The 114,359-nt window shown below is 60.6% G+C and carries 101 protein-coding genes and 7 pseudogenes (2 of these 108 running past the window's edge); 58 read left to right on the forward strand and 50 right to left on the reverse strand.

All coding sequences use genetic code 11. The features are described 5' to 3' along the window. The 3 genes from RB216_RS13920 to RB216_RS13930 form a co-directional block, all read left to right on the forward strand. Positions 1 to 1,153 carry the 3' portion of a VRR-NUC domain-containing protein gene (locus tag RB216_RS13920; protein WP_308908841.1) on the forward strand. 494 nt of this gene lie to the left of the window's left edge, so the window shows 1,153 of its 1,647 coding nt (coding positions 495-1,647); the start codon falls outside the window, past its left edge; its stop codon occupies positions 1,151 to 1,153. Further along, positions 1,150 to 3,405: an ATP-dependent DNA helicase gene (locus RB216_RS13925; protein ID WP_122726976.1), complete on the forward strand. Its 2,256-nt coding sequence runs from the start codon at positions 1,150 to 1,152 to the stop codon at positions 3,403 to 3,405. The genes RB216_RS13920 and RB216_RS13925 overlap by 4 nt, the downstream gene beginning before the upstream one ends. 79 nt (positions 3,406 to 3,484) lie before the next feature. Next, positions 3,485 to 4,417: an alpha/beta fold hydrolase gene (locus RB216_RS13930; RefSeq protein WP_308908842.1), complete on the forward strand. Its 933-nt coding sequence runs from the start codon at positions 3,485 to 3,487 to the stop codon at positions 4,415 to 4,417. On the opposite strand, the gene RB216_RS13935 is transcribed toward RB216_RS13930, so the two are convergent. Beyond that, positions 4,380 to 5,846, reverse strand: a complete 1,467-nt coding sequence (locus RB216_RS13935) for a sensor histidine kinase (protein WP_308908843.1) — start codon at positions 5,844 to 5,846, stop codon at positions 4,380 to 4,382. The genes RB216_RS13930 and RB216_RS13935 overlap by 38 nt on opposite strands. Beyond that, complete coding sequence (locus tag RB216_RS13940) at positions 5,843 to 6,553, reverse strand: response regulator transcription factor (protein ID WP_308908844.1); 711 nt, start codon at positions 6,551 to 6,553, stop codon at positions 5,843 to 5,845. Before RB216_RS13940 ends, RB216_RS13935 begins: the two co-directional genes overlap by 4 nt. Positions 6,554 to 6,858: 305 nt before the next feature. Here RB216_RS13940 and RB216_RS13945 point away from each other — a divergent pair. From RB216_RS13945 to msrA, 3 genes and pseudogenes are all read left to right on the forward strand, one after another. After that, a pseudogene (locus tag RB216_RS13945) lies at positions 6,859 to 6,972 on the forward strand (peptide-methionine (R)-S-oxide reductase); the annotation flags it as partial. Positions 6,973 to 7,004: 32 nt separating this feature from the next. Further along, a pseudogene (locus RB216_RS13950) lies at positions 7,005 to 7,586 on the forward strand (cytochrome c biogenesis CcdA family protein); the annotation flags it as partial. 63 nt (positions 7,587 to 7,649) lie between these two features. Continuing rightward, positions 7,650 to 8,345 (forward strand): peptide-methionine (S)-S-oxide reductase MsrA, encoded by a 696-nt coding sequence (gene msrA / locus RB216_RS13955; protein WP_068933198.1) that lies wholly within the window; start codon positions 7,650 to 7,652, stop codon positions 8,343 to 8,345. Here the strand turns inward: msrA and RB216_RS13960 are convergent, their stop codons facing one another. The 3 genes from RB216_RS13960 to RB216_RS13970 form a co-directional block, all read right to left on the reverse strand. Beyond that, a complete protein-coding gene (locus tag RB216_RS13960) occupies positions 8,346 to 8,774 on the reverse strand; it encodes a nuclear transport factor 2 family protein (RefSeq protein ID WP_028616116.1) in 429 nt (142 codons plus the stop codon). 108 nt (positions 8,775 to 8,882) lie between these two features. Then, the gene (locus RB216_RS13965; RefSeq protein ID WP_016975680.1) at positions 8,883 to 9,833 is read right to left on the reverse strand and encodes an alpha-E domain-containing protein; all 951 of its coding nucleotides are present in this window, start codon (positions 9,831 to 9,833) and stop codon (positions 8,883 to 8,885) included. 2 nt (positions 9,834 to 9,835) lie between these two features. Then, complete coding sequence (locus tag RB216_RS13970) at positions 9,836 to 11,245, reverse strand: circularly permuted type 2 ATP-grasp protein (protein ID WP_308908845.1); 1,410 nt, start codon at positions 11,243 to 11,245, stop codon at positions 9,836 to 9,838. Between the two features lie 487 nt (positions 11,246 to 11,732). Here RB216_RS13970 and RB216_RS13975 point away from each other — a divergent pair, with 487 nt between their 5' ends. From RB216_RS13975 to RB216_RS13985, 3 genes are all read left to right on the forward strand, one after another. Next, positions 11,733 to 12,278 carry a hypothetical protein gene (locus tag RB216_RS13975; RefSeq protein ID WP_028616118.1) on the forward strand — a complete coding sequence of 182 codons (546 nt, stop codon included), beginning with the start codon at positions 11,733 to 11,735 and terminating at the stop codon, positions 12,276 to 12,278. Between the two features lie 70 nt (positions 12,279 to 12,348). After that, on the forward strand, positions 12,349 to 12,510 hold the full coding sequence (locus RB216_RS13980; RefSeq protein WP_010210501.1) for a hypothetical protein: 162 nt from the start codon (positions 12,349 to 12,351) through the stop codon (positions 12,508 to 12,510). A gap of 11 nt (positions 12,511 to 12,521) precedes the next feature. Beyond that, on the forward strand, positions 12,522 to 12,656 hold the full coding sequence (locus RB216_RS13985) for a hypothetical protein (RefSeq protein ID WP_256581760.1): 135 nt from the start codon (positions 12,522 to 12,524) through the stop codon (positions 12,654 to 12,656). Here RB216_RS13985 and RB216_RS13990 read toward each other — a convergent pair. Continuing rightward, entirely contained in the window at positions 12,647 to 13,999 is a 1,353-nt protein-coding gene (locus tag RB216_RS13990) for a cation:proton antiporter (RefSeq protein ID WP_028616119.1), read from the reverse strand. The genes RB216_RS13985 and RB216_RS13990 overlap by 10 nt on opposite strands. Positions 14,000 to 14,056: 57 nt before the next feature. Beyond that, a complete protein-coding gene (locus RB216_RS13995) occupies positions 14,057 to 14,983 on the reverse strand; it encodes a LysR family transcriptional regulator (RefSeq protein WP_028616120.1) in 927 nt (308 codons plus the stop codon). A 114-nt stretch (positions 14,984 to 15,097) separates the two neighbouring features. Between RB216_RS13995 and RB216_RS14000 the strand changes: the two genes are divergently transcribed. From RB216_RS14000 to RB216_RS14025, 6 genes are all read left to right on the forward strand, one after another. Continuing rightward, a complete protein-coding gene (locus RB216_RS14000) occupies positions 15,098 to 16,081 on the forward strand; it encodes an aldo/keto reductase (protein ID WP_308908846.1) in 984 nt (327 codons plus the stop codon). A 137-nt stretch (positions 16,082 to 16,218) separates the two neighbouring features. Then, a complete protein-coding gene (locus tag RB216_RS14005) occupies positions 16,219 to 18,213 on the forward strand; it encodes an aminotransferase class I/II-fold pyridoxal phosphate-dependent enzyme (RefSeq protein WP_308908847.1) in 1,995 nt (664 codons plus the stop codon). A 25-nt stretch (positions 18,214 to 18,238) separates the two neighbouring features. Continuing rightward, positions 18,239 to 19,093 (forward strand): transporter substrate-binding domain-containing protein, encoded by an 855-nt coding sequence (locus RB216_RS14010; RefSeq protein ID WP_308908848.1) that lies wholly within the window; start codon positions 18,239 to 18,241, stop codon positions 19,091 to 19,093. After that, the gene (locus tag RB216_RS14015; RefSeq protein WP_028616124.1) at positions 19,093 to 19,797 is read left to right on the forward strand and encodes an ABC transporter permease; all 705 of its coding nucleotides are present in this window, start codon (positions 19,093 to 19,095) and stop codon (positions 19,795 to 19,797) included. The genes RB216_RS14010 and RB216_RS14015 overlap by 1 nt, the downstream gene beginning before the upstream one ends. A 6-nt stretch (positions 19,798 to 19,803) precedes the next feature. Then, entirely contained in the window at positions 19,804 to 20,502 is a 699-nt protein-coding gene (locus RB216_RS14020) for an ABC transporter permease (RefSeq protein ID WP_028616125.1), read from the forward strand. Next, a complete protein-coding gene (locus RB216_RS14025; RefSeq protein ID WP_028616126.1) occupies positions 20,499 to 21,497 on the forward strand; it encodes a DMT family transporter in 999 nt (332 codons plus the stop codon). The genes RB216_RS14020 and RB216_RS14025 overlap by 4 nt, the downstream gene beginning before the upstream one ends. Here RB216_RS14025 and RB216_RS14030 read toward each other — a convergent pair. Beyond that, positions 21,453 to 21,992: pseudogene (locus tag RB216_RS14030) on the reverse strand (TetR/AcrR family transcriptional regulator); the annotation flags it as partial. The gene RB216_RS14025 and the pseudogene RB216_RS14030 sit on opposite strands and share 45 nt — an antisense overlap. 90 nt (positions 21,993 to 22,082) lie before the next feature. Between RB216_RS14030 and RB216_RS14035 the strand changes: the two are divergent. Continuing rightward, entirely contained in the window at positions 22,083 to 23,081 is a 999-nt protein-coding gene (locus tag RB216_RS14035; RefSeq protein WP_028616127.1) for a M14 family metallopeptidase, read from the forward strand. On the opposite strand, the gene RB216_RS14040 is transcribed toward RB216_RS14035, so the two are convergent. After that, positions 23,043 to 23,900, reverse strand: a complete 858-nt coding sequence (locus RB216_RS14040; protein WP_068933187.1) for an AraC family transcriptional regulator — start codon at positions 23,898 to 23,900, stop codon at positions 23,043 to 23,045. The two genes, RB216_RS14035 and RB216_RS14040, sit on opposite strands and share 39 nt — an antisense overlap. A gap of 141 nt (positions 23,901 to 24,041) precedes the next feature. On the opposite strand from RB216_RS14040, the gene RB216_RS14045 reads away from it, so the two are divergent. Then, complete coding sequence (locus RB216_RS14045) at positions 24,042 to 24,842, forward strand: alpha/beta fold hydrolase (RefSeq protein ID WP_308908849.1); 801 nt, start codon at positions 24,042 to 24,044, stop codon at positions 24,840 to 24,842. Between the two features lie 328 nt (positions 24,843 to 25,170). Here the strand turns inward: RB216_RS14045 and RB216_RS14050 are convergent, their stop codons facing one another. From RB216_RS14050 to RB216_RS14060, 3 genes are read right to left on the reverse strand one after another with little or no spacing between them, the layout of a single operon-like run. Then, positions 25,171 to 26,379: an EAL domain-containing response regulator gene (locus RB216_RS14050; RefSeq protein ID WP_308908850.1), complete on the reverse strand. Its 1,209-nt coding sequence runs from the start codon at positions 26,377 to 26,379 to the stop codon at positions 25,171 to 25,173. 9 nt (positions 26,380 to 26,388) lie between these two features. Continuing rightward, on the reverse strand, positions 26,389 to 26,772 hold the full coding sequence (locus RB216_RS14055; protein ID WP_028616131.1) for a response regulator: 384 nt from the start codon (positions 26,770 to 26,772) through the stop codon (positions 26,389 to 26,391). Further along, positions 26,757 to 28,097, reverse strand: coding sequence for a sensor histidine kinase (locus tag RB216_RS14060; protein ID WP_068933181.1), 1,341 nt, complete (start codon positions 28,095 to 28,097; stop codon positions 26,757 to 26,759). The genes RB216_RS14055 and RB216_RS14060 overlap by 16 nt, the downstream gene beginning before the upstream one ends. Positions 28,098 to 28,378: 281 nt before the next feature. On the opposite strand from RB216_RS14060, the gene RB216_RS14065 reads away from it, so the two are divergent. From RB216_RS14065 to xylB, 5 genes are read left to right on the forward strand one after another with little or no spacing between them, the layout of a single operon-like run. Further along, the gene (locus RB216_RS14065) at positions 28,379 to 29,911 is read left to right on the forward strand and encodes a sugar ABC transporter ATP-binding protein (RefSeq protein ID WP_028616133.1); all 1,533 of its coding nucleotides are present in this window, start codon (positions 28,379 to 28,381) and stop codon (positions 29,909 to 29,911) included. Continuing rightward, complete coding sequence (locus RB216_RS14070; protein ID WP_068933179.1) at positions 29,904 to 30,881, forward strand: ABC transporter permease subunit; 978 nt, start codon at positions 29,904 to 29,906, stop codon at positions 30,879 to 30,881. Before RB216_RS14065 ends, RB216_RS14070 begins: the two co-directional genes overlap by 8 nt. A 34-nt stretch (positions 30,882 to 30,915) precedes the next feature. Next, positions 30,916 to 31,848 carry an ABC transporter substrate-binding protein gene (locus RB216_RS14075; RefSeq protein ID WP_308908851.1) on the forward strand — a complete coding sequence of 311 codons (933 nt, stop codon included), beginning with the start codon at positions 30,916 to 30,918 and terminating at the stop codon, positions 31,846 to 31,848. Positions 31,849 to 31,870: 22 nt separating this feature from the next. Further along, positions 31,871 to 32,872 carry a LacI family DNA-binding transcriptional regulator gene (locus tag RB216_RS14080; RefSeq protein ID WP_308908852.1) on the forward strand — a complete coding sequence of 334 codons (1,002 nt, stop codon included), beginning with the start codon at positions 31,871 to 31,873 and terminating at the stop codon, positions 32,870 to 32,872. Positions 32,873 to 32,879: 7 nt separating this feature from the next. Next, on the forward strand, positions 32,880 to 34,340 hold the full coding sequence (gene xylB / locus RB216_RS14085) for a xylulokinase (protein WP_122685085.1): 1,461 nt from the start codon (positions 32,880 to 32,882) through the stop codon (positions 34,338 to 34,340). A gap of 222 nt (positions 34,341 to 34,562) precedes the next feature. On the opposite strand, the gene RB216_RS14090 is transcribed toward xylB, so the two are convergent. Continuing rightward, on the reverse strand, positions 34,563 to 35,021 hold the full coding sequence (locus RB216_RS14090) for an REP-associated tyrosine transposase (RefSeq protein ID WP_236319899.1): 459 nt from the start codon (positions 35,019 to 35,021) through the stop codon (positions 34,563 to 34,565). 287 nt (positions 35,022 to 35,308) lie between these two features. After that, entirely contained in the window at positions 35,309 to 35,749 is a 441-nt protein-coding gene (locus RB216_RS14095; protein WP_122685081.1) for an Lrp/AsnC family transcriptional regulator, read from the reverse strand. A 109-nt stretch (positions 35,750 to 35,858) separates the two neighbouring features. Here RB216_RS14095 and RB216_RS14100 point away from each other — a divergent pair, with 109 nt between their 5' ends. Further along, on the forward strand, positions 35,859 to 36,761 hold the full coding sequence (locus RB216_RS14100) for a DMT family transporter (RefSeq protein WP_308908853.1): 903 nt from the start codon (positions 35,859 to 35,861) through the stop codon (positions 36,759 to 36,761). Here RB216_RS14100 and RB216_RS14105 read toward each other — a convergent pair. The 3 genes from RB216_RS14105 to fabF all read right to left on the reverse strand — a co-directional run bounded on the left by RB216_RS14105 (position 36,739) and on the right by fabF (position 40,503). After that, positions 36,739 to 38,718: a peptidase U32 family protein gene (locus RB216_RS14105; protein WP_028616141.1), complete on the reverse strand. Its 1,980-nt coding sequence runs from the start codon at positions 38,716 to 38,718 to the stop codon at positions 36,739 to 36,741. The two genes, RB216_RS14100 and RB216_RS14105, sit on opposite strands and share 23 nt — an antisense overlap. Before the next feature lie 70 nt (positions 38,719 to 38,788). After that, on the reverse strand, positions 38,789 to 39,169 hold the full coding sequence (locus RB216_RS14110) for a RidA family protein (protein WP_028616142.1): 381 nt from the start codon (positions 39,167 to 39,169) through the stop codon (positions 38,789 to 38,791). Between the two features lie 65 nt (positions 39,170 to 39,234). Then, positions 39,235 to 40,503, reverse strand: a complete 1,269-nt coding sequence (gene fabF / locus RB216_RS14115) for a beta-ketoacyl-ACP synthase II (RefSeq protein ID WP_308908854.1) — start codon at positions 40,501 to 40,503, stop codon at positions 39,235 to 39,237. A gap of 107 nt (positions 40,504 to 40,610) precedes the next feature. Here fabF and RB216_RS14120 point away from each other — a divergent pair, with 107 nt between their 5' ends. From RB216_RS14120 to RB216_RS29970, 3 genes and pseudogenes are all read left to right on the forward strand, one after another. Next, positions 40,611 to 41,099, forward strand: a complete 489-nt coding sequence (locus RB216_RS14120) for a winged helix-turn-helix transcriptional regulator (protein ID WP_122727023.1) — start codon at positions 40,611 to 40,613, stop codon at positions 41,097 to 41,099. A 213-nt stretch (positions 41,100 to 41,312) separates the two neighbouring features. After that, a pseudogene (locus tag RB216_RS29965) lies at positions 41,313 to 41,990 on the forward strand (PAS domain-containing protein); the annotation flags it as partial. 111 nt (positions 41,991 to 42,101) lie between these two features. Beyond that, positions 42,102 to 42,578, forward strand: a pseudogene (locus RB216_RS29970) (methyl-accepting chemotaxis protein); the annotation flags it as partial. A 46-nt stretch (positions 42,579 to 42,624) separates the two neighbouring features. On the opposite strand, the gene RB216_RS14130 reads toward RB216_RS29970, so the two are convergent. Continuing rightward, a complete protein-coding gene (locus RB216_RS14130; protein ID WP_028616146.1) occupies positions 42,625 to 43,947 on the reverse strand; it encodes an OprD family porin in 1,323 nt (440 codons plus the stop codon). A 386-nt stretch (positions 43,948 to 44,333) separates the two neighbouring features. Here RB216_RS14130 and RB216_RS14135 point away from each other — a divergent pair, with 386 nt between their 5' ends. Next, positions 44,334 to 45,248, forward strand: a complete 915-nt coding sequence (locus RB216_RS14135) for a LysR family transcriptional regulator (protein ID WP_028616147.1) — start codon at positions 44,334 to 44,336, stop codon at positions 45,246 to 45,248. Here RB216_RS14135 and RB216_RS14140 read toward each other — a convergent pair. Then, complete coding sequence (locus RB216_RS14140) at positions 45,233 to 46,006, reverse strand: SDR family NAD(P)-dependent oxidoreductase (protein WP_308908855.1); 774 nt, start codon at positions 46,004 to 46,006, stop codon at positions 45,233 to 45,235. The genes RB216_RS14135 and RB216_RS14140 overlap by 16 nt on opposite strands. 185 nt (positions 46,007 to 46,191) lie before the next feature. Continuing rightward, positions 46,192 to 47,061, reverse strand: a complete 870-nt coding sequence (locus RB216_RS14145) for an oxaloacetate decarboxylase (RefSeq protein ID WP_028616149.1) — start codon at positions 47,059 to 47,061, stop codon at positions 46,192 to 46,194. A 202-nt stretch (positions 47,062 to 47,263) separates the two neighbouring features. Between RB216_RS14145 and RB216_RS14150 the strand changes: the two genes are divergently transcribed. Together RB216_RS14150 and RB216_RS14155 are read left to right on the forward strand one after the other, a co-directional pair. Further along, positions 47,264 to 48,703, forward strand: a complete 1,440-nt coding sequence (locus RB216_RS14150) for an ATPase domain-containing protein (protein WP_068933164.1) — start codon at positions 47,264 to 47,266, stop codon at positions 48,701 to 48,703. Between the two features lie 23 nt (positions 48,704 to 48,726). Further along, positions 48,727 to 49,089, forward strand: coding sequence for a response regulator (locus RB216_RS14155; protein ID WP_028616151.1), 363 nt, complete (start codon positions 48,727 to 48,729; stop codon positions 49,087 to 49,089). A gap of 18 nt (positions 49,090 to 49,107) precedes the next feature. On the opposite strand, the gene RB216_RS14160 is transcribed toward RB216_RS14155, so the two are convergent. Continuing rightward, positions 49,108 to 49,239, reverse strand: a complete 132-nt coding sequence (locus RB216_RS14160; protein WP_078048468.1) for a DUF2256 domain-containing protein — start codon at positions 49,237 to 49,239, stop codon at positions 49,108 to 49,110. Between the two features lie 85 nt (positions 49,240 to 49,324). Here RB216_RS14160 and RB216_RS14165 point away from each other — a divergent pair, with 85 nt between their 5' ends. Continuing rightward, on the forward strand, positions 49,325 to 49,936 hold the full coding sequence (locus RB216_RS14165; protein ID WP_308908856.1) for a dTMP kinase: 612 nt from the start codon (positions 49,325 to 49,327) through the stop codon (positions 49,934 to 49,936). 110 nt (positions 49,937 to 50,046) lie between these two features. Here the strand turns inward: RB216_RS14165 and RB216_RS14170 are convergent, their stop codons facing one another. After that, on the reverse strand, positions 50,047 to 50,796 hold the full coding sequence (locus RB216_RS14170; RefSeq protein WP_122685069.1) for an SDR family NAD(P)-dependent oxidoreductase: 750 nt from the start codon (positions 50,794 to 50,796) through the stop codon (positions 50,047 to 50,049). Positions 50,797 to 50,900: 104 nt separating this feature from the next. On the opposite strand from RB216_RS14170, the gene RB216_RS14175 reads away from it, so the two are divergent. After that, complete coding sequence (locus RB216_RS14175; protein ID WP_122685067.1) at positions 50,901 to 51,260, forward strand: winged helix-turn-helix transcriptional regulator; 360 nt, start codon at positions 50,901 to 50,903, stop codon at positions 51,258 to 51,260. Positions 51,261 to 51,320: 60 nt separating this feature from the next. On the opposite strand, the gene RB216_RS29860 is transcribed toward RB216_RS14175, so the two are convergent. Further along, on the reverse strand, positions 51,321 to 52,184 hold the full coding sequence (locus RB216_RS29860; RefSeq protein WP_372514807.1) for a methyl-accepting chemotaxis protein: 864 nt from the start codon (positions 52,182 to 52,184) through the stop codon (positions 51,321 to 51,323). Next, positions 52,179 to 52,934, reverse strand: a pseudogene (locus RB216_RS29865) (MCP four helix bundle domain-containing protein); the annotation flags it as partial. The gene RB216_RS29860 and the pseudogene RB216_RS29865, both read right to left, overlap by 6 nt. 161 nt (positions 52,935 to 53,095) lie before the next feature. Here RB216_RS29865 and RB216_RS14185 point away from each other — a divergent pair. After that, positions 53,096 to 54,304 (forward strand): multidrug effflux MFS transporter, encoded by a 1,209-nt coding sequence (locus tag RB216_RS14185; RefSeq protein ID WP_308908858.1) that lies wholly within the window; start codon positions 53,096 to 53,098, stop codon positions 54,302 to 54,304. Here the strand turns inward: RB216_RS14185 and RB216_RS14190 are convergent. The 8 genes from RB216_RS14190 to RB216_RS14225 all read right to left on the reverse strand — a co-directional run bounded on the left by RB216_RS14190 (position 54,274) and on the right by RB216_RS14225 (position 61,495). Next, on the reverse strand, positions 54,274 to 54,582 hold the full coding sequence (locus tag RB216_RS14190) for a DUF971 domain-containing protein (RefSeq protein WP_308908859.1): 309 nt from the start codon (positions 54,580 to 54,582) through the stop codon (positions 54,274 to 54,276). The two genes, RB216_RS14185 and RB216_RS14190, sit on opposite strands and share 31 nt — an antisense overlap. Continuing rightward, positions 54,579 to 55,523: a HEAT repeat domain-containing protein gene (locus RB216_RS14195; RefSeq protein WP_308908860.1), complete on the reverse strand. Its 945-nt coding sequence runs from the start codon at positions 55,521 to 55,523 to the stop codon at positions 54,579 to 54,581. Before RB216_RS14195 ends, RB216_RS14190 begins: the two co-directional genes overlap by 4 nt. Beyond that, positions 55,520 to 56,350, reverse strand: a complete 831-nt coding sequence (locus tag RB216_RS14200; protein ID WP_308908861.1) for an ABC transporter ATP-binding protein — start codon at positions 56,348 to 56,350, stop codon at positions 55,520 to 55,522. Before RB216_RS14200 ends, RB216_RS14195 begins: the two co-directional genes overlap by 4 nt. After that, positions 56,350 to 57,126 carry an ABC transporter permease gene (locus RB216_RS14205; protein ID WP_308908862.1) on the reverse strand — a complete coding sequence of 259 codons (777 nt, stop codon included), beginning with the start codon at positions 57,124 to 57,126 and terminating at the stop codon, positions 56,350 to 56,352. Before RB216_RS14205 ends, RB216_RS14200 begins: the two co-directional genes overlap by 1 nt. Position 57,127: 1 nt before the next feature. After that, positions 57,128 to 58,534: an ABC transporter substrate-binding protein gene (locus tag RB216_RS14210; RefSeq protein WP_308908863.1), complete on the reverse strand. Its 1,407-nt coding sequence runs from the start codon at positions 58,532 to 58,534 to the stop codon at positions 57,128 to 57,130. A 118-nt stretch (positions 58,535 to 58,652) separates the two neighbouring features. Continuing rightward, entirely contained in the window at positions 58,653 to 58,898 is a 246-nt protein-coding gene (locus tag RB216_RS14215; protein WP_028616162.1) for a 4Fe-4S dicluster domain-containing protein, read from the reverse strand. A gap of 114 nt (positions 58,899 to 59,012) precedes the next feature. Continuing rightward, positions 59,013 to 60,743, reverse strand: coding sequence for a fumarate reductase/succinate dehydrogenase flavoprotein subunit (locus tag RB216_RS14220; RefSeq protein WP_028616163.1), 1,731 nt, complete (start codon positions 60,741 to 60,743; stop codon positions 59,013 to 59,015). After that, on the reverse strand, positions 60,740 to 61,495 hold the full coding sequence (locus RB216_RS14225; RefSeq protein ID WP_028616164.1) for a GntR family transcriptional regulator: 756 nt from the start codon (positions 61,493 to 61,495) through the stop codon (positions 60,740 to 60,742). The genes RB216_RS14220 and RB216_RS14225 overlap by 4 nt, the downstream gene beginning before the upstream one ends. 184 nt (positions 61,496 to 61,679) lie before the next feature. Between RB216_RS14225 and RB216_RS14230 the strand changes: the two genes are divergently transcribed. Further along, positions 61,680 to 62,537, forward strand: a complete 858-nt coding sequence (locus tag RB216_RS14230; protein WP_068933146.1) for an SDR family oxidoreductase — start codon at positions 61,680 to 61,682, stop codon at positions 62,535 to 62,537. A gap of 179 nt (positions 62,538 to 62,716) precedes the next feature. On the opposite strand, the gene RB216_RS14235 is transcribed toward RB216_RS14230, so the two are convergent. Beyond that, positions 62,717 to 63,631, reverse strand: a complete 915-nt coding sequence (locus RB216_RS14235) for a site-specific integrase (RefSeq protein ID WP_016975660.1) — start codon at positions 63,629 to 63,631, stop codon at positions 62,717 to 62,719. A 108-nt stretch (positions 63,632 to 63,739) separates the two neighbouring features. After that, a complete protein-coding gene (locus RB216_RS14240; RefSeq protein ID WP_068933144.1) occupies positions 63,740 to 64,552 on the reverse strand; it encodes a M949_RS01915 family surface polysaccharide biosynthesis protein in 813 nt (270 codons plus the stop codon). A gap of 412 nt (positions 64,553 to 64,964) precedes the next feature. Here RB216_RS14240 and arnC point away from each other — a divergent pair, with 412 nt between their 5' ends. The 11 genes from arnC to RB216_RS14295 all read left to right on the forward strand — a co-directional run bounded on the left by arnC (position 64,965) and on the right by RB216_RS14295 (position 77,570). After that, the gene (arnC, locus tag RB216_RS14245; RefSeq protein ID WP_068933143.1) at positions 64,965 to 65,999 is read left to right on the forward strand and encodes an undecaprenyl-phosphate 4-deoxy-4-formamido-L-arabinose transferase; all 1,035 of its coding nucleotides are present in this window, start codon (positions 64,965 to 64,967) and stop codon (positions 65,997 to 65,999) included. Then, positions 65,996 to 67,987, forward strand: a complete 1,992-nt coding sequence (gene arnA, locus RB216_RS14250) for a bifunctional UDP-4-amino-4-deoxy-L-arabinose formyltransferase/UDP-glucuronic acid oxidase ArnA (RefSeq protein ID WP_236321567.1) — start codon at positions 65,996 to 65,998, stop codon at positions 67,985 to 67,987. Before arnC ends, arnA begins: the two co-directional genes overlap by 4 nt. Continuing rightward, positions 67,987 to 68,871, forward strand: a complete 885-nt coding sequence (arnD, locus tag RB216_RS14255; RefSeq protein ID WP_068933140.1) for a 4-deoxy-4-formamido-L-arabinose-phosphoundecaprenol deformylase — start codon at positions 67,987 to 67,989, stop codon at positions 68,869 to 68,871. Before arnA ends, arnD begins: the two co-directional genes overlap by 1 nt. Further along, entirely contained in the window at positions 68,868 to 70,523 is a 1,656-nt protein-coding gene (gene arnT, locus RB216_RS14260) for a lipid IV(A) 4-amino-4-deoxy-L-arabinosyltransferase (RefSeq protein ID WP_068933138.1), read from the forward strand. Before arnD ends, arnT begins: the two co-directional genes overlap by 4 nt. After that, a complete protein-coding gene (gene arnE, locus RB216_RS14265) occupies positions 70,520 to 70,867 on the forward strand; it encodes a 4-amino-4-deoxy-L-arabinose-phosphoundecaprenol flippase subunit ArnE (RefSeq protein ID WP_308908864.1) in 348 nt (115 codons plus the stop codon). Before arnT ends, arnE begins: the two co-directional genes overlap by 4 nt. Beyond that, positions 70,864 to 71,265 (forward strand): 4-amino-4-deoxy-L-arabinose-phosphoundecaprenol flippase subunit ArnF, encoded by a 402-nt coding sequence (arnF, locus tag RB216_RS14270; protein WP_308908865.1) that lies wholly within the window; start codon positions 70,864 to 70,866, stop codon positions 71,263 to 71,265. Before arnE ends, arnF begins: the two co-directional genes overlap by 4 nt. Then, positions 71,262 to 72,641, forward strand: a complete 1,380-nt coding sequence (locus RB216_RS14275; RefSeq protein WP_028616173.1) for a UDP-glucose dehydrogenase family protein — start codon at positions 71,262 to 71,264, stop codon at positions 72,639 to 72,641. The genes arnF and RB216_RS14275 overlap by 4 nt, the downstream gene beginning before the upstream one ends. A gap of 3 nt (positions 72,642 to 72,644) precedes the next feature. Beyond that, on the forward strand, positions 72,645 to 74,267 hold the full coding sequence (locus tag RB216_RS14280) for an ArnT family glycosyltransferase (RefSeq protein ID WP_122685046.1): 1,623 nt from the start codon (positions 72,645 to 72,647) through the stop codon (positions 74,265 to 74,267). Between the two features lie 192 nt (positions 74,268 to 74,459). Continuing rightward, positions 74,460 to 75,170 carry an HPP family protein gene (locus RB216_RS14285; RefSeq protein ID WP_068933133.1) on the forward strand — a complete coding sequence of 237 codons (711 nt, stop codon included), beginning with the start codon at positions 74,460 to 74,462 and terminating at the stop codon, positions 75,168 to 75,170. 141 nt (positions 75,171 to 75,311) lie between these two features. After that, positions 75,312 to 76,415 carry an enoyl-CoA hydratase/isomerase family protein gene (locus tag RB216_RS14290; protein ID WP_308907439.1) on the forward strand — a complete coding sequence of 368 codons (1,104 nt, stop codon included), beginning with the start codon at positions 75,312 to 75,314 and terminating at the stop codon, positions 76,413 to 76,415. Between the two features lie 3 nt (positions 76,416 to 76,418). Continuing rightward, complete coding sequence (locus RB216_RS14295; RefSeq protein ID WP_028616177.1) at positions 76,419 to 77,570, forward strand: acyl-CoA dehydrogenase family protein; 1,152 nt, start codon at positions 76,419 to 76,421, stop codon at positions 77,568 to 77,570. 137 nt (positions 77,571 to 77,707) lie between these two features. On the opposite strand, the gene RB216_RS14300 is transcribed toward RB216_RS14295, so the two are convergent. Genes RB216_RS14300 through RB216_RS14315 form a run of 4 tightly spaced genes read right to left on the reverse strand, consistent with a single transcriptional unit; the run spans position 77,708 to position 81,594 of the window. Further along, complete coding sequence (locus RB216_RS14300; RefSeq protein ID WP_033902889.1) at positions 77,708 to 78,481, reverse strand: enoyl-CoA hydratase; 774 nt, start codon at positions 78,479 to 78,481, stop codon at positions 77,708 to 77,710. Between the two features lie 11 nt (positions 78,482 to 78,492). Continuing rightward, positions 78,493 to 79,620 carry an acyl-CoA dehydrogenase gene (locus RB216_RS14305; protein WP_308907440.1) on the reverse strand — a complete coding sequence of 376 codons (1,128 nt, stop codon included), beginning with the start codon at positions 79,618 to 79,620 and terminating at the stop codon, positions 78,493 to 78,495. 9 nt (positions 79,621 to 79,629) lie between these two features. After that, a complete protein-coding gene (locus RB216_RS14310; protein WP_308907441.1) occupies positions 79,630 to 80,814 on the reverse strand; it encodes an acetyl-CoA C-acyltransferase in 1,185 nt (394 codons plus the stop codon). Between the two features lie 12 nt (positions 80,815 to 80,826). Then, the gene (locus RB216_RS14315) at positions 80,827 to 81,594 is read right to left on the reverse strand and encodes an SDR family NAD(P)-dependent oxidoreductase (protein WP_028616181.1); all 768 of its coding nucleotides are present in this window, start codon (positions 81,592 to 81,594) and stop codon (positions 80,827 to 80,829) included. 201 nt (positions 81,595 to 81,795) lie between these two features. On the opposite strand from RB216_RS14315, the gene RB216_RS14320 reads away from it, so the two are divergent. The 5 genes from RB216_RS14320 (at position 81,796) to RB216_RS14340 (ending at position 92,069) form a co-directional block, all read left to right on the forward strand. Beyond that, positions 81,796 to 82,689 (forward strand): bestrophin family protein, encoded by an 894-nt coding sequence (locus RB216_RS14320; RefSeq protein WP_028616182.1) that lies wholly within the window; start codon positions 81,796 to 81,798, stop codon positions 82,687 to 82,689. Positions 82,690 to 82,759: 70 nt separating this feature from the next. After that, on the forward strand, positions 82,760 to 83,818 hold the full coding sequence (locus RB216_RS14325) for a tetratricopeptide repeat protein (protein ID WP_028616183.1): 1,059 nt from the start codon (positions 82,760 to 82,762) through the stop codon (positions 83,816 to 83,818). Positions 83,819 to 83,962: 144 nt separating this feature from the next. Continuing rightward, the gene (locus RB216_RS14330) at positions 83,963 to 85,462 is read left to right on the forward strand and encodes an ATPase domain-containing protein (RefSeq protein WP_308907442.1); all 1,500 of its coding nucleotides are present in this window, start codon (positions 83,963 to 83,965) and stop codon (positions 85,460 to 85,462) included. Next, entirely contained in the window at positions 85,462 to 87,177 is a 1,716-nt protein-coding gene (locus RB216_RS14335) for an ATP-binding protein (protein WP_308907443.1), read from the forward strand. The genes RB216_RS14330 and RB216_RS14335 overlap by 1 nt, the downstream gene beginning before the upstream one ends. 116 nt (positions 87,178 to 87,293) lie before the next feature. After that, the gene (locus RB216_RS14340; protein WP_308907444.1) at positions 87,294 to 92,069 is read left to right on the forward strand and encodes an Mcf1 protease effector domain-containing protein; all 4,776 of its coding nucleotides are present in this window, start codon (positions 87,294 to 87,296) and stop codon (positions 92,067 to 92,069) included. A 25-nt stretch (positions 92,070 to 92,094) separates the two neighbouring features. Here the strand turns inward: RB216_RS14340 and RB216_RS14345 are convergent, their stop codons facing one another. The 5 genes from RB216_RS14345 to RB216_RS14365 all read right to left on the reverse strand — a co-directional run bounded on the left by RB216_RS14345 (position 92,095) and on the right by RB216_RS14365 (position 98,668). After that, complete coding sequence (locus tag RB216_RS14345; protein WP_027605876.1) at positions 92,095 to 92,472, reverse strand: response regulator; 378 nt, start codon at positions 92,470 to 92,472, stop codon at positions 92,095 to 92,097. 78 nt (positions 92,473 to 92,550) lie between these two features. Beyond that, a complete protein-coding gene (locus RB216_RS14350) occupies positions 92,551 to 93,744 on the reverse strand; it encodes a hybrid sensor histidine kinase/response regulator (protein WP_122685031.1) in 1,194 nt (397 codons plus the stop codon). Beyond that, positions 93,738 to 94,343, reverse strand: coding sequence for a chemotaxis protein CheB (locus RB216_RS14355; protein WP_028616188.1), 606 nt, complete (start codon positions 94,341 to 94,343; stop codon positions 93,738 to 93,740). The genes RB216_RS14350 and RB216_RS14355 overlap by 7 nt, the downstream gene beginning before the upstream one ends. After that, positions 94,340 to 95,170, reverse strand: a complete 831-nt coding sequence (locus RB216_RS14360) for a CheR family methyltransferase (protein ID WP_012724198.1) — start codon at positions 95,168 to 95,170, stop codon at positions 94,340 to 94,342. Before RB216_RS14360 ends, RB216_RS14355 begins: the two co-directional genes overlap by 4 nt. Next, entirely contained in the window at positions 95,171 to 98,668 is a 3,498-nt protein-coding gene (locus RB216_RS14365) for a response regulator (protein ID WP_028616190.1), read from the reverse strand. A gap of 240 nt (positions 98,669 to 98,908) precedes the next feature. Here RB216_RS14365 and RB216_RS14370 point away from each other — a divergent pair, with 240 nt between their 5' ends. Together RB216_RS14370 and RB216_RS14375 are read left to right on the forward strand one after the other, a co-directional pair. Next, positions 98,909 to 99,274 (forward strand): response regulator, encoded by a 366-nt coding sequence (locus RB216_RS14370; protein ID WP_308907445.1) that lies wholly within the window; start codon positions 98,909 to 98,911, stop codon positions 99,272 to 99,274. 157 nt (positions 99,275 to 99,431) lie between these two features. Further along, a complete protein-coding gene (locus tag RB216_RS14375) occupies positions 99,432 to 100,832 on the forward strand; it encodes a DUF1254 domain-containing protein (protein ID WP_068933120.1) in 1,401 nt (466 codons plus the stop codon). A gap of 49 nt (positions 100,833 to 100,881) precedes the next feature. Here RB216_RS14375 and RB216_RS14380 read toward each other — a convergent pair whose 3' ends face one another. Together RB216_RS14380 and RB216_RS14385 are read right to left on the reverse strand one after the other, a co-directional pair. Continuing rightward, positions 100,882 to 101,553, reverse strand: a complete 672-nt coding sequence (locus RB216_RS14380; RefSeq protein WP_028616193.1) for a DUF3313 domain-containing protein — start codon at positions 101,551 to 101,553, stop codon at positions 100,882 to 100,884. A gap of 89 nt (positions 101,554 to 101,642) precedes the next feature. Continuing rightward, complete coding sequence (locus RB216_RS14385; RefSeq protein ID WP_028616194.1) at positions 101,643 to 102,137, reverse strand: hypothetical protein; 495 nt, start codon at positions 102,135 to 102,137, stop codon at positions 101,643 to 101,645. Between the two features lie 166 nt (positions 102,138 to 102,303). On the opposite strand from RB216_RS14385, the gene ccoN reads away from it, so the two are divergent. From ccoN to RB216_RS14400, 3 genes are all read left to right on the forward strand, one after another. Next, positions 102,304 to 103,731: a cytochrome-c oxidase, cbb3-type subunit I gene (ccoN, locus tag RB216_RS14390; RefSeq protein WP_122685029.1), complete on the forward strand. Its 1,428-nt coding sequence runs from the start codon at positions 102,304 to 102,306 to the stop codon at positions 103,729 to 103,731. Then, positions 103,715 to 103,942 (forward strand): cbb3-type cytochrome oxidase subunit 3, encoded by a 228-nt coding sequence (locus tag RB216_RS14395; RefSeq protein WP_050587841.1) that lies wholly within the window; start codon positions 103,715 to 103,717, stop codon positions 103,940 to 103,942. The genes ccoN and RB216_RS14395 overlap by 17 nt, the downstream gene beginning before the upstream one ends. A 90-nt stretch (positions 103,943 to 104,032) precedes the next feature. Further along, positions 104,033 to 104,749, forward strand: coding sequence for an aspartate/glutamate racemase family protein (locus tag RB216_RS14400; RefSeq protein WP_122685027.1), 717 nt, complete (start codon positions 104,033 to 104,035; stop codon positions 104,747 to 104,749). On the opposite strand, the gene RB216_RS14405 is transcribed toward RB216_RS14400, so the two are convergent. The 4 genes from RB216_RS14405 to RB216_RS14420 all read right to left on the reverse strand — a co-directional run bounded on the left by RB216_RS14405 (position 104,718) and on the right by RB216_RS14420 (position 108,747). Then, positions 104,718 to 105,230, reverse strand: coding sequence for a GNAT family N-acetyltransferase (locus RB216_RS14405; RefSeq protein ID WP_028616198.1), 513 nt, complete (start codon positions 105,228 to 105,230; stop codon positions 104,718 to 104,720). The two genes, RB216_RS14400 and RB216_RS14405, sit on opposite strands and share 32 nt — an antisense overlap. 61 nt (positions 105,231 to 105,291) lie before the next feature. Next, the gene (locus tag RB216_RS14410) at positions 105,292 to 106,356 is read right to left on the reverse strand and encodes a DUF1176 domain-containing protein (protein WP_308907446.1); all 1,065 of its coding nucleotides are present in this window, start codon (positions 106,354 to 106,356) and stop codon (positions 105,292 to 105,294) included. 53 nt (positions 106,357 to 106,409) lie between these two features. Then, a complete protein-coding gene (locus tag RB216_RS14415) occupies positions 106,410 to 107,549 on the reverse strand; it encodes a glycerate kinase (RefSeq protein WP_308907447.1) in 1,140 nt (379 codons plus the stop codon). 91 nt (positions 107,550 to 107,640) lie between these two features. Continuing rightward, complete coding sequence (locus tag RB216_RS14420) at positions 107,641 to 108,747, reverse strand: sugar diacid recognition domain-containing protein (RefSeq protein WP_126570303.1); 1,107 nt, start codon at positions 108,745 to 108,747, stop codon at positions 107,641 to 107,643. Between the two features lie 161 nt (positions 108,748 to 108,908). Here RB216_RS14420 and RB216_RS14425 point away from each other — a divergent pair, with 161 nt between their 5' ends. After that, complete coding sequence (locus RB216_RS14425) at positions 108,909 to 110,219, forward strand: MFS transporter (RefSeq protein ID WP_308907448.1); 1,311 nt, start codon at positions 108,909 to 108,911, stop codon at positions 110,217 to 110,219. Positions 110,220 to 110,851: 632 nt separating this feature from the next. Here RB216_RS14425 and RB216_RS14430 read toward each other — a convergent pair. After that, positions 110,852 to 111,556, reverse strand: a complete 705-nt coding sequence (locus RB216_RS14430; RefSeq protein ID WP_122684990.1) for an SDR family oxidoreductase — start codon at positions 111,554 to 111,556, stop codon at positions 110,852 to 110,854. A gap of 100 nt (positions 111,557 to 111,656) precedes the next feature. On the opposite strand from RB216_RS14430, the gene RB216_RS14435 reads away from it, so the two are divergent. The 3 genes and pseudogenes from RB216_RS14435 to rarD form a co-directional block, all read left to right on the forward strand. Further along, positions 111,657 to 112,559 carry a LysR family transcriptional regulator gene (locus RB216_RS14435; protein ID WP_308907449.1) on the forward strand — a complete coding sequence of 301 codons (903 nt, stop codon included), beginning with the start codon at positions 111,657 to 111,659 and terminating at the stop codon, positions 112,557 to 112,559. A gap of 79 nt (positions 112,560 to 112,638) precedes the next feature. Next, complete coding sequence (locus RB216_RS14440; protein ID WP_122727112.1) at positions 112,639 to 113,649, forward strand: aldo/keto reductase; 1,011 nt, start codon at positions 112,639 to 112,641, stop codon at positions 113,647 to 113,649. A 211-nt stretch (positions 113,650 to 113,860) separates the two neighbouring features. After that, positions 113,861 to 114,359: pseudogene (gene rarD / locus RB216_RS14445) on the forward strand (EamA family transporter RarD); its annotated part runs 377 nt beyond the window's last position; the annotation flags it as partial.

A 114,359-nucleotide genomic window follows, 5' to 3' on the forward strand; every position in this document is an offset into this window, starting at 1 on the left:
CCTGATGTTCTTCGGCAACCTGCATCAGGATTGGTCGGAATTCGTGCTGGCTGACCTGGGCATCTACACCTACGAAAAAGTCGAGTTCTGCGCAGAGTCCCGTGGCCTGCGCAGCCGGGATGATGTGCATGGCTTTCTGTTCCTGCACCAGTGCCAGCAGGCCTTTGAAACCGGTGAAGCGCTGGAGGCGGTGCTGGCCCGGGTCGCAACCCTGAGTACCGACAACCCCTGGCTGGAAAAACGCCGGGCCAAGTTGTTGTTCCAGGTCGGTCAATATTGCGAGCGCATTGCCGAATTGGCGTTGGCGGAACAGATTTACCGCAGCTGTGCCTATCCCGGTGCCCGCTCACGATTGATCCGGGTATTGGAACGTCAAGAGGACTACGGCCAAGCCATGGCCCTGGCGAGCGCCGCCCAACAGGCGCCGGAAAGCGCCGCCGAGCAGCAGCACTTATTGCGTGTCGTGCCACGCCTGCGCCGCAAACTGGGTGAACCGGCCTTGCCGAAAGTGAAGCCACGCCCGGTCGTGCGCCTGGACCTTGCCCTTGCGCTACCCGAACCGCTGATGTCGGTGGAGTATTGCGTGCAGGCTCACCTCAGCGAGCCCGATGGGCCGGTGCACTACGTTGAAAACGGGCTGATCAATTCACTGTTCGGGCTGCTGTGCTGGGACGTGATCTTTACACCGCTGCCGGGTTCATTTTTCCACCCGTTCCAACGCGGTCCCGCAGACCTGCACAGCGAAGACTTCCATCAGCGCCGTGCACCGCTGTTCGCTGCGTGTTTCGAGCAATTGCAGGACGAACGCTACAAAACCACCATTCGCCAGCGTTACAGCGACAAGTGGGGGATCCAGTCACCTTTCGTGTTCTGGAACCTGCTCAGCGAAGACCTCTTGGAGCAGGCCCTGGCCTGCCTGCCCGCCGAACACCTGCGCTATTGGTTTGAACGGCTGCTACTGGACATCCGTGCCAACCGCGCCGGTATGCCCGACCTGATCCAGTTCTGGCCGGCGCAAAAAACCTACCGCATGATCGAGGTCAAGGGCCCCGGAGATCGCCTGCAGGACAACCAACTGCGTTGGCTGGAATTCTGTGGCGAATACCAGATGCCGGTGACCGTCTGCTATGTGCGCTGGGCAGAATCCGCTTGAGCTACAGCGTTGCCGTGCGGGCGCTGTGCGAGTTCACGGCCAAGGTCGGTGACCTCGACCTGCGCTTCACACCGTCGCCCAGCGCCCAGGAAGGCATTGCCGGCCACCGCACCGTCGCCTCACGGCGCAGCGCGCACTACCAGAATGAAGTCGCGCTTGAAGGCGAGTACCAGCAGCTCAAGGTGCGGGGCAGGGCGGACGGCTATGACCCGGACGCCAACCGCCTGGAAGAGGTGAAGACCTATCGCGGCGACCTCGACGCCCAGCCCGCCAACCACCGGCAACTGCACTGGGCCCAGGTCAAAGTGTATGGCTGGCTGATGTGCCAGAAGCTCAACCTGTCAGAGATCAACCTGGCGCTGGTGTACTTCGATATCGTCGGTGAAGGCGAGACGGTGCTCGACCAACGCTTTCAAGCCACCGAACTGGAAACCTTCTTCAACCAGCAATGCGCGCTGTTTTTGGGCTGGGCCGAGCAGGAAATGGCGCACCGCGAAGCGCGCAACAGCGCCGCGCAAACCCTGGCGTTTCCCCATGCCGGTTTCCGTCCTGGCCAGCGCTCGCTTGCCGAGTCGGTGTACAAGGCGGTCAGCACCGGCCGTTGTCTGATGGCCCAGGCGCCGACCGGCATCGGCAAAACCATCGGTACGATCTTCCCTTTGCTCAAGGCCTTGGCGCCCCAGCAACTGGACAAACTGTTCTTTCTCACCGCCAAGACCCCCGGCCGTAAGCTCGCCCTGGATGCTGCCCAAGTGCTGCATGCCAGCAGCCCTGGCCTGCCTTTGCGTGTGCTGGAGTTGGTGGCGCGGGACAAAGCCTGCGAGCACCTGGAAAAAGCCTGTCACGGCGATTCCTGCCCGTTGGCCAGGGGCTTCTACGACCGTCTGCCCGCCGCACGCATCGCGGCTTCCAAGGTGCGCCTGCTGGACCAGCGCACTCTGCGCAATGTGGCCCTGGCCCATGACGTTTGCCCGTATTACCTGAGCCAGGAAATGGCGCGTTGGGCCGACCTGGTGGTCGCCGACTACAATTACTTCTTCGATTTCGGCGCCATGCTGTTCGGCCTGGCCCAGCTCAACCAGTGGCGCGCGGCGGTGCTGGTGGACGAGGCGCACAACCTGGTCGATCGGGCCCGCTCGATGTACAGCGCCAGCCTTGACCAGTACCACCTCAAGACCCTGCGCGATACAGCCCCCGAACCCTTGAAGAAACCCTTGCAGCGCCTCAACCGTGAGTGGAACGCGCTGCACAAGGACCAACTTGCGCCGTACCAGGCCTACACCGCTCGCCCAGAGAAACTGTTGCAGGCCTTGAGCCTGTGCGCCAGCACCATGGGCGAGTACTTCAACGATCACCCCGAGTCTCTCAGCGGCGACCTGCAAAGCTTCTATTTCGAGGTGCTGCAATTCGGCAAGGTCGCCGAATTGTTCAACGAACACTTCATTTTCGATATCAGCAAGCGGCAATTCAGCGGCAAACGCAGCAGCTCGACCCTATGCCTGCGTAATGTGGTGCCTGCCGAGTTCATCCGTCCACGGCTGACGGCCGCCCGCAGCAGCGTGCTGTTTTCCGCGACCCTGAGCCCACGGCATTACTACGCCGACTTACTGGGGCTGCCCGCTGATACGGCGTGGATCGATGTGGAGTCGCCGTTCAAGGCTGAGCAATTGCAGGTACGCATCGTCGATGCAATCTCCACGCGCTTCGTGCATCGCGAGGCCTCGCTGGAGCCTATCGTCGAGCTGATCGCCCGCCAGTACACCCAGCAGCCTGGCAATTACCTGGCGTTCTTCAGCAGTTTCGATTATCTGCAACAAGTGGCGCAGTTGCTGGCCGAGAAACATCCGGCCATTACGCTGTGGCAACAGTCACGCGGCATGGCTGAGGCCGAGCGCCAGGCCTTTCTCGACCAGTTCACCGAACACAGCCAGGGCATCGGGTTTGCCGTGCTCGGCGGTGCATTCGGTGAGGGCATCGACTTGCCCGGCACCCGCTTGATCGGTGCATTCATTGCCACCCTTGGCTTGCCCCAGTTGAACCCGATCAATGAACAGATGAAAGTGCGCATGGGCGCGATCTTCGGTGCGGGCTACGACTACACCTACCTGTACCCTGGTATCCAGAAAGTCGTGCAGGCGGCGGGTCGGGTGATCCGCAGCCAGCAGGACCAGGGTGTGGTGATGTTGATCGATGACCGATTTGGCGAGGCTCGGGTACGTCAATTGTTGCCGCGCTGGTGGGCGGTGGCTTGAGTCATTCCTGTCGTCAATGATGCTGGCGGCTTGAGCAGCCATGGTCCACGCTGGGAAAAACCTGCAAAAGGCCATGTCCATGCGCCAGCTCCTCATCAGCGTCAACGGTATTGAGTTAAGTGTTTATAGTGCGGGGCCCGAACAGGGTGCGCCGATCTGGCTACTTCACGGTTTCCCGGAATGCTGGCACTCGTGGCGCGAGCAAATTCCCGTGCTTGTGGCGGCGGGTTATCAGGTGTTTGCCCCGCAAATGCGTGGTTACGGGCGCAGCAGTTCACCGGCTGAAATTGCCGACTATGACCTGTTGACGCTGTGTGGCGATATCCAGCAGGCCATGAACCACTTCGGCCATACGCAGGTGGTGATGGTCGGCCATGACTGGGGCGCCGTGGTGGCTTGGCATCTGGCCTTGCTTGAGCCTGAGCGTGTCACACGCCTGATCACGATGTCCGTGCCGTTCGCTGGGCGCGCCCGTCGACCGGTGATCGAAATCATGCGCGAGCTGTACGCTGACCGCTTCAACTACATCCTGTATTTCCAGGTGCCGGGCGTTGCCGAGCAGGAGTTGGATGCGGATATCGAGCGCACATTGCGCCTGTTCATGCAGGATCAGGACGTGTTTCTGCAACAGAAGCCGGCGACCGCGACCTTGCTCGAAGGTGTTTCAGCGCCCGGAGCATTGCCGCTGTGGTGCTCCCAGGAGGACCTGGACGTTTATGTGGAAACCTTCGCCGAGCACGGTTTTCGTGGCCCACTGAACTGGTATCGCAACTTCGAACGCAACTGGCAACGCACCGAGTCCCTCGCTGGGCAGAAAGTGCTGCAGCCCACACTGTTCCTGATCGGCGACCGCGACCCGGTCGGGGTCTTCGAAGCCCACACAATCAAACGCATGCCGGATTCAGTGCCGCAGCTTGAGCAGCATGTGTTGGCGAACTGTGGTCACTGGATCCAGAACGAACAAGCCCAACAGGTCAACGCCCTGATGCTCGGCTTTCTAAGGAAAAGGTAAAGGTTGCTCCTCGACCCGGTTGATCCACCAGGCGAATGCTGCGCCCATGCAATTGCAGGATGCGGTGCACGATGCGCAGGCCCAGGCCGCCGTCACGACGGGCGCCGCCGATGGTAAAGGCGCGCAGGAACAAGCCTTCGCGCAGCTCGGCGTCGATGCCTGGGCCGCTGTCGCTGACCGTGACGGCTACGGCCTGGGTTTCAGGCGCGAGCGTCACCTCGATTTCGCCGTTCAGCGGTGTATGGCGCAGGGCGTTATCCAGCAGGTTGGTCAGTACGCGTTCAATCAGGCCCAAGTCCGCCAGCACCGTTGGCACCTGCGGCGGCAACGTCGCGGTGAGGGTGATGCCGCGTGCTTCGGCGGTCAGTTCGAATTTTTGAAAGATGTCCTGCACCAAGTCCGGTAATGAAAACCCTTCGATCACCGGCTGGACAAAGCCATGCTCCAAGCGCGCCAGCTCCAGCAATGACTGGGCCAGACCGCCAACCTTGCGGCTCTGGTCCAGGGCAATGCCGAGGTAACGGCGGCGTTCTTCGGGGCTGAGGCTGGCATCCTTGAGCGACAGGGTTTCCAGATAGCCATGCAGCGAGGCCAATGGCGTGCGCAGGTCGTGGGAGATATTGGCGACCATTTCGCGGCGTTCCTGGTCCTGATGGGTGATGGCGCGCCACTGTTCGCCCAGACGGTTTTCCATTTGCACGAAGGCGTGATCGAGCACGGCAATTTCATCGCCGCTGGTGAGTTCCGGCACAACGGGTTCAGCCGCTTTGGGTGCACCATTGATGTCGAATCGGCCGACTTTATTGGTCAACTGGCGCAGCGGTCGGGTGATCCAGGCGAACGCAATCAGCCCGGCCAGCAAGCAGAGCAGGGCGACCAGGCCTATGGACCACAGCGCGATCTTCAATGCCATGCCGGTGGCATCCTTGGCGTCATACACGTCATGAGCCTCACCGAGCAGCACGACATAGAGGAAGCCGGTCTGCTGGCCGCCAGCCATGAGTGGTGCGGCGCTGAACACCTTGCGGCCATCGAGGCTGCGCGGGTCATCACCGAGGATCGGCAGCATGAATCCGGCCAGGAAGCGCCGCACGGGCGCGAGGTCGACTCGATCGCGCAGCAGATGACCACTGGGCGCGGCGTTACCGACCACACGGCCATCGATGTCGAGCAGGTAAACCTCGACACTCGGGTTGACCAGCATCAACTGGCTGAACAGGTTGCGCACCGCGTCGGGCTTGAGGCCATCGGCGTCCATCAACTGCGTGTCGCGGGCAATGTGCGCCGCCAGGTCGCGGGACAGGCCTTGCACCACCTCCAGTTCATGCATGCGGTTGGAGCGCACCTGCAACCAGGCCGAGGTGCCGCTGCAAATCAGCAGCAATACGGCGAACACCACCGACAGGCGTTGGGTCAGGGTCAGCTTCATGGTGGGCTCTCGGCAAACTTGTAGCCACGGCCCCACACGGTAAGGATGCGCGCCGGGTTGGCCGGGTCGGTTTCGACCTTGGCGCGCAGGCGGTTGATGTGGGTGTTTACCGTGTGTTCATAACCTTCGTGGCTGTAGCCCCACACCGCATTGAGCAGGTCCATGCGTGAGAACACCTTGCCCGGTTGACGGGCGAAGAAGTACAGCAGGTCGAATTCCCGTGGCGTGAGGTCCAGGCGCTGGCCTTGCAGGGTAGCGTCACGGGTCAGCGGGTTGATGAACAATTGGCCGAGATCAAGGCAGCCGGCGTCCATCTTCAGGTTGCGTGCCATGGCGTCGACCCGGCGTAACAGCGCCTTTACGCGAGCAACCAGTTCCGGCATGGAAAAGGGTTTGGCGAGGTAGTCATCTGCGCCCAACTCCAGGCCGAGGATGCGGTGCAATTCGCTGGAGCGCGCGCTGGTGATGATGATGGGGGTGTAGCGCGTCATGGCGCGGGCGCGGCGGCAGATCTCCAAGCCATCGACGCCGGGCAGCATCAAGTCGAGGATCAGCGCATCCCAACCGCCTTGCTCCAACAGGCGCAGACCTTCGGTGCCGTCGGCGCTGTGGACGACGTGGAACTGTTCGTCACGCAGGTGCAGGCAGATCAGGTCGGCGATATGGGCATCGTCCTCGACCACCAGCACACGTTTTGGCTGATCCATGTAAGAGAAACCTTCGCTTGTAGTCCGCGCATTGTGCGGGTTTCGCAACAGTGTAGTTATCACGAATTGTTTAACTCTGCGTGAGGATTCCGCGACCGGCCAGGGCTCAGGATGAAGTCATTGATTTGGCGAAGCGCATGTTGTGGTGAGCGAGCTTGCTCGCGCTGGGCTGCGCAGCGGCCCCTAAAAAAAGCGCGAGCGCTGCGCACTCCAGCGCGGGGCAAGCCCGCTCACCACAGGTTCATCGCTAGTCATCAGGCCAATGTGTTTAGGAGAACTCTATGTACTCACGCCGACAATTACTCCTGCACACCAGTCGCGGTGGCGGTCACCTAGGGCACGTGTTCGATGACGGCCCGCCACCCACCGGCCTGCGCTACTGCATGAACGGCGCCGCCATGACGTTCACGGCGACTTAAGCCGATGTCTTTCTCCTATAAGGTTCCCTGCCATGTGGCTGCTGGTTCTCGCGTACCTGGGCGGCGTGCTGACAATCGTCAGCCCGTGCATCCTGCCTGTTCTGCCTTTTGTCTTCGCTCGCACCGGGCAGCCGTTTTTGCGCAGTGGCTTGCCGCTGTTAGCGGGGATGGCGGTGACATTCGCCCTGGTGGCAACGCTCGCAGCGGTGGGCGGCGGCTGGGTGGTGCAAGTCAATCAATACGGTCGCTGGCTCGCGTTGCTGTGCGTTGCGCTGTTCGGCTTAACGCTATTGTTGCCGCAGCTGTCGGAACGTCTGACGCGTCCGTTGGTGGCCGCCGGCAGTCGTTTGTCGCAAGCCGCCGGGGCCGATGCCAGGCCGGGTCCGGGCGCATCATTGCTGATCGGCGTCGCCACCGGGTTGCTGTGGGCACCGTGCGCCGGGCGGATCCTGGGGCTAGTGCTTACCGGCGCCGCGTTGCAGGGCGCCAGCGTCGGCACTACCTTGCTCTTGCTGGCTTACGCCGCCGGGGCTGCCACCTCCCTCGGCGCAGGTGAATGGCTGCGCCGGGGCCTGGGCGCGTTGATGCTGGCCGGGGGCGCAATCCTCACCATCGAATTCCTCGACCCCAACGTGTCGGCGTATGCCTTCACCTTTGGTTAACCCGGAGTGCCTGCCATGAATGTATTCAAATACCTGCCCGCACTGGCCTTCGCCGCCTTCGTCGGCCAAAGCTCAGCCTTCTCCTTCGGCGCCTCCGACGATGCCGTTGTCATCGCGCCACCGGCCCTTGACCTGCCTGCAACCTCAGGCAACCTGCAAACCGCCGTGTTCGCCGGCGGCTGCTTCTGGGGCGTGCAGGGAGTATTCCAGCACGTGCAAGGGGTGAAAAATGCGGTCTCCGGCTACGACGGTGGGGCGGCGAGTACCGCGCAATATGAAGCCGTCAGTGAAGGCGATACCGGCCACGCCGAGTCCGTGTCCGTCACCTACGACCCGAGTAAAGTCAGCTACGGCAAACTGCTGCAGATCTACTTCTCGGTCGCCCACAACCCCACCGAACTCAACCGCCAGGGGCCGGACACCGGCACCCAATACCGATCTGCAATCTTCGCGCAGAACGCCGAGCAGCAAAACGTCGCCCAGGCCTACATCGCACAACTGGATGAGGCCAACGCTTTCGGCAAACCCATCGTCACTAAAATCGAGATGGGCAAGGTGTTCTACCCGGCGGAGTCCTACCATCAGGACTTTCTCACCGAAAACCCGTCTTACCCCTACATCGTGATCAACGACCTGCCGAAAGTGGCGCAACTGAAAAAGCTGTTTCCGGCGCAATACAGCGCCGAGCCGGTGCTGGTGAAAAACCAGTAATCAGCGTTTGGCCTTGGCCAGGTAAGGCGCCAGGCGTCGGCCCATTTCCTCACCCAGGGCTTGCAGCCCGCTCAACGGCCGGATCATCACTTCAAACTCGATGATCTGCCCGTGTTCGTTGAAGCGGATCAGGTCGATGCCCTTGAGCTGCTTGTCGCCCACGCGCGCGCTGAATTCGAGCACCACACTCAGGCCATCGCCGGTGGCGAGTTCACGGTGATAGGTGAAGTCTTCGAAGACGTTGATCACCGTATTGAGGATCATCGACACCACCGGCGCGCCAGGGTAGGGCGTATGAGCCATAGGCGAGCGGAAGACGGCGTCGGGCGCCAACAGTTCGGGCAGGGCCTTGAGGTCACGATTGGCTAACATCGCGTGCCAGCGTTGCAGGGTGTGTGCAGCCGCAGGGTTGAGCGTGAGTTCGGACATGTTCTGTACCTGTTCTTATGGTGGGAAGGCATTTCACCTGCCCAACATAAGAGCGGTATCCAAATAGGGTCAATCACCCTAACTTACAGATAAGTGACCTAAACGTACTTAGACCATCTCCAGGTACGAGCTGTGAATCGCCCGCGCCAACTCGCGCACGGTGTCGATAAAGTCCGTTAGACGGGCGTGCAATCCCTCCTCAAGAATCTCATCGATCCCGGTGTACCTCAGCCGCGCCTCGAACTCCGCCGCCAGGCGCTGCGCCGTACGCCCATAACTGCCGGGCAGGTCCGCCAGGATATGGCTCAGTTCTTCGATGCAGGCATGCAACGAACGCGGCACATCACTGCGCAACAGCAGCAACTCGGACACGGAGCGGGCATTCAGCGCGTTCGGGTACAACTCGGTATACGCCTCGAATGAGGACAACGCGCGGAGCAGGGCGCTCCACTGGTAATAACCGCGTGCCGACAAGTCGCTGACTTCTTCCGACTCCTCGCCAAACATTTCGTAGCGCGCATCCAGCAAGCGCAAGGTGTTGTCGGCGCGCTCGACAAAGGTACCCAGGCGGATAAACCGATAGGCGTCATTGCGCATGATCGTCCCCGACGTCGCTCCCCGGAACAGGTGCGAGCGCTGCTTGACCCAATCACAGAAGTGGCTGATGCCATGCCGCGCCAGGCCGCCGGCGGCGATGCTGCGCATTTCGAGCCACGTGGCGTTGAGGTTTTCCCACATATCGGCGGTGATGCGCCCGCGTACCGCATGGGCATTGCCGCGAGCGGCACGCAGGCAGTTGTAGATGCTCGCGGGGTTTTCTTCGTCGAGGGCGAAAAAGTGCAGCATGCGCTCGGCGTCCAGCTGTTTATGACGTTCCAGGTAGCTGTCCAGGGTGCCGCTGCTGAGCAACGACATCGCCAGTTCATCCAACCCGTCACTGCGCCCGGCCTGGGGCATCAATGACAGGGAATAACTGACTTCGAGCATGCGCGCCAGGTTCTCGGCGCGTTCCAGGTAACGGGACATCCAGTACAGATCTGCGGCGGTTCTACTCAACATACTCAGCCCTCCACCACCCAGGTGTCCTTGGTTCCGCCGCCTTGCGACGAGTTGACGATCAACGAGCCTTCCTTCAGCGCCACGCGGGTGAGGCCGCCGGGGACCAGGCGGGTTTCCTTGCCCGAGAGCACAAAGGGCCGTAGGTCGATATGCCGTGGGGCGATGCCGTTTTCGACAAAGGTGGGGCAGGTGGACAGGCTCAGGGTCGGCTGGGCGATGTAGGCGTGGGGCCTGGCCTTGATGCGTTGGCGGAAATCCTCGATCTCGGCCGCGCTGGAGGCCGGGCCGACCAGCATGCCGTAGCCGCCGGAGCCCTGGGTTTCCTTGACCACCAGTTCCGGCAGGTTGGCCAGCACGTGGGACAGTTCATCCGGCTTGCGGCACTGGAAAGTCGGTACGTTCTGTAACACCGGTGCTTCATCCAGGTAGAAACGGATCATTTCCGGCACATAGGGGTAGATCGATTTGTCGTCGGCCACGCCGGTGCCAATGGCGTTGGCCAGCACCACATTGCCGGCGCAATAGGCGGCGACCAGGCCGGGAACGCCGAGCATCGACTCAGGGTTGAAGGCCTTGGGGTCGAGGAAGGCGTCGTCGATACGCCGGTAGATCACATCTACCGGCTTGGGGCCGTCGGTGGTGCGCATGAACACCTTGAGGTCCTGCACGAACAGGTCCGCGCCCTCTACCAACTCAACGCCCATTTCACGGGCCAGGAATGCATGTTCAAAGAACGCGCTGTTGAAGCGGCCTGGCGTCAGCACCACCACGTTAGGGTTGTCCAGGCGGCTTGAGCTTTTCAGGGTCTTGAGCAGCAGGTTGGGGTAGTGGTCCACCGGCGCGATACGTTGCTTGGCGAACACCTCGGGGAAGAGGCGCATCATCATCTTGCGGTCTTCGAGCATGTAGCTCACGCCGCTGGGGGTGCGCAGGTTGTCTTCAAGCACGTAGTAGGTGCCGTCACCGTCGCGCACCAGGTCCACGCCGGAAATGTGCGAATAGATGTCGCGGTGCAGGTCCAGGCCGACCATGGCTTTCTGGTAACCCTCGTTGCCCAGCACCTGGTCCGCTGGAATGATCCCGGCCTTGATGATGCGCTGGTCGTGGTAGATGTCGGCGAGGAACATGTTCAGCGCGTTGACGCGCTGGATACAGCCGCGTTCGATCACGCTCCACTCGCTGGCGGGGATGCTGCGCGGGATGATGTCGAAGGGGATCAGGCGCTCGGTGTCTTGCTCGTCGCCATACAAGGTGAAGGTGATCCCGGCGCGATGGAACAGTAAATCGGCTTCACGGCGACGTTGGGCCAGCAGTTCCGGCGGCGTGTTGGCCAGCCAGCGGGAAAAATCCTGGTAATGCGCACGGCATACGCCGTTTGCGTCATTCATTTCATCAAAGAAAGATCGAGCCATTCCAGTACCTTGTCAGTGCCGAGGGGAACAGGGGTGGCACTGCCGTTTCAAAAAACGCATTTTTTATGAGCCCGTGGCGGTGGGTGCCAATGGGCCTGGTCCTTACTTTCTTATGGGGTCGGCTCTGGGTCGGGGGGTAACCAATGCTCCTGTATCCGGGCAGATGAATGGATAAAGCAATGCTTGTGCCGGAAACCCTATTCAAGCTGTCGAGCTGAGAGGCTTTTGTAGTGAGCGGGCTTGCCCCGCGCTGGAGTGCGCAGCGCTCCCGCTTATTTTGGGGCCGCTGCGCACCCCAGCGCGGGGCAAGCCCGCTCACCACAAAAGCCAGGCCACCACAAAAGCCAGATCACCCCCAAAAGCCAGTCCAGCACTGAACCCCGCTCAACACAGTGCACTCCATGCTCCGACTTGGTGCATGAACCAACTTGAACTTCACCCGCCCCCGATTCTTCTAACGGGACACGAACCCGCATGGAGCACCGCCGTGCCCAGAATCATCTCACCGCAAACCCCGGAATCGAGCCTGCCCGATCACAGCGAGCACAACGCCAAGATCTTCGGCTCGCCCAAAGACCGCCTCGACTTTTACCGGCGCGAAATCCAGTACGAAACCACCATCCTTGCCAACCGTACCGACGCCTACCTCACCGCGCAGTCGTTCCTGGTAATCGCCTTTGTGTCGGGGATGGGCAACCTCAACCCCGAGTGGGGCAAGTTGTTCACCGTGGTGGTGCCGATTTTCCTCGCTGTGTTGGGCATCCTCAGCTCCCTCAACGCATGGCCTGGGATCCGTGCGGCGTATGACATCATCGATCACTGGCACTTCAAGCAAAGCGAGCTATTGCGCAGCGAGCCGGTGATGGGCATGGCGTACGACGAGTCGCCGCTGTTTTCCGAAATGGAGTCGTCGCACAAGGGTTATCGCAAGTCGTTGCTGTTTTCCATGCGCGCGCCCTGGTTATTCATGGTGTTCTGGGTGCTGCTCGCTGCGTACGCGTTTTACATCCAGGTCGACAACCCCGGGTCCTAAACCGATGGAACTTCATCACCCTGGGCATGACCTTAACTCTACCCAGGCGACATTTTCCGAGAGGTAAGCCATGAGCACAGACAAACAACCCGCCACCGGTGCCGATGCGCCCAAAGACCCGGTGCCAGCAAAAGATCCCAAGGCCAAGGAAAACGACTACAGTCCAGACTTCAAGCCCAAGCCTGAGCCCAAGCCTGAAACCGATGCCGATATCGACACCCAAGGCGGTTAGAGGAGACGGTCATGTCTAAAGAACTTGATGAAGAACTCAACGACCCCGGTAATGAAGACCCCGGGTCATTGATGGACGATGCAGAAGTGCCGCTCAACGATCTGGATGAAGCGGCGGATGTGGGTAACACCGAGCGTCAAGACTGAGTATTCACCCGGGCACGTCGTTCATACCACACCAGCATAGGCTGGGTACTCAGGCCATGAACGACGATGCTCAGGGCGATCACCGACAAGGTCAGGTTCACCGCCACGGCGCTGCTGGTGCCAATCAGTCCGTGATTGAGCGCGTAAAACAGGTAGTAAATGCTGCCGATCCCGCGAATGCCGAACCATCCCATCAGGCTGCGCTGCTGACGATCAATCAGGCGTCCCCACGGCATCGCCAGCACACTGATCGGCCGAATCACGCAAAACAACAGCGCCGCCATCGGCAATGCGCGCCAATCCCAGTGGCTTATCAGCACGATCCCCAGTACCGTCACCAGGAACACCTCCATCGAGCGTTCCACCAGGCTGCCGAATGACAGCATGTCGCCCATCATGACGCCGGCGGCGATCTGAGTGTCCTTCAGTTCGCTCACATCCCCTTGCAACGCGCGGTCTGGCTCGATTTCCAAATGGCCCACCACCGGCAACGCCAGATGCTCCGACGGCGTTTTTGAGTTTCCGGTGGAGCGGAATTCCGCCTGGCGCAAACCAAGCCCGGCCGCAAACACGGACAGAAAGCCATAACCGCCCACTGCCTCGGCGACCACGTAGGCCAGCGCAATCAGAGCGAGGGTCAGGTAGTCATTGGGCGAGAGCGTGCTGTCACTGTTGGTGATGCGCAGCCACAACGTCGCGCGGCCGATGCCCCGGCCCATCCAGTAGCCGATCAACAACCCGGCCGGCACCGCCCACAACAAGTTTTTCAATACCCAACCACCTAGCCAATCGCCGTCAAACCCGCCGTGTTGCATGAACAGCAGGGCAAAAATCACAAAGGGAAAGGCGGTGCCATCGTTCAAGCCCGCTTCGCCGGACAATCCGAAGCGCAGCGGGTCGTAATCCTGAGCGTTATTGACCTGCACCAGGCCTGCCAGCACCGGATCCGTTGGCGCCAGTATCGCGCCCACCAGCAGCGACACGCCCCACGACAGCGTAAACAGGTAATGCAGCGCGAGGCTGATCCCCAGGATGGTCAGCAGCATCACCGGCCCGGCCATGCCAAACGCGATGCGCCAGGTACGGTGCTTGAGCGGCAAGCGCAGTTTCAAGCCGCTGACAAACAGCGAAAACAGCACGGCGACTTCCGTGAGGTGCTCCATCCAGCGTGCGGAGTGCTGGATGTCCAGGTGCAGCAGGTCTACGCCAAGGGGGCCAATTCCCACGCCCAGCAACAGGCACACCGCCGAGGTCGTGACCGGCATCCAGCGCAGAAAGGAAGAGGTGAGGGCGAGCGTGAGCAACACGGCGCCCAGTACGGCCATCCACAAAATAAAAGTCATCGAACGTGTACCGGGCCGTGGTCTGTTCAGCTTGGAGGACTGCGGCGCGTCACCGGTTCAATGTGATTGGATCAATTGCGAACCGATGGTCTTCAGGCGAATCATGTCCATCAATTGCCGCAACCCCGGCTGTGACTGGCGCCGGCTGGGGTAATACATGCACAACGGCTCGCCCATGCAGGCCCAGTCCGGCATGACTTCCAGCAGGCGCCCCTCCTTGAGTTCCTGCTCCACGCGGTTGGACAGGCAGTAGGCAATCCCCACCCCTTGCAACGCGGCATTGACGATTGTTTCAGTGTCGGCCGCGCTGAAGTGGCCGGGCACGTCGATGCGTTGTTGCCGTGCGCCGTTGCCCAATTCCCATTTGTAGGTGGTCTTGTCCCCCAGGTACATGCGGATGCAACTGTGTTGCAGCAGGTCTTTGGGCTCCTGCGGCGTTCCGCTTCGAGCAAGATAGGCGGGGGAGGCGACCATGATCCAGCGCAGTTCGCCGGTCAGCGGCACGGCGACCATGTCTTGGGGCACGGTGGCACCGTAGCGGATACCCGCGTCGTAACCTTCAGCGATGATATCGATCATCTGGTCCTGCACGATCAGGTCCAGGCGCAGTTGCGGGTAGGCAGCGCAAAAATCCCCAAGAATCGGCGCCAACAGCAAGACCGCCGCGTCCCGTGGCACATTCAGGCGCAGCCGGCCGATCGGTGCCTCGCGGTACAGCTCCAGGGTGTCGAGGCCGTCCTTGATGGTGGCAAACCCCTGAATGAGTTTTTCCGCCAGTAGCGTGCCGGCATCGGTGGGTTCCACCGCGCGGCTGGTGCGGTAGAGCAGCTTCACGCCCAGGCGGGTTTCCAGGTTGCGCATGGTGTGGCTCAACGCCGAGGTGGTCACGCCCAGTTCATGGGCGGCGTGGCGGAAGCTGCGGCGGCGGATGATCGCCATGAACACGTTGAGATCAGCCAATTCGGAACGGTTGAAAGCAGCCATTTCAAGTCTCTTGCGCAGGAATTCGGCTGCATGCGGCGTTGAGCCCGATTCAACCGTGGATGACTTAGAGTAATTGTTTTTCTAAGCATTATTGCGCGCCATGGGATTTTTTTTATGCACGTTGAGACCATCAGAATTGCCGGCGTCGACCAAGCGATCTCGCGGATTGCCCTCGGCACCTGGTCCATGGGCGGGCACCTGTGGGGTGGGGCGGACAATGAACAAGCCATCCGCACCCTGCGCCATGCCCTGGCAATCGGTATCAACCTGATCGACACCGCGCCGGTATACGGCTTTGGCCTGTCCGAAGAGCTGATCGGCAAGGCCCTGCGCGGCGTGCGCCACAGCGCGGTGATCGCGACCAAGGCGGGGCTGCAATGGGGCACCGGCACTCCCCGGCGCAACGCCACGGCCCAGCGCATCCGCAAGGAAGTCGAAGACTCCCTGGTACGCCTGCAAACCGACTACATCGACCTTTACCAGATCCACTGGCCCGACCCGCTGGTGGCCCAGGAAGAAACCGCCGATGAGCTGGAACGCCTGCGCCGCGAAGGCAAGATCCTCGCGGTCGGCGTGAGTAACTATTCCTCCGCGCAGATGGACGATTTCAGCCAGTACACCGCACTCGCCACGGTGCAGCCGCCCTATAACCTGTTCGAACGGGCCATCGACAGCGACATACTGCCTTACGCCAAGCAGCATTCCCTGGTGGTTTTGGCTTACGGTCCGCTGTGCCGGGGGTTGCTCAGCGGCAGCATGCACTCGGCGACGGGCTTTACCGGCGATGATGTGCGCACGCTCGACCCCAAGTTCAAGGCGCCGCGTTTCGAGCAATACCTGGCCGCCGTGGCCGCGCTGGATATGTATGCCCGCGAATGCCACGGCAAATCGGTACTGGCCCTGGCCCTGCGCTGGGTGCTCGACCAAGGCCCGACCATCGCCCTGTGGGGCGCACGGCGGCCGGAGCAGTTGAAGGGCTACGAAGAAGCCTTCGGCTGGCACCTCACGCCCGAAGACCTGACGCATATCGACCGTATCCTGGCCAGCACGATAAAAGATCCGATCGGCCCGGAATTTATGGCCCCGCCCAAGCGTTAACGACCTCTTTGAACCATAAACGACACGGCCGCAAACTTACCCATTGAACGACTGTTCAGTTTGAACTATGTTGACCGCATCCACCCGTTTCCACCCGACGGGTTCGCGCTGTTTCTTCTTGAACAAGAGGCTCTGGCATGCGGTTTTCCCCCTTCGTCGAACGAATTGCAGGGCAGGGCGTAGCTGCCTGGGACATCCACCACGCCGCGTTCCAGGCGGCCAGCCAGGGCGAAGACATCATCATCCTCAGCGTTGGCGATCCGGATTTCGCCACGCCGTCCTTCATTACCGACGCCGCGGTGAGTGCCTTGCGCGACGGTGACACCCACTACACCGAAATCCCCGGTCGCCCGGCATTGCGCGATGCAATAGCTGCACGCTACAGCCAGACGCTGGGCCGTCCACTGACTGCCGAAAACGTCATCACCGTGGCCGGTGCGCAGAACGCCTTGTTCGTGACCTCCCTGTGTCTGCTTCAGGCCGGCGATGAAGTGCTGGTGCTCGACCCGATGTACGTCACCTACGAAGCCACGCTCAAGGCAAGCGGTGCGACACTGGTCCGTGTGCCTTGTTCGCCGGAATCCGGCTTTCGCATTGACGCCCAGTTGCTCGGCGCAGCCATCACACCGCGTACGCGGGCGATTTTCTTCTCCAACCCGAACAACCCCACCGGCGTGGTACTCAACCCGCATGAGCTGCAAGCCATTGCCGACCTGGCGATTGCCCACGACCTGTGGGTGGTGGTCGATGAGGTCTATGAAAGCCTGGTGTTCGACGGCGAATACCACAGCCTCGCAGCGCTGCCGGGCATGGCCGAGCGATGCGTGGTGATTGGCAGTCTGTCCAAGTCCCATGCCATGACCGGCTGGCGCATCGGCTGGCTCATCGCCACGCCGCAGATGGTCGCGCATGCGGAAACCCTGGTGCTTAGCATGCTCTACGGGTTGCCGGGCTTCGTGATGGAAGCCGCCACCGCTGCTGTGCTGGCCCATGACGAGGTGACCCAGGGCATGCGCGAAATTTATCGGCGCCGGCGCGACCTGGTGGTGTCGGGGCTGAGTGGGTGCCCTGGCATCCAGGTGCAGGCACCGCAAGCCGGGATGTTTGTGCTGGTGGATGTGCGCGGCACCGGCCTGGGCTCCCTCGACTTTGCCTGGCGCCTGTTCCGTGAAGCCGGGGTTTCGGTACTCGACGCCGCCGCGTTTGGCGAGCCGGCCCAGGGTTTCGTGCGCTTGTCGTTCACCCTAGGAGAAGAGCGCCTGCGTGAAGCCTGCCAACGCATCGTGCGGTTTGTCGCCAAGCTGGCCGGTGAACCGCGTACCGCGGCGGCGCCCAGGATCGAAGTGGTGCAGCCGGCCGCAGCCAAAAAGATGATCGAGGTCATCGACCTGCACAAGCGCTTCGGCAATATCGAAGTGCTCAAGGGCATTTCCCTCACGGCCCACGAAGGCGATGTGATCTCGCTGATCGGCGCCAGTGGCTCGGGAAAAAGCACCTTGCTGCGCTGCATCAACATGCTCGAAGTGCCGGACCAGGGTAGCATTCATGTGGACGGCGAAAGCATCAAGCTCAACTACGGCCGGCCCGGCGCGCCTCTGGTGGCGGACGCCAAACAGCTGGTACGCATCCGTTCGACCCTGGGCATGGTGTTCCAGAACTTCAACCTGTGGCCACATCGCACGGTCCTGGAAAACCTTATTGAAGCCCCCACCCAGGTCCTGCGCGAAAGCCGCACCGAAGCCATCGAACGCGCCGAAGCCTTGCTCGACCGCGTCGGCCTGGCCGCCAAGCGCGACGAATACCCGGCGTTCCTGTCCGGCGGCCAGCAACAGCGGGTGGCGATTGCCCGAGCGCTGGCCATGCGTCCCAAAGTCATGTTGTTCGACGAGCCCACCTCGGCCCTTGATCCGGAACTGGTGGGTGAAGTGCTGCGGGTGATCCGCTCCCTGGCCGAGGAAGGCCGCACCATGATCCTGGTCACCCATGAAATGGCGTTCGCCCGGGATGTGTCGTCGAAAGTGGCGTTTCTGCACCAAGGCATGATCGAAGAAACCGGCTCGCCGGATGCGGTGTTTATCGACCCACGCAGTGAACGTTGCCGACAGTTCGTCAACGCGCATCAAACTCGCTAACTCCATAAAAAGACGGGGCAAAATCATGAAATCCAAGCGTATGGCAACGTGGTTGAGCAGTGCAGTGTTGGTGTTGACCGCGGGTTTCACCTGGGCGGCGGAAAAGCCCATCGTGTTTGCGGTGGCCGCAGAACCCTATCCGCCATTCACCGTTAAAGGTGGCAACGGCCAATGGTCCGGCTTTGAAGTGGACTTGATCCACAAACTCTGCGAAGGCATGAAAGCCGAGTGCCAGATCAAGGAAGTGGCGTGGGACGGCATCATTCCTTCTTTGCTGGCGAAGAAGATCGACGTGATTTTCTCGTCGATGTCGGTGACCGATGAGCGCGAAAAACAGATCGCCTTCAGCCGTGCCTATTACGATTCCCTGTTAGGCGTCGCCGGGCCGAAAGGCAGCGAAGTCGAGATTTCCCCGGCGGGCCTCAAGGGCAAGTTGATCGGCGTGCAGATCTCCACGGTCAGCGCCAACTACTTGAAGAAGTACTACGAAAACATCGCTGACCTGAAGTACTACGACACCCAGGAATCGGCCAACGCCGACCTGATCGCCGGGCGTATCGACTACATGATGGCCGACGACACCGCCATCGCGATGATGGTCAAGACCCCGGAAGCCAGCGGCCTGGCGCATATCGCCAGCGTGCCTTACGACCCGATCATCGGCCGTGGCGTCGGCGCCGGCCTGCGCAAGGAAGACACTGCGCTCAAGGCCCGGCTGGATAAAGCCATTGGTGAATTGCTGGTGAGCAAGGACTACGACGACCTGTCGCAGCACTATTTCGGCCTGTCGGTCAGCCCGTGCAAGCGCGGTGACACCCCGGCGTTTGTCAGCAAGACCTGTGACAGCCCGTATCAACACATCGCCCAGAAGACCGAATAATGCTCGACCTCTTAAGCTTCGGTGAACAAGGGTGGGGCAATGCGTTGCTCAAAGGGTTATGGATGACCCTGCAAATCTCCGCCGGTTCGTTTGCGGTGGGTTTGTTGATCGGCCTGGTGGTGGCCTGCGCCAAGCTCAGTGCGCCACGCCCGATTGCGCTGCTGATGCGCGGCTACACCACGGTGTTTCGTGCGGTGCCGGAGCTGCTGCTGATCCTGCTGCTGTATTACGCCGGTTCCATGGGCCTCAATGCGCTGATGTTGTGGATGGGCTTCGAGCAGATGAACATCAGCGGCCCGCTGGTGGCGATCCTGGTGTTGGGCCTGGTGCAGGGCGCTTACGCTTCGGAGATTTTTCGCGCGGCAATCCTGGCAATTCCCCACGGCCAGATCGAAGCGGCACGGGCATTTGGCTTGAGCGGGTTTGGCCTGTTCCGCCGGGTGACCTTGCCGATCATGGCGCCATTCGCCCTGGCCGGTATGTCCAACCTGTGGATCAACCTGATCAAGGACAGCGCCTTGATCAGCGTGGTCGGCACCAACGAGTTGTTGTACACCGCCAAGCAGGCGGCGGGCTCGACCCGTCAGTATTTGCTGTTCTACCTCACGGCCGCCGCCTTGTATTACCTGGTGACGCTGGCTTCCAACTACCTGTCCGGGCGCCTGGAGCGACGTATCCGTCGCTGGATGCCGGTTGTCGAGTGAGCGACCATGCCTGAATGGATAAGTTACTACGCCGGTCTGATCGCCAAAGGCTTGCAGACCACCTTGTCGCTGCTGGTGATTTCGGCGGTGTTGGGTTTTGCCTTGGCGGTGCTGGTGGCGCTGGCGCGCTTGTCGCGGCGCAAATGGCTGGCCCGTGGCGCGCTGGCCTACACCAGCGTGTTGCGCGGCACGCCGCTGCTGATCCAGATCTACATTTTCTACTACGGGCTGGGCAGCCTGTTTGCGCAGTTTCCAATGATTCGCGGCAGCTTTCTGTGGCCGTACTTGCGTGACGGCTACTGGTACATCGTGTTTGCCCTGGTGTTGTCGGTGGGTGCGTACGTCGGCGAAGTGATTCGCGGTGGCCTGCTGGCGGTGCCCAAGGGCGAAATGGAAGCCGCCTCGGCATTCGGCATGACGCCACGCCAGGCCTTGTTGCGCGTGCGTTTGCCACGGGCGATGCGCCTATTGTTGCCGACCTTGGCGGGGGAGACGGTGATGTTGCTTAAATCCACCGCGCTGGCCTCGACCATTGCCGTGGTCGACCTATTGGGCGCGGCCAACGTGGTCCGCGCGCAGACCTTGCAGATCTACCAGCCGCTGCTGCTGGTGGCGGCGGTCTACCTGTGCCTGACCTTTCTCATCGAAGGTGTCTACGCCATCGCCGAACGGCGCGGCACGCCGCTGCGCAGGTCGGCCGGATGAAACAGGACCGCTCGTTGCAAGGGATTGCCCTGTGTTCGCTGGCCTATTTGTTCCTGGCGCTGCAGGACGCGGTGGTCAAGTGGCTGGTGGCCGATTACTCGGTGTTCACCATTCTGTTCTGGCGCAGCCTGGTGGTGGTTGTCGCGTGCTTGATCGCCGGGCGCATGGGCCTCATGCGCAGTGCCTGGACATCGGTCAGCCGGCGCCTGCTGATCATTCGTGGACTGTTGTCGTTGCTCGCGTGGTTGCTGTATTACACGGCGGCCAAGGACCTGAGTCTGGCAGAAATGACCACACTGTACTTCTCTGCGCCGATCATGGTCACGCTGTTGGCCGCGCTGATCCTCAAGGAGCGCGCCAGCCGGGGACAGTGGATCGCGTTGATCATCGGGTTTGCCGGGGTGGTCATTGCGTGCCGTCCCACGCATATGCTCGACCCGTGGCCCATCGCCCTGACCTTGGGCGCGGCGCTGTGCTGGGCGTTTACCTATATCCAGTTGCGTCAGGTCGACCCGAGCAGCTCGGTGCTGGAGCAAATGCTGATCACCAACGTCGTGTTTGTGCTGTGCATGGGCGTGACGTTGCCCTGGACTCACACACCGGCGCCCACGCCAGCCTGGCTGGGCATGCTGGCGGCAGGTTTGGTCGGGGGCATCGGTCAATTCCTGCTGTTTGCCAGTTTCCGTCGCGCCACGGCGACGTTACTCGCGCCATTCGAGTACACCGGGCTGATCTGGGCGTTCCTCCTGTCGAGCTTGGTGTGGGGCACGTTGATGGATGGCTCGCTGATCATCGGCGCGGTGTTGATTGCCATCAGCGGCACTCTGGCCATGCTCAGCGCGCGGCATCCCGTGTCACAGGACGTGGTCGGCGCCGAATGCACCGTGACGCAACCCTTGTACCCAGCAGCGGCAGATGTGCAGCCCGTTGGCGGGGCTGAAAGTGCCGGGGTTGAGGCAGCCCTCGAGCCAAAGTCCGTCGAGCATCGCCGATAAACCGATGGCGGCCAGGTGGCTGTCGTGGATCACCAGGTTTTCACTGCGGGCCAGATCGTCCAGCAGTTGTTGGATCAACGCCAGGTAGGCGTGGTAGCTGTTTTCGTGGGACTGATTCACATGGGGCGAATGGCGGATCAGGCTCCAGAACACTACCCACACGCCGAGCAGATCGGGGTCCATGACCCGGGGCGAGAATGAGGCGCTGAGGAATGCATCCAGGCGTGCGGCAGGGCCTTCGGCCTGTTCCACTTGCGCCCAGAGGGCACTGGTCAGCTCGTTGGCCAGCTTATGGTAAGTCTCGGCGATCAGTGCATCGATGCTGCCGAAATGGTGGTTGAGCAACCCCACCGACACCCCGGCCTCGGAGGCGATACGGCGCACGGAAATCCCCGCATGCCCATCGCGGGCCAGGCAGGTGAGGGTGGCAGCAATCAGCAGGTCCCGGCGTTCGTCGGGGTCGGCACGGCGCAGTTTGGGAAGCTCGGGGGTCATGGGCAGGCCTTGGGTGAAACAGCACAGTGCTCAGGTTAGTTGAACATGTGTTCAATCTCTACCGATTAATTGATCAGAGGAGGGCAAGGCATGGCAAAAGACCTTTCGTGGCAGGTCACCGGCGATTCCGGCAATGTGTTGCATATCGGGGCCTGGCGTTTCGAAGGCGACGGCAGCGGGCCAAAGGTACATCTACAGGCCGGTGTACACGCCGACGAAATCGCCGGGATGCTGGTGCTGCATCAACTGCTGCCGCGCTTGCAGGCGTGCGCCGAGCAGGGCCGACTCAAGGGCACGGTCACGGTGGTGCCCCAAGCCAATCCCTTTGGTATCGGCCAGTTCCGCCAGGGGCGCTTGCTCGGTCGGTTCCACGAAGCCACCGGACAGAACTTCAACCGAGCCTTCGATTGTTCGCTGGCCATGGAGCGCCCGGCGAGCAACCTGGCGCAATGGCAGAAACGCCTGGTGCAACTGGCCGCCGATGCCGACCTGATACTGGACCTGCACACCGACGACGAGGCGTTGCCCTATCTCTACATCCACCGCAGCTTCTGGCCCGAGCAAGGCCTGGCACTGGCGGCGGCGTTGCAGGTGGACCTGGTGATTGTCTGGGATGAAGGTGGCGATGGCTCCTTTGAAGAAACCCTCATCAACCACGCTTCGCCGCAACTGGCGGCAACCATTGAACTGCGCGGGCAGGCGGACGTCAGTGATGCCCTGGCGCAACAGGACGCCGATGGGCTGTGGGCGTGGTTGTGCATCAATGGCGTGATCGACGAGGTGGCCAACATTGCCGAATGGCAAGGCGAGGTGGTCGACATGGGCTGTATGGAGACCGTCCTTGCACCCTGCGCGGGTGTGCTGGTGTTCGAAAAGGGCTTGGGCGACGACCTGGAAGAAGGCCAGCGTTTCGCGCGCATTATCGGCCGACCCGGTGACCCGGCCTCCGAAGTGACCCTGCACGCCGCTCAGGCCGGGCGCATGGTCACCGCCCACCGTGAACGCCTGGTGGCGCAGGGCTCGGTGGTCGCCAAGTTCACCGGCACACGGTTATCCGACAGCTACAGCGGCGGCGTGCTGGACCCGTAGCGGCGCCTGCAACTGCAGCCACTCCCGCGGGCTGGTGCCGATCTTGCGCCGGAACGCACGGGCCAGCGCCGAAGGGCTTTCGTAACCGACTTCATCGGCGATCAGGGCAATGGGGCGACCTTCACGCAGACGTTTCTGCGCCAGGCTCACGCGCCAGCTCAGCACATAGTCGGCCGGCGTTTGGCCCACCACTTTATGGAAGTGCGCAGCGAAACTGGCCCGGGACATGTTCGACTCCACCGCCATTTCCTGCACAGTCCAGGGGCGTTCGGGATTGTTGTGCAGCAGGGTCATGGCCCGCGCCAGGCGCAGGTCCGCCAGGCCCGACATCATGCCGGTAGTCATGCTGTGATAGGCCATCATGTGGCGCAGGAACTGAATCACCATCAACTCGAACAGCCGGTTCATCACCGCCTCGCGTCCGCAGTGTTCGGCGAAGGCTTCATCGAACAGCCACTCCAGCGTGCCGGCGATCATCGGAATCTGCTTGAGTGGCATCACAATGGTATCGGTCAGCGCCACGGACAATGGGTTATCGATCCCCCCATCAAAGCGCAGCGAAGCCGCCACCACCTGGGCGCAATCGGCTTTGGCCGCCACCAGCCGATGGGGCAGGGGGCGCGGCACCAGCACCAGGCTGGGCTCGGGGATACGCAGGGTGCCGTCGGGCATTTCCAGGCTGGCCTGGCCGTCCTTGAGCAGGTAGACCCGGCCGCGCTGCTGCAAATCGCGGGTGTCGAGGGCACCGTGCAACGGCCCGCTGTGAAAGGTTTCGGCACCGATGCCGAAGTGCACCAGCAGTGTGGACAAACGATCCATGGCTTACCTGATTTCAATAAACGATCTTTTAGACGATCTGCGCCATATCGTCGACTATTAGCCTCCATTTGTAAAACACGTTTCGGCATCATGGCCTCACGTTCAACGCCTTGAGCGCCCAACCCCACGGAGCAAACGTTCATGAAAACCTTCAAGTACTCCCGCGTCGCCGCCGCCCTGATCACCGGCGCCCTTGCCTTCGGTGTCGCCACCACCAGCTTCGCTGCCCCACAGAAAGCCACCGTGGTACTGGTGCATGGCGCGTTTGCCGACGCCTCCAGCTGGAACGGCGTGATCGCCGGGCTCAAGGCCGAAGGCTACCCGGTGGTCGCCGTGGCCAACCCGCTGCGCAGCGTCAAGACCGACTCAGACTACGTGGCCGACATCGTTGAACACACCCAAGGCCCGGTGATCCTGGTCGGCCATTCCTACGGCGGCTCGGTGATCTCCAACGCCGTGCACGGCAGCAGCAAGGTCAAGGCGCTGGTCTACGTTGCCGCGTTTGCCCCGGAAAAAGGCGAGACCGCGTTTGAGCTGTCCGGCCGTTACCCTGGCGGCACCCTCGGCCCGACCCTGGACAAACCCGTGGTCTCCAAAGACGGGGTGACCGACCTGTACATCCAGCAAGACAAGTTCAACAGCCAGTTCGCCGCCGACGTGGCGCCCAAGGAAGCTCAGTTGATGGCAGCCGGGCAACGCCCGATCACCGAAGCCGCCCTGAAGGAACCGTCGGGTGACCCGGCCTGGAAAACTGTGCCGTCCTACTTCATATACGGCTCAGCGGACAAAAATATTCCCGAGGCCGCGCTTAAATTCATGGCTGACCGTGCGGGCTCCAAGGAAACCGTGGACGTGAAGGGGGCTTCCCACGTGGTGATGGTGTCGAATCCGGCGCGAGTGGTGGCGATCATCAACGACGCGGCCAAGGCCAACGCGCAGTAACCGGCGAGGCGCAGTGCGGTTTCTGTGGTGAGCGGGCTTGCTTGTGAAGAGTGGGCGTCCTGTGGTGAGCTGGTTTACCTGTGGTGAGCGGGCTTGCCCCGCGCTGGGCGGCGAAGCCGCCCCAAAACCGGATACCCGTTTATACCTGGAGAAACGCGGTGTCTTTATGGGGGCTGCTACGCAGCCCAGCGCGGGGCAAGCCCGCTCACCACGGGAAGTCCACTCACCATGAGTAAACCTACTCACCACAAAGGGTTTCACTTCCAACCGTTGGCGGGGTCACTCAGCGACCCACCGAGGATTGATCGAGTGCCTGCGCGAGGAGCTTTCACGGAGTCTCTGAACGCTCCAGCAGCAGCCGCTCCAAGGTTGCCACCGGCAACGGCCGGCTGAACAGGTAGCCTTGGATCTGATCGCAGCCGGCGTCCTTCAGGAACGCCAATTGCGCCTGGGTTTCCACGCCTTCGGCGACCACCCGCAGGTTGAGGCTGTGGGCGAGTTCAATGATGGTGCGGGTAATCGCGGCGTCCTGGGGGTTGCTGGTGACTTCGCGGATAAACGCGATGTCGATCTTCAGTGTATCGATGGGAAAACGCCGCAGGTACGCCAGGCTTGAATAGCCGGTGCCAAAGTCGTCGATGGAGATTTTCACGCCCATGGTGTGCAAGCGTTGCAGGCTGGCGATGGTGTGCTGGGTGTTCTCCATCAACGAGCCTTCGGTCAGTTCCACTTCCAGCCAGTGCGGCTCGACGCCGGTTTGCGCCAGGATGTGCGCGATATCGGCAATCAGGTCGCCCTCTATGAGTTGATGGCCGGAAACGTTGACCGATACCTCCACAGCGCCAATGGCAGTGCGTTGCCAGGCGCCAATCTGTTGGCAAACGGCTTCGATCACCCAGCGTCCCACCGCTACGATCAGGCCGAGGCTCTCCAACACGGGTACGAACACCGCTGGGGACACGGCGCCATGCCCCGGTCGGTCCCAACGTAGCAGGGCCTCAAGCGCGCAAAGCTGGCCCGTCGCAAGCTCGACTTTGGGCTGGTAATGCACGATGAATTCATTGCGCTGCACGGCCTGGCGCAGGGCGTTTTCCAGGTCCCGACGGTCGACGTCGGGTTGCAGGGCTTGGCGTATATTATCCGCCCGCTCGCCATGAGCGGTGAGCCGCAGTAGGTTGCGCACGCGCAAGGACAGTTCGATACGCTCGATCGGTTTGCTGAGGAACTCTTCGGCACCGCTTTCCAGGCCGCTGACGCGCGCGCCAGCATCACTGAGGGCCGATAGCATGATGATCGGAATACCCGCCGTGGCGTCGTCACTTTTCAGTTGGCTGGCCACCTCATACCCATCCATCCCCGGCATCATGATGTCCAGCAAGATAAGGTCGGGCGCCTGTTGCGCCACCACCTGCAGCGCCTCTTCGCCGCTGCTCGCGCAGATCGTCTGGTAGCCCTCGTGTTGCAGCAAGGTCTCCAGGAGCTTGCGCACCTGGGGCTCATCATCGACGATCAACAACGTTGCGGGTTGGCTGGCCATGGAGCGGACTCATGTGAGGGGACTGTTGGGCTTTTGCAGCAAGGTGTCGATCACTTGGTATAACTCTTTGTAACGCAGCGGCTTGATGATATAGGCGTCGCAACCGGCCAGCCGAGTCTTCTCGCGGTCTTCCTTCATCGCCATGGCTGTCAGGGCGATCACTGGGATATGCGCGGTCAGCGGATCTTGTTTAATCAATGCCGTGGCCGCCAGACCGTCCATGCCCGGCAGTTGAATGTCCATCAGGATCAAGGCCGGTTGCTGTTCGCGGGCCAGGGTCAGGCCAGTCTCGGCGTCAGGTGCCCACAGCGATGTGTGGCCGGCGTTCACCAGCAGCAGACGCGCCAGGCGCATATTGGCCTCATTGTCTTCAACGATCAGGATCTCGGCCACGACGCCTCCGGCTCACGATGCAGCGGCAACCATGCGACAAACCGAGCGCCACAGCCTTCACGGCTGGCCACCGCGACACTGCCACCGTGTAGCTCGGCCAGTTGCTTGACCATCGCCAGCCCCAGGCCCGTGCCTTCGAATTTGCGTGCCAGGCTGCTGTCGATCTGGCTGAACGCCTTGAACAGCTTGCCCATGTCGTCCTCGGCAATGCCGATACCGGTATCGCTGACGCTCAACTCAAGGAATTGTGGGTACAGGCTTTCGGGCAAGGCAAAGCGGTAAACCGGCCAGTCGCCAGGAATCTGGCCGACCTGCTCGCGGCTGACCTGGCGCACCGTCAGCGTCACCGAGCTGCCGTGTTCGCTGAATTTCACCGCATTGGCCAGCAGGTTGTAGACGATCTGCTTGGTCTTGCGCAGGTCCAGTTTCAGGTGGCCGAGGTTGTCGGGGCATTCCAGCTTCAATTGGATACGTTGCAGTGCGGCCTTTTCCCGCACGATCAGCAGGCTGTTGGCCAAAAGGCCCGCCAACTCAACGCTTTCCAACTCCAGTTCCATCATCCCGGCCTCGACTTTGGACAGGTCGAGAATGTCGTTGATCAACGACAGCAAGTGTTGGCCGCTGGTGAAAATGTCGCCGATGTATTCGCGCTGGGTCGCGCTCATTTCACCGACCAAGCCGTCCTTGAGCGCCTCGGAAAAACCGATCACCGCATTCAACGGCGTGCGCAGTTCGTGGGACATGGTGGCGAGGAACTCGGACTTCATGTGGCTGGCGTGTTCCAGCTCCAGGTTCTTTTCTTCCAGCGCACGCTCGAAGCCTTTGCGCTCGGCTTCTTCCTGCTTGCGGGCGGTGTTGTCGGTGCCGATCAGCAGGTAGCCAATGATGGTGTCATGCCGGTTGCGCAGGGCGGTCACCGAAACCATGGCCGACAGGCGACTGCCGTCCTGGCGGATGTAGGTCAGCTCGTAGATGTCTTCGATGCCGCGGGAAGCCTTGAACACCAGGGCTTCGAAACCCGGCGTAATGGGCGTGTCCAGTTCCAGGCTGAGGGCAGCGGCGCGGGTGATCAACTCGACGGGGTCGGAGATGTCGGCTGGGGTGATGCGGTTGACCACGTCGGCGGCGGCATAGCCAAGCATGCGTTCGGCGCCGACGTTGAAGATCTGGATCACGCCTTTTTCATCGGTGGCGATGCTGGAGAAGTAGGCGCTGTTGAAGATGGCGTCTTGCAGCGCGCCGGTCTTGAGCAGGGTTTTCTGCCGTTTGAACTCGACGATCTTTTCGGCGCGCGATTGCGGCTGTTCGGGTAACGGTTTGTCCATCGCTTGGGCTTTCCGTGACGTTCAGGCCCGCCATCGTCAACCGACAATGGCGCAGAGCATGCTCGCAGAAGATCGCTGGAGGGCGATGAGGAGGAGATGAGGTCCTTGGACAATAGCAGACAAACGGTAAAATCGATGCTTTGTGTGCCTATTCAACAAACTGGCTTGATGAAACGTTTCTTCAAGCACAAAAACACTCAAGCAAGCGCTTGCGTAAAGAAATGTTTCTACATTAGAGTCGGCTCACTGAAGACAAAAATAATAAAACCAGGAGCTCATTCATGAGCCTTGAACCCTTGCTTGAAATGCAGGGCATCAGCAAAACCTTCAACGGTTTGCGCGTGCTCAAGAATGTCGGCCTGAAGGTCTACCCCGGCGAAATCCACGCCTTGATGGGGGAGAACGGCGCCGGCAAGTCCACACTGATGAAAATCCTCTCCGGCGCCTATCAAGCCGACCCCGGCGGTGAAATCCGCATTGCCGGTCAACGCGTTCCGACCTTCGACCCCGCCACCGCAAAAGCCCTCGGCATCGCCGTCATCTATCAAGAACTGAGCCTGTGCCCCAACCTGAGCGTGGCCGAGAACATCTACCTGGGCCGCGAACTGCGGCGTGGCTGGACCATCGACCGCAAGGGCATGGAAGCGGGGTGCATCGAGGTGCTGCAACGCCTCGGCGCCGAATTCACCCCGGCGACACGGGTCAGCAGCCTGTCGATTGCCGAGCGCCAGTTGGTGGAGATCGCCCGCGCCCTGCACGCCCACGCCAAGATCCTGGTGATGGACGAGCCCACCACGCCGTTGTCCTCCCGCGAAACCGACCGGTTGTTCGCGCTGATCAAGCAACTGCGCGGCCAGGGCCTGGCAATCATCTATATCAGCCACCGCATGGCCGAGATCTACGAGTTATCGGATCGCGTTTCGGTGTTGCGTGACGGCCAATACATCGGCGAGCTGACCCGCGACGCGCTGTCGGCCGAAGTGCTGGTAAAAATGATGGTGGGCCGCGACCTGTCGGGTTTCTACAAAAAGGAACACGCCGCGTATAACCCCGGCAACGTGGTGATGCGTGTGCGTGACATGGCCGACGGCAAGCGCGTGCGCCAGTGCAGCTTTGACCTGCATGCCGGCGAGGTGCTGGGCATTGCCGGGCTGGTCGGGGCGGGGCGCACCGAGCTGGCGCGGCTGATCTTTGCGGCCGACCCCCGCACCTCGGGCACCTTGGAAGTGGTCGGCAAGACTGTCACCCAACTGCGCACCCCGGCGGATGCGATCCGCGCAGGCGTGGTCTACCTTACCGAAGACCGCAAGGCCCAGGGCCTGTTCCTCGACATGAGCGTGGCGGACAACATCAACGTCTGCGCCTGTGTGCCGGATGCGCATGCCGGTGGCGTGCTGGATCGCGGGCATGCCTTGCAGCGTTCGAATGACGCGATCAAATCGCTGTCGATTCGCGTGGCCTCGGGCAAGGTCAATGTCGGCGCGCTGTCCGGCGGCAATCAGCAGAAAGTGCTGTTGGCGCGACTGCTGGAGGTGAAGCCTCACGTGCTGATCCTCGACGAACCCACACGCGGCGTCGACATCGGCTCCAAGTCCGAGATCTACCGCATCATCAATCAATTGGCCCAGGCCGGTGTTGGCATTGTGGTGATCTCCAGCGAGCTGCCGGAAATCATCGGCACCTGCGACCGCGTGCTGATCATGCGCGAAGGCCAGCTCGTCGCTGAAGTCGGCGGCGCCTCCGGCCAGGCTATTTCCCAAGAACGCATTATTGACCTCGCCACCGGTGGCGATCAGGTGGTTGCCCATGGCTGAGTTGAATATCGCAACAACAGGTAAAGCGGAACGCGCGCGCGAGTTGATGCGCACGGTCGGTATGTTGCCCGTGCTGATCCTGCTGCTGGTGGGCTTCGCCCTGGCCAGTGAGAACTTCCTGACGGTGCAGAACCTGTCGATCATCACCCAGCAGGCGTCGGTGAACGTGGTGCTGGCCGCGGGCATGACCTTTGTGATCCTCACCGCCGGCATCGACTTGTCGGTAGGCGCGATCCTGGCCGCTTCGGCGGTGGTGGCGCTGCAGGCGTCGATGTCACCGCAGTTCGGCATGTTCGGGATTGCTGCCGGTATTGGCTTTGGCTTGCTGCTGGGCTTGGTTAATGGTGGGTTGATCGCTTTCATGCGCCTGCCGCCGTTTATTGTCACCCTCGGCGCGCTGACGGCCATGCGTGGTCTGGCGCGGCTATTGGCGGATGACAAAACCGTATTCAACCCGGACCTGCCGTTTGCCTTTATCGGCAATGACTCGGTACTCGGCGTGCCCTGGCTGGTGATCATTGCCGTGGCCGTGGTGGCGCTGTCGTGGTTCATCCTGCGCCGAACAGTGATGGGCGTGCAGATCTACTCGGTGGGCGGCAACCCGGAAGCGGCGCGACTGTCGGGGATCAAAGTGTGGAAGGTGCTGCTGTTTGTCTACGCCATGTCCGGTGCGCTGGCCGGATTGGGCGCGGTGATGAGCGCTTCGCGGTTGTTTGCCGCCAATGGCCTGCAACTGGGGCAATCCTATGAGTTGGACGCGATTGCGGCGGTGATCCTTGGCGGCACCAGTTTTACCGGCGGCGTCGGCACCATCGGTGGCACGTTGATTGGTGCGCTGATCATCGCGGTGCTGACCAACGGCCTGGTGCTGTTGGGGGTGTCGGATATCTGGCAATACATCATCAAGGGCATCGTGATCATTGGCGCCGTGGCGCTGGATCGTTATCGCCAGTCCGGTGCGCGGACCTGAGTTCACTCCTACAACAATCACAAGAGAGACCCGCATGAACCTTAAACGTATCTTTCCCGTCATTGCCTTGGCTGCCTTGATGTCCCAAGCCGTCGAAGCCCGTGAGTTGAAGGCCCTCGGCATCAGCATGGGCTCGCTGGGCAACCCGTATTTCGTGACCCTGGCCGACGGCGCCACCGCCCGCGCCAAAGAGTTGAACCCCAGCGTCAAGGTCACCTCGGTGTCGGCCGACTATGACCTGAGCAAGCAGTTTTCGCAGATCGATAACTTCATTTCGTCCAAGGTCGACCTGATCCTGATCAACGCCGTCGACCCCTCTGCTATGGCCTCGGCGATCAAGAAAGCCCGTGACGCCGGCATCGTCGTCGTAGCCGTGGATGTGGACGCCAAGGGCGTGAACGCGACCGTGCAGACCGACAACGTCGAAGCCGGCAAGCTGGCCTGCCAATACCTGGTGGACAAGCTTTCCGGCAAGGGCAATGTGATCATCCAGAACGGCCCGCAAGTCACCGCCGTGACCGACCGCGTCAAAGGCTGCAAGGCCGCGCTGGCCGCCGCGCCGGATATCAAGGTGCTGTCCGACGACCAGGACGGCAAAGGCTCCCGCGAAGGCGGCTTGAACGTGATGCAGGGTTACCTCACGCGCTTCCCGAAAATCGACGGTCTGTTCGCGATCAATGACCCACAAGCCATCGGCAGCGACCTGGCGGCCAAGCAGCTCAAGCGCAGCGGCATCATCATCACCTCGGTGGACGGCGCGCCGGATATCGAGAATGCCTTGAAGACCGAGACGCAGATCCAGGCGTCGTCCAGCCAGGACCCTTGGGCCATGGCGCAGACCGCAGTGAACGTGGGCAATGACATTCTCAATGACAAAGCTCCGGCCGAAGCGGTTACCCTGCTCACGCCAAAGCTGATCACCCGTGACAACGTCGCTACGTACAGCGGTTGGTCGAGCAAACATTGATCCACTGAGAAGGAACAGCGTCGTGGTCACCATGGATGACGTGGCAAGCAGGGCGGGGGTGTCGACGTCGACGGTGTCCCACGTGTTGAACGGCACCCGCAAGGTCAGCCCGGCCACTGTGCTGGCGGTGCAGCAGGCGATCCAGGCGCTGGGCTACATCCCCAACACCCTGGCGCGCTCGCTGGCCCGGTCGAGCACCAACACGATTGGCGTGGCGATCTCGGCGCTGTCCAACCACTACTTCAGCGAAACGGTGCACGCGATTGAAACCGCGTGCGCCCTGCACGGCTACATGATGCTGTTTGTCGACACCCATGACGATCCGGAGCAGGAGCTGCGGGTGGTCACGGCGCTGCATCATCGGCGGGTTGATGGGATTGTGCTGGCGCCTTCCAACGGCTCCAAGGCCCTGGAGTATCTGCGCGCCAACGAGATTCCAGCGGTGCTGGTGGACCGCATGATGAGTGAGCACTTCGATCAGGTTGGGGTGGAGAATGCCCAGCCTACCCAGGTGCTGGTTGAACACCTTATCGCCCATGGCCATCGCCGGGTCGGCTTTATCGCCGGGCGTGAAGGTTTCAGCACCACCGATGAGCGTGTCGCCGGTTACCGCGCCGCATTGCAGGGGGCGGGCCTGACGTTTGATCCGGATCTGCTGGTCAATGGCGGCTCCAATACTGAGCCGGCGCGCCAGGCCACGGTGCAGTTGCTGGGCTTGGCGTTACCGCCGACGGCGATTATGGCCGGCAACAACCTGATGACCCTCGGCGCCATGCAGGCTCTGCGTGACGCGAAGATCGACGTGCCTGCGCGCATGGCGCTGGTGGGGTTTGATGATTTCGACTGGGCGGATTTTTTCGTGCCGCGCCTGACACTGATCGCGCAGCCGGTGCAGGCACTCGGCGCCCAGGCGGTGAACCTGTTATTGCAACGCATGGCTTCACCCGGCGCACCGACCCAGAGTGTGCGCCTGGCGCCGACCCTGCAATGGCGTAATTCATGTGGCTGTAATGGATTGGAATGACCCCCGTATGAGCAGTCCCGTTTCCCTCGGCATCGACCTCGGCACCTCGGAACTCAAGGCCATTCTCATGGACCTCGACGGTACAGTGCTGGCCCATGCCGGCGTGCGCTTGAGTGTGTCGCGGCGCCACAGCGGCTGGTCCGAGCAAGACCCGCTGGATTGGTGGCAGGCGTGTTTGCAGGCACTGGAGCAATTGCGTACTCATGACGCCTTTGCCCGCGTGGCCTGTATCGGCCTGTCCGGGCAGATGCACGGTGCGGTGTTACTGGGGGCGGACAACCGCGTGTTGTACCCGGCGATCCTGTGGGACGACTCCCGCGCCGTCGCCGAGGCCGAGGAGCTGGGCCCTGAGTTCGCCGACATCACCGGCAGCCTGCCCATGGCCGGGCTGACGGCGCCGAAACTGCTGTGGCTGCAACGCCATGAGCGCGAGGTGTTCAAGGCCATTGATTGCGTACTGTCGCCCAAGGATTACCTGCGCTTGCGCTTGAGTGGCGAGCGCATCAGCGAGATGTCCGACGCTGCGGGGACGTTGTGGCTGGATGTGGCGCAACGTGAGTGGTTCGCGCCGATGCTGCGGGCGACGGGTCTCTCGCTGGAGCAGATGCCCCGGCTGGTGGAAGGTGGCGCCGCGAGTGCCGTGCTGACGGCGCAAGGCCTGGGCTTGGCGCCCTCGGTGGTGATTGCCGGCGGCGGCGGCGACAACCCGGTAGCGGCTGTCGGTATCGGTGCGATCAACGCTGGCGATGGCTTCATCACCCTCGGCACCAGCGCTGCCATCGTCGCAATTACCGACCACGCCGCCGGCAACCCGGCCAGCGCCGTGCACAGCTTCTGCCATGCGTTGCCTGATCGCTGGTACACCATGGGCGCCATGCTGGCCGGGGCGAGTTGCCTGCGCTGGGTTACGCGGCTGACGGGTATGCCGGATGAACAGACCCTGCTGGACCAGGTGCAGGCACAATTGCCGATCGAACAACCCGTGCCACTCAGCACGCCGTTGTTTCTGCCGTACCTTGCCGGAGAGCGCACACCCCACAACGACCCGCTACTGCGCGGCGGTTTCATGGGCCTGGGCCATGACTGCACACCCGCGATGCTCGGTTATGCAGTCATGGAAGGCGTAGGGTTCGGCTTGCTGGATGCGCTGCGCGCCGTGCAATCGGCCGGCGCCGACATAGGCGCCTGCGCCTTGGTCGGCGGCGGGGCGCGCAGTGAATACTGGGCGCAGCTGCTGGCCAACATCCTTCAGCGGGAGATCTTCACGTTGCACGGCAGTGAGTTGAGTGCCTGCATCGGCGCCGCGAAGCTGGGATTTCTGTCGATCGGGCAGGGGGAAGGGTTGTTGCAGGCGGGGATGGCAGTGAAGGCTCGATATTTGCCAGATGCCAAGCAGCAGGCGGTACTGCAAGTGCGATATCGCAAGTTCCAAGGCTTGCTTACTGCGGCGAAAACGCTGCACGACTGACGGCTGCTCTCTCTGTGGAGCAGGCTTCCTGTGGTGAGCAGTCTCCCTGTGGCGAGCAGGCTTGCCCTGCGTTGGGGCGCGAAGCGGCCCCTGCCAAAGCCACAGCAGTGCGTCAGGAAAACCGCGCTGCCTGGACTTAGGGCTGCTTCGCAGCCCAACGCGGGGCAAGCCCGCTCGCCACAACAGGCCGGCTCAGCACAGAAAGCTAGGTCTTCAAACACTTCATAACCAGGCCGCATCCCACAACGGATAATCACCAATGTGCTCAACCAACCCCGCGCGTAATGGGTTGGCAATGATGTAACGAGCCATTTTCAACAGGTCCTCATCCGTGCGTACAGCCCGGTCGTGGTAACCACGTTGCCAGAACTTGTCCCGGCTGCCACGGGCTTTGTTAATGCTCAAGGTGCTGCGTGACTTGGTCTGCCGCATCACATCAGGAAGCGTTGCGTTATTGAGGTCAAACAACCAGTGAAAATGGTCTGGCATGACTACCCAGGCGAGGGAGTTCACTAGACCCGCGTCATGGGCTCGCTTGAACTCAGCGACTAATAACCGACCTAGCTTGAAATCGTTGAATATGGGCTGGCGTCGATGCACCACAGCAGTGACCAGATAAGATCGGCCTGACTCTGAATAGCGACCACGACGTAAAAGATGAGAGTTTGGCTGGCGAGGCAATCCGTTGCTCCTTTGAATGGATAGGGATTTTTCACGCTAGCAGCGCAGATGACTCCGTCGCGTTGAGTTCAGTGTCTTTGTGTTACACCCGTTCTGTGGTGAACGGGCTTCCTGTGGTGCACGGGCTTGTTGTGGTGAGCGGGCTTGCCCCGCGTTGGGGCGCGAAGCGGCCCCTATCAAGACCACCGCAGTGTTTCAGGCAAAACCGCGTTGCCTGTACTTGGGGCCGCTTCGCAGCCCAACGCAGGACAAGCCTGCTCGCCACAGGAAATCTGTTTCTTTATTCATCAGTCCCCCAGCGGCGGCAGCCGTCGTTTCACCGGGGTTTTCTTGACGATCGCGGTGTTGGTCTCGGCGTAGGCATTCAGCTTATCGAGCAGGCTGTCCAGATGATCCATGGTGCGCACATGCAGCCGTGCGATGAAGCAGTCATCGCCGGTCACCTTGTCGCACTCGGTGAACTCGGGAATCGCCTGGATCTGCCGCTCCACCTCCTGCAATTTGCCGGGCAACGGACGGATGCGCACGATGGCTTGCAGCAGGTAGCCAAAGTGCCTGGGGTCGATGTCGACGGTGTAATGGGTCAGCACGCCGCGCTCTTCGAGACGACGCAAACGTTCGCCGACACTGGGCGAAGACAACCCGGTAATGCCGGCCAGGGCCTTGAGGGATAGGCGCGAGTCATCCATCAAGGCGGCGATGAGTTGCTGGTCGATGGTGTCAATCATGGTGTTCACCTAATAAGTAAAGGCAATCCAGCGGTTTGGCCTTTTTTAGGCGCTGGAGCCGCTGCTGAGCAGATTGCCATAATTGAGCCTCACTTGAGGAGCTTCAATCATGGACACATCCATCCGTCGCGGGTCGTGGGAAATGATCGCCGCCATGCTGATCTCGGGCACCATTGGCTGGTTTGTACTGGTCTCTGGCGTGTCAGTGATCGAAGTGGTGTTCTGGCGCTGCGTGATCGGCGGGCTGACGCTGTTGCTGGTCTGTGCACTGCTGGGTTATTTGCGCCTGGACCTGCTGACCTGGGCCAAGCTAGGCCTGGCGATGCTCAGTGGCGTGGCGATTGTTGGCAATTGGTTGCTGCTGTTCGAATCCTATTCCCGCGCGTCGATTGCCATCAGCACGGCGGTGTACAACGTGCAGCCGTTCATGCTGGTGATGCTGGCGGCGCTGTTCCTGGGGGAAAGGATTACCGTGCAGAAACTGGCGTGGTTGAGTGTGGCGTTCCTGGGGATGCTGGCGATTGTCACCGCTCATGGCGATCACAAAACCGGCGACGATTACCTGGGCGGTATCGCCTTGGCGCTGGGCGCGGCGTTCCTGTATGCGATTGCGGCGCTGATCATCAAGCGTTTGAAAGAAGTACCGCCGCATTTGATGGCGTTGATCCAGGTGACCACCGGCGCGCTGTTACTCGCGCCGATGGTGACTTGGAATAGTCTGCCGGCCACCCCCAATGCCTGGGCGGCATTGGTGACGCTGGGTGTGGTGCATACCGGTTTGATGTACGTGTTGCTGTACGGCGCGATCCAGAAACTGCCCACGGCCATTACCGGCGCGCTGTCGTTCATCTACCCGATTGCGGCGATCTTCGTCGATTGGATCGCCTTCGGACACCGCCTGGGTTGGCTGCAATGGCTGGGTGTGGCGGCGATCCTGCTGGCGGCCGCGGGGTTACAGCGGGGCTGGTGGTGGCCCCGCTCTCAGAGGGTCAGTGCGTACCCTGGAAAATGATGTTTTCCGGGTTGAAGTGCTCCACTGCGCTGCCTGGCTGCGGCAAACCAAGGATGTGGCCCTTGATCTTGCCCACCACGTGCATTTCGCACGGCTTGCAGTCGAACTTCAGGGTCAGCACTTCATCGCCATGGATCAACTGCATCGGCGCGACCTTGGTCTTCACGCCCGTGACACCTTTGGCCTGTTTAGGGCACAGGTTGAACGAGAAGCGCAGGCAGTGCTTGGTGATCATCACCGGCACTTCGCCGGTTTCTTCGTGGGCTTCGAAGGCGGCGTCGATCAGCTTCACCCCATGACGGTGGTAGAAGTCGCGGGCTTTCTGGTTGTAGACGTTGGCGAGGAACGACAAATGCGCATCCGGGTAGACCGGCGGCGGGGTGGTTTCGGCTTTGCGTCCACCGCGCGGATGAGCGGCCACACGGGCAGCGGTCAGCGCTTCGATCACTTCGCGGCGTAAGGCCTTGAGCTGTGAGTTGGGGATGAAAAACGCCTGCGGCGCATCCAGTTGGATGTCGGTCGCATGGTATTCGGTGGTGCCCAGTTGGCCGAGCAGGTCGCGCAGGGTATCCAGCGCCTGTTCCGGCTTGTTGGCTACGCCGAACGGGCCGGGCAGGGTGACGCTGGCACTGATGCCTTCTTCGCTGGTGGCGGTGACTTCCAGCTGTGCTTCGCGCAGACGAGCAGCCCAGGTCAGGCCGATACGGCGCTCGGATGAAGTCTTGAGCAGCGCCTGTTGCCAGTTGTGGTCGAGGTTACGGTTCAACGGGTGGTTCGGGCGCAGTTGGTGCAGGCCGGCCGGCATTTCGTTCGGCTCGACGCGGTAGCGGTAGCGCTTCTCGCCATCTTCCTCGAACTCGCCTTTAGGCTCGGCGATGTTGGCACGGAAACCCACCACTTCGCGCTTGATCAGCACGTTAAGACCGTCGCCATTGGACAGCGGCTCATGGGTGACCACTTGCAGGTCACGCTTGCCGGCTTTTTCCACCACACCCACCGGCAGGCCGGTGAAGGTCGGGGTGTCGAAGGCGCCGATGTCGACCTTGCGGTCGGTGACGAAGTAGTCAGTGCTGCCGCGGTGGAAGGTTTTTTCCGGGTCCGGCAGGAAGAAGTGCGCGGTACGGCCGCTGGACGCGCGCGCCAGGTCCGGTCGGTCTTCAAGCACATCATCCAGGCGCTGGCGGTAATAGGCGGTGATGTTTTTCACGTAGCCCATGTCCTTGTAGCGGCCCTCGATCTTGAACGAACGCACGCCGGCTTCGACCAGTGCGCGAATGTTGGCGCTCTGGTTGTTGTCTTTCATCGACAGCAGGTGCTTTTCAAAGGCCACGACGCGGCCCTGGTCATCTTTCAAGGTGTACGGCAAACGGCAGGCCTGGGAGCAATCACCCCGGTTGGCGCTGCGGCCGTTCTGTGCGTGAGAGATGTTGCACTGCCCGGAGAACGCCACGCACAGGGCGCCGTGGATGAAGAACTCGATGGCGGCATCGGTTTCGTCAGCAATGGCACGGATTTCCTGCAGGTTCAGCTCACGGGCCAATACCAGTTGCGAGAAACCGGCCTGGTCGAGGAACTTGGCGCGGCCCAGGGTGCGAATGTCGGTCTGGGTGCTGGCGTGCAGCTCGATGGGCGGAATATCCAGCTCCATCACGCCCAGGTCTTGCACGATCAATGCGTCGACGCCGGCATCGTAGAGCTGATGGATCAGCTTGCGCGCGGGTTCCAGTTCGTTGTCATGCAGGATGGTGTTGATGGTGGTGAAGACGCGCGCGTGATAACGACGGGCGAATTCCACCAGTGACGCGATATCGCTCACGTCGTTACAGGCGTTATGGCGCGCGCCGAAGCTCGGGCCGCCAATGTACACGGCGTCGGCGCCATGCAGGATCGCCTCGCGCGCGATGGCGACATCGCGGGCAGGGCTGAGCAATTCCAGGTGATGCTTGGGCAAGGACATAGTTTTTTTAGTCAGGCTTGTCACGGTTGAGGCGCGCATTGTAGCTGTGAAATGCCTGACCGGCACCCACTCAGGCTTGAGCGGCCATCGCGGTGACTTCCACGCGCATGCCGTCTACCGCCAACGCAGCAACGCCAACCGCCGCACGCACGGGCCAGGGCTTGGCAAAGAAGCGTTTGTAGACCTCGTTGAAGGCGGCACGATCAGCCATATCCGTCAGATAAATGGTCAGGTGCATCACCCGGTCCATGGAGCTACCGGCCTTTTCCAGGGCGACTTTCAAGGCTTGCAGGGTGCATTCGCTTTGCAGGGTGATATCGCCCAGTTCCAGGCTGCCATCGGCGCGGGTCGGGATCTGGGTGGAGACCAGGATGCCGTTGAAGCCAATCACATCCGAAGAAATCGAGTCGGCATCGGGATCCGGGGTGTAGTGCAGGTCGTGGTTAGCCATGGGCGCCTCTCGTTGGCAGGTTCAGAAAGGCGCCCATGGTCCCCGAAAAATACCGCAGGGGCAAACTACGCCCAGCGGCGGAACAGCACGCTGGCATTCACGCCGCCAAAGCCGAAGCCGTTGGACAGCGCGTATTCAATGGGCATCGGCCGGGCTGCACCGCGCAGCAGGTCCAGGCCATCCGCAAGCGCGTCGGGGATTTCCAGGTTGAGGGTGACCGGGGCGACCTGATCGCGCAGGGCGAGTACGGTGAAGATGGCTTCGATACCGCCCGCAGCGCCCAACAGGTGACCGGTGGCGGATTTGGTCGAGCTGATCGCCGGGCTGCCGTTAGCGCCAAATACCGTCCTGATCGCCGCCAGTTCGCCTTTATCGCCCACTGGTGTGGAAGTAGCGTGAGCGTTCAAGTACTGCACCTGGGCCGCCTCGATTCCTGCCTGGCGTAAGGCTTGCCGCATGGCACGTCGCGCACCATCGCCATCTTCCGGGCCGGCAGTCATGTGATAGGCGTCGGCACTGGTGCCGTAGCCCACCAACTCCGCAATCGGCTGCGCGCCACGGGCCAGGGCGTGTTCGAGTGCTTCGATGACCAGGATGCCAGCGCCTTCGCCCATGACAAAACCGTCGCGCGCCTGGTCGAATGGCCGCGAAGCCCGCTCAGGGCTGTCATTGAAGTCGCTGGACAGGGCTCGCGCTGCCGCAAAACCGGCCAGACTGACCCGGTGAATCGCTGCTTCGGCGCCGCCGCACACCGCCACATCGACTTCACCGGCACGAATCATCCGCGCCGCATCACCGATAGCCTGCACACCCGCGGCACAGGCCGTCACCGGCGCACCCAACGGGCCTTTCAAACCGTAATTGATCGACACATGCCCGGCGGCCATGTTGCTCAAGAAGGACGGGATGGTAAACGGGGACAATCGGCGCGGGCCTTTGCTGTCAGTGGTGCGCACTGCATCGGCAATCGCCGGGAAACCGCCGACGCCAGACGCAATGATGGTCGCCGTGCGGTCCTGTTGTTCCACTGTGTTCGGCGCCCAGCCGGCCTGCTTCAAGGCTTCATCCGCCGCCGCCAGTGCGAACAGGATAAAGCGGTCCATCTTGCGTTGTTCTTTGGCTGCGAGCAGGCGATCCGGGTCAAATCCGGCTTCAGGGTCCTGCACGCTGCTTTGTACCTGGCCACCGATACTGACGGCCAAGTCACCGATCAACTCTTCCGGCAGGCGACGAATGCCCGATTGCCCGGCCAACAGGCGGCGCCAGGTAGATTCCACGTCAGCGCCCAACGGCGTCAGCGCGCCCATACCTGTCACAACAATGCGTTTACTCATGATCAATCGACTCCGGTTGCGGTGAGGGAACAGACCCTATGGACGTCACTATCATCATGAAAGTAACATGGCGTCACACACATTTGCACTGACCCACAGGAATCCCCATGCAACGCAAGTCCCTCATCAGCGACGAATGCCCCATCGCCCGCAGCCTTGAGCGGGTAGGGGAGTGGTGGAGCATTCTGATCATGCGCGACGCCTTGCACGGCCTGCGCCGCTTCGACGAGTTCTCGCGCAGCCTGGGCATCGCGCCGAATATGTTGACGCGCCGCCTCAACGCGTTGGTGGAGGCGGGCATGCTCGAACGCCAGGCCTACAGCGAGCGTCCGCCGCGCTACGAATATGTGCCGACGGAAAAGGGCAAGGATTTCCGCATGGTGCTGATGTCGCTGGTGGCCTGGGGCAATCGGCATTACGCCGAGGAGGGTACCAGTGTCGAGTTGGTGGAGCGTGGGACGGGCAGGCCGGTACAACCAATGCTCGCAAGTGCCGAGGGGCAGGTCGTGCCGATGGATCAGTGCGTTTTGCAGGCTGGCCCTGCTGCGAGCAGCGGCATGCGAGAGCGGTTGTCACTGCCCGACGCAAAGCCTTGAGTAACGGGGCCTAGAGCAATAATCTGGCGCCAAAAAATAAACATTTTTGCCGCATAAAGTCGCGTATTTCCCAGCCGATAGCCAATCAAGAGATCGGTTTTTCCGCACGGCTGAGGGTACGTCATGTTCAATAAAGCACTCAAAACAGAACTGGCGGCCAGGACGGCCGAATCCACTGAGTACAAAGGACTGATTGTCGCGCTGGAACGCTCCATGGCCGTGGTCGAATTCGATCTCAATGGCAAGGTATTGCGCGCCAACGATAATTTTCTCAAGACCCTGGGCTACAGCGCGGATCAATTGGTCGGCAAATCCCACCGCGACTTTTGCTTGCCGGCGCTGACCAGTAGTTCGGCCTATAGCCAATTCTGGAGTGATTTGAAAGCCGGCAAGTTCGTTTCAGGCACCTTCAAACGGGTTCATGCCAACGGCAAGACCATCTGGCTGGAAGCGAGTTACAACCCGGTCCTGGATGAACGCGGACAAGTGCTGAAAGTGGTCAAGTACGCCTTGGACGTCACCGATAAAGTGGAGGTGGAAGCGGCCACCTCCAGCAAACTGGTCGCTCTGGACCGGGCCATGGCCGTGATCGAGTTCGACCTTGGCGGCCAAGTATTGGACGCGAATACAAACTTCTTGAACGTGATGGGGTATTCGCTGGCGGAACTCAAAGGCAAACACCACCGCTTGTTTTGCGAGCCGACCCTGATCAACAGCCACGAATACACCGATTTCTGGCGTCGCCTGAACAATGGCGAATTTTTTACCGGGCAATTCAAGCGCCTGGGCAAACATGGCCGGGTGGTGTGGTTGGAAGCCAGTTACAACCCTGTCTACGACGGCGACGGCAAGCTGATCAAGATCGTCAAGTTCGCCAGCGACATCACCGAGCGCGTGGAAAAATTCGAAGAAGACTCCCGTGGTGCGTCGCGGGCCTACCATATTTCCTCCGAGACCGAGCGTTTTGCCGAACATGGCACCCAGGTGATCCAGGAGACTGCCAGCGAAATGCGCCGCATCGCCGACAGCATCGGCGCCTCTGCGCGGCTGGTGGGGCAATTGGGCGATCGTTCCGAGCAGATCACTGCGATCGTCAACACCATTCGTGGGATTGCCGACCAGACCAACCTGTTGGCCCTCAACGCAGCGATTGAGGCAGCGCGTGCGGGGGATCAAGGGCGAGGCTTTGCGGTGGTAGCCGATGAAGTCCGGCAACTGGCCGGGCGGACCAGCCGCTCGACCGCGGAAATTGCCGAGATGATCGGCATGATCCTCTCGGAAACCCGTGACGCAGTGACCAGCATGAACGCCACCCAGGAGGGCGCGCAACGCGGCGTCAGCTTGGCTGATCAGGCGGGTTCGGTGATCTTGCAGATTCGCACCAGTACCAGTGACGCGGTGGAGGCGGTGAGTATGTTCGCGTCGAAGCTGGATGAGTCGGAAGTCATTCCCAAGACCGCAGTGGGTTGGGTGGGCTGATGTAGCCCAGTGGTGAGGGACCTTGCCCCCTCACCACAAAGGCCACTTACAGCAGCGTAAACGGATAGTCGACGATCAACCGCAGCTCATTGAGATCACCATCGCGCTGGTCGGCGTTTGAGGCCACGATCGCATCACGCAGGCGCAACGACAGGTTTTTCGCCGGACCGCTCTGGATCACGTACTTGGCTTCCACATCCGTCTCGTGGTGGGCGCCATCGGCACCGTAGTCGCCCACGTAGGCGCTGTGGTCCGGTGTGTGGGTGCCATTGATGTCGGAACCGTTGATGTAGCGCGCCATGAAACTCAGCCCCGGCACGCCATAACTGGCCACGTTGAGGTCATAACGGATACCCCACGACTGCTCGCCCGGGCCGTTGAAGTCGCCCCATTGCACCGAGTTGGCCAGGTACACCGAATCACCGCCTTCGCCCGCACCGTTGTTGCCAGTGCCGATGTAGTCGAACGGCGTGTCGCCATGCACTTTCTGGAACGACAGCGTCAGCGTGTGCGCCTGCAGGAACGAGTAGGCTGCCGCCACCGAGTAGGTGGTGTTGTTGATCGCCCCGGCCTTGGCGCTGCCCGTGTCGAGGGTGCGGTACAGGTTGCCGTCCAGCGCCAGGGACTGGTCATGCGCCAGCGCAATCACATAGTTGAGGTTGGTGTAGTACTGGCGCCAGATGTCTTCCAGCTCGCCGGCATACAGCGTGGCGCTCAGGGACGGGGTAAAGGTGTATTTGCCGCCGACAAAGCTTGCGCTGTTGGCGGCGATGTTGGCGTAGGTCGCATAGATATCGTGGTCATGGTTGCTGGTCATGCCGCTGTTGGTGCTGGTGAAGTGCCCGGCTTCCAGGTCCAGGCCGGTGATTTCGCTGCTGGTCAGGTCGAAACCGGTGGCGGTCTGCGGCAACAGGCGGGTGCCGCCGGTGGCGAAGACCGGGGCGGTGGGCTGCATGTCACCGAATTTGAGTTGGGTCTTGGACACTTTGATTTTCACGGCGGCGCCAACCGAGCCGTAGGCGTCTTCGGGATCGCCGTGCCGGTCGGTCGGCAGGTTGCCGGTGCCCGCGTATTCATGGGTGGCATCCAGTTTCAGCCCGCCGTAGGCATAGGCATCCACCCCGAAACCAATGGTGCCTTGGGTAAAGCCCGAGGCGTAGTTGAGCATTGCGCCTTGGGTCCAGTCGCGGTTGTCAGCCCGACCGCCTTCACGGTTGCGGTTCATGTAGTAGTTGCGCAGCAGCCCGGTGATGCTGCTGCCCTCGATAAACCCCTTGGCATCTGCCTGGTCGCTGACGGACTCTGCAAAGGCCATTTGGCTGATACCGGCACACACCGCCAGTGCTAACAGGCTCGACTGTTTAATCATGTTGTGACTTCCCCGGAATAATGAACGCGCGCACAGAAACACCGCACTTATTGGTGGTGCATAACGTGGTATGGGCAGATGTTTGCAGGTGAGCTGTTACGGTTTTTTATTGTGTTCGGCATGGTTGCCGAGGTTGATTCTAAGCCCAGTCTGCGCGGCCTGTAGCGGTCTTCCGGATGAAACTCGATTAATTAAACTTCACGGTATTTAACCCGGCGCGGGTGTAGCGTTGGGCCTGTCTTAGCCGCTCTGCTTCGACAAAATCCTTTGGTTGCCGCCGCAGACTCTGCGGCGGATTTTTTGCGTGGGCAGTATTTTCAGTGGGCGGCTTAGTTGAACTCACTTATGCTGCGCAACACTGTTGGCTTAACCCATCGAGACGCTGCATGAGCCTGAAATCCACCCACTTGCCGGCGCTGATCGCGTTCGAATGTGTGGCCCGTCATCTGAATTTCGCGCGGGCGGCAGCCGAGATGGAGGTCACGCCCACGGCCATGTCCAAGACCATCAAGCAGCTTGAAGCGCAATTGGGTGTGCGCCTGTTCAACCGCACCACCCGCAGCGTGGCGCTGACCGAGTCCGGCAGCCAACTGCTCGACACCCTGGCACCGGCACTGGAGCAGATTCGCTTCTCGGTGCAGCAAGTGCACGACACCGCCAGCCGCCCTTACGGCGCATTGAAGATCAACAGTTCCTACGTGGCCTATGCCTCGCTGATCGAGCCGCACGTGGCGGCATTCCTCACGCAGTACCCGGAAATCACCTTGGATATCGCCCTCGATAATGGCTTGAGCGACATCATTGGCGAAGGTTTCGATGCCGGCATTCGCCTGGGCCAGGCCTTGCAGCGCGACATGATCGCCGTGCCGCTTGGCACGTCGCAGCCGATGGTGGCCGTGGCGGCGCCCGCGTACCTGGCGCGCTCGGCACCGCTGGACACACCCGAAGACCTGCTGGCCCACGACTGCATCCACCAGCGCCTGAGCAGCCGCGGGCCGTACATGGATTGGACGTTTCGCATCGGCAAAGCCACTGTCGCGATCGAGGTGAAGGGGCGCCTGGTGCTGGATGAAATGCGCACCACCTTGTCGGCTGCGCGCCTGGGTTGCGGCGTGGCCCTGGTGTTCCGCCCGTTTGCCCAGGCGGATATCGCCAGCGGTGCACTGGTGGCGTTGCTGGAACACTGCGCGGCGCCCGCCGAGACCTTCCACCTGTATTACGCCAACCGTGCGCAAATGCCCGGAAAGCTCCGGGCATTTATCGACTTCTTCCAGACCCGTAACCGTCAGGCCACCGAGTAGCCGCCATCTGCCAACAAGGCATGGCCGGACACGTAGCTGGCATCTTCCGACCCTAGGAACGCCACCACCGTCGCCATCTCTTCGGCCGTGCCAAACCGGCTGGCCGGGGTGCTGGCGGCGAAAGCGTGCTGGGCGTCCACCGACGGCCAGATCCCGCGATGGTGGAACGGCGTCTCGATCAGGCCCGGGCACAGCGCATTGACCCGCACGCCCTGCTTGAACCATTCGATGGACGCGGTCTTGGTCATACCGACAATGGCGTGCTTGGTGCCGATATACAGCGCGGCATTCTCGAAACCGATCACGCCGCCCATGGACGCGTTATTGACGATGCTGCCAAAACCCTGTTCGAGCATTACCTTGGCTTGGTACTTCATGCAGTTGAAAACCCCGCGCACATTCGGCTCGAACACCAGGTCGAAGCGTGCATTGTCCTGTTCGACCAGCGGCGCGAACACGCCTTCGGTGCCGGCATTGTTGAAGGCGATGTCCAGCTTGCCATAGGTGCCCACGGCAAATTTGACCATGGCGATGATGTCGGCTTCGCGGGTCACGTCGACGACGATGGAGGACGCGGTGCCGCCATTGGCAGTGATCTCGGCAACCACGTCGTCCAGCTCGCTCTGCCGGCGGGCAGCAGCCACGATCTTCGCGCCGCGCTGGGCCAGGACGACAGCGGCCGCGCGACCAATGCCGGAACTGGCGCCGGTGATCAGCGCGACTTTGCCTTCGAGTTGACGTGTGTTGGAAAGGGTCATGGGAAGCTCCGTTTGTGTGCTGCGCAAGGCGGTGTGCTTGCGCTTTGGAGCACAGGTTACGGCGCGTGATTAGCCCTGATAATCCACGCAAATACACACGAGTTATGTGCTATGGGTTCACAGTGCTCAACGACGCATAATGGCTGGAGGAGGAGGGTGTTGCACCCCTCGGCCCGGCTTGCGTATTACTCTTTGACGTCCATGAACTCTTCAGCCCAGGCCACGTAGTTTTCAGGCAAGGTATAGGTGTGCGTCAACTCGGTAGCACTGAGGTTATCGGTGCTGTGTGTCAATTGGCGCTGGGCACGCAGGCTGTCGTAGGTCGCCTTGATCGCGGCAAAGTAGGCACCATGGCCGGCAACCACCACACGTACACCGAGGCTGGCCAGACGCTTGGCGTCATTGAGCTTGGGATTGCCATACGTCACCAGCATCAGCGGCACGGTCAGGTTCTCGGCGATCTTCTCCAGGTGCTCGAAGTCAGCCACACCCACCATGCAAATCCCATCGGCACCGGCTTTCTGATACGCCAGGGTGCGCTCGATCACAGCCTCGGTCGGCAACACACCGGCGTTGGTGCGGGCAATGATCGACAACTCTGGATCAACACGGGCTTCCAGCGCCGCGCGGACCTTGCCGATGCCTTCTTCAATGGAAATCAAGTCGGTGGACTTGCGCCCGAATTGCGCGGGCAGCAACGTGTCTTCAATGGTCAACGCGGCCACACCGGCACGCTCAAGCTCTTCGACAGTGCGCATCACGTTCAGCGCGTTACCGTAGCCATGGTCGGCATCGGCGATGAACGGCAACTGGGCAACACGGCCAATACGGGTGGCTTGCTCAACGAACTCACTCAGGGTGATCAACGCGAAATCGGGCGCGGCCAGTACCTGCAACGAAGCAACGGAGCCACCGAGGATGCCGACTTCGAAACCCAGGTCAGCGGCAATACGCGCGGACATCGGGTCAAAGACGGACGCGGTTTCAACGCAGGTTGGGGTAGCAAGCAATTCACGGAATTTGCGGCGCAGGGCTGAGTGAGAAATCTTTGGCATGGGCTTTCCTGGTTCTGGTCATCGTCTTGTGACGATCAATGTCTATTCGTGGTGGAGCGAGATTAACATGCAGAAGAGCGGGGGATGATGACGTTTCAGCATTAGGGTTATGGAGAGGCGGGAATGGCTCCAGAGCAAAAATGGGGTTAGCATTCCGCTTCACTCGGCTTAAACAGCCTGTTTTTCAGATCAGGGTCGTATCGTGGAAAAGCTAAAACGCCTTCAAAGTGGAATCGAAGGGCTAGACGCTCTGCTCAAGGGTGGGCTGGTAGCAGGCGCTTCATACATCATCCAAGGGCGCCCAGGGTCTGGAAAAACGATCCTTGCCAACCAGCTTGGGTTCCATCATGCGAACAATGGAGGAAGGGTTCTGGTCGCCACGCTGCTGGCCGAATCACACGACCGACTTTTTCAATTCCTTTCGACTCTGAGCTTCTTCGACGCCTCCAAGGTTGGCGCCGAAATCCAATTTGTCAGTGCGTTTGACACGTTGGAAAACGACGGACTGGACGAGGTGGTGAAACTGCTGCGGCGCGAGATAAGCCGTCAAAAAGCCACAGTGATGGTAGTAGACGGCTTGCTCAATGCGCGCTCCAAAGCAGATTCGCACATCGATACCAAAAAATTCATTTCCGAGTTGCAAGGGCACGCCGCTTTCGCAGGTTGCACAGTGCTGTTTCTCACCAGTTCCCGTCTGGACGACGGCAGCCCTGAGCACACCATGGTTGATGGGGTGATTGAAATGGGCGAGGAGCTGTTCGGCACTCGGTCAGTGCGTCGAATTCAGCTTCGTAAAACTCGCGGCAGCTCAGCAATGACCGGTCTTCACGAGTGTGAAATTACCGAAAATGGCTTGGTGGTTTACCCGCGACTCGAAAGTCTCTACAGCCACCCGTCGTCTCCCGACAGCGCCGACATGACCCGTATCGCCAGTGGGATTGAATCACTGGACGACATCCTAGGCGGGGGGCTGCACAGTTCCAGCGTGACTCTAGTAATCGGCCCTTCCGGTATTGGTAAAACCACCCTTGGCCTCAAATTTCTGGCTGAGTCGACTGTGGAAGCACCGGGCCTGCATTTTGGCTTCTACGAAAGCCCGGAACGGTTGCGACTCAAAGGCCAATCACTCGGAATCGATATAAAGGGCATGGAAGGCAGCGGCGCCTTGAGCATTGCCTGGCAGCCTACTACTGAGGGGTTGCTGGATGGGTTGGGCACACGACTACTGAGTCTCGTAGAAGAGAAGGGCATCAAGCGCGTGTTTCTCGATAGCCTTAGCGGTATGACGCGAGTCTCGACGAATCCCGCACGGATTACTGACTTCTTCAGTGCACTGATGAACGAGCTGCGATCCAGGGGCGTTACGGTATTTGCCTCCTGGGAAATGCGCGATCTATTTGGTTCCGAGGTCAGCGCACCAAACTCTGACCTGTCTAGCATCGTCGACAACCTGATGCTGATGCGGTTTTCTGAGAATCACTCTGAACTAAGCCGGACGCTATCCATTCTTAAGGTAAGAGACAGCTCTTACGATCCCTCACGATTTGAGGTCATCATCCGTGATTATGATGTTTTCCTGAAAAAGGCTTCAAGACATGAACCATCGGTCCCCGCTGAGTCATCGCCCGGTTCAATTTCTTAAGCTTTTGTGTGGGTTGAATTAACATGACCACCATCCTGGTCGTCGACGACGAGTATTTGATCGCTGACATCCTTAGCTTCGCGCTGGAGGATGAGGGGTACATGGTCGTAACGGCGAGCAATGGTCGAAAAGGACTTGAGGTTCTCGATAGAGAACGGCCTGCTTTGATCATTACCGACTATATGATGCCGGTCATGGACGGCGAGGAATTCGCCACCGCCATTCGAGCGCTGCCTTCGGCAAATCAATTGCCGATCATCTTGATAAGCGGTGCTCAGGCGCATATCGGAATAGAGAGATCGGATCTTTTTGATGCTGTATTGGCCAAACCCTTCAACATCGACTTGATCATCGCCGAAGTCAAAAAGCTCCTGGCAGCTGATTAGTCAGCTGCTGGAGCAGGGTCAGCTTTTGCTGCGCCGGCAACGCTCCGAGCAGTAACGCACTTCATCCCAGCAGCGTGCCCATTTCTTCCTCCACGTGAAGGGAAGTCCACAGGTCACGCAGGTTTTTACGGGAAGCTCACTCTTTTTCACAGATATAACTACCGGCTGGGTCGATCACTCAATCACGTCGACAAGAAGAGGCGTGGTTATCATTATCCTGATCACTGTGTGACAAATGAATATTCCGTTTTTTGTTTCCCTGGATGGGCCCAAAGGCACCGGTAAAACTACGCTGTTGGAGGCCGTAACGGCAACGCTGAGGTCGCATAACAAGAAAGTCATCCGACTTTGCGAGAGAAAAAGCGATCCCTACAGAAGGGAAACCATGGCCCTGGTTAACGAACTTGCCAGAAATCCCTCGCGGGATCTGGAATGGGCTGTGTGCGAGCGTTTTGCCGAGAGTCGCAGCTGGATATCCCGGAACGTACTGACTCAGCAGCCGTTGGACCGCATTATCCTGATTGATCGCTGGTATCCGTCCGATGCTGCGTTTCGACACACCATCTCGTTTGCAGAGATTCTCCAGTTGAACCGGGAGCGGGACGTGCGAGTGCCGGATGTGCATGTCGGCGTTGTCACCGCGCCGGATATTTCGTGGGCAAGGGCAGCTGCACGGTCGCGAGGATTGGGCGGTACGGTAATCCAGAAGTATGCAGAGCATGTTGCATGCACAGAGATGTTCGAGCAGGCCGTTGCGGATCATGGCTGGGTGATGTGCCGGAATGAAGGTGCGATCGAAGACGCAGTGAAGCAGGTGGTTGCTGAGATCTACAAAGTCGCTGGGTGAAACGCATAGCGTAATACATCATTTAACATAATATACATTATGCGTAATATCATAATGCGCAATCAGGGGCAGTGCCCATCACATTTCAACAGGCAAAACCCCTATCTCACTCAAACCTGAGCAAAGCCACCATCGACAAACATCTCACTGCCGGTCATGAAGCTGCTTTCATCCGATGCCAGGAACAACGCTGCCGCCGCAACTTCCTCAGGCTTGCCAATACGGTTCAATGGAACCTGCGCGGTCATGTCGTCGATGATTGCGTCTTTCTGTCCAGTACCTGAAAGCGCCAGGTCCAGACCCGGTGTCGAGATCGGCCCTGGTGAGAGTACGTTGACACGAATGCCTGTACCTTTGAGATCCAGCGCCCAGCTCCTGGCAAAGTTACGCAGCGCCGCTTTTGTTGCGCTGTACACACTGAACGCCGGTGTGCCCATGGTGCCTGTGGTCGAACCCGTGAGGATCACCGAGCTGCCGGCGCTCATCAGTGGCAAGGCTTTTTGTACGGTGAACAGCGTGCCTTTGACATTGATGCCGAAGGTACGGTCAAACGATTCCTCGGTGATCGAGCCGATTGGTTGGAAATCCCCCAAGCCTGCGTTGGCGAACAGCACGTCGACCCGGCCTTTGGTTGCTTTGACCTGGGTGAACACGCGATCAAGGTCGTCCAGTTTTGAAATGTCGCCTTGTATGGCGATGGCTTGAGGACCAATCAGTTGCAGCGCCTTGTCCAGTTCCTCTTGTCGACGTCCTACAATGACGACGTGTGCGCCTTCCGCCGCAAAGCGAATGGCGGTTGCCAGGCCGATGCCGCTGTTGCCGCCGGTAATGACTGCGATTTTTCCGTTGAGCCTGCTCATGGTGAACTCCGATGAATAAGGTTGAGGCCCAACTGTAGATCTGAGCTATTCTTTTGAATAGTATGCACCTTTAAGTAAGTACCCTATGCGGAGTCCTATGGATCATGGCCAACAACTCATTCAATTGCGGGCTCGAGGCCGCCCTGGCGGTGATTGGCGGTAAATGGAAGCCGCTGGTGCTGTTCAACTTGGCGCAAAATGTTCATCGATATGGGGAATTAAGGCGCGCGATTGGCGGCGTGACCGATAAGGTGCTGATCCAGCAGCTCAAGGAATTGGAGCGTGATGAGATCATTTTCCGGGTGGATTTCCAGGAAATACCGCCCAAGGTCGAGTACTCGCTGACACCATTCGGGCGATCCTTGGCAACTGCGTTGGGCGCGCTGTGCCAATGGGGCACGGAACATATGCAAACCGTTGAGCGTATCGCCGAGCGGCGTATGGCCACCCTCTCCCAGTCTTGAGTCCCCTGCCCTGAGATCTAACTCAACTAAATGACTATTTAGTTGAGTTAGATCAATGAGTTACATTTGAAATCGATCAACCGACTGCGACAGCTTTCCTGCTAGGTTGGACAGTTCATCGGTGGTCGACGCTGTCTGCTCGATCACTCGGCTATTGCTCTGCGACATCTCCGCAATCATCTCCACTTGATGCGCAATTTCATTGCTGGCCAGGCTCTGCTCGCCGATGGTCCGAGAGATATCGTTGACCATTTCCGTGGTGTTCAACGTCGCTTGGAGGATCTCGCGAATTGCCCGCTCCACTTCGGCAGTTACCGCCATGCCTTTGTCCACCTGAGCAACGCCCTCCTCCATGCTGGTCACCGCTTCCCGGGTGTTCTGCTGGATACGCCCGACCATGGCGGCAATTTCCTGGGTCGATGCGCTGGTGCGTCCGGCAAGGTTGCGCACTTCATCAGCAACCACAGCAAATCCACGCCCCTGCTCACCGGCACGGGCGGCCTCAATCGCGGCATTCAGGGCCAGCAAGTTAGTCTGGTCAGCGATCCCCTTGATCACTTGGATAATGCTGAAAATGGCCTCGGACTCCTTGTCCAGCGTGCGAATCACTTGGGCGGATTGCTGTGCGGAACGAGCGATGCCGTCCATGTCACTGACCACCTGATGAATCACCCGGCCGCCGTCCTTGGCCAAGGTTTGCGCCTGGTTGGCCATGTCCAGTGCGCGTCCGGCGTGCCGGGTGATTTCCTCGATGCTCGCGGTCATCTCACTCGCAGCAGCGGCCATGGTGCTGGCGCCGGCGCTCTGTTGCTGGCTGCTGCCAGCCACTTCATGGCAGCCGCGGCTCAGTTGCTCGCTCATGCCATTGACGCCATGGGCGTTGCTGCGCACCACTTCAATCATGCCGCGCAGGTCCTTTTGCATGGTGGCGAGGCTGCGGATCAAGGCGCTGGCTTCATCCTTGCGCCGGGGCTCGACGATAGGTTCACTCAAGTTGCCACGCGCGATGCTGGCGGCAATGCGGCTGGCCGCCTGTAGGGGGCCCATGATGCTGAGGATCACCCAGCGCCCCTGGGCCAGCAGCAGTAAAAGACTGGCGATCAACACCGCGCCCAGCGTGAAGTTGGCGTTGCTGATGGCCTGTCGCGTACCGACGCTGGTCTGCTGGGTATTGGTTTCGATCAACTCGCTCAGGCTCGCCATTTGATCTTCCAACTGGCTGAACGCGGCATTGAATGTGCCCAGTTCCCCGCGCGCGGCCTCAGGGTTATCCAATGCCAGGGCGACGATGCGTTCGCCGGTGGCGATGTAGTTATCCAGGCTGGGTTTGATTTTTTCCAAGCTTGCCTTGAGCGAATCGTCCAGCGGCAGCTTGAGGTTGTCTGCCAACACTTGCCGAAAGTGTTCGGCGTGCTCTTTTAGAGAACTATCGACGTCGGCCTTGCTGCTGGTGCTTTTACCCAGGCCCACCAGCATCGCCGATAACACATCGGCGCGCAGGGCGTCGTGCATCATGTCGGCTTCCATGTGGTTGCGCAGCACCGTCATGCTCACTTCGTTGTCCTGCACGGCAGTGCCCATCCGGGTGTTTCCCAGGTAGCCGGCCAGGCTCATGATCAAGGCAGTGAGCAATCCGGTCGCTATCAACAGCATCAAGCGCAGTTTGATCGTCATGCTGGTATCCCCGTGCCTGGTCAGCCGGTTGAGAACCCAACCGTAGAAGCCCCGCTGCTCATGTTATCGGCCATCCATACTGTTTATTGAAGCCTAAGTTTGCGGATCTGCGCAGATCCCTTAAGCTGGCCGACCTTTGTTTGCTCCGCCCGGAATTACCCATGTCTCGAAGTATCGCCCGCCTGGCCCTGCTGCTGGGCTTGATCACCGCCGTCGGCCCCTTCGCCATCGACATTTATCTGCCGGCCTTGCCGACCCTGGGCGCGAGCCTGCACGCCTCGCCGGCGTTGGTGCAGATGAGCCTCACGGTGTTTTTTGTCATCGTCGGCGTGTGCCAGTTGTTCTACGGCCCGATCAGTGATGTGTTCGGGCGCAAACCGCCGATTTATGCCGGCCTGGTGATTTTTGCCGTGGCCAGTGTCGGTTGCGCATTAGCGCCTAACATTGAATCACTGATCGCCTTTCGGGCCCTGCAGGCGTTCGGTGCGTGCGCGGGCATGGTGATTCCACGGGCCATCGTGCGTGACCTGTACACCGGGCATGAAGCCGCGAAACTCATGGCGTTGCTGATGCTGGTGATGAGTGTCTCTCCGATTCTTGCGCCGCTCGCCGGTAGCCTGGTGATTTCGCTGTGGAGTTGGCGCGAAGTGTTTGCTGTGCTGGCGGTGCTCGCAGTGGCGTGCCTGGTGATGACCATCTTACAACTGCCGGAAACTCACCCGGCCGAACGGCGCTTGGGCAAGACTCTGGGCAACGCCTTCAGCAGCTACGGTGCGTTGCTGCGTGACCCGGTATTTATCGGTTTGTCGGTGGTGTGCGGGTTCGGCTTGGCGACGTTTTTCGTGTTTATCGGCAGCGCGCCATTCGTGTACATCGAGCATTACGGCCTGACACCCACGCAGTTCAGCCTGGGGTTTGCCGTGAACGCTGCGTCGTTCTTCGCCATGAGCCAACTCACTGCACGCCTCAGCGCACGCTTTGGCCTGGCGCCGCTGATTCGTTGGTCGGTGGTGGCCGTGGCGGCGGTTATGGCGGTGCTGGCGGTCACGACGCTGTGGGTCGACAGCCTGGCCTTGATGATGACGTTGCTGTTTATCGGCTTCGGTTTTCTCGGTCTGCTGTTACCGGCGGCGGGCGTCTTGTCGCTGGAGGACCACGGCGCGGTAGCCGGCTCTGCGTCAGCCTTGCTCGGGGCGATCCAGATGATCACGGCGGCCGTGTCCATGACGGTGATCGGTGTGTTCGCGGATCACACGCCAGCGCCGATGCTGGTTGGCATTGCGTTGTGCGCCATCGCCGCAATGCTCACCACGCTGTGGACCTTGCGCCGCCTGCCGGCTCACTTGGCCAGCGCACCGCCCTCCTCCTGATCGCTGCCCATCCCGGCCAAATACGCCCAGGGATAAATCCCGCGCTGGTGACCATCGCTGAACACCAGTTGTACGCCATAACCCTGAGGGTGGATCTGCACCACCCTCACCGCTTCCGACACCAACGGCTGGCTGCCCCGCAACCGCAACGCCTGGCATTGGGAGCACGGGCATTCGCGGCGCAGGCGTGCGTGGTTAATCCACTGCGCGCCTTCCATCCACTCCAGGCGCAGTCGACCGTCGCGGCCTTTGCCAATGGCGTGCGGCGCGACGGTCATTGCAGTTGCGCCAAGGCAATCCGCACGGCCTTGCGCACTTCCGGATCGCCATCGTCGGCGGCATCGCGCAAGGCCGTCAGTGCTTGACGATCACCCAGCTCACCCAGTGCCAGAGCGGCTTCCTTGCGCAGGTTGCTGATGCTATGGCCCAGGGTCTGGACCAAGGCGTCCAGTGCGGGTAAATACCGTAACCGGCCCAGGCTGCGAGTCGCACGCAGACGAACCTGCCAATACTCATCGGCCAGCGCGCCGACCAGCGCATCCCCGGCATTGCGGCTACCGACTTTGCCCAAGGTGGTCGCGGCTTCCTCGCGCACTTGCCACGCCGGGTCCAGCAACGCTTGGTGCAACGCCGGTAAGACCAGGTCATCACTCGCCAAGCCGAGTGCGCCGGTAGCCGCGCGGCGGACTTCGGTGTCGGGATCGCTGCTGGCCAAGGCGGCCAACGCCTCAAGCGCAGGTAGATGTTTGAGCCAACCCAGCACACCCACCGCTTCACGGCGGACACCCGCATCAGCATCCACCAACGCCAGCAAGGCCGCCGGCGCAGCGGCTTCCAGGCGCAGTTCGCGCAGAGCACGGAAGATGGCGGTGCGCACGCTGGCATCGGTGTGTCCGGTCCAGGGCAATAGCACCCTGCCCGCCTCGATGGTCTTCAATACGCTCAGGCTTTGCGCCGCGGCGTCGCGCACGGAGTACTCGGTATCTGTGAGGGCTTCACACAAGGCCTGTACCACTTCGCCGTCTTCCCAGGCTTCGAGCAAGGTCGCGGCCTGGGCGCGCACTTCTACGCTGGGGTCGTTGCGCAGGCTGTCCACCAGCCATTCCAAACCGTCGGGGTCTTCAAGATCAGCCAGGTCGATCAGGGCAATGCGGCGCATGCCGGCGTCCGAGGCTTGCAGACGTGGGCGCAGGGCTTCTATTTCCAGGTTATAGGTCATATGGCAAATCGCGGTGTTGAATGATCGGTGGGCAACCCGAGCGGGTTCAGCCGTGGCAACTGGCGGCCATCTTCATGATGCAGCAGTGCCAAGCAATGACGCTTGAGGAGAGTGAATTCGGGGGTGGTCATCAGTTCGGTGTGGCGCGGGCGCGGAAAGTCCAGCTGAAAATCCTCGATGATGCGACCCGGCCGTGGGCTCATCACCAGGATGCGATCGGACAGGAACAGCGCCTCATCGATATCGTGGGTGACAAACACCACAGTGGTGCGGATGCGCGTCCAGATATCCAGCAACAAGGCCTGCATCTTCATGCGGGTCAGCGCATCCAGTGCGCCAAACGGCTCATCCATCAGCAACAGGCGTGGTCGATTGACCAGCACACGGGCGATTTCCACACGCTGCTGCATGCCGCCGGAAAGCTGGTTCGGCCAACGCTCGGCGAAGCCTTCCAGCCCGACCAACGCCAAGATCTCATCCGCCGCCGCCAGCCGTTCAGCCTTGCTCACGCCGCGCATTTTCAAGCCGAACGCGACGTTCTCACGCACGGTGCGCCACGGGAATAACGTGTGCTGCTGAAACACCATGCCGCGCTGCTGGGACGGACCGACCACCGCCTGCCCATCCATCTGCAAGCTGCCCTGATTAGGCACCAGATGTCCGGCCAACGCGCCGAGCAAGGTCGACTTGCCACAGCCCGACGGCCCCAGGATGCACACAAATTGCCCCGGCTCGATGTCGCAGTCCAACGCCTTGACCGCCTCGAATGCCTGATCACGCTCGCCGAGCACAATGGACAATCCGCTGATTGCTATACGTCCTTCCATCAGGCTTTACCTCGCGGGCGATGCCAAGGGGTGAATACCGTGCCCAGGCGCTTGACCAGCCAACTGCTGCCCATGCCCAGCGCGCCGATCAACAACATGCCGACCACAATGTCGGCATAGTTCTGGATGGTGTACGACTCCCAGGTGTAATAGCCGATGCCGAACTGCCCGGAGATCATCTCCGCCGTCACCAGGCAGAACCACGACGTGCCCATGCCGATGGCCAGGCCGGTGATGATGCTCGGCGCGGCCCCCGGCACAATCACCTCCAGCAGGATCGCGCCGCGCCCTGCCCCCAGGCTGCGCGCCGAAGCGATCAGCCGGGGATCGACACCTTCGACGCCATGCACGGTGTTGAGCAGGATCGGAAACAGCGCGCCGGTGAAGGTGATGAACACCATGGACAGCTCTGACGACGGAAACATCAGGATTGCCAAAGGTATCCAGGCCACCGCCGGAATCGGGCGGATCACTTCCAGGGGCGGTAGCAGCGCATCTTCAGCCCATTTCGAGCGGCCGATGGCGATGCCCAGGCCAACGCCCACCAGTACCGCCGCCAGGTAGCCTTCGAACACCCGGGTCAGGCTGGCACTCAGGTGCTGGGCCAGCTTGCCCGAATCCACCAGGCCCAGCGCCGCCTCGACCACGGCGCCCGGCGTGGGCACGTTGGCAAAGGTCACCAGCCACAGGTTCCAGTGATGGCTGGCAGCGAGTTGCCAGAACAGCAGGCACACCAGCAATGAGGCCGCGCGCGGCAGCCAGCGATAGGTCGACATATCAGCGACCGGCCACGGCCTGGGCGCCGGCGCTGGTGAAATCGAACACCTGGCCGCCCTGGGCATCCGCGAATTGCTGGGCCTGGCCCTTGAGCAAGAATGCACTCAATTTGCCCTGGCGATCACTGGCGAACCAGGCCTGGTTGGCGAGCAGCTTGATGCCGCTGTCTTCGGCCTGGGCGTAGACCGCACGCACGTCCTTGCCGTCCTTCTTCAAACGGGCCAACGCACTTAAGGCTGATTCAGCCGACGCGTAGTCACGCACCTTGGGCTCGCCTTTCACCCAGATCTGCGCCACGTGTTTCCAGTCGGTGATCGGCTTGCCGGTCAACGCGTCGTTGGCTTTGAGCGGGCTCTGGGCGTAGTTGCCCAACTGTGCCTGATAGTCCAGGCCGGACGCTTTGAAGGCTGCGCGCAGGTACTGGTCGTCGATAAAGGTATTGAGGTCCAGGCCTCGGTCGGCTTTTTTCAGCAGCTTGAGGGTGTCGATGGCGGTGCCGACGGCCTGGCGGTATTCCGGCTTCCAGCTCAGGTCACGGGTTTGCACGCCCAGCGGGCCATGGAACAGGTAGTTGACCTCAGCCTCGACGCCGGTAACTTTCTCGATCAGCTCGCTGTATTTCTCAGGCTCTGCCGTCAGCAGCTGATTGGCTTCGATACTGGCTCGCAGGTAAGCAACTACCACTTCAGGGTACTGGCGGGCGTAGCTTTCATCCACCAGGGCGCCGTGGAAGGTGGGCGTGTTGGACTGCGAACCGTCGTAGATCTTGCGGGCGAACCCACGGTTGGGAAACAGCTCGGCAAACGGCACGAAGTCGGCATGCGCGTCGATCTTATTGGCCTGCAACGCCGATCCGGCCACTTCAGGCGCCTGGGCGATGATGTTCACGTCCTTGAGCGGGTCCCAGCCTTGCGCAGCGACCGCACGCAGCAACATGCCGTGGGCGGTGGAGGCGAACGGTACGGAAATGGTCTTGCCTTTCAAGTCCGCCAAGGACTGCGCGCTGGACTCGATAGGCACCACGATGCCATTGCCACTGCCCTTGATATTGCCCGACAGCACACTGATAAACAGGCTGTGCTTGCCCGCGCCCTCGAACGCCACGCCGTTGAATGCGCCGGGGAAGTCCGCCATGGCGCCGAAGTCCAGCTTGCCGGCCACCATTTCATTGGTCAACGGTGCGCCACTGGTGAAATTCTTCCACTGGATATCGTAGGTGGCATCCTTGTACTTGCCATCGTGGGGCAAGTACTTGTCCAACAGCCCCAACTCCCGGATCAGCAAGCCGCCGGCGGCGCAGTTGATAGTGGTGTCCTGGGTGCCGATGGCCACCCGGATGGTTTCAGCCTGTACCGACAGGCTGATGGAAGCCAGCACCAGGCTGGTGAAGGTTGCGCGCAAGAACATTGGGTGTATCCCCTCGAATCATGGTTATAGGATCGTCTCCGCCGTGATCAGGCACGGTGGGAAACGAGGGGTATGGCAGTGGCGTCCGGTGATGGCGGATAGCTTGGAGTCGTAACGCTCAGCGCAGCAGGTACGGGATCTCGACCTTGACTGCGCCTGTGGGGCAATCCTTTTCGCAGGGCATGCAGTACCAGCATTCGTCGAACGCCATGTACGCTTTCTGCGTCGCGGGATTGATCGCCAACAGGTCCATCGGGCACACGTCGACACACACCGTGCAGCCTTTTTCGGCGATGCACTTGTCTTCGTCTATCGTCACCGGCGCGTTGGAACGAAAGAATATTTCCTGGGGTTGGTAGGCCATTTCACGGTGTCCTTAGCACTTTGTGGTTGTGCTGATTGTTGTGGTGAGCGGGCTTCTGTGGTGAGCGGGACAAGCCCGCTCACCACAGAAAGCCCGTTCACCAGAGATTGAGCTTCAGGCCGCATCAGCCCCCACGCGCAGGCGGTCGTAGGCTTGCATTTCTTCGGCGTCCAGTGGAATTACGTAGGGTTCCACGGGTTTCTTGAAGCTGACCATCTGCCCGTCATCGCCCTTTTTCAGGTGGCAATGGCAGAACCAGTCGGCGTCATTGCGCAGCGGGTAATCGACGCGGTGGTGGTACAGGCCCCAGCGGCTTTCGGCGCGGTACAACGAGGCGCGGGCAGCCATTTCGGCACAGTCACGGATCACGCTGGTTTCCATGGCGCGCATCAGTTCGTGGGGGTTATGGGCTTTCATCTGGTCGAGGTCGCGCTCGATATCGCTGAAGCGCTGCAGGCCGATTTCCATCTTGCGGGTGACCTTGGGCGGTTGCAGGTAATCGTTGACGAAGCGGCGCAGCTTGTATTCGACCTGGGCCGGGGGCAGGCCGGTTTCACGGTCCAGCGGCGCGTAGACACGGGCCTGTTCGGCGGCGACCTGCTCGGCATTCACCGCGCTGAAGTCTTTTTCCACCACATACTGGGCGGCGTTGGTGCCAGCGAACCAGCCGTAGGTAAAGGCGCCCAACATATAGTTATGCGGCACCGCCGCCATGTCCCCGGCCGAATACAGGCCCTTCACCGACGTCTCCGCGCGCTCATTCACCCACACGCCGGAGGCCGAATGCCCGCTGCAAAAACCGATTTCGGAGATGTGCATTTCCACCATGTCGCTGCGGTAATCGGTGCCGCGATTGGCATGAAACTGGCCACGGCTCGGCCGTTCATTGCTGTGCAGGATGGTCTCGATGTTCTGGATGGTTTCCTCGGCCAGGTGGTCGAGCTTGAGGAACACCGGGCCATTGCCGCTTTCGAGTTCCTGGTGGAACTCCCACATCATCTGGCCGCTCCAGTAGTCGCACTCGATAAAGCGCTCGCCCTTGTTGTTCGCGGTGTAGCCACCGAGCGGGCCGGTAACATAGGCGCAGGCCGGGCCGTTGTAATCCTTGATCAACGGATTGATCTGGAAGCACTCCAGATTCGCCAGTTCGGCGCCCGCGTGATAGGCCATCGCGTAGCCGTCGCCGGCATTGGTGGGGTTTTCATAGGTGCCCATCAGGTAACCCGACGACGGCAGGCCCAGCCGGCCCGCCGCGCCGCAGCACAGAATCACGGCCTTGGCCTTGATCACCTGGAAGTCGGCCGTGCGGCAGTCGAAGCCCATCACGCCGTTGACTGCCCCTTCGCTGTCGGTCAGCAAACGTGTGCACACCAAGCGGTTAGTGATGGTCACCCGCGCACGCTTGAGCTGGCGATACAGCACCTTCTTGATGTCATGCCCCTCGGGCATCGGCAGCACATAGGCGCCCATGTGATGGACCTTTTTCACCGCGTAGTCGCCGGTCTCGTCCTTTTCGAACTTGACGCCCCAGCGGTCCAGTTGCTCGATGGTCTCGAAACTGTGGGTAGCATAGGCGTACACCGCCGCCTGATTGACGATGCCGTCATTGGCGATGGTGATTTCCTTGGTGTACTGCTCCGGCGTCGAGTGGCCGGGGATGATCGCGTTGTTCAGTCCGTCCATGCCCATGCTGATCGCACCGCTGCGCTTGACGTTGGCCTTGTCCACCAGCAACACACGCAGCGCCGGGTTGGCTTCTTTGGCCTTGATCGCCGCCATCGGCCCGGCCGTACCGCCGCCGATCACCACGATGTCGTATTCCAGCTCCAGGGTTGTGCGGCTCACGGGCGGCTTCCTCGTTCACGGTCGATGCGCAGGCGATACTGGAAGGCGTCGCCACGGTAATACAGGTGTTCAAAGTCAACCGGCTGGCCGTCGGCGGTGTGGGTCAGGCGCTCGATATGCATGATCGGCGAGCCTGGCTCTACATTCAGCGCCTGGGTCAGGTCGCTGTCGGCCAGCACGGCGTCGATGGCCACATCCGCATGCCCCAAGTGCAGGCCGCAGTCGTTTTCCAGGATCAGGAAGATGTCGCGGGTGACCAGGTCAGCCTTTTCCAGGCGCTCGCCGAGGGGTTGCGGCAGGTAGGTGATTTCCAGCGACACCGGCTCTCGGTTGATCAGGCGCACCCGCTTGATCTGCGCAACCACGGTGCCCTCCTCCACGCCCAGGCGCTCGGCCACCTGCTTGTCGGCTGGCACGAAACGAAAACTGCGCAAGCGGTTGATCACTTCATAACCGCGCTCGGTCATCGACTCGGCCAACCCCTGCAAAGTGCTGACGTTCTGGTAGGCCTTGGGCTTGGACACAAACGTGCCTTTGCCATGAATCTTGTAGATCAAGCCCTCTTTCTGCAGATCGCCCAATGCCTGGCGCACGGTGATGCGGCTGACGTTGAAGCGCGTGCCCAACTCGCTTTCTGAGGGCATTTGGGTGTTGGGCGCGTATTCGCCGTCGAGAATGCGACTGCGCAACAGGTCGCGCAGTTGGGCATGCAGGGGAATGCTGGACAGTGGAGAGAGGCTGGAATCGTTCATCAAGTTCACTTGTCATAACGAGTTATGACGTGATCTTAGGAAGTCTAATGGCGGCGGTGGAAATACCGTTTATGCATAAGCTTAAAGCCAACCACTCGTCGGGCTTCGGCGGCATCCGTTACAACTATCGCCCGGCATGTAACTACTAATCCCATAGCCCCTTTGCACTGCTATGGAGATTGATATGACTGACTATCCTCGCCCGCCCTTCACCCCTCAAGCCCAAGCTGTCCCAGGTGCGCAGAAAAAAATGGACCCGTACCCCGACTGCGGCGAGAAAAGCTACAAGGGCTCCGGCCGGCTCGCCAACAAGATCGCGCTGATCACCGGGGCCGACAGCGGCATCGGCCGCGCCGTGGCGATCGCCTTTGCCCGTGAAGGCGCCGACGTGGCCATCGCTTATCTGGACGAGCATGAAGATGCCCAGGAAACCGCACGCTGGGTCGAAGAGGCTGGTCGCCAGTGCCTGTTGCTGCCCGGTGACATCGCGCAGAAAAGCGTGTGCCAGTCGTTGGTGGACAAAACCGTCGAGCAGTTCGGCCGCATCGACGTGCTGGTGAACAACGCCGCGTTCCAGATGACCCACGAGACCCTTGAGGACATCGAGGACGAGGAATGGGTGAAGACGTTCGATATCAACATCACCGCGATGTTTCGTATCTGCAAGGCGGCCTTGCCACATATGAAGGCCGGCAGTTCGATCATCAACACCAGCTCGGTCAACTCCGACATGCCCAAGCCGACGCTGCTGGCCTATGCCGCCACCAAGGGCGCGATCGCCAACTTCACCGGTGGCTTGGCGCAGTTGCTCGGTAGCAAAGGGATTCGGGTCAACAGTGTGGCACCGGGGCCGATCTGGACGCCGCTGATTGTGGCGACCATGCCGGATGAGGACGTGCAGAGCTTCGGCAGCGAAACCCCGCTGGGGCGTCCGGGCCAACCGGTGGAAGTGGCGCCGATCTATGTGCTGTTGGCCTCGGATGAAGCCAGCTACATCTCGGGCTCGCGATATGCGGTGACTGGCGGCAAGCCGATCCTCTAATCCGTGCCCCCCCTGTGGGAGCAGACTTGTCTGCGAAGGCGGCTGCCCTCTAACTGTAACTCTGCGATCCAAAGGTGGAGCTGGCTTGCCGGCGATTGCATCACCTCGGTACAACTGAGATACCGAGGTGGCTGTATCCCGGGCAAGCCAGGCTCCGCCAGGGATAGTGTTGGCCAATACTACAGATCGAACCGATCCACCGCCCGGCGCCGCTCATTGTCGTCGCGCACGTCATAGCTGGCGGTGGTCTGGATATTGGTGTGGTGTGCCAGTTTCTGCGCAATCGACAGGTCATGCTCCTCGATCACCCGCGTAATGAACGAGCGGCGGAAATCATGGGGCATGATCTTTACCCCTACCTGTTCGCCACGCTGGCGGGCGATGTAGTAGATCGCATGCTTGGTGATGCGTTCACGGGTGATATGGCTGCCACGGCGGATGCGGTTGAACAGGAAACTGTCGTCCTGCTCGCCTTCCTTGAGCTGTTCGCGGCGAAACGCCAGCCACGCCTGCAGCTTGGCGAACGCCCAATCCGGCGCGTACTTGATCAACTCCTTGTTGCCCTTGCCGATCACGCGCAAGCTGCGTTCTTCGAAATTGATCTGGGCCAGGTCGAGGTTGACCGACTCCGACTTGCGCATGCCGGAACCATAGAGAATCCCAATCACCGCCGCATCGCGCAGGCCCTGCGGGCGTGGGTCGGCGGCGCAGACTTCCATCATTTCGCGGATCAAACTGCGCCGCAAGTTGCGACCCTGACTCAGGCGTGTGCCCGGCGCAGCCTTGACGGTGCGCATGCGCAACAGGTGTTCCTGGCTGATCAAGTTCATCCGCCAGGCTTCGTTCATCACGCCACGCACCGCATTGACGTACAGCGATGAGGTGTTCGGCGCATAGCCATCCTCACGCAAGGCGGCAACCAAGGCGATCACGTGTTCGGGTTGCAGCAGGTGCCAGTCGATGTCTTCAAGGTTGATGTCCTCGAAGCCCAGGCGGTCGGCCGCATCTTGCAGCACGTAGCGCATGGTCAATTGGCTGGAGGGCGCCAGACGAGTGAGGTAAAGGGTCAGCGGGTTGCGGATAGACTCAGTCAAGATACATTAGCCTTTGGCTTAAATACCCCGAGCAAGCCTTTGTTTAATCGAGGTATTTAGTGAATTGGCGAAGGCCGAGTCTAACCCAGGACCGGCCCTGGCACAAAATCACGGGGCCGTGTCGTCATCTTCGGAAGAGTCCTGCGGCTGGACCTGGGCCTGGCTCCAGTCGCTGTCTTGCTTCTGCATCAGCGCGAACCAGTGCTGGCGCATGAACGCCAGGTAGGCCTCGGGGGCCTTGGCAAAGTCCTTCTCGTCGCCGTAGCAACCGGGCAACGGCAGCTCGGTGCCCTGTTCCTTGTACTGGCTCACCAGCGCCTGCTGCCCAGCCACGCTGCAATCCTTGGGCAACGGCATGCCGCGCAAGGCGCCGGCCTCCTCGTCCCACCAGGCCGCACCGACCCGGTCGACACCGCGCAAACGGTACTTCTGCGACTTGCCGACATGCATGATCAGCTTGAATTCATTGGGGCTGACATCACTGGTGCAGGTGCGCGAATAGCCCACGGTGGCCTGGGTGATGCCATCGCCGGTCAGGTCGGTGACCTTGGTCGCAGCGCGGTCAAAGCGCAACGAGGCGTCGAATTCGCAGTGCTGTACATCGTCGTAGAGCATCCACACGCGTTTGGGGCGGTTGCCATCGATCAGATACTGGGCCGCGTACACAAAAGCCGACTGAGTGCCGTCGTCGTCACGCTCGCTGACCTGCTCGGCGAGCACCAGCAGGTTCTTGCCTTGCTTGTCGTCCCAGGTATAGGCGGCGATCTGCTTGCCACGCACCTCCACCCCGTCCGGCACCTGGTCGATGCTCGTGAGCGCGACCCCGTCGTCGGCTTGCACGGTGGTGATACACGCCACACTCAACAACAAACCCATCAACACTGGCCGCAACTGGCCACGTAAAAGCTGCACGCTATTCATCCGATCACCCTGGCAAGAGACGGCTTACTTTACCGGCACTTGGGGCGCCTTGCAGAGAAGATTCTTCACTAAAATTCGAGGGTGGAGCGTAGGCGCTCAAGTTGAACCAATCGTCCTACAGACAGTTCCTATTTCGCTTACTAACTAAAGCCGACGCGCCGTTAGTTGCTTAGCTGAACCCTAGCTGTCTACCTGTCAAATAAACGAGTTTTTCATCTGCCTTTCATATCTGTTCCACATTTTTACGCTTAATCTTAAAGACAGCACTTCATAGCAAACCGCGCTATATCGTCTAACCTCTTGATTACGCTTCATCTTTAGCGCCGTTTATTAACCTGCGGCCTGGACTTTCGCCCAATGATTGCTGCTGTTGCCACGCGCCAAGTTGCTCTAACCCCGAGGTCATGAATCTTTGAAACCCTACCCTATTCATTGCGTGTCGATCGTTATCCCGGTCTACAACGAACAAGAGAGCCTGCCTGAATTGCTGCGCCGCACCACGGCAGCCTGCAAGCAACTGGCCTACGAATACGAAATCATCCTGGTGGATGACGGTAGTCGCGACAATTCGGCCCAACTGCTGGAAGACGCCGCCGCTGAAGACGGCAGCAACGTGGTGGCGGTGATCCTCAACCGCAATTACGGCCAGCATGCGGCGATCATGGCCGGTTTCGAGCAGTGCCGGGGCGAAGTGGTGATCACCCTTGACGCCGACCTGCAGAACCCGCCCGAAGAAATTCCGCGCCTGGTCGAGCAAGCCGCCTTGGGCTACGACGTGGTGGCCACCGTGCGCAACAATCGCCAGGACTCGGCCTTCCGCCGCTGGCCTTCGCGCCTGATCAACCTGGCCGTGCAGCGCTCCACCGGCGTGGCCATGACCGATTATGGCTGCATGCTGCGCGCCTACCGCCGCACCATCGTCGATGCGATGCTGGCCTGCCGCGAGCGCAGCACCTTTATCCCGATCCTGGCCAACGGCTTTGCCCGCCACACCACCGAGATCCTGGTGCACCACGCCGAGCGTGAACACGGCGAATCCAAATACAGCGCCATGCGCCTGATCAGCCTGATGTTCGACTTGCTGACCTGCATGACCACCACCCCGCTGCGCCTGCTCTCCATCGTCGGCTTCAGCCTGGCGGCGCTGGGCATGCTGTTTGCCCTGGCGTTGATCGTCATGCGCCTGGCCTTTGGTGCCGACTGGGCCGGCGACGGCTTGTTCGTGCTGTTCGCGGTGCTGTTCGTGTTCACCGGCGGCCAGTTCATCGGCATGGGCCTGTTGGGTGAGTACCTGGGCCGCATGTACAGCGACGTGCGTGCCCGCCCACGCTTCTTTATCGAAAAAGTGCTGCGCAACCAACCCGCAGCACCGGCTCCCGTGGTCGTCGTCGACGGCCTGGTGTCTTCCCATACCTCTACTTCTTCTGCTGATCAGGTCCAATCATGAGTTCAAAAGCTGTTGTATTCGCGTACCACGACATTGGTTGTGCAGGCATTGAAGCGCTGCTCAACACCGGTTACGAAATTGCTGCTGTGTTCACCCATGCCGACGACCCGAAGGAAAACAATTTCTATGGTTCCGTTGCCCAACTGTGCGCACGTAACGGCATCCCCGTGCACGCGCCGGAAGACGCCAACCACCCGCTGTGGATCGAGCGCATCGCCAAGCTGAACCCTGACTACATTTTCTCGTTCTACTACCGCAACCTGCTGAGCGAGCCCCTGTTGGCCACTGCGCGCAAAGGCGCGTTCAACCTGCATGGCTCGCTGCTGCCGAAATACCGTGGCCGTGCCCCGGCCAACTGGGTACTGGTCAACGGCGAAACCGAAACCGGCGTGACCCTGCACCGCATGGTCAAGCGTGCCGATGCCGGCGCGATCCTGGCTCAGCAGAAAGTTATCATCGAGCGCAACGACACTGGCCTGACCTTGCACGCCAAACTGCGCGACGCCGCCAGCAACCTGCTGCGCGACGCCCTGCCGCAACTGGCCCAAGGCAAGCTGGCTGAAACTGCCCAGGACGAAAGCCAGGCCACTTACTTCGGTCGCCGCACCGCTGCCGATGGCAAGCTGGAATGGAAAAAACCGGCTGAAGAACTGTTCAACCTGGTCCGCGCCGTCACCCAGCCGTACCCGGGTGCCTTCTGCGCCGTGGGCGAGCACAAGCTGATCGTGTGGCAAGCCGAAGTGGTCAAGGGCAACGAAGGCCTGGCGCCAGGCCGTGTGATCAGCGTCAACCCGCTGCGCATTGCTTGCGGTGAAGACTCCCTGGTGGTCAAGTTCGGCCAGCGCAACGACAACGGTCTGTATCTGGCCGGTCCTTCCCTGGCCAACGAATTGGGCCTGGTCGACGGTTCCGTGCTGCGCGGCGCCGAGTCCGGCCGCAAGCCACGCCGTACCCGCGTGCTGATCCTGGGTGTGAACGGTTTTATCGGTAACCACCTGTCCGAGCGCCTGCTGCGTGACGACCGCTACGAAGTCTATGGCTTGGACATCGGCTCCGATGCCATCGAGCGCCTGCGCAGCCACCCGAACTTCCATTACGTGGAAGGTGACATCAGCATCCACACCGAGTGGATCGAGTACCACATCAAGAAATGCGACGTGGTCTTGCCGCTGGTGGCCATTGCCACGCCGATCGAATACACCCGCAACCCGCTGCGCGTGTTCGAGCTGGACTTCGAAGAAAACCTCAAGCTGGTGCGCTACTGCGTCAAGTACAACAAGCGCGTGATCTTCCCGTCGACCTCCGAAGTCTATGGCATGTGCCAGGACCAGTACTTCGATGAAGACACCTCCAACCTGGTGGTCGGCCCGGTCAACAAGCAGCGCTGGATCTACTCGGTTTCCAAGCAACTGCTGGACCGCGTGATCTGGGCCTACGGCGCCAAAGGCCTGAACTTCACCCTGTTCCGTCCGTTCAACTGGATGGGCCCGCGCCTCGATCGCCTGGACTCCGCGCGTATCGGCAGCTCCCGCGCCATCACCCAGTTGATCCTGAACCTGGTGGAAGGCACGCCGATCCGCCTGTTCGACGGTGGCGAGCAGAAGCGTTGCTTCACCGACATCGCCGACGGTATCGAAGCCCTGGCGCGCATCATTGATAACGACAACGACGCGTGCAACGGCCAGATCATCAACATCGGCAACCCGGAAAACGAAGCCAGCATCCGTCAGTTGGGCGAAGAATTGCTGCGTCAGTTCGAAGCTCACCCGCTGCGTGGCAACTTCCCGCCGTTCGCTGGTTTCCGCGATGTAGAAAGCAAGGCGTTCTACGGCACTGGTTACCAGGATGTGGCCCACCGCAAGCCAAGCATCGAAAACGCCAAGCGCCTGCTGAATTGGGAGCCGACCGTTGAAATGAGCGAAACCATCGGCAACACGCTGGATTTCTTCCTGCGTGAAGCCATGCTTGAAATAGCGGACAAAAAGTAATGCAGGCAGGCTTGCGAATCGACGTCGACACCTACCGAGGCACCCGTGAAGGTGTGCCACGGTTGCTCGAATCCCTGGATGAAGCCGGGGTAAAAGCGACGTTCTTCTTCAGTGTCGGGCCGGACAACATGGGGCGCCACTTATGGCGCCTCATCCGCCCGCAGTTCCTGTGGAAGATGCTGCGTTCCAACGCCGTCGGGCTGTATGGCCTGGACATCTTGCTGGCCGGCACCGCCTGGCCGGGCAAGCCGATCGGCCGTGACCTAGGGCATTTGATGCGCCAGGCCAAGGCCGCCGGGCATGAAGTGGGCCTGCATGCGTGGGACCACCACGGCTGGCAGGCCAACACCGGGCGTTGGAGCGAAGCACAGCTGGTCGAACAGATCCGCCGTGGCGTCGACACCTTGAACGACATTCTCGGCGAGCGCATCGACTGTTCCGCCGCCGCCGGTTGGCGTGCCGACGAGCGCGTGGTGCAAGCCAAGCAAGGCTTCAATTTCCGCTACAACAGTGATTGCCGGGGCACCAGCCTGTTTCGTCCAACCTTGGCCGATGGCAGCGCGGGCACCCCACAAATTCCGGTGGACCTGCCGACCTTCGACGAAGTCGTCGGGCCGGTGGTGGCTGCCAAAGACTTCAATACGTTCATCCTCGACCGCTTTGCCGCGTCGAAGCTCAACGTCTATACGATCCACGCAGAAGTAGAAGGGATTCTGATGGCCAATGATTTCCGCCAGTTGCTCGCCCAGGCAGGGCAGCGCGGCATCGACTTCAAACCGCTGGGTGACTTGTTGCCGGCGGACCTGACTACCCTGCCCCAGCAACAACTGGTGCGCGGCGTCTTGCCCGGCCGTGAGGGTTGGCTCGGAGTGCAACAGGCATGATCCGCCGTTGGGCCCTGCCCCTGCTCCTGTTGGCATTTGGCGTGTTTTACCTGCTACCGCTGGCTACCCATGGCCTGTGGATTCCGGATGAAACCCGTTATGCGCAGATCAGCCAGGAAATGCTGCTGACCGGCAAATGGGCGTCGCCGCACTTCATGGGCATCCGCTATTTCGAGAAACCGGCGGCGGGCTATTGGATGATCGCGCTGGGCCAGGCGATCTTCGGACAGAACCTGTTCGGCGTGCGCTTTGCGTCGGCATTGAGCACTGGATTGAGCATCCTGTTGGTGTACCGGGTGTCGCGTCGGTTGTGGAACGACCCGCAGAAGAGCCTGATCAGCACCGTGCTGTACATGAGTTTTGTCAGCGTGGCGGCCCTGGGCGGTTATGCCAACCTCGATCCGCAGTTCACGTTCTGGGTGAATCTGACCGGTGTGGCCTTGTGGTTTTGCTTCGACAGCAACACCCGTAATGGGCGGCTCGGTGCTTGGGCGCTGCTGGGGTTTGCCTGTGGCATGGGCTTCATGACCAAGGGTTTCCTCGCCTGGTTACTCCCCGTGTTGATCGCCCTGCCCTATGCGATCTGGCAAAAGCGTTTTCGTGAGCTGTTGGGTTACGGCCTGGTGGCGGTGGTGGCGGCGATTGTCGTCAGCCTGCCGTGGGCGCTGGCCGTGCACCTGCAAGAGCCCGACTACTGGAACTTCTTCTTCTGGCACGAACATATCCAGCGCTTTGCCGGCGACGATGCCCAGCACGCCGAGCCGTTCTGGTATTACCTGCCGCTGCTGGTTGCGTTCTGCCTGCCGTGGGTGGCGTTGTTGCCGTCCACGCTCAAACAGGCCTGGCAGGACAAACGCAGCGCACAAACCGGCTTTGTATTGCTGTGGTTGCTGATGCCCCTGGCGTTCTTCAGCCTGGCCAAGGGCAAGTTGCCCTCCTATATCATGCCGTGCCTGCTGCCGTTGGCGTTGCTGATGGGCAGCACCCTGGCCGACAAGCTGGCCCAGGGTCGTTACCGCGCATTGCGTATCAACGGCTGGCTGAACCTGATCATCGGCGTGGTGATGCTGCTGGCGCTGAGCTGGTTCCAACTGAAAAAACCGGTGTATGAACACGGTCAGGAAACACTCAGCCTGGTACTGGTGTTCACATTCCTGTTCGGCTGGATCCTGGTCAACCTGCTGCAGGCCGCACAGCCGCTTCGCTTGTGGGCGATGCCAGTGCTTGGCAGTTGGCTGATGGTCGCCCTGTTGCCAGCCGCGCTGCCGCACTCTGTGGTTTACAACAAGACCCCCGACCAATTCATCATCGATCACCTGCAGGAACTGCAACCGGCCACTGCACTGTTGAGCAATGACCTCGGCGCCGCTTCGGCCTTGTCGTGGCGCCTGGCACGGCCGGACGTGACGCTCTACAACACCGTCGGTGAAGTCAAATACGGCCTTGCCTACCCGGATGCCGGGCATCACAAGGTGGATATGCCTCAGGTTCAGCAGTGGATGAGCGATGCGCGTAAAAAAGGCACGGTCGGTGTGGTGATGCGCGTCAAAGGTGACGACGAGCGAGCCGAAATCGCTTTGTTGCCCAGCGACGGCCAGCGCTATGAGCAAGGCAATATCGTGATCCTGATCTTCCCGCAGGTGACGCCTTGATCACCCTGCTGCTGTTATTGGCTGCCTGCTTGCTGACCTGCATGGGCCAGGTGTCGCAGAAATTCGCCGTGGAAAGTTGGCGCGACCTGCCCGAAGGCTGGGCGCTGAAACTGCGTTCGCCGTGGTTATGGTCGGCGCTGATGTGCCTGGGCCTCGGCCTGCTGATGTGGCTGCTGGTGTTGCAGCGCCTGGAAGTGGGCATTGCCTACCCCATGCTCAGCCTGAACTTCGTGCTGGTCACGCTGGTGGCACGGTTTGTCTTTCATGAGCCCATTGACAGCCGTCATTGGCTGGGCGTGGCGCTGGTAATCGGTGGTGTCGTGTTGTTGGGGCGCCACGTATGAGCCGGGTTCAAGGGTTTGCCTTGGCCCTGGGCAGTGTCGGCCTGGTCAGTGCCGCCCAACTGGGCATGCGCTGGAGCATGACGCGCTTGCCGCTGCCCAGCGAATGGCTCAGCGCACAGATCAATCTTGGCGCTCTCGGCGTGGTAAGCCTGGCGATCCTGGCCTACGCGCTGTCGATGCTCTGCTGGTTGGGCGCGCTCAAGCACCTGCCGCTGGGCCGCGCCTACTCGCTGTTGAGCATCAGCTACGCCTTGGTGTACCTGCTGGCGGCCAGCCTGCCGGTGTTCAACGAACATTTTTCCGTTTCAAAAACCCTGGGGGTGGCGCTTGTCATCCTCGGTGTGCTGGTTATCAACTCTCGTCGTGCTAGCGCTACAAGTCCCAGGAATGCCCCATGAAAATCAGTGTATTTGGTAGTGGTTACGTCGGTCTGGTGCAGGCCACCGTATTGGCCGAAGTCGGTCACGATGTCATCTGCATGGACGTTGACAAAAACAAGGTCGAATCTTTGCAGAAAGGCCATGTGACGATCTTCGAGCCGGGGCTGGCAGCGATGGTCAAGGAAAACCTGGAAAGCGGGCGACTGCACTTTACCCATGACGAGAAACTCGCGGTCGAACACGGCGAAGTGCTGTTTATCGCCGTGGGCACGCCTTCGGATGAAGACGGCTCGGCTGACCTGAAGTACGTGCTGTCGGTGGGCGATGCGGTCGCTCGTCATCGCAAGGAGCCGGTGATCCTGGTGGAAAAATCCACTGTGCCCGTCGGCACTGGCGATACCCTGCGCGCGCATATCGAAAAAGCCCTTCACCTGGCTGGCCGGCACCTGGAGTTCGATATCGTCTCCAACCCGGAATTCCTCAAGGAAGGTTCAGCCGTGGCCGACTGCCGCCGCCCCGACCGCATCATCATCGGCTGCGAGCGTGAAGAAGTACGCGAGGTCATGCGCGATCTGTACGCCCCGTTCAACCGCAACCATGACCGCATCATCTTCATGGACCTGCGCAGCGCCGAGCTGACCAAATACGCCGCCAACTGCATGTTGGCGACCAAGATCAGCTTCATCAACCAGATCGCCGAGTTGGCCGAGCACCTGGGCGCGGACATCGAAGCCGTACGCCTTGGTATCGGCGCCGACTCACGCATCGGTTACCACTTCATCTACCCCGGCTGCGGTTATGGCGGTTCGTGCTTCCCCAAGGACATGCGTGCCCTGATCCACAGCGCCAAGCAGGCCAACTGCTCCAGCGACCTGTTAGAAGCGGTGGAAGCCATCAATCAGCGCCAGAAGAGCAAGCTGTTCGAACGCATCAATGCGTTCTTCAAGGGCAACCTGCGCGGCAAAACCTTTGCCCTGTGGGGCCTGGCGTTCAAGCCGAACACCGATGACATGCGTGATGCGCCCAGCCGTGTGCTGATGGAAGCCTTGTGGGCCGCCGGCGCTAACGTGCGCGCGTTCGACCCCGAAGCCATGCAGGAAACCCAGCGCATCTATGGCGATGATCCACGGTTGATGCTGATGGGCACCCCGGAATCCACCCTCGGCGGCGCCGATGCGCTGATCGTCTGCACCGAATGGCAGCAGTTCAAGGCGCCGGACTTCGACCTGATCCACCAACGCCTGAAAACCCCGGTGATCTTCGACGGCCGCAACCTCTACGACGGCGAGCGCCTGGCGCGCAAAGGCTTCCAGTACTACCCGATCGGCCGCGGCGACTCCTGCCAGTTGCCGATTCCGCAGCAACAATGGTTGCCGCAGGTTGTGGAAGCCTGATACGTGAACAAAGCTCAACCGTCCCTGTTAAATCCAACGGTCCGCCGCCAATCCCTCGGTTTGGGATTGCTGGCGTTGTTGCTATTCATAGCCGGCAGTTGGCACCAGGCAATCATCGGCTTCGACTCCCGCTTCGTGCTGTTTGCCCAGGAAATGTTGCGCCATGGGCCTGGTTTCTTCCCAACCACCTACGGCCAGCCTTATGCGGATTACCTGGCCACGTCGACGTTGATGACGTGGCTGGTGTCGTTGCCGTTTGGCGAGGTCACCCGCTTTACTGCCTGGCTGCCTACGGCCGTTGCCTCGGCGTCGATTGTCACCCTGGTGTATCGCCTGACGGCACCCTACTCCCAGCGCTGGGGTCTATTGAGCATCGCAATGCTGTTGCTAAGCAGCAGTTTTATCAGCGAAACCCGTGCGGTGTCCCTCGACCAGATGTTGGCGGCGATCGCCCTGGCGGTGTTCTACCTGGGGTATGCACACGACCACTTCGGTGCAGGTAAACGCCTGCATTGGTTGTACCTGCTGCTGATTCTCGGCTTTGCGGTACGTGGGCCGATCGGGCTGGTCATTCCCACTGGCGTGCTGTGCAGCTATTACCTGATCAACCGCCAATGGCGGCAACTGTTCAGCTTTGGTTTGATCGCGTTGGCATTGCTGGTGGCGTGCGTCGGCTTGTTATTGCTGATGGCTAAACTGAGCGGCGGCGAGCGTTTCATGCAGGACGTAATCCGCATGCAGTTCCTCGGGCGCATGGATGGCAGCGAAGGCTCCAGCGGCGTGCTGTATTACTTCACGAGCTCCCTGGGCAACTATGCCCTGGCGTATCCGATGGCTGTGCTGGTGCTGTTGGCTATGGTGATCAGTGGGCGCCGGGTGCCGGGACCGGCATTGCAGTTGGTGTGGTACTGCGCCGCCGCGGGTCTGCTGGTGATGCTCGGCTTGTCGATTCCCCAGGCGAAAAAAGCGCGGTATGTACTGCCAATGCTGCCCATGGCGGCGATAATTGCCGCGTATCCGTTCCAAGTGGCACATGGGCGGCTGTTTGCCGGGTTGCGTGGGTTGATGCTCGGTATCTGGACGTTGTTGCCGACGCTGTTGATAGCCGGGTTGCTCTTCGCGCGGCCGCGCTACCCGGAACAATTGAGCCATTTGGGCTGGGTGTTCGGTGTGCTTGGCGGGCTGCAGCTAGTGGCGTTGCTGGCGCTGTTCAAAACTCAATTGCGCACGGTCGGACCGGCTTTGGCAGGCGTACTGGCGGTATGGGCCACTTATATCCTGGTGGTCGAACCGCTGGAACGCAGTGTCTATGACACCCGTACCTTTACCTTGCAAGTGCATGAGCACGTCATGCAGCAAAAGGCACCGGTGGTGTTGCACGGCCTGGGCAAAGACGCCAAGGCGATCAAATACATGGTCAACCTCGACTGCGACCAAGTGCCGTTGTTTACGCAGCTGGAAGCCGAGCTGAAGCCAATCCAGGGGCCAGCCTGGCTGGTGATGAGTCAAGCGGATTACGAAGGCTTGCAGGACCCGCGCTTTCGCACCCTTACCCCGACCCTGGTCGGTGAGTTTGACCGCAACCCCTATGTACTGCTGCACTTGGCCAAAGCGCCGCAACCTTGACCACTGCACCGGCAGTGCCGGCATTCAATTCATTATTTTTGCACTCAACCTGCATCAATATGCATTGGCGCCATCCTTCCTAGGTCGGCACACTGCATGAGTTCCTTCCCCCAAATGTTGGAACTTTCAAAGGGCTTTTCCGGGCAACCAGACAAGCCTTTTTTTTGCCCGCTGTTTATGGATCCCCTTTCAATGCTCGCTCGCTGGTTCCCCGCTGCTATCAATACCCGCCCCACTGAATGGAGCCGCGCCGCCATCGGCATGGCCTTGGGCACCCTGCTCAGTGTCTGGGTGTGTTCCCAAGTATTTGGCATGGAGGTGGCGTTGCACCTGCTCGGCCCCCTCGGCGCTTCGGCGGTGCTGTTGTTCGCCGTGTCGTCCGGTGCATTGGCGCAACCTTGGTCGATCATCGGCAGCTATCTGTGTGCGGGTGTGGTTGCGCTGCTGGTAGCCCGTGTCTTGGGGCCCTCCCTGGGCGGCGCCTGCCTGGCAGCGGGCATGACGGTGGTGCTGATGTGCTGGCTGCGTTGCCTGCACCCCCCGGCCGGTGGATTGGCCATGACGCTGGTTTTGGCCGACCCTGCCTCCGCCGCTCTGGGTTGGTATGAATTGGGCGCCGTGTTGCTCGGCGCCAGCGCCTTGCTGGCCTGCGCACTGGCTTACAACAACGCGACGCGCACGCGTTATCCCAAAGGCGCTGCCGAATTCCCGCCGGCTATTCTCAATCGTCCGCAGGCCGCGCGAGACCCTGCGATCACTGCCGCCGACTTGAAGCTCGCGCTGGCTGAAATGGAGCAATTCTACGACGTGGAGCCTACGGAGCTGGAACAATTGATCCACGCCGCAGAAACCCACGCGCGCCGCCGCAGCATCGGTGAAGTACTGGCCAGCCGGGTGCCTTGAAGCCGCCGTCCACTCCCTGCATAAATGCAAAAACAACCTGCATGATTCATGGTTGTACTGGGCAAATTTGCACTGGTACGATCGCGAGATGGTTCGTCCGCGAACATCTTGATAAAGAACAATAAAAGCAGGGAGTTATCGATGACTGCTCAGGTTTCATCCGAGGCAAGCCACGCAGAAACACTTCAGGACGAAGTCCTCGCCGAGGTCCGTAACCACATCGGCCACCTCACCCTCAACCGCCCCGCCGGCTTGAACGCTATTACCTTGAACATGGTGCGCAGCCTGACGTCCCAACTGCAGGCCTGGGCCGATGACCCACAGGTGTACGCCGTGGTCTTGCGCGGCGCCGGTGAAAAAGCCTTCTGCGCCGGCGGCGATATCCGTTCGCTGTACGACAGTTTCAAGAACGGCGATAGCCTGCACCAGGACTTCTTCGTCGAGGAGTACGCACTGGACCTGGCCATCCACCATTACCGCAAACCGGTACTGGCACTCATGGATGGGTTTGTCCTGGGCGGTGGCATGGGCCTGGTGCAAGGCGCCGACTTGCGCGTGGTCACCGAGCGCAGCCGCCTGGCGATGCCGGAAGTGGCCATCGGCTATTTCCCTGACGTGGGCGGCAGCTACTTCCTGCCGCGTATTCCGGGTGAGCTGGGGATTTACCTGGGCGTCACCGGGGTGCAGATCCGCGCAGCCGACGCGCTCTACTGCGGGCTGGCGGACTGGTACCTTGAAAGCAACAAGCTGGCCGACCTGGACCAGAAGCTTGATCGCCTGCAATGGCAAGACTCGCCGCTCAAGGATCTGCAAGGCGTGCTCGCCAAGCTGGCCGTGCAGCAACTGCCCGACGCGCCACTGGCTGCCTTGCGTCCCGCTATCGACCACTTCTTTGCGCTGCCGGATGTGCCGAGCATTGTCGAGCAACTGCAACAGGTCACCGTGGCTGACAGCCACGAATGGGCGCTGACCACCGCCAACCTGATGCAGACCCGCTCCCCCCTGGCCATGGCCGTTACCCTTGAAATGCTACGTCGCGGCCGCCGCCTGCCTTTGGAGCAGTGTTTTGCCCTGGAATTGCACTTGGACCGCCAATGGTTCGAACGTGGCGATCTGATTGAGGGCGTGCGTGCGCTGATCATCGACAAGGACAAGGCCCCGCGCTGGAACCCACCCACCCTGCATGGGCTTTCCCTTAGTCATGTAGAAAGCTTCTTTCAACACTTCGAGCAGGTTGCGAACTAAGCCATGCAAGACATTGAATATACAGAAGAACAAGTAATGATCCGCGACATGGCGCGCGACTTTGCCCGTGGCGAAATTGCGCCCTACGCCCAAGCCTGGGAGAAAGCCGGCTGGATCGACGACGCCCTGGTCGCCAAGATGGGCGAACTGGGTCTGCTGGGCATGGTGGTGCCTGAAGAATGGGGTGGCACCTACGTCGATTACGTCGCCTACGCCCTCGCTGTGGAAGAGATTTCTGCCGGCGACGGCGCCACGGGCGCGTTGATGAGTATCCATAATTCAGTGGGTTGCGGGCCGATCCTCAATTACGGCACAGAGGCACAGAAGCAGACTTGGCTGGCGGACCTCGCCAGCGGCCAGGCCATCGGCTGCTTCTGCCTGACCGAGCCCCAGGCCGGCTCCGAAGCTCACAATTTGCGCACCCGCGCCGAATTGCGTGATGGTCAGTGGGTGATCACTGGCGCCAAGCAATTCGTCAGCAACGGCAAGCGCGCCAAACTGGCAATCGTATTTGCCGTGACCGACCCCGAGCTGGGCAAAAAAGGCATCTCGGCGTTCCTGGTGCCCACCGCAACACCGGGATTCGTGGTGGACCGCACCGAACACAAAATGGGCATTCGCGCCTCCGACACCTGCGCCGTCACCCTCAACCAATGCACAGTGCCCGAGGCCAATCTGTTGGGTGAGCGCGGAAAAGGCCTGGCAATTGCCCTCTCCAACCTGGAAGGTGGACGCATCGGCATTGCCGCCCAGGCGCTGGGCATCGCCCGTGCGGCGTTTGAGGCAGCGTTGGCTTATGCCCGTGACCGCGTGCAATTCAATAAGGCGATCATCGAGCACCAGAGCGTGGCCAATCTGCTGGCCGACATGCAAACCCAGCTGAATGCCGCACGCTTGTTGATCTTGCATGCTGCACGACTGCGCAGTGCCGGCAAACCGTGCCTGTCGGAAGCTTCCCAGGCGAAGCTGTTTGCCTCGGAAATGGCGGAGAAGGTCTGCTCGTCAGCGATGCAGATTCATGGCGGGTATGGGTATCTGGAGGATTACCCGGTGGAGCGTTACTACCGGGATGCGCGGATCACGCAAATTTACGAGGGGACCAGCGAGATTCAGCGAATGGTGATTGCCAGGGAACTCAAGCACTACCAGCTTTAATTGACACAGTGCAAAATCATTGTGGGAGCGGGCTTGCTCGCGAAGGCAGTGGATCAGTCATGAAGATGTCGACTGAAACACCGCCTTCGCGAGCAAGCCCGCTCCCACATTTGAGCTCTAGTGTTCACACAACCGCGTTACTTGTCCTTGAACTCGGGCGCACGCTTGGCCACAAACGCCGCCATGCCTTCCTTCTGATCCTGCGTCGCGAACGCTGCATGGAACACCCGGCGCTCAAAGCGCACGCCTTCCGACAGGCTCACTTCAAACGCACGGTTCACGCTTTCCTTGACCATCATGCTGATAGGCACTGACTTGCCAGCAATCAGAGTCGCGACTTTCAGCGCCTCTTCCAACAGCTCATCAGCCGGGACGATACGCGCGACGATCCCGCAGCGCTCGGCTTCTACCGCGTCGATAAAACGCCCGGTCAGGCACATTTCCATGGCCTTGGCCTTGCCCACGGCACGGGTCAGGCGCTGGGTGCCGCCCATGCCCGGCAGTACGCCGAGGTTGATTTCCGGCTGGCCGAACTTGGCGCCGTCGCCTGCCAGGATAAAGTCGCACATCAAGGCCAGTTCGCAGCCGCCACCCAGGGCAAACCCGTTGACGGCGGCAATGATCGGCTTGCGGCGGTTGGCCACGCGGTCGCTGTCGCTGAACAGGTCATCAAGGTAGATCTGCGGGTAGGTCAGCTCGGCCATTTCCTTGATGTCGGCACCGGCGGCGAAGGCTTTCTTGGAGCCAGTCAGCACAATGCAACCGATTTCCGGGTTGGCTTCCAGGCCATCCAATGCCTGGTTCAATTCACTGACCAGTTGCGCGTTGAGAGCGTTCAAGGCTTGCGGGCGATTGAGGGTAATCAGCCCGACGCGGCCTTGGACGTCGAGCAAAATGGTTTCGTAACTCATGTATCGGCTCCTTAGAGATTGCGTGAGATGACCATGCGCTGGATATCGCTGGTGCCTTCGTAAATCTGGCAGACCCGCACGTCGCGGTAGATCCGCTCCAGGGGGAAGTCGCTCAGGTAACCGTAACCGCCCAGGGTTTGCAAGGCGGCCGAACAGACTTTCTCGGCCATTTCCGAGGCGAACAGCTTCGCCATCGAGGCTTCCACCAGCGCTGGCTTGCCGCTGTCACGCAGGGCGGCGGCGTAATGCACCATCTGCCGGGCGACCGCAATTTGCGTGGCCATGTCCGCCAGGCGGAAGGCCACGGCCTGATGTTCAATGATCGGTTTGCCGAAACTTTCACGCTCACGGGCGTAGTCGCGGGCGGCTTCAAAGGCGGCGCGGGCCATGCCCACCGCTTGTGAAGCAATACCCACGCGGCCGCCCTCAAGGTTGGCCAGGGCAATCTTGTAGCCTTCGCCCTCCTCCCCAAGACGGTTGGCGACTGGCACCTTCACCTCCTCGAACAGAATCTGACAGGTGTCGGACGCATGCTGGCCGAGCTTGTCCTCGACCCGCGCCACGCTGTAGCCCGGCGAATCGGTCGGCACGATGAACGCGCTGATCCCGCGTTTGCCCGCCGTCGGATCGGTCACAGCAAACACAATCACCACCCCGGCGTTTTGCCCAGAGGTGATGAACTGCTTGCAGCCATTAAGCACGTAATGGTCACCTTCCAGGCGTGCACGGGTTTTCAGGCTGCTGGCGTCGGAACCGGCCTGGGGCTCGGTCAGCGCGAAGGCACCGAGCATGGCGCCGCTGGCCAGGGGCTTGAGGAATTGTTCTTTCTGCTGGTCGTTGCCGAACTTGAGGATCGGCACGCAGCCTACCGAGTTGTGCACGCTCATGATGGTGGAGCAGGCGCCGTCACCCGCGGCGATTTCTTCCAGGGCCATGGCGTAGACCAGGTAGCCGGTGTCGCAACCGCCCCACTGTTCCGGCACCAGCATGCCGAAGAAGCCCAGTTCGGCCATTTCACCGACGGCTTCCTTGGGAAAGCGATGCTCGCGGTCCCATTCGGCGGCAAACGGTTTCAGGCGCTCCTGGGCAAATTGCCGGGCCACGTCGCTGATTTGCAGTTGTTCGTCATTGGGCAGCATGGTCAGTCCTTAGTACAGGCATTCAACAGCCATGGCCGTGGCTTCACCACCGCCGATACAAATCGCTGCGACGCCACGCTTGAGGCCGTTCTGGCGCAGGGCCGAAAGCAGCGTCACCAGGATCCGCGCACCGGAGGCGCCGATCGGATGGCCCAGGGCACAGGCGCCGCCGTGGATATTGACCTTGGCGTGGGGGATTTCCAGCTTGCTCATGGTCACCAGGCTGACCACGGCGAAGGCTTCGTTGATCTCGAACAGATCCACTTCATCCAGGTTCCAGCCGGTCTTGGTCATCAATTTGCGGATAGCGCCCACCGGCGCCACCGGGAACAATCCCGGCTCATCGGCAAATGCCGCATGCCCACGGATCACCGCTAAGGGCCTGAGGCCACGTTGCTGCGCCTCGGACTGACGCATCAGCAGCAAGGCCGCTGCGCCATCGGAAATCGAGCTGGAGTTGGCCGCCGTCACCGTGCCGCCTTCACGGAACGCCGGTTTCAGGCTGCTGATCTTGTCCAGCTTGGCCTTGGGCGGCTGTTCGTCATGCACGATGGTTTTCTGCTCCTTGCCCACGGTGACCTGCACCGGAACGATCTCGGCGGCAAAATTGCCATGGGAGATCGCTTCCTGCGCGCGGGTCAGGGACGCAATGGCGAACGCATCCTGGGCCTCGCGGGTAAAACCGTTGTGCAGGGCACAGTCCTCGGCAAAGGTGCCCATCAGGCGGCCTTTGTCGTAGGCATCTTCCAAGCCGTCGAGGAACATGTGGTCCAGCACCTTGCCGTGGCCCATGCGGTAGCCATTGCGGGCGCGGTCGAGCAGGTACGGCGCGTTGGACATGCTTTCCATGCCACCGGCAATCACCACGTCGACGCTGCCGGCCAGCAGCGAATCATGGGCCAGGATCGCGGCTTCCATGCCCGAGCCGCACATCTTGTTGAGGGTGGTGCAGCGCGTGGCCTTGTCCAGCCCGGCGCCCAACGCCGCCTGGCGTGCGGGTGCCTGGCCGAGGCCTGCGGGCAGGACGCAGCCGAACAGCACTTCATCCACGGCATCGGTGGCGATACCGGCCCTGTCGACGGCCGCACGAATCGCCGCGGAACCCAACTGCGGTGAGGTCAGGCCCTTGAGGTCACCCTGGAAGCCACCCATGGGCGTGCGCACGGCGCTGACAATAACGATGGGATCGGTCATGGAAAATCCTCCTTACTTGGCTGCCATGCGCAAGGCACCGTCGAGACGGATCACCTCGCCATTGAGCATGCTGTTTTCAATGATGTGCCGCACCAGCGCGGCGTATTCGGCGGGTTTGCCCAGGCGTGGCGGGAATGGCACGCCGGCCGCAAGGGAATCACGGACTTCCGGGGTCATGCCAGCCATCATCGGCGTCTCGAAAATGCCGGGCGCGATGGTCATGACGCGGATGCCAAAACGCGCCAGTTCACGCGCGGCCGGCAGGGTGAGGCTGGCGATGGCGCCCTTGGACGCGGAATACGCCGCCTGGCCGATCTGACCGTCAAACGCGGCAACGGAGGCGGTGTTGATGATCACACCGCGTTCGCCGTCGGCATTCGCCTCGGTTTCGGCAATGGCAGCGGCCGCCAGGCGCAACAGGTTGAAACTGCCGATCAGGTTGACGTTGATCACTTGGGCGAAGCTGGCCAGGCCATGGGGGCCGTTCTTGCCGAGGATTTTCTCGCCACGCACTACGCCGGCGCAGTTTACCAGCCCATGCAACCCGCCAAAGGCTGCAACGGTGGCCTGTACGGCGGCTTCGGCGGCCGCTTCCTGGCTGATATCCGCCACGCTGCTACGGGCATTCGCGCCCAACTGCTGGGCCTTGGCCGCCACGGCATCGGCGTTGAGGTCTACCAGCATCACCTTGGCGCCTGCCGCTACGAGCATTTCAGCGGTGGCCGCACCCAGGCCGGAAGCGCCGCCGCTGACCAGGAAGATCTTGTTTTCAATCTGCATTGTTATTCTCTTTAACGGTCCGAATCGTCGAAATAGTCGCCCCAGAGCGCCACTGCGGCAATGGTCAAAGCCCTCAACCTGCCTGACTGGTTTGGCCAGTCATCGACCCCGCCGATCAGCCAGTCAGCCCAAGCGATTGGACGGGCGCAGTGCGTGCTTCTAACCTGATGGGCTGTACCAACACAGAAGCTCGCCCCCTGAATGATAGTCCGACCCAAACCCAACCTCCTGGGCATCCTGTTTTCCCTCAAGGGTTCGATAGCCAAGCGCATCGCCCTGCGCAGCCTGTTAGTCACCCTGCTGGCCTCGGTGATCGTGCTGGTGGAAACCCTGCACCCGGCGTATTTTTCCAAGGTCAATGCCACGCCGTTCACCTTGCTCGGGCTGTCGCTGTCGATCTTCATGAGCTTTCGCAACAACGCCTGCTATGACCGTTGGTGGGAGGGCCGCAAGCAACTGGGGCAGATGATCATCGATGTGCGCTCGTTGATCCGCGAAACCCAGGTGCTGCGGGACCCGGCCGAGCGTGCGGGTTTGCTGCGCAGCGTGTGCGGCTTCGCCCATGGCCTGGTCGCACGGCTGCGCCATGAAGATGAAGCCCAGGCCATAAAGCCGTGGAGCCAGTTCCAGGCCAACCATCCCAACCTGCCCGACAACCTGCTGCAACAGGTCGGCGCACGGTTTTGCGCATTGGCCGAGCAAGGCGTGATCAGCGAATGGCGCTACACACAGTGGGAGGCGCGCCTGGTCAGTCTCAGCCAGGTGCAGGCGTCCTGCGAGCGGATCAAGAGCACGCCGCTGCCCTTTCCCTATACCTTGTTGCTGCATCGCACTATCTACCTGTTCTGCATCCTGCTGCCGTTCGCCATGGCCGAGCCGTTGGGTTGGTTGACGCCAGTGTTCACGGCCATCGTCAGCTACACGTTTTTCGGCCTCGATGAAATCGGTGATGACCTGGAGGACCCGTTCGGCTTTGACGAAAACGACCTGCCCTGCAATGCCCTCCTGCGCACTCTGGAGCGCGAAGTATTGGCCGCCCTCGGTGAAACCGATCTGCCACCGCCTTTGGAGCCAGTGGAATACGTGCTGACCTGATGCGGGTTTGACACCTGCCGTGGTCTGACCGAAGCTGACGGCTTTGCTGCCCACGCTTTCGGACGCCTGCATGTCAAAGTCACGCCGTTACTCCCTCGTCGGCCTGTGCGCCCTGTTGTTGATTGTGCTGATCACCTGGTATTTCTCTCGCTCCACCCCGGTGGCTGTAGCGCCCGCTATTGCCCATGGTTACTCCAAGGCCCTGAAACAGGCGCGTAACGGCGAGCCTGGGGCGGCGCGGGTGTTGTACCAGCAACTGGGCCGGCCGGACCTGTCCCCCGAGCGCCGCGCTGCGTTGCATGCTGAGTTGCCTAACTATCCCAGTCCCCAGGCCCTGAAGCTGGCAGACAAAGACTTGGCCAGCGAGTCGCCCCTGGTGCGCGAGGCCGCCATTCACAGTATTGTCGGCCTGGTCCCGACCGGTCAGCGCACGCTGTTGCTCGGCCCCGTGCTGGACGATCCCGAGGAGGAGGTACGGTTTGCCGCCGCCAACGCGTTGCTCGGTTTATCGCCAGATACCTTGGGCCTCTATTTTGGTCCGTTGCAGCAGGTACTGGACGAGTTCGTGAAAAAACTCAAGGCCCAGCCCGAAACGGCCGAAGGCTGGATTCAACTGGCACGCCTGTACATCCACAGCGCGCTGTTGCCGGAGGCGCAAAATGCCCTGGAACAGGCGATGCGCCTGCAGCCAGACAACCTGCAAGCCGTCGTCGCGCAGATCGAACTGCTGGATAAACAAGGGAAGACCGATGAGTCCCGCCAGTTGCTCGCGCGTCAGTTGTCCGCGCACCCCGAGTCGGCCTACCTGCAGCACGCGTTGGGCATTTGGCTGTTGCACCACGGCGAGCGGCCCTATGCACTGCTCGGTCTGTCCAAGGCCGTTGAGCTGGAACCGGACAATCAGGACTATCGCTACGACCTCGCCACGACCCTGCACGCCCAGGAAGAACTGGAGGCGGCCCAGCGCCAACTGGAAGAAATCATCCAGCGCCACCCCGCCAATCGCAAGGCACGGGTGTTGCTGATCAATTACTGGAAGGAAAGCGGTCAGTTGCAGAACGTCCAGGTCCTGCTGGCGCAGCTTGAGCAACAGAATCCGGATGATCCGGCGTTGCAGCAAGGCCTGTAGGTCCAGGCTGAAAACGTGTAAACCCAAGCCATCGTTGCACAAACTTTACGAAACGTTGAACCGCTAAAGGCCACTACGGTCAAGTAAATATGGCGCACCAAGAGCGGCGCGCCCCTCTATTTGAACGTGACCTGAGGGCACTCCTTGTCTACATCCAACGAGCTGTTCAGTGAAAAGGCCGCCACCGGCATCGAAGGTCTGGATGACATTCTTTCCGGGGGACTATCGCGCAGCCACCTGTTCCTGCTGGAAGGTGAACCAGGCACCGGTAAAACCACCGTCGCCCTGCATTTTCTGCAGGCGGGCGCAAAGAACGGTGAGACATCGTTGTACATCACCTTGTCCGAGACCGAACGTGAACTGCGTCAAGGTGCCAAATCCCACGGCTGGGACTTGGACGAGAATATCCATATCTTCGAGCTGACCCCACCGGAAAGCCTGCTCAACGCTGAACATCAGCAAAGCCTGCTGTATTCCTCGGACTTGGAACTGGGCGAAGCCACGCGGCAAATCTTCGAGGTGGTTGAGCGGGTCAAGCCGACCCGCGTGGTCGTCGACAGCCTCTCCGAGATCCGCCTGCTGGCGCAGAGTTCTTTGCGTTATCGCCGACAGATCCTGGCGATCAAACATTACTTCGTCCGTTATGACGCAACCGTGCTGCTGTTGGATGACCTGACCACCGAATCCTTGGACAAGACCGTGCACAGCGTGGCCCACGGGGTGATTCGCCTGGAAGAACTGACGCCCAACTACGGCGCCGAACGTCGCCGGGTACGGGTGGTGAAGTACCGGGGCCAGAAGTACCGTGGCGGCTTCCATGACTTCACCATCATGCGAGGTGGTGTGCATGTGTTCCCGCGTCTGGTCGCGGCCGAGCACCGTGGCGGCTACAACCGCGAGACGCTCACCAGCAGCATCCGCGAGCTTGATTCGTTGCTTGGCGGCGGCATCGAGACGGGCTCCAGCAGCCTGATCCTCGGCCCGGCCGGTACAGGCAAGTCGCTGATCTCGATGATTTTCGCCGCCGCCGCCGTGGCCCGTGGCGAAAAGGCGGCGCTGTTCATCTTCGATGAAGAGTTGGGCCTGCTGTTCGAGCGCATGAAGAACATGGGCATCGACCTGGCGGCCTTGCAAGCCACCGGCAATCTGCTGATCGAGCAAGTGGACGCCGCTGAACTGTCTCCCGGCGAGTTCTCCCACCGCGTCCGGCGTTGCGTGGATGAGCGTGGGATCAAGACTGTGGTCATCGACAGCATCAACGGCTATCAGGCCGCAATGCCGGAAGAGAACGCACTGATCCTGCATATGCACGAACTGTTGCTGTACCTGAACCGCAGAGGCGCAGCCACCTTCATGACCGTCGCCCAGCATGGCCTGGTCGGTGACATGCAGGCGCCAGTCGATATTACTTACTTGGCCGATACGGTGATTCTGCTGCGTTACTTCGAGGCACTCGGCGAGGTGCGTCGCGCCATCTCGATTATCAAGAAACGTACCGGCTCCCATGAGTCGACGATTCGTGAGTACCGCATCGGCAGCCGTGGCATGACCGTGGGCGAGCCGTTGAACAACTTCCAGGGTGTCCTGCGCGGCATTCCCACCTACATGGGCGCCGGCTCGCCCCTGCTCAAGGACATGGGCTAGTGACGGTCGTGACACCTGTCTCCGAGCGCGCGATCATCCTCGCGCCGCTGGGACGTGACAGCTCGCTTGCGCTGATGATGCTCAATGAGGCCGGTTACAGTGGCATCATTGCCAGCGATCTGGGCACGTTGTGCGAGGCATTGGAGCACGGCTGCGGTTTGCTGATCATCGCCGCCGAAGCGCTGCGGGGCGTTGACCTCGATCCCTTGCTGGAGCATTTGCACCAACAACCTGCCTGGTCAGACTTGCCTATTGTCCTGATGACCCACCACGGCGGCAGCGAACAGAACGGTTCATCCCGGTTCAGCGGCTTGCTGGGCAATGTGACGTTCCTGGAGCGTCCGTTCCATCCGGTGACGCTGATCAGCCTGGTCAGCACCGCCCTGCGTGGGCGTCGTCGGCAATACGAAGCACGGGACCGCCTGATAGAACTGAGTGAAAGCGAACTGCGCCTGCAGCGTACGTTGGAAACCCTCGAGCAACAGGTCGAAGAACGCACTGCCCAACTGCGTCACAACGAAGATGCGTTGCGCCAATCGCAGAAGATGGAAGCGGTCGGCCAGTTGACCGGCGGCATCGCCCATGACTTCAACAACATGCTGACCGGCATCATCGGCAGCCTGGAGTTGCTGCGAAGGCGTGTGTCCCGGGGCAAACTGGACGACCTCGACAGCCTGATCGACCTCGGCGTTACCTCGGCCAATCGTGCCGCCGGCCTCACCCACCGGCTGCTGGCGTTCTCCCGCCGCCAATCCCTTGATTCAAAACCTGTGGAGATCAACCAACTGGTCACGTCCATGGGTGAGCTGCTGCAACGCAGCATCAATGAAAGCATCGCCCTGGACATGCGCCTCACCGGCCACCTGTGGACCGCCGAGGCCGACCCCAATCAGTTGGAAAGCGCCCTGCTCAACCTGGTGATCAATGCGCGAGACGCCATGCCCAACGGCGGCAGCCTTACCGTGGAAACCACCAACCGCCACCTCGACAACGTGTTCACGGCCGCTTATGGCACCTTGGAACCCGGTGACTACGTCGAATTGAGTGTCAGCGACACGGGCTGCGGTATTCCGGAAAGTGTGATGGGGCGTGTATTTGATCCGTTCTTCACCACCAAACCGATCGGCCAAGGCACGGGCCTGGGGCTATCGATGATCTATGGCTTCGCCCGCCAATCCCACGGCCACGTCATCATCCACAGTGAAGTTGGCAAAGGCACGACTGTCAGCCTGTTTCTACCTCGATTCATCGGGGAAATCGTCGCGGACGTGGCGGCCGACGCGGCGCTGCTGCCTTTCGCCAATGCGGGAGAAACGGTGTTGATCGTCGAGGACGACCCCGCCGTGCGGGTATTGGTCAGCGCGGTGCTCAAAGAGTTGGGCTATGGCTTTGTCGAGGCCGGTGACGCCAACACTGCGGTGCCGATCATCGAATCCGATCAGCGTATCGACCTGATGATCAGCGATGTCGGCCTGCCTGGCATGAACGGCCGGCAACTCGCCGAAATAGGCCGGCAGATCCGCCCTGACCTCAAGGTGCTGTTCATCACCGGCTATGCCGAACACGCGGCCGTGCGTGGTGGTTTTCTGGACCCTGGGATGCAGTTGATCACCAAGCCGTTCACCTTTGATTTGTTGACGGCGAAGGTGCGGGAAATGATCCGGGCGCACAACACGGAGGCAGATCCTCCGCAGGCGCAAAGCAATAACAAGTAATAGAGTTTTCGCATTTGGCCGGAATCGATCAAGGGGATAGCGGTACGAACGATTACCACGGGTAATCAGAATCTGTACCCAGTGGGCCTCAGTTCCCAAGATCGAGTCCAAATGCCATGACGATTCCGAATAGTTTATCGCGCACCTCGCTGTTGCCTCTCTCCACTCATACTGAGGCGCCTGTAACACAAGCACGCTCTGAAGCCAGACGCGCAGACGTACCCTCTCCGGCTGGCGATGGGTCGTCTCGTGCCCACGGCGATAGTTTACTGGCGCAAAACTATGGCAAGGCGTTGAGCGGTTTTACAGGCGTCCCCGTCAACGACAATGCAATTATGGTTGATGTCCCGGCGCACTCCACGTTCGGACAGTGGTGGAAGCAGCTGGGTGATGCCGCTCAATCGCCCGACTTTATTGCATGGAGACGTGACAGCAGTGCAACTGGCACGATCAAAATACTGCCAGCTGCCGGGCGAATCTATTTCCAAACGACAGCGCGTGGTACAGACATCGCCGGAAACGGGGACCCAGCGTGGGCCGCAGTCAGAGGCCCGCTGATGGAAGCCGGTAGGGCCGTCTCCAGCAGAAGCCTGCCCTTCAGCCCGCCACACCCAACGAACATCGATCGCGCACCGGCCTGGCTGGTTGGGCAGTTTTACTTCGAACAGGCGCTGCACTCACCTTCCGCTTTCCAGCAACGCGCAGCCGAGTTGGAGCGCGACAAATCCTTTTCGACGCTGGATCCCGTCGCGTTTTCCAACGTCCACGAGCAACGCAGTGAAGACGCACTCAACCGCCAGAAAACCCTGCTGGGAAATATGCACGACCGGCACGAGGCCGCCAAGTGGCTGGGGAATCTGGGTGAAGAACTGAGGTCGGGCACGCGTGAAGCCTCCACCCTTTCCCAGTATTTGAATGGGACCCCTTTCGAGGCTCATCCCGACTCCTCATATACCCAAGACTGGGGGCGCGCGGGAACTGGCTTGAATACCCTTAAAGATTTACTTGAGTACCATGGGATCAACCTCCCCGGGACTGCTCAAGAGGTGGAAAACCTCAAAATTTACCTGCTGACACCCACCCTCCACAGCCCGATCAATGGCAACTATGGTGGGGCCTTGTCCTGGCCTCAACCCCTTGATGCAGGCAGCCAGCGCCAATTGTTGGCGTTTTTGCTGCACGGCAATGTGGGCGATCTGAACGTCGGGACCACCGGTGGAGTGCTGGAGGCATTGATGCAGGGTGTTGCCATAGATCCGTCCGAACTGCGCAAGCCGCGACAACTGATTGACCGGCTCATTCAGTCACCCAAGGGCCAGGCACTGGGCACTGCGATCCAGGCCAAGTTCGACACACTGTCAGTCAAAGGCAGTATCAACGACTGGTTATTGGCTGCCTTAAACGTGAACGTAGGGGATCTACTGACCCAGCGTGCCTTACCGCAAAAGCACATTTCGGGCTTTGACCTCGCTGGCCAGCAACTCAAAGGCAAGCCGTTATCGGGAACGCTCCAGCAAGTGGCCGACCACTTGTACTACCGCGTACGTGAGGCCTCATCTCCCGAGAGGGCACTGGTTCAAGCACATTTGCGATTGGCCTCGAAGGCGCCGGAGTTACTGGTGAAGGATATTCCGCCGACGCTCACCCACGGCTCTCCTGCCCACGTGAGCTTTAGCACGGCGGTGGCCCGTATCGAGGCGCAGGCGCCTGGTGCGACGGCGACGATGAGTTATGCGGACGTGATGATGTCGGGGGACATTGCGCCCGTCTCCGATGCCCAGCGCAAGATCGAATACGTCAGCCAGTACGAGGCGCTCAAGGAGTGGGGTCTTACTAACAGCATCGTCACAAGCGTCACGTCGCCTGCGGACATGGCAACAATCACCGATGCCTATAACGCGCAAGTAACCGAGTTGCGCGGCGCGTCCGAAGCACAACGTACGCTTGCACCTTCTTCCCGCAAGGAGCTTGCCCTGGCAGCGTTGCGCAAGGCACTGGGGGATGACGTGCGCCTGGAATTGAAATGCATAGTGCTCGACAAATACGACAGGGATCGAGAAGGCCCTTATTCGCTTCTGGACCTGTACATGGAAAACATGCTCCATAACCCGCCAAAAGCGCCGAATGTAAGGGGCAGGTCCAATGGGACCAACGCCTGGCGACTCGCCTCTTATACACCGCCGGCCAGAGGCCGTGGCCGCTACGAGGCCAATACGCCAAACTTCACGATTGAGGATGTACTGAGTAAGACCAAGGACCTGAAGAACATAAACACAGAGTTTGCGACTCAATACAAAGCCTTTGGCCTCGCTCTGGACAAAAGTGTCGAAACACAAGTCAAAAACTTGATTGCGCAGTTACCCCTGGAAGATCGCAAGAATATTGAATTCGGAAGTATTTCTGCTTTCAGCGAGATGAGAGGTCTGCCAGATATTGTACGTATGGGCGACGAGCCTAGAGTACAACCGGTCAAGAAGGGCAAGCCTGTTCTGTTGAAAGTCATACGCGACGGAATCCCTCACACGTATGAACTCAATGTTCAGAAAAACACGCTCGAAAAGCGCCGGGACCTGGGTGATTTTCCATCCGGCATCCAGCCCGGCCCTGGTATTTACGACGGCGTGCCACTTAACGTCAATACGCCTTATCGGTCCATGGAACCCATCGCCCTTTCCATTCGCGACGACTTGAGGCAAGAAACAGCGGATGGCGCAGGGCCATTGAATAGCTTCGCCAGCCTGAGAACAACGCTGATCGGCGTAACAGTTGCCAAACATACCAGCACATGGCGATCACTCGAAGCCCAGGCCCGTGGTCTCACGACGTTTGAGTCCGAAGTACCGTTCTACAAGAAACTGGGTGAGATCCTGCTTAACCTGATCCCGTTCAGGTCGGCTATCAACAACTTCATCAATGGCAATATCGGGGAAGGCATCATTGACTTGTCCCTCGATATATTTGGCGTACTGACAGTCGGGGCTGGCACGGCTGGTAAAGTGGCGAAAGTGGCATCCAGTGCCGCCTCCGCGGGAGGCAAGGCCTTACGGATAACAAAATCCGTCGGGCTGGGTGCGGTCAGCCTGGTGAACCCGCTTGACGGTACCGTGGATTTATTGCGAGCGGGTGGACGTGGTGTGGTGAGCGCCGGAAAACGCGTCATCTCCGATGCGGCTCAAGACATCCGACAATTGAAAGGGTTGAACAACTACGATTTAGTGGCCGCAAGCAAACAATTTGATGCAGCTGCGGTGGGAACTTACAAGGCAGGCGGGTCAGTTTCCAATGGCATTGCTGTGCTTCAGGATAATAAATGGTATGCCTTTGATACGGACTCCCTGCGTCCCTATGGCAAAGCACTGGATGACTTCCAACCGTCTATTCGGGGGAACGCACGTGAGCTTGGCGCTTGGGAGACTACCGTTACGTCTCCATCAGCGGCATCTATCCAAGCGCGAAGAGAGTGGGGACGGTTGCTCGATACTCACCAAGGCGATGGGGTGCCCAGTGCAGCGTATAAGCGGGGGTACGATCAAGGCGATCCGCAACGTATTGAGGGCTACACCAACGGCATGAAATCAGAAGACGTCATAAAGCTGGCGATTCGTCCCGGCCGAACGGCAGAGGAAGTCGGTACGTTAGTCCGTCAGCAGGAAAGACTGGCCGTCCAGCATGGGTTCAAGGGCGCACAGATGTTCGACACGCATGTAAATTCCGTGGGCGGCACGTTTACCCCAGTTCCTCAAACGCTTTACCTTAGCCAAACCAACCCGCTTTCCCAGGGGCAATGTGCAGGCCTTTCACGGGCCTTTGCATCCGCCAAGGCAGAGGGTAAAGAGCGGATCTTTCTTGACAATGTATATGCCGCAGCTGCAAAGCCCACAGAAGAAGCATCGAGAACGTTCAAGCGCTCGTTGGCTCGACTACAACAATCCGTGGGCCACCCGGATACGATCCACATCGGCAAGGCACCCCACCAAGTATCCTATCAAGACATGGTGAAAGATTTGGCGCGCGCCGACGGTAACAAGACCTTTATGATCGAGACACCTGACCACGCAATGCTGGCGGGTGTGACGTCGGATGGCACAAATAAAACATTCTTTTTTTACGATCCCAACTATGGCGTTGCCGAGTTCTCGAGCGAAAAGATGATGCGTCGCGGCTTGGATAGAATATTCAATGACAAGAAACTTCCGGCGCCCTATAAAACGCACAGCGCCGATCGCAACACGCTTGAATTCAAGATCAGTGAGTTCGAGGCGTCGTGGATGAGCGCCGCAACCTTTGACACCCGTAACGTCAAAGGGCTTTATGACAAGCGCATTACTGTGCTGAAACCGACCGGCACCACGGATGGAATCCCGACAAGGGAGGCGGCGATTACGAAGCCCCAAGGCGACACTCCCCCCGCCGCCACCTTCCACGAAGTCCACATGTCGGACTATATAAATGTCACCGCCACAGATTCCACCTCGATAATTCGCACCAGGGGGATCAGTGATTGCACGGCCATTGCCGTACTTACCGACCTCAAAGAGGGGATCTACGGCAAGCGCACATTGATGCACTTTCAAGGCGGCGTTCCAAGTACCGAACAATATCGTGTACTCAAAGAGCTGGATGCATCCTTGGCGGGTGGCGGAAAAGTGATTTTCGTGGGAGGCGATCTAAGCAGGTCCACCTCCGGGCTGGGCAGTGCGCTAGGGCAAAGCCATAACGGTGAGACTGTGTTACTGAACATCATGAAGCGACAACCCGCCTCCGCCACGATCGCCACCGCCTCCGGCATTGATGTCAAGCCAGATGGGACGTTTGACCTGATCGAAGGCGGGCATGTGCCTCAGGTGCTTGATTCTCGCGCCAAGGCTGAGGTGTTTGACCGCGCGGACTGAGTCCATTGATTGACACAAGGACGTGTCACGCCAACAACCGCTGTATATGCTCCTGCAACGTATCCAGGTCAAACGGCTTGGCCAGGATAGGCGCGTTGCGCGTGATCGGGCTGTTGCAGTCGAGGATTTCCTGCGGGTAACCGCTGATGAAAATAACCTTCAATTCCGGTCGCAACTTGATCGCCGGCTCGGCAATCTGCACGCCGGAAATCCCGCCCGGCAAACGGTAGTCCGTCACCATCAAATCCAGGTGCGGCTTGGTCGCCAGGATTTCAAAGGCTTGCTCCCCATTGATCGCCTTCAACACCCGATAGCCCAGGCCAGCCAGGTATTCACCCAGCACAAACATAATGGATTCGTCGTCCTCGACGATCAGTACGACATCTTGTGCATCTTCACTCATGGGAGGCCTTAGTCCGGTCAGTTGCTGCAGTTACGACCATGGGGTCACGCAGAGGTTGCGTCGAGGTGACGATTGAATTCATGCCGCGGCCTGCAACGGCAGGCATACCCGGAACAAGGCGCCCTCGCCTATCTGGCTCTCGACCTCGATGGTGCCACCATGGGCTGCAACGATCTGCTCGGAAATGAACAGCCCGAGGCCCAGGCCCGCAGCCACTTGGCTGGCGGACACGCGCTCAAACTGTTGGAAAATACGCTTCTGGTTTTCTTCGCTGATGCCGATCCCATGGTCGCGCACCTCTACCCGCGCCTCGCCATGCTCGCTGTACACGCGCACCTCCACCGGGCTCTTGGCCCCGTAGCGCAGGGCGTTGGTCAGCAGGTTGGTCACTACCTGTTCGATACGGAACTCATCCCAGTTGCCTTCCACCGGGCCGTCGGCAACCAGTGTCATGGAAGAATCCGCTGCGGCGACCTGGGGGGCGAAGTTCTCCACCAGATTGCTCACCAATTGGGTCAGGTCGAAGTGGGCCGGACGTATTGACAGCTTGCCGGTGCGGATGCGCGAGACATCGAGCATGTCTTCGATCAGGCGGATCAGGCTCTGGATCTGGCGCTCATCGCGGTCGACCATGGCGTGCATCTTGTCCAGGGTGAACGCGGCGGCATTGTCACGGGCCAGGTGCATCTTGCGCAGCTGGGTCTCGAGGATCAGGCCGTTGAGGGGCGTACGCACTTCGTGGGCGACGATCGACATGAAGTCGTCACGCATGCGCACGGCCTGCTCCAGCTCGGCCTGGGTCGCCTGCAGGCGCGTCAGCAGCAGTTCCTGCTCGCGACGGCTGCGCTCCAGGGCCTCGACCTGTTGCTTCATGGCCTTGCTTTGGCGGAACAGGTCGACGAACACGTTGACCTTGCTCTTCACCGCGTGAATATCCAGCGGCTTGTGCAGGAAATCCACGGCGCCGCTCTCGTAACCCTTGAACGCGTAATTGAGTTCGCGGCCGGCCGCGCTGACAAACACGATCGGGATGTTCTTGGTTTTCTCGGTACCGCGCATCAATTCGGCCAGCTCGAAACCATTCATGCCGGGCATCTGCACATCGAGAATCGCCATGGCGAACTCATGCTCCAGCAACAGGGACAAGGCCTCGTCGGCACTCAATGCCTTGAACACATGGCGGTCCTCGCGCTTGATCAGCGCTTCAAGGGCCAGCAGGTTTTCCGGCAGATCGTCGACGATCAGCAGTTTGGCCTGGACAGTACTTAACATGGGGAATATTCCAGGGAAGCCAGCAATGAGCCAATGTGGCTCAGCGTCAGAATGTGGTCGGGTGTGTGGAGCGCCAGGGCTGCAAGGGGCATGACGGCAACGCGTGCTTCTGTGGGCTCTTGCACCACAGTGGTTCCACCTTGTTGCTTGACATGGGCCAAGCCGCGCGCGCCGTCCTGGTTGGCGCCGGTCAACAGAATGGCAAGCAAGCCCGTGCCATAGGCATCGGCGGCGGATTCAAAGAGGTAATCAATCGCCGGCCGCGAGTGGTGCACGCGGTCTTCCTGGCTCAAGGACAGGCTGCGGTCATGCTCTACCGAAAGGTGATAGCCAGGGCCGGCAAAATACAGGGTGCCCGGCTTGATCACTTCCTTGTCACGGGCTTCCACCACGGGCATGGCGACGCGGCGGTCGAACACTTCAGCCAGTTGGCTGCGACGCTCGTCCGGCAAGTGCAGCACGGTGATGATAGGCAAGCCGAAATCGGCAGGCAGCTCGGCGAAAATCGTCAGCAACGCCTCCACGCCACCGGCGGAGGCGCCGATGACGATCGCTTCTATGCCCCGGACCGATGCCGGGCTGGCAGCCGCTTGATTCATAGTTTGCGGTAGATCCGTTCCTGTTTGACCAAGGGTTCGAACTGTTTGCCGTAGGCGGAGAAATCCAGGGTCTCCTTGCTGCCCAGCACCAGGAAGCCGCGATGGCACAGCGACTCATGGAACAATCCAAACGCGCGATCCTGCAATTTTTTATTGAAATAAATCAGTACGTTACGGCACGAAATTAATTGAGTTTCTGAGAATACACTGTCGGTCGCCAAGCTGTGATCGGCAAAGGTGACATTTTCGCGCAGCGTTTTATCGAATATCGCGTAATCGTAAGCCGCGGTGTAGTAGTCGGCAAATGAACGTTGTCCACCGGCCTGCTGATAGTTGGCGGTGTAGGCGCGTACGTTCTCCAGGGAAAAAATACCCTGCTTGGCCTTGTCCAGGGACGCCGGGTTGATGTCGGTGGCGTAGATGATCGTACGCTCCAGCAAACCCTCCTCGCGCAGCAGGATGGCCATGGAGTACACCTCCTCGCCCGTGCTGCAGCCGGCAATCCAGATCTTGATCGACGGGTAAGTCTTGAGCAGCGGTACCACTTCCTGACGGATCGCCAGGAAGTGCGACGGGTCACGGAACATCTCGCTCACCGGAATCGTCAGGAACTGCAGCAACTGCATGAACGCCGCCGGGTCGTGCAGCACACGCTCCTGCAAGGCGGAAATGGTCGCACAATCGAACTGGCGCAAGGCATGGGCCACGCGCCGCTTCACCGACGCCCCGGAGTAATCGCGGAAGTCGTAGCTGTACTTGAGGTAAATCGCCTCGATCAACAGGCGCAGCTCAATGTCGCTGCTTTTTTCCAAGAAACTTCGCTCCACTTAAATGCGTTCCATCTTCGGTAGCCAGACGCGAATCAGTGAGAACAGACGGTCCAGATCAATCGGCTTGGCCAGGTAATCATTGGAACCGGCCGCGAGACAGCGCTCCTGATCGTCCTTCATGGCCTTGGCCGTCACGGCGATGATCGGCAGCTTCTTCCAGCGTGGGTCCTGGCGGATCAAGGCGGTGGCCTCGTAACCGTCCATTTCCGGCATCATCACGTCCATCAGCACCAGGTCGATATCCTCGACTTCATTGAGTTTGTCGATGGCTTCACGGCCATTACGCCCGATCACCACCACTGCACCTTTGTGCTCCAAGGCGCTGGTCAGGGCGAAGATGTTGCGCACGTCGTCGTCCACCAGGAGGATTTTACGCCCCTCAAAGACCTTATCGCGGCTGCGGGCGGTCTTGAGCATCTTCTGGCGGTCATGGGACAGCTGGGATTCGACTTTGTGCAGAAAGAGTGTCACTTCATCCAGCAAGCGCTCCGGCGAACGTGCACCTTTGATGATGATCGAGCGCGAATACTTGCGCAGCTCAGCCTCTTCATCGCGGGTCAGGTTGCGCCCGGTGTAGACGATCACGGGTGGGAATGAGCAGATGTCCTCGGTCGCCATGCGCTTGAGCAGCTCGTTGCCAAGCATGTCTGGCAGCTTGAGGTCGATGATCATGCAGTCGTAGATATTCGTGCGCAGCAGGTCCAAGGCAGCCTGGGCGTAGCCTACGTCGGTGATCTCGATGTCATCGTCGCCGATCAGGCGCGCAATGCTGTCGCGTTGCAGGTCATCGTCCTCAACCAGAAGCACGCGCTTGACCTTCTGGGTCAGCTTGGCTTCCAGGCGTGCGAACACGTCCTTGAGTTCTTCGCGAGTGGTCGGCTTGACCGCATAGCCGATGGCGCCCATGTGCATGGCGGCTTCGACGCGGTCTTCCACGGAAATTACGTGCACCGGGATATGCCGGGTGCTGGCATGTTCTTTCAGGCGTTGCAGCACGGTCAGCCCGGAATGGTCCGGCAGGCGCATGTCCAGCAGGATCGCATCGGGTACGTATTCCTCGGCCAGGCTGTAGCCTTCGTCCGCGCCGTGGGCCACCAGGCAGTTGTAGCCCAGCTCATGGGCCAGGTCGAAGAGGATACGGGCGAAGTTCGGCTCGTCTTCCACCACCAGGATGCAGCGCGTGGTGAACGGCGCCTTGTCGCGGTCGTCGGCAAAGCGCGGGATCAGCTTGGCGTCGGCCACTGGCATCGGGGACACCTTCACGGGTGTCGGCGCAGGCGTCACCACCACTTGGCGCGGTTGTTCGATGGGGGCAGCGTCTTCTTCGCGCTCGACATACTGTTCCGGCAGGATCAGCGTGAAAATGCTGCCCTTGCCCGGCTCGCTGGTCACGCTGATGTAGCCTCCCAGCAAGGTCGCCAGGTCGCGGGAAATCGACAGGCCCAGGCCGGTGCCACCGTAGCGACGGTTGGTGGTGCCATCCGCCTGACGGAAGGCTTCGAAGATGCTTTCCTGCTGATCCGGCGCAATGCCAATGCCGGAATCGCGCACGGCAAAGGCAATGCCCTCCCCCGGTGCGCGGGACACTGACAGGCTGACCTCGCCCTGTTCGGTGAATTTGACCGCGTTGGACAGCAGGTTCTTGAGGATCTGCTCCAGGCGCTGGCGATCCGTGAACAACATGCCCGGCGCGCCTTCCTGCACCTCCACCTGGAAGGCCAGTTTGCGATCGGCCGCCAGCGGCTCGAACATGCCACGCAGGCCGTCGACAAGGCGTGCAACGCTGGAATTCTCCGGTCGCATTTCCAGCTTGCCGGCCTCAACCTTGGAGATGTCGAGGATGTCGTTGATCAGGTTGAGCAGGTCATTACCGGCGGAGTAGATCGACTCGGCGAACTTGACCTGTTCAGCGCTGAGGTTTTCCTGGGGGTTCTCGGCCAGCAGCTTGGCCAGGATCAGCGAGCTGTTCAGCGGTGTACGCAGCTCGTGGGACATGTTGGCGAGGAATTCGGACTTGTACTTGCTGGAACGCTGCAGTTCTTCAGCGCGATCTTCCAGCTCAAGTTGAGCCTGGTTCAGTTCAACGTTCTTGCGGTCCATGGCGTCACGTTGTTCGGCCAGGGTTTCGGTCTGCTCGGCCAACTGCTCGTTGGTCTGCTCCAGCTCCGCCTGCTGGGTTTCCAGGTGGGCCTGGGATTCCTTGAGGATGCGTGACTGTTCTTCCAGCTCTTCGTTGGCGGTCTTGAGCTCTTCCTGCTGCACTTGCAGCTCTTCGTTGAGCTGCTGTGTCTCGGCCAGCACTTCCTGCAAGCGCTGGCGATAGCGGGCGGCTTCGATGGAGGTGCCGATATTGCCGGAAATCAGCTCCAGGAGCTCGACGTCGCGCTCTTCCAGAGGGCGCAGGAACCCCAGCTCAAGCACTCCGTTGACCCGCTCGTCATTGTTGGTCGGCACCACCAGTACACTGCGGGTAGCGCTTTCACCCAGGCCGGAGCTGACTTTGAAGTAATCCACCGGAACGTCATCCAGGCGAATCAGGCGACCCAGGTTGGCGGACTGCCCAACGATGCCCTCGTCGCTGTAGATCGACTGTTCCTGCTGCTCCTGCTCTCGGGAGAAACCATAGGTGGCCACGCGCTTGAGGCCGCCATGTTCTTCACGCACGTACAGCGCGGCGACGACCGAGCCCATGTACTGGGCAAAGAATTGCAGGATATTGCGGCCCAGCATGTTCAGGGTGAGCTGGCCGAGCACCTGCTCGGCCAGTTCGGTCTGGCCATTGCGCAGCCAGGCTTGTTGTTCCAGGCGCCGCGCAATCTTCTGTTGTGACGCGAGGTTATCGCTGTAACTCTCTGATAGTGAGATTAAATTCTTGCGTCCGATGTAGGCCAGAAAACCACTCAACCCCAGTACGAACGCCAAGTACAAGGTGACACTGATCACCGTGGTACGGGTAACCTCTTCATTCCGGGAGATGCGGAACTGCTGCTCCATCGCCACCGCGTCGTCGTATTCCTTGCGGATCTCGTCCGTCAGGCGCTTGCCACGACCGGCCTTGACGGCGCTGCGGTAGTCACCGCTCTCACGCTGCATATCAATCATCGACTGGGCGTATTTGTTCCACTCGAGTTGCAGGGCTTCCAAGCGTTTGAGGCGATCCACCTGTTGTGGGTTGTCGGCCACCAGGTCCTGCAAATTGCGCAAATCGGCAATGATGCGCGGCTTGGCCACTTCGTAGGGGTCGAGGAAATGCTCGTCACCCGTGATCAGAAAGCCGCGCATGCCGGTTTCCAAGTCAACGGTCAGCTTGGACGACTCGTTGAGGTTATTGATCACCCGATCGGTGTGTTCAACCCACTGGATCACCGACAACAGATAGGTGATCAGCACTACGAAGAACACCGCGCTGAGCACGCCCACACTCAAGGGCAGCGCGACGTTTCGGCTCAGGAGGTTACGAAAGCTCTTTTCATCGACGGACGACGCTGGAGTCATGGGCATGCCTTGGCCAAGTGTGGAAAAACCGGGAGTTTGCCCCAAAGTGGCTGGCAAGACCATTTTTCTGGAACGGTTTTGTACTGATTCCTATAAAAGAACAGGCTATTCTCTATGGCTTTTCTATCGCATTGTTTTTACGGCCCGCGGGAACTTGTCATGAGTGCGCGCTTACTCAAGGAAGAGGCCTGTCAGAACGGCCGCGTGTAAACCCTCGTCTTTTTTTGGGAATTTCATATTATGTCCGCAGTCACCTCCACCATCCTTGTCGTCGAAGACGATGACATCGTGCGCATGCTCATCGTCGATGTCTTGGAGGAGTTGGAGTTCACTGTGCTGGAAGCAGCCAATGCTGAAGAGGCGTTGGCGCAGGTGCAGAACACCGATAACACCATCGACCTGATGATGACCGACGTCGGCCTGCCGGACATGAACGGCAAGCAACTGGCGACCAAAGTGCGCGCATTGCGCCCTGCACTGCCCATCCTGTTCGCCAGCGGTTATGCCGAGAATATCGACGTGTCTGACGGCATGCAGCTGATCGCCAAACCGTTCTCGATCGATCAATTACGCGACAAAGTCAAATCGATGCTGCCAAAGCATTAATGCCCGTTCGCTATTGAGTGCCGCCTGCATGGGCGGCATTTTTGCGTCAAACGTACAGAGATTAACGTGACCTTCGGCCAAGAAAACCGGAAACTCAACGCCTCCCCGCGCCACTCAGCCCTATTCTTCAAAACGCACTCACGAAGGACGCAACGACATGATTGGAAAACCGACGCGCCTGCTGTTGGCGAGCCTCTCGATACTCATGAGCACCGGCGTCTGGGCGGACTTCACCGCCACCCCAGGCGAAGCCCGGGCGATCGCCAAGGAAGCCTATCTATACGGCTACCCGGTCGTTGAGATGTACAAGACGCTCTATACCCAGGCCGTTGATCAAGGTGGCACAGGTTTCAAAACGCCGATTAACCGTATTAGTCACTCCGCTCAGGTGCTGGGGCCTAAAGACACGTCGCAACTCAAGCCCAACCCGGACACGCCCTACTCCTTCGTCTGGATGGATCTGCGCAGGGAGCCACTGGTACTGACGTTGCCCCGGATCGAAGACGATCGGTATTACTCAGTGCAGTTGATCGATCTCTATAGCCAGAACATCGCCTACCTGGGTACCCGAAACACTGGAAACAATGGCGGCCACTACATGATCGCGGGGCCTGACTGGAAGGGTCAGCAGCCGGTGGACATAGACCGGGTGATCTATAGCGAAAGCAACCTGGTGTATGCGCTCTACCGCACGCAGTTGTTTGACGAAAAAGACCTGACCAAAGTCAAACAGATCCAGAACGGCTATAAGGTGCAGCCGTTGAGCGGCTACGTGAAACAACCTATGCCGGCCAAGGTGGCTAAAATCGAATGGCCCAAGCCCACGGCAGCCATGACAGACAGCCCGCAACTGTTTCGATACCTGAACTTTATGCTGGCCTACGCCAAGCCTCAGGACAGCGAGAAAGACGTGCTGGCTCGCTTTGCCAAGATCGGCATCGCGCCGGGTGAGCCGTTCAAGGTCGGCCAACTGAGCGCCGAACAACGCAAAGCCCTGGAAGACGGCATCGCAGACGCCAAGGCCGAGTTTGCAGCGTTCAAGAAAGACAAGCTCGATACCCATCAAGTAACCAGTGGTGAACTGCATGGCAGCCGTGACCGCCTGAAAAACAATTACCTGTATCGGTACGCCGGGGCCAACCTGCGCCTGTTCGGCAACTCGCCAGACGAAGTTGCCTACCTGACCTACGCGGTCGACAGCGAAGGCAAGCCGGCCAACGGTGCGCGTCACAGCTACACCGTCCATTTTGCCAAAGACCAACTACCGCCGGCCGATGCGTTCTGGTCACTGACCATGTACGAGGCCAAGACCGGGCAATTGGCGCCCAACCACAAGAAACGCTACCTGATCAATTCGCGGATGCTGCCTAACCTCAAGCGTGATGCTGACGGTGGGCTGACCCTGGCGTTGCAGCACCACGAGCCGCCCAAGGCTGAACAGAGCAACTGGTTGCCCGCACCGCCTGCGCCCTTCTATGCCGTACTGCGCATTTACCTGCCCAAGCCGGAGGTGGCTAACGGCCAGTGGAAACTGCCGCCGTTGACGCCGCTCAAGTAATGCTGCCTGGCCGGCGGTTGTTTTCACAACACGCCGGCCAGCGCTGGGCTCAGTGCTTTTTGAGCTTGACGAACGACTGGTGCAGGTCCGACGCCCAGCCATCGATCACGCCTTTCACATCCTCCGCTTTCATCACTTGCGAATCATTGGCCAGCGGCTTGCCGGTACCTTTGCGCACCACCTGAGCGAGTACCTTGCCGCTGGCGCCGTCGAGAAACTGCGCCTCCGTGCCCAGGGTGGTTTCCTGGTCACGGATGCCAGTGCCGGTACTGACGGCGGCAGCGACCAGTGCGACGGGTACAAACTCATAGGGTTTGAGCCCTTCGGTCTTGCTGCTGACTGCGGTGATGGCCGCGCGCACCACGATCACACCCGGGCCGGGGCCCTCGGCCAGGGGCAGCGACTTGACCAGCTCACGCTTGAGCGCCTGGTTGAAGTAATTGTTGATACCGTGCAGGGTGCTGTCCGGAATTTTCGCCGTTGCCTGGGGTTTGGGGTAAAACTGCGTGGGCTCGATATACACAGCGCTATAGCGCTTTAAATCCAATTGAGGATCGACCCAGCGCATCACTTCAGCGCCGGAAGGCGACTTGGCTTCTTTTAGTTGGCTGTAGTCCGAGAGGAAGCCGGAGTATTCATCCGGTTGCGTAATCTTGCTGGCACAACCCGCCAGTCCAAGCGAAGTAATGCACAGCGTGCTGATCAATAGCCTTAGTTTCATCGGTGAACTCCCTGGCGGTCGGCGCTGGAACAGTGAGCTGTAGGTATAGCAAATCCTGGGAAAATAGCCCTGCGCCTACCGCCAGCGGTTCAGGCACGTTCGCGTGGAATCAGGCTCTGCAACTGCGACGCCAGGAAATTCGCGTCGAAACCAAAGGTGTCCGGGTCTTTCAGGCCATTGGTCTTCTTCCACAGCCAATCGTTTTTATCCGCCGGCAGCACCAGCGAAACGCTGCCGTGTCGCGCAGCGGTCAAGCCCATGACCGACACGGAGATCAATCCGCCCACGCCCATCACGTCTGGCACGAATTCCACCGGTTTGCCGGTGATCTGCACCGTCAGTTTCTCGGTCTTGAACGTCGATGTCTCCACCGGCACGCTGGGGCCGCTGGCGACATACGCCTCACGATGCACCTCCAGCAACCCGACCGTCTTTACCGGCTCAAGCCACTGCTCGATCTGGCCGAACAACTCATTGAGCTTTTGCGCCCAACGGGCCGACTGCAGATCGAATTGCTGTTTTTTATGCGCTTCGCTGTCTGCGTAATGACGAAGCATCTCGCCCAGTTGTTGTACATCGTCCATTGCGGATCTCCTTGGGTGAGCCAGGTTGCGAAGCCTGATCATGGCAGATGCAGTCGCTCGACGTACGGCTTAAAACTGATCCGCAACAATGAGGTTTTTCTGAGCCTGTTTTGTTTTGCCCACGCTTCCTACAGTGCCGCCACGTGGAACCGTGGGAGGACTGAGCATGAGCACAGCAACAATCGGGCAGGCCTATAACTATAAAGTCGTCCGCCAATTCGTAATCGCCACCATCGTCTGGGGTGCGGTGGGCATGGCCATGGGCGTGTGGATCGCCTCGCAACTGGTGTGGCCGGAAATGAACCTGGACTTGCCCTGGACCACCTTTGGCCGTTTGCGCCCCTTGCACACAAGCCTGGTGATCTTCGGCTTTGCCGGCAGCGCGCAGTTCGCCGCCAGTTATTACGCGGTACAGCGCACGTGCCAGGTGCGGCTGTTTTCCGATGGCCTCGCGGCGTTCACCTTCTGGGGCTGGCAATCGGTGATCGTGATCATGCTGATCAGCTTGCCACTGGGCTACACCACCACCAAGGAATACGCCGAGATCGAGTTCTCCGGCGCGGTATGGATGGCCGTGGTGTGGGTGGCGTATGCCATTGTGTTTTTCACCACCGTGGTGCGACGCAAAACCAAACATATTTACGTGGGCAACTGGTTTTTCGGCGCATTTATTTTGGTAATCGCCATGTTGCATGTGGTCAATCACCTGGCGATCCCCGTGGATTGGTTCAAGTCGTACCCCGTGTATTCCGGGGCTACCGATGCCATGGTGCAGTGGTGGTACGGGCACAACGCCGTAGGGTTTTTCCTCACTACCGGCTTTTTGGGGATGATGTATTACTTCGTGCCGAAACAAGTCGGACGCCCGGTGTACTCCTATCGCCTGTCCATCGTGCACTTTTGGGCGTTGATCACCCTGTATATCTGGGCCGGTCCGCATCACCTGCACTACACCGCCTTGCCGGATTGGGCGCAGTCGTTAGGCATGGCCATGTCGCTTATTCTGCTGGCACCGAGTTGGGGCGGGATGATCAACGGCATGATGACCTTGTCCGGCGCCTGGCATAAGTTGCGCACCGACCCGATCCTGCGGTTCCTGGTGCTGTCCCTGGCGTTCTACGGGATGTCGACGTTCGAGGGGCCGATGATGGCGATCAAGACCGTCAACGCCCTCTCCCATTACACCGACTGGACCATCGGCCACGTACACGCCGGGGCCCTGGGATGGGTAGCGATGATCACCTTTGGCTCGCTGTACCACATGATCCCCAAAGTGTTCGGGCGCGAGCAGATGCACAGCGTGCCGCTGATCAACCTGCACTTCTGGCTCGCGACCATCGGCACCGTGCTGTACATCGCGTCGATGTGGGTCAACGGCATTACCCAAGGCCTGATGTGGCGGGCGGTCAACGATGACGGCACCCTCACCTATTCCTTTGTCGAAGCCTTGCAGGCCAGCCATCCGGGGTTTGTGGTGCGGTTTGCCGGGGGTGTGTTCTTTCTCACGGGGATGGTGCTGATGGCCTACAACACCTGGCGGACGGTGCGAGTCGCGGACTTGAAAATGGCGCAGCTCGATGCGCGGATCGCCTGACGTGTGGGGCCTGCTGATGATGGTGTGCCTGTACGGCGCGGTGGAGTATTGCCTGCGCGGGCAGTCGGACCAAAGCCTGGACGACGCCAGCCTGATGCCCTTTGCCGATGACCCGGAGGTGGCGCGACGCGTGGAGCAGGCGACCGGCAAGCAAATCAACGCGGTAGCGCCAGAGGAAGCCAAGCCGGGTTGGGTCAACCTGGACATGTAAAACTGCACCGGTCATTTCGCGGCCAACTGCGTATGACTAATCCCCGGCCGATGGGTAAGGTGAAGCGACTTTCCTTGTCAGGAGCATCGCATGCGCACCATCGGCCTTATCGGCGGCATGAGCTGGGAGTCCAGCGCCGAGTATTACCGCATCATCAACCAGCGCGTGCGCGACCAGCTTGGCCCGCTGCGTTCGGCGCAACTGTTGATGTACAGCGTGGATTTCGGCCCGGTGGAACAGGCCCAGCACGCCGGCCGTTGGGATGACACTGCACTGATCCTCGAAGATGCCGCGCGCCGTCTGCAGGCCGGTGGCGCCGAGTGTGTGGTGCTGTGTACCAATACCATGCATTTGGTAGCACCGCGCATTGAAGCGGCGGTGTCGATTCCGTTCCTGCACATCGCTGATGCCGCGGGTGCGGCGGCCGTGGAAGCCGGCACGCTGACAGTCGGCTTGCTCGGCACCGCGTTTACCATGGAGCAGGACTTCCTCAAGTCGCGCCTGGCGGCCCAGGGCCTGACCGTGCTGGTGCCCGGGGCGGACGAGCGCCAGGCCGTGCACCGGATCATCTATGAGCAATTGTGTGTCGGTGTGATCAGCGATGCGTCACGCAAAGTCTACCAAGGCGTGATCGAGTCCCTGGCCGCACGTGGCGCCCAGGCGATCATCCTCGGTTGCACGGAAATCAGCCTGTTGATCAAGCCCGAGCACAGCGACCTGCCGCTGCTGGACACCACCGAGCTGCATGCGCAGGCTGCGGTGGCATTTGCCTTGGCTAAGCCGACTGGCGCAGGCGCGCCATGCTGACAGTGTCGACAAACTGGCCGTCACGCAGGGCGTAATCACGCAACACACCTTCGACCTCAAAACCGAACTTGCGGTACAGCCTCTGTGCCGCTTCGTTGTCGGCGTACACGGTCAATTCCACCCGGCGCAGGTTCATCCAGTTGTCGGCCACGTCCAGCGCGGCGGTCAGCAAGCGCGAGCCCACCCCTTTGCCCTGCCACGCCGTCGCCACGCCCATACCAAATGAACCGACATGGGCCTGGCGTACCCGCAGGTATTGTTCCAGGCCAAGCTGGCCGATCACCTCGCCACCGTGCACGGCCACCAATTGCAGGCGCCGCTCGTTGTCCTGTACCAGCTTGTTACGCCACGCCTCGACCGACTGGAAAGGCATTTGCAGCACCTGACGGCACACGGCCGGTTCGTTATAGAGCGCAGCGACGCCTTCAAGGTGGGCCTCGCTGAAACGCTGGATCACGATGTGGGGTTCAGGTGTGTGCATTGTGTTTCATCCTTTGAAAGACAAGTGGCCGACCAGTGTAGAGGCGATGTGAGCCAGATGGCTAGGGCGCTGGCACCGTCGTCCACAACGCTGGCCAATCACCGTAACCGACCCCGGTACAGCGCGGCATCCTGTGGAACTCACTGAGCTGGAAGCGCTTGCCGTCAAACACCCAGGATGCACCACCACCGCAATCCCCGATCCCACGTTGTTTATAGAAATAACTCAGGGTTCCGGACGCTTCGTCATACCCGACAGAGCCTTGCAGCGCGGCGTCTTCCAGGGGTAGCGGCTGCAGGTCCATCGGCGTTTCCTTGTAAGGCGCCTGGCGCTCACGGCTGCTGACGTCGAACTCGCAGTTATAGGCCGCGCAGTCATAACGCGTTACCGTCATTGCCTGTTGCGCCGTCAACGCGCCGACTGTGGCCTCGGGCTCACCTTCCTCGGGCTTCACGGCCTGCAAGGCAGCAGCCACCAGGCCCGCCTGCTCCTCTGCGGTCAGCGGTGCAGCGGCTGTAAACTTACGCAGCACCGGCGCGGGCGCGCGTGGCGCAACCTCGCTGGCCGCGCCCTTGCCGGGTCGGGAAAGGGCCGTCACGTTGTCTAAGCGTCCCTGTACAGCATCCATCAACAGCAGCGAAGCACTCAGGCCGCTGAGCGACACATGGGCCGCCTCGTCGCCCGGCAACTGCAATCGCTGGCCATTGCGCAAACGCTGCAACCAACGCCGCGCGGCCGCGTCCTCGATCACCCCGAAGGACTGCACCTCAGGGTCGCCACCCTGGTCGTCCAGCTCGATGTGCAAGTCCTGCGTCAGTTCCAGGCCCAGCGGCTTACCATCCAGTAGCAATGTGGACAGATCCACGTCCTCCCCTCGATGATCAAAACGCAAACGCAGATACCTTTGAGGACCGGCCTGGTGCCAGAGGTGCAGGGTCAACGAGCTGTAATCCTCTTCGTCGACGCCACTGGGCGCGCTAAGGGCGTGGCAATTGCGCAGGTTGTCGCAACCGATGACCCACTGCTTGATCTCCCGCAGCAGCGGGACCGTCTCGGTCGGTGGTTGAGCAAAGGCTGGGGCGGTGGCGCCTGTCAGAAACAGGGCCAGGAGTGCGGGGCGCAGCATGGGGACTCTCCGTGTCGAAAAGGCGCGGATTGTCCCATGTCCGGGGTTTTACGTCAGCGGCGTGTTGCCACGCGCCACACCCGCGCAATATCCGCCGCCCGCTCCTGCAACAAACGCGGCGCCTCAGCGCACGCCTGTTCCAGGCTCATCGGCCCGGAAGGCAAGGCGAACGCCGCGTCCACGCCGTGGGCGTACATCTGCTCATAGCCATCGCCCAATGTGCCGGCAATCACAATGACCGACACGTTGTGTTGTTGGGCGATGCGCGCCACGCCGAACGGAGTTTTACCGCGCAGGGTCTGGGCATCGAAGCGGCCTTCCCCGGTGATGACCAGGTCCGCGCCGCGTACGGCTTCGTCCAGGCCGACCAGTTCGGCCACTACCTCGACACCGGCGCGAAATTGCGCGCCCAGGAAGGCCTTGGCGGCAAATCCCAGCCCACCCGCAGCGCCGCTGCCCGGTTCGTCGCGTACATCTTTAGGCAGCACCTTCGCGCAATGGTCGGCGAAGTGGCCGAGGGCGGCGTCCAGTTGGTGGACCTGCTCGGGATTTGCGCCTTTTTGCGGGCCGAATATCGCCGACGCACCGTGGTGGCCGCACAGCGGGTTGTTGACGTCGGCGGCGATCTCAAAGCGCACCTGGGCCAGGCGTGGGTCCAGATGTTCAAGGCTGATCTGCGCCAGACGGGCCAAGGCCAGGCCACCGGCGGGTAGCGCTTGATGTTCGGCATCGAACAGTTGCACGCCGAGCGCCTGCATCGCACCCGCGCCGCCATCGTTGGTGGCACTGCCGCCAATCGCCAGGATGATGCGCTGGGCGCCGGCATCCAGGGCGGCGCGGATCAGTTCGCCGGTGCCATAGGTGGTCGTTTTGCATGCGTCGCGCAGGCCCGGAGGGACTAACTGCAAACCGCTGGCTTCAGCCATTTCGATGATCGCGGTGTGGCTGTCGGCCAACCAGCCCCAATGTGCGTCGACGGCTGCGCCAAGCGGGCCGCGTACGGTGTGGTGACGCAACTCGCCATCGCAGGCTGCCAGCACCGAATCCACCGTGCCTTCACCGCCATCCGCCATCGGGCACTGAACCAACTGTGCATCCGGCCAAACCTGGGCCAACCCTTGGGCAATGGCCTGGGCGACGCCTTCGGCACTCAGGCTGTCCTTGAACGAGTCGGGGGCGATGATGATTTTCATGGGCTTTCTCCGGTTTTTATGATGCCCATGCTGCCAGTTGCCAGGGCTGCTGACGCCGGTCAGATGCACAAGTACGACGGCGCTTTGTTGTTCATTCAGACAAAGCCTGGGGCAGCAGCTGTACGCCGAGGTAGAGGGCGAGCATACCGTCCAGGGTCAACGGGTCGACACCACTGAGTTCGGCAATACGCTCCATGCGGTAACGCAGGCTGTTGCGGTGAATACCAAGGGCGTCCGCACAGGCCTGGCTTTGCCCGTCGTGTTCACACCAACTGCGCAGAGTCGCCTGCAACTGACCATTGCTGTCCTTGGCCAGCACTTTACGCAGCGGGTTGAGCAGTTCGTCGAGCGCGTCGTCATTGCGATGGCGCCAGAGCATAACGGGCAAGCGATAGCGATTGAGGGTCAGCAGGCGCGACTGCGGCAGCACATCACGGCCATAAGCGAGCAGATCGCCGACACGCCGATAGCAACGGCGCAGGCCGGTCAGGCCGTCCGCTTGCCCACCCACGGCAACGCGCAAAATGTTCCAACCGAGGCTTTCGAGTTTTTCCAGCAAGCGCGGGTTGTCGACCTGCACAGATGCCGGCCGGCACCACAGCAATGAGTATTGCGCCGAGCTGACACACCAGCTGTCCGGATAACGCGAGGCAAGCCACGCACTCAACGCTTCCGCCGATTGCCCCGCGCCCAGTTCAAACAGGTACGGCGTGCGTGCCAGCTGCGGCTTGAGCCCCAGTTGCTGGGCTTCGTCCACCAAGCGTGGCGAATCGCCGGTTTCCGCCAGCAGCAAGGCCAGCAGATCATCACAGCGCTGACGCCGCCATTGTTGCTCGGCCTGCTGGTGACGATGGCTGACCAGCATTTCGGCGGTCATGCGCACCAGTTCGGCGTAGGTGCGCAGGCCCTCCGGTTCGCCAGTGATGCCGAGCACGCCGATCAGGCGCCCGTCATGCAGCAGCGGCAGGTTGATGCCCGGTTGTACCCCCTTGAGGTGCTTGGCGGTCTGGCCATCGATTTCCACCACCCGGCCGTTGGCGAGCACCAGTTGTGCGCCTTCATGCCGGGTGTTGATACGCTCGGGCTCACCACTGCCGAGGATCAGGCCCTGGCTGTCCATGACATTGACGTTGTGAGGCAGGATCGCCATGGTTCGATCGACGATATCCTGCGCCAGGTCATGATCCAGCTCGAACATGGGGTTAAATTCCTTAAAAAGCGGGGTTGTTCATAGGCACAGCGCAAAGCCACGTTCGCTGTGCGCAAGCACAAAGACAGCGGCCTGCCAGGTGGCCGAGACTCAGTGGGCGATCAACGTTACCCTCGCATCGCAAAAAATCATAATAAAGAGAGACTGCCATGTCACAGAGCGCCACGACCCCACTGGCCACCGATGACGATAAAAACGCCATCTACAAGCGCATTACCCTGCGCCTGATCCCCTTCATTTTCATCTGCTATCTGTTCAATTACCTCGACCGGGTAAACGTTGGCTTTGCCAAGTTGCAGATGCTCGATGCGTTGAAATTCAGCGAAACCGTGTACGGCCTCGGCGCCGGGATCTTCTTCATCGGCTACGTGCTGTGCGGCGTACCGAGCAACCTGGCGTTGACCAAGTTCGGTCCACGGCGCTGGATCGCGTTGATGATGATCGTCTGGGGCACGCTGTCTACCTGCCTGCTGTTCGTCACCACGCCGACACACTTCTACACCTTGCGCCTGTTCACCGGTGCCGCCGAAGCGGGCTTCTTCCCCGGCGTGGTGCTGTACCTCTCGCAGTGGTTCCCGACCTTCCGCCGTGGGCGGATCATGGCGCTGTTCATGTCGGCGATCCCGGTTTCCGGGTTGCTCGGCAGCCCGTTCTCCGGCTGGATCCTCAACCACTTCGCTGCCGGCCAAGGTGGCCTCGCGGGCTGGCAGTGGATGTTCCTGCTGCAAGGCATCCCGACTGTCGTGCTGGGCGTCCTCGCCTACTTCCTGCTCAGCGACAGCTTTGCCAACGCCAAATGGCTCAAGCCCCACGAACGCGCGGTACTGGAAGCCGACCAGGCCACCGACCTGGCGAACAAGCCGAAAACCACCACCGACTCCTTGGCCGAAGTGTTCAAGAATCCGGCCATCTGGGCGTTCGGCCTGATTTACTTCTGCATCCAGAGCGGCGTATACGCCATCAACTTCTGGCTGCCGTCGATCATCAAGAACCTGGGGTTCAGCGATAACCTGGTGATCGGCTGGCTCAGCGCGATCCCCTACCTGCTGGCAGCCGTGTTCATGTTGCTGGTGGGTCGTTCCGCCGACTTGCGCAAAGAGCGTCGCTGGCACTTGGTGGTGCCGATGTTGATGGGCGCTGTGGGCCTGGTGATCGCGGTGAATTTTGCCACGACCCCAGCGATTGCAATCCTCGGCCTGACCATCGCCACCATGGGTGCCCTCACCGGCCTGCCGATGTTCTGGCCGGTGCCCACCGCCATGCTCAGTGCCGGCGCGGCGGCAGGAGGCCTGGCGTTGATCAACTCCATGGGCCAGATGGCCGGCTTCCTCAGCCCTTATATCGTCGGCTTTGTGAAGGATGCCACCGGGTCCACGGATGTGGCGCTATACCTGCTGGCAGCGGTGATCGTCGCCGGTAGCGTATTGGCGCTGCGAATGACCCGTACCCTCAAGGCGTAACCTTGCCCTGTAGGCGCCGGCTTGCCGGCGATGAGTAGAGGCGTCTACACAACACTGTGGCAACCACGGTAGCCATGGCAACCATGGTAACCATGGTAACCATGGTAACCACGATGCGAAGCGAGTCGCTCTTGATCTTGATGTTGCCTTTGATCTTAGGCGCCCCGTCAAACACGCTGGCCGGAATTCGACAGGGATTTGGGGGGTAAACCGGCAGGGATGCCGGTTTAGCCGCCCCGCGCCATGGATGGCGCGTGGCGGCGGCCCCCCAAATCACTGGCGGATTACGGGCACACCGAGCCTAGGCGAGGTGCCGAGTGTTGGGGCAAGAGCCCTTTGCTTACTTTGGGGCTTTTCCAAAGTGAGCCGCCGTAAGGGCGGAACCAATAGAAGCCTTTACCTAAATAACGGATATGTACCCGATCAGATCCAGCATCCAGGTCGGCTGTCAGGCCGCCTTCGCAGGCAATCAAGCCCCCACATCCGGATGGCGGGGCAACCGTTAGAGAGCGGTCGTCCATACGAGCGCTGGCGGGAGCAAGCTCCCTCGCCACAGATCCAGCGCCGTACTCAGAACTGTATAGATAGCTATGCACTGAAGGCCTACCCCTCAGCCGGCGCCGACAATTACGTCAGAGCAAACCGCCGCCGTCGATGTCAATCACGGCACCGGACATGAAGCCATTCTCCATGGCCAGCACATACCCCGCCGCGACCTCATGCGCCTGACCCACGCGCCCGACCGGCAATGCGCCGCCCGCCTTGGCGAACATCGCCAGGCGCTGTTCTTGCGCCAAGCCTGCATACGCCGGCGTATCGATGACCCCCGGGCTGATCACGTTGACCCGACGCGGTGCCAGCTCCTTCGCCAACTGCTTGCCCAACGCTTCAGTCGCCGCGTTGATACCCGTCTTGATGAACTGGCCCGGCGCCAATTTACGTCCCAGTTGCCCAGAGGTCAGGCTGATGCTGCCGTGTTCGTCCAGGAATGGCAGTGCCAGTTGAATCGCCCGCAGCGAGCCCCAGAGCTTCACATTGAAATTTTCCTGGGCCTCGTTCAGGTCGGTCTCGACCAGCGGCTTGGCGCGCACGTTGGGGCCGGAGGTGTAGACCAGATGGTCAAAGCGCCCCACGGTCTCGAACAGGCGCTGCAGGGAGGCCGCATCGGTGACATCCACCGGTTCGCTGCGCAGGCCATTTTCCACGCCAGACACCAAGCGCCGCCCGGCGAGTACCACCTGCGCGCCCCGCGCGGCCGCGGCCTTGGCCACGGCGGCACCGATACCGCTGCTGCCGCCGATCACGATGACGGTTTTGCCGTTGAGGGAAGAAGTCATGGGGAAATTCCTGAGTGAGAAAATGAGCGTTCATCTTCACAGCTTGGCAATCGGCGAAAAATCCCGGTAAAACGACAAGATCTTTAAAGGATTTTTACAAATGAGCTCGACCCTCGACCTTGAAGTCTTCGTGCGCACCGCCGATACCGGCAGCCTGTCTGCCGCCGCACGCGGGCTCGGCCTGACCCCGGCGGCCGCCAGTATTGCCCTCAAGCGCCTGGAAACCCGCCTGGGCATTCGCCTGCTGGCACGCTCCACCCGCAGCATGCGCCTGACCGAGGAAGGTCGGCGCTACCTCGAGAGCGTACGCGTCGCGCTGGAAGCCCTGTCCGAGGGCGAACAGGCGATCAAGCAACAGGGCCAGAGCCTCAGCGGGTTGCTGCAACTGGCGGCGCCCTCGGATTTCGGGCGCAATGTGTTGCTGGGCTGGCTGGATGCATTCAAGCTCGAACACCCAAATATCCGCCTGCAATTGCTGCTCAACGACAGCAATGCCGACCTGTTCCGCGACACCGTCGACATCGCCCTGCGGTTTGGCGTGCCAAGGGATTCCAGCCTGGTGGCGCTCCCGGTGGTGCCCGATCACCACCGCATCCCCTGTGCCAGCCCGGCTTACCTGGCGCGCCATGGCACACCCCTCGCTCCGGCTGACCTGGCGCAGCACAACACCCTGCGCTACATGCGCCTGGGCCGGGCCAACAACACCTGGTATTTCCGCCAGGGCACGGTGCTGCAAGAGGTCGAGGTGTCGGGCGATTACCTGAGCGATGACGGTGAAATCGTGCGACGCTGGGCGTTGGCCGGTCACGGAATCGCCTATAAGGCCAATCTGGACATTGCCCAAGACATCAAGGCCGGTCGACTGGTGCCCTTGCTACCGGATTGGCAAGGCGAACCCACGCCCTTCAACCTGATGTGCCCTCACCGCCTGCAGGTGTCGGAACGCGTGAAGGTGCTGCATCGCTTTTTACAGCAGCGTTGCCAGACATTGCTGAGCCCATGAAGAAACGCGCGCAGGGCTTGTCCCAGAGCGGCTGAGTCTGGTATTGCATGGGTACATTTCCCGCCTTGAGGAGTTATCCATGATTTACCGCACATTGGGCCAGTCCGGGTTGAAGGTGAGTGCCTTGACCCTGGGCACCATGATGTTTGGCGAACAGACCAACACCGAGGACTCGCTGCGCATCATCGACAAGGCCTGGGACCAGGGCATCAATTTCATCGACACGGCGGACGTCTACACCGGCGGTCGCTCCGAGGAAATAGTCGGCGAAGCCATTGTGCGCAATCGCCAGGATTGGGTGGTGGCGTCCAAGGTCGGCATCGGCCCGGTGGACGGTTTGCCCAACCGCAGCGGCTTGAGCCGCAAGCGCATTTTCAACGCGTTGGAGGCCAGCCTGACACGCCTCGATACCGACTACTTGGACATCTACTACCTGCACCGTGAAGACCACAACACGCCGCTGGAAGTGACGGTATCGGCGATTGGCGACCTGATCCGCCAGGGCAAGATACGCTACTGGGGCCTGTCCAACTATCGCGGTTGGCGCATCGCCGAGGTGATTCGCGTGGCCGAGCGCCTGGGCGTCGACAAACCGGTGATCAGCCAGCCGTTGTACAACATCGTCAACCGCCAGGCAGAAGTGGAGCAGATCACCGCGGCAGCCGCCTACGGCCTGGGTGTGGTGCCCTACAGCCCACTGGCTCGCGGCGTGCTCAGTGGTAAATACGCCCCGGACGTTACCCCCGAAGCCGGCAGCCGCGCGGCGCGCCAGGACAAACGCATCCTGGAAACCGAATGGCGCGTGGAATCGTTGCGCATCGCCCAGCAGATCCAGCAGTACACCCAAGGTCGTGGCGTCGGGATCGTCGAGTTTGCGATTGCCTGGGTACTGAACAACTCGGCGGTCAGTTCGGCGATTGTGGGGCCGCGTACCGAGGCGCAGTGGGATGCCTATATTGGCGCGCTGGAGGTGAAGATCAGCGCCGAAGATGAGGCGTTTATCGATTCGTTGGTGACGCCGGGGCATTCATCCACGCCGGGGTTCAATGATGTGGGGCATTTCGTCTCCGGTCGCATACCACGCGCATAACCCCTCCACTGTGTAGGAGCGAGCTTGCTCGCGAAGAACGCAAGGACACCACGGGCTACCTGATAGCGCTGCGTAATCGTTGACGTTCTTCGCGAGCAAGCTCGCTCCTACAGGATTTTCCTGAAAAACGCCCCAAAACAACGCAACCCTCTCCCGCCAAAAGCTCCATAATCCCCTCATCTTTTGTATCAACGGTTTTCGCGAGGATAGTGTGTCTAAAGGTGTTGTTTTATCGGTCTTGGCCTCAGTGTTGTTTGCCGTGATGTATTACTTCACATCATTGCTCACACCCTTGAGCGGCCTGGAAATTTTCGGCTGGCGCATGTTGCTCACCGTGCCGTGCATGACGATCTTCATGATCGTCAGCGGCGAATGGCGACGGGTGTGGGAGCTGGCGCAACTGCTTGCGGCCAAGCCGCGCTTGATTGCGGGTGTGTTGCTGTCTTCCGCCCTGTTGGGCGTGCAGCTATGGCTGTTTATGTGGGCGCCGCTGAATGGGCGCAGCCTGGATGTGTCGGTGGGTTACTTCCTGTTGCCGCTGACCATGGTGCTGACCGGGCGTCTGGTGTGGGGTGAACAACTGTCCTATCTGCAACGGATCGCCGTGTTTTTTGCCGCCCTCGGTGTACTCAACGAGTTGTACCAGGCGGGTGGATTCTCCTGGGCAACGCTGGTGGTGATCATTGGTTACCCGGTTTATTTCATCGTGC

Origin of the sequence: Pseudomonas canadensis, from assembly GCF_030980095.1 — a bacterium.
GTDB classification, from domain to species: domain Bacteria; phylum Pseudomonadota; class Gammaproteobacteria; order Pseudomonadales; family Pseudomonadaceae; genus Aquipseudomonas; species Aquipseudomonas canadensis.

Excerpts from the sequence above, each read along its gene's own strand:
- RB216_RS13930 (WP_308908842.1), top strand. The coding sequence starts at position 3,485 with ATGCGCCAGCTCCTCATCAGCGTCAACGGTATTGAGTTAAGTGTTTAT.
- RB216_RS13935 (WP_308908843.1), bottom strand. The coding sequence starts at position 5,846 with ATGAAGCTGACCCTGACCCAACGCCTGTCGGTGGTGTTCGCCGTATTG.
- RB216_RS13940 (WP_308908844.1), bottom strand. The coding sequence starts at position 6,553 with ATGGATCAGCCAAAACGTGTGCTGGTGGTCGAGGACGATGCCCATATC.
- msrA (WP_068933198.1), top strand. The coding sequence starts at position 7,650 with ATGAATGTATTCAAATACCTGCCCGCACTGGCCTTCGCCGCCTTCGTC.
- RB216_RS13960 (WP_028616116.1), bottom strand. The coding sequence starts at position 8,774 with ATGTCCGAACTCACGCTCAACCCTGCGGCTGCACACACCCTGCAACGC.
- RB216_RS13965 (WP_016975680.1), bottom strand. The coding sequence starts at position 9,833 with ATGTTGAGTAGAACCGCCGCAGATCTGTACTGGATGTCCCGTTACCTG.
- RB216_RS13970 (WP_308908845.1), bottom strand. The coding sequence starts at position 11,245 with ATGGCTCGATCTTTCTTTGATGAAATGAATGACGCAAACGGCGTATGC.
- RB216_RS13980 (WP_010210501.1), top strand. The coding sequence starts at position 12,349 with ATGAGCACAGACAAACAACCCGCCACCGGTGCCGATGCGCCCAAAGAC.
- RB216_RS13985 (WP_256581760.1), top strand. The coding sequence starts at position 12,522 with ATGTCTAAAGAACTTGATGAAGAACTCAACGACCCCGGTAATGAAGAC.
- RB216_RS13990 (WP_028616119.1), bottom strand. The coding sequence starts at position 13,999 with ATGACTTTTATTTTGTGGATGGCCGTACTGGGCGCCGTGTTGCTCACG.
- RB216_RS13995 (WP_028616120.1), bottom strand. The coding sequence starts at position 14,983 with ATGGCTGCTTTCAACCGTTCCGAATTGGCTGATCTCAACGTGTTCATG.
- RB216_RS14000 (WP_308908846.1), top strand. The coding sequence starts at position 15,098 with ATGCACGTTGAGACCATCAGAATTGCCGGCGTCGACCAAGCGATCTCG.
- RB216_RS14005 (WP_308908847.1), top strand. The coding sequence starts at position 16,219 with ATGCGGTTTTCCCCCTTCGTCGAACGAATTGCAGGGCAGGGCGTAGCT.
- RB216_RS14010 (WP_308908848.1), top strand. The coding sequence starts at position 18,239 with ATGAAATCCAAGCGTATGGCAACGTGGTTGAGCAGTGCAGTGTTGGTG.
- RB216_RS14015 (WP_028616124.1), top strand. The coding sequence starts at position 19,093 with ATGCTCGACCTCTTAAGCTTCGGTGAACAAGGGTGGGGCAATGCGTTG.
- RB216_RS14020 (WP_028616125.1), top strand. The coding sequence starts at position 19,804 with ATGCCTGAATGGATAAGTTACTACGCCGGTCTGATCGCCAAAGGCTTG.
- RB216_RS14025 (WP_028616126.1), top strand. The coding sequence starts at position 20,499 with ATGAAACAGGACCGCTCGTTGCAAGGGATTGCCCTGTGTTCGCTGGCC.
- RB216_RS14035 (WP_028616127.1), top strand. The coding sequence starts at position 22,083 with ATGGCAAAAGACCTTTCGTGGCAGGTCACCGGCGATTCCGGCAATGTG.
- RB216_RS14040 (WP_068933187.1), bottom strand. The coding sequence starts at position 23,900 with ATGGATCGTTTGTCCACACTGCTGGTGCACTTCGGCATCGGTGCCGAA.
- RB216_RS14045 (WP_308908849.1), top strand. The coding sequence starts at position 24,042 with ATGAAAACCTTCAAGTACTCCCGCGTCGCCGCCGCCCTGATCACCGGC.
- RB216_RS14050 (WP_308908850.1), bottom strand. The coding sequence starts at position 26,379 with ATGGCCAGCCAACCCGCAACGTTGTTGATCGTCGATGATGAGCCCCAG.
- RB216_RS14060 (WP_068933181.1), bottom strand. The coding sequence starts at position 28,097 with ATGGACAAACCGTTACCCGAACAGCCGCAATCGCGCGCCGAAAAGATC.
- RB216_RS14065 (WP_028616133.1), top strand. The coding sequence starts at position 28,379 with ATGAGCCTTGAACCCTTGCTTGAAATGCAGGGCATCAGCAAAACCTTC.
- RB216_RS14070 (WP_068933179.1), top strand. The coding sequence starts at position 29,904 with ATGGCTGAGTTGAATATCGCAACAACAGGTAAAGCGGAACGCGCGCGC.
- RB216_RS14075 (WP_308908851.1), top strand. The coding sequence starts at position 30,916 with ATGAACCTTAAACGTATCTTTCCCGTCATTGCCTTGGCTGCCTTGATG.
- xylB (WP_122685085.1), top strand. The coding sequence starts at position 32,880 with ATGAGCAGTCCCGTTTCCCTCGGCATCGACCTCGGCACCTCGGAACTC.
- RB216_RS14095 (WP_122685081.1), bottom strand. The coding sequence starts at position 35,749 with ATGATTGACACCATCGACCAGCAACTCATCGCCGCCTTGATGGATGAC.
- RB216_RS14100 (WP_308908853.1), top strand. The coding sequence starts at position 35,859 with ATGGACACATCCATCCGTCGCGGGTCGTGGGAAATGATCGCCGCCATG.
- RB216_RS14105 (WP_028616141.1), bottom strand. The coding sequence starts at position 38,718 with ATGTCCTTGCCCAAGCATCACCTGGAATTGCTCAGCCCTGCCCGCGAT.
- RB216_RS14110 (WP_028616142.1), bottom strand. The coding sequence starts at position 39,169 with ATGGCTAACCACGACCTGCACTACACCCCGGATCCCGATGCCGACTCG.
- fabF (WP_308908854.1), bottom strand. The coding sequence starts at position 40,503 with ATGAGTAAACGCATTGTTGTGACAGGTATGGGCGCGCTGACGCCGTTG.
- RB216_RS14120 (WP_122727023.1), top strand. The coding sequence starts at position 40,611 with ATGCAACGCAAGTCCCTCATCAGCGACGAATGCCCCATCGCCCGCAGC.
- RB216_RS14130 (WP_028616146.1), bottom strand. The coding sequence starts at position 43,947 with ATGATTAAACAGTCGAGCCTGTTAGCACTGGCGGTGTGTGCCGGTATC.
- RB216_RS14135 (WP_028616147.1), top strand. The coding sequence starts at position 44,334 with ATGAGCCTGAAATCCACCCACTTGCCGGCGCTGATCGCGTTCGAATGT.
- RB216_RS14140 (WP_308908855.1), bottom strand. The coding sequence starts at position 46,006 with ATGACCCTTTCCAACACACGTCAACTCGAAGGCAAAGTCGCGCTGATC.
- RB216_RS14145 (WP_028616149.1), bottom strand. The coding sequence starts at position 47,061 with ATGCCAAAGATTTCTCACTCAGCCCTGCGCCGCAAATTCCGTGAATTG.
- RB216_RS14155 (WP_028616151.1), top strand. The coding sequence starts at position 48,727 with ATGACCACCATCCTGGTCGTCGACGACGAGTATTTGATCGCTGACATC.
- RB216_RS14165 (WP_308908856.1), top strand. The coding sequence starts at position 49,325 with ATGAATATTCCGTTTTTTGTTTCCCTGGATGGGCCCAAAGGCACCGGT.
- RB216_RS14170 (WP_122685069.1), bottom strand. The coding sequence starts at position 50,796 with ATGAGCAGGCTCAACGGAAAAATCGCAGTCATTACCGGCGGCAACAGC.
- RB216_RS14175 (WP_122685067.1), top strand. The coding sequence starts at position 50,901 with ATGGCCAACAACTCATTCAATTGCGGGCTCGAGGCCGCCCTGGCGGTG.
- RB216_RS29860 (WP_372514807.1), bottom strand. The coding sequence starts at position 52,184 with ATGCAAAAGGACCTGCGCGGCATGATTGAAGTGGTGCGCAGCAACGCC.
- RB216_RS14185 (WP_308908858.1), top strand. The coding sequence starts at position 53,096 with ATGTCTCGAAGTATCGCCCGCCTGGCCCTGCTGCTGGGCTTGATCACC.
- RB216_RS14190 (WP_308908859.1), bottom strand. The coding sequence starts at position 54,582 with ATGACCGTCGCGCCGCACGCCATTGGCAAAGGCCGCGACGGTCGACTG.
- RB216_RS14195 (WP_308908860.1), bottom strand. The coding sequence starts at position 55,523 with ATGACCTATAACCTGGAAATAGAAGCCCTGCGCCCACGTCTGCAAGCC.
- RB216_RS14200 (WP_308908861.1), bottom strand. The coding sequence starts at position 56,350 with ATGGAAGGACGTATAGCAATCAGCGGATTGTCCATTGTGCTCGGCGAG.
- RB216_RS14205 (WP_308908862.1), bottom strand. The coding sequence starts at position 57,126 with ATGTCGACCTATCGCTGGCTGCCGCGCGCGGCCTCATTGCTGGTGTGC.
- RB216_RS14210 (WP_308908863.1), bottom strand. The coding sequence starts at position 58,534 with ATGTTCTTGCGCGCAACCTTCACCAGCCTGGTGCTGGCTTCCATCAGC.
- RB216_RS14215 (WP_028616162.1), bottom strand. The coding sequence starts at position 58,898 with ATGGCCTACCAACCCCAGGAAATATTCTTTCGTTCCAACGCGCCGGTG.
- RB216_RS14225 (WP_028616164.1), bottom strand. The coding sequence starts at position 61,495 with ATGAACGATTCCAGCCTCTCTCCACTGTCCAGCATTCCCCTGCATGCC.
- RB216_RS14230 (WP_068933146.1), top strand. The coding sequence starts at position 61,680 with ATGACTGACTATCCTCGCCCGCCCTTCACCCCTCAAGCCCAAGCTGTC.
- RB216_RS14240 (WP_068933144.1), bottom strand. The coding sequence starts at position 64,552 with ATGAATAGCGTGCAGCTTTTACGTGGCCAGTTGCGGCCAGTGTTGATG.
- arnA (WP_236321567.1), top strand. The coding sequence starts at position 65,996 with ATGAGTTCAAAAGCTGTTGTATTCGCGTACCACGACATTGGTTGTGCA.
- arnD (WP_068933140.1), top strand. The coding sequence starts at position 67,987 with ATGCAGGCAGGCTTGCGAATCGACGTCGACACCTACCGAGGCACCCGT.
- arnT (WP_068933138.1), top strand. The coding sequence starts at position 68,868 with ATGATCCGCCGTTGGGCCCTGCCCCTGCTCCTGTTGGCATTTGGCGTG.
- arnF (WP_308908865.1), top strand. The coding sequence starts at position 70,864 with ATGAGCCGGGTTCAAGGGTTTGCCTTGGCCCTGGGCAGTGTCGGCCTG.
- RB216_RS14275 (WP_028616173.1), top strand. The coding sequence starts at position 71,262 with ATGAAAATCAGTGTATTTGGTAGTGGTTACGTCGGTCTGGTGCAGGCC.
- RB216_RS14285 (WP_068933133.1), top strand. The coding sequence starts at position 74,460 with ATGCTCGCTCGCTGGTTCCCCGCTGCTATCAATACCCGCCCCACTGAA.
- RB216_RS14290 (WP_308907439.1), top strand. The coding sequence starts at position 75,312 with ATGACTGCTCAGGTTTCATCCGAGGCAAGCCACGCAGAAACACTTCAG.
- RB216_RS14295 (WP_028616177.1), top strand. The coding sequence starts at position 76,419 with ATGCAAGACATTGAATATACAGAAGAACAAGTAATGATCCGCGACATG.
- RB216_RS14300 (WP_033902889.1), bottom strand. The coding sequence starts at position 78,481 with ATGAGTTACGAAACCATTTTGCTCGACGTCCAAGGCCGCGTCGGGCTG.
- RB216_RS14305 (WP_308907440.1), bottom strand. The coding sequence starts at position 79,620 with ATGCTGCCCAATGACGAACAACTGCAAATCAGCGACGTGGCCCGGCAA.
- RB216_RS14310 (WP_308907441.1), bottom strand. The coding sequence starts at position 80,814 with ATGACCGATCCCATCGTTATTGTCAGCGCCGTGCGCACGCCCATGGGT.
- RB216_RS14315 (WP_028616181.1), bottom strand. The coding sequence starts at position 81,594 with ATGCAGATTGAAAACAAGATCTTCCTGGTCAGCGGCGGCGCTTCCGGC.
- RB216_RS14320 (WP_028616182.1), top strand. The coding sequence starts at position 81,796 with ATGATAGTCCGACCCAAACCCAACCTCCTGGGCATCCTGTTTTCCCTC.
- RB216_RS14325 (WP_028616183.1), top strand. The coding sequence starts at position 82,760 with ATGTCAAAGTCACGCCGTTACTCCCTCGTCGGCCTGTGCGCCCTGTTG.
- RB216_RS14340 (WP_308907444.1), top strand. The coding sequence starts at position 87,294 with ATGACGATTCCGAATAGTTTATCGCGCACCTCGCTGTTGCCTCTCTCC.
- RB216_RS14345 (WP_027605876.1), bottom strand. The coding sequence starts at position 92,472 with ATGAGTGAAGATGCACAAGATGTCGTACTGATCGTCGAGGACGACGAA.
- RB216_RS14350 (WP_122685031.1), bottom strand. The coding sequence starts at position 93,744 with ATGTTAAGTACTGTCCAGGCCAAACTGCTGATCGTCGACGATCTGCCG.
- RB216_RS14355 (WP_028616188.1), bottom strand. The coding sequence starts at position 94,343 with ATGAATCAAGCGGCTGCCAGCCCGGCATCGGTCCGGGGCATAGAAGCG.
- RB216_RS14365 (WP_028616190.1), bottom strand. The coding sequence starts at position 98,668 with ATGACTCCAGCGTCGTCCGTCGATGAAAAGAGCTTTCGTAACCTCCTG.
- RB216_RS14370 (WP_308907445.1), top strand. The coding sequence starts at position 98,909 with ATGTCCGCAGTCACCTCCACCATCCTTGTCGTCGAAGACGATGACATC.
- RB216_RS14375 (WP_068933120.1), top strand. The coding sequence starts at position 99,432 with ATGATTGGAAAACCGACGCGCCTGCTGTTGGCGAGCCTCTCGATACTC.
- RB216_RS14380 (WP_028616193.1), bottom strand. The coding sequence starts at position 101,553 with ATGAAACTAAGGCTATTGATCAGCACGCTGTGCATTACTTCGCTTGGA.
- RB216_RS14385 (WP_028616194.1), bottom strand. The coding sequence starts at position 102,137 with ATGGACGATGTACAACAACTGGGCGAGATGCTTCGTCATTACGCAGAC.
- ccoN (WP_122685029.1), top strand. The coding sequence starts at position 102,304 with ATGAGCACAGCAACAATCGGGCAGGCCTATAACTATAAAGTCGTCCGC.
- RB216_RS14395 (WP_050587841.1), top strand. The coding sequence starts at position 103,715 with ATGCGCGGATCGCCTGACGTGTGGGGCCTGCTGATGATGGTGTGCCTG.
- RB216_RS14400 (WP_122685027.1), top strand. The coding sequence starts at position 104,033 with ATGCGCACCATCGGCCTTATCGGCGGCATGAGCTGGGAGTCCAGCGCC.
- RB216_RS14405 (WP_028616198.1), bottom strand. The coding sequence starts at position 105,230 with ATGCACACACCTGAACCCCACATCGTGATCCAGCGTTTCAGCGAGGCC.
- RB216_RS14410 (WP_308907446.1), bottom strand. The coding sequence starts at position 106,356 with ATGCTGCGCCCCGCACTCCTGGCCCTGTTTCTGACAGGCGCCACCGCC.
- RB216_RS14415 (WP_308907447.1), bottom strand. The coding sequence starts at position 107,549 with ATGAAAATCATCATCGCCCCCGACTCGTTCAAGGACAGCCTGAGTGCC.
- RB216_RS14420 (WP_126570303.1), bottom strand. The coding sequence starts at position 108,747 with ATGTTCGAGCTGGATCATGACCTGGCGCAGGATATCGTCGATCGAACC.
- RB216_RS14425 (WP_308907448.1), top strand. The coding sequence starts at position 108,909 with ATGTCACAGAGCGCCACGACCCCACTGGCCACCGATGACGATAAAAAC.
- RB216_RS14430 (WP_122684990.1), bottom strand. The coding sequence starts at position 111,556 with ATGACTTCTTCCCTCAACGGCAAAACCGTCATCGTGATCGGCGGCAGC.
- RB216_RS14435 (WP_308907449.1), top strand. The coding sequence starts at position 111,657 with ATGAGCTCGACCCTCGACCTTGAAGTCTTCGTGCGCACCGCCGATACC.
- RB216_RS14440 (WP_122727112.1), top strand. The coding sequence starts at position 112,639 with ATGATTTACCGCACATTGGGCCAGTCCGGGTTGAAGGTGAGTGCCTTG.